This is a genomic window from Arthrobacter sp. ZGTC412, from assembly GCF_002929215.1.
In the GTDB taxonomy this organism is placed as follows: Bacteria; Actinomycetota; Actinomycetes; order Actinomycetales; family Micrococcaceae; genus Arthrobacter.
In genome coordinates this window covers 1-110097 of the sequence record NZ_PJII01000009.1, presented here as the reverse complement: position 1 = coordinate 110097, position 110097 = coordinate 1, and the positions used below count along the sequence as shown (strand labels likewise).

89 protein-coding genes and 9 pseudogenes are annotated in these 110097 nt (G+C 63.1%); 53 read left to right on the top strand and 45 right to left on the bottom strand.

The window, feature by feature from the left end; genetic code table 11:
- Positions 1-585 precede the first annotated feature (585 nt).
- Both CXQ88_RS21815 and CXQ88_RS21810 read left to right on the top strand, forming a co-directional pair.
- A pseudogene (locus CXQ88_RS21815) lies at positions 586-887 on the top strand (alcohol dehydrogenase catalytic domain-containing protein); the annotation flags it as partial.
- Positions 879-1286 (top strand): annotated as a pseudogene (locus CXQ88_RS21810) (aldehyde dehydrogenase (NADP(+))); the annotation flags it as partial. The pseudogenes CXQ88_RS21815 and CXQ88_RS21810, both read left to right, overlap by 9 nt.
- Before the next feature lie 93 nt (positions 1287-1379).
- On the opposite strand, the gene CXQ88_RS12305 reads toward CXQ88_RS21810, so the two are convergent.
- The 4 genes from CXQ88_RS12305 to CXQ88_RS12290 form a co-directional block, all read right to left on the bottom strand.
- A complete protein-coding gene (locus tag CXQ88_RS12305; RefSeq protein WP_104044446.1) occupies positions 1380-3521 on the bottom strand; it encodes an amylo-alpha-1,6-glucosidase in 2142 nt (713 codons plus the stop codon).
- Positions 3522-4325: 804 nt separating this feature from the next.
- Entirely contained in the window at positions 4326-4751 is a 426-nt protein-coding gene (locus CXQ88_RS12300; protein WP_104044489.1) for an acyl-CoA thioesterase, read from the bottom strand.
- An 87-nt stretch (positions 4752-4838) separates the two neighbouring features.
- The gene (locus tag CXQ88_RS12295; RefSeq protein ID WP_219816324.1) at positions 4839-6146 is read right to left on the bottom strand and encodes an MFS transporter; all 1308 of its coding nucleotides are present in this window, start codon (positions 6144-6146) and stop codon (positions 4839-4841) included.
- A gap of 365 nt (positions 6147-6511) precedes the next feature.
- Entirely contained in the window at positions 6512-7285 is a 774-nt protein-coding gene (locus CXQ88_RS12290) for an IclR family transcriptional regulator (RefSeq protein ID WP_104044444.1), read from the bottom strand.
- A 148-nt stretch (positions 7286-7433) separates the two neighbouring features.
- Between CXQ88_RS12290 and CXQ88_RS12285 the strand changes: the two genes are divergently transcribed.
- The 4 genes from CXQ88_RS12285 to CXQ88_RS12270 are packed head-to-tail and all read left to right on the top strand — an operon-like array spanning position 7434 to position 11376.
- A complete protein-coding gene (locus CXQ88_RS12285) occupies positions 7434-8654 on the top strand; it encodes an FAD-dependent monooxygenase (protein WP_104044443.1) in 1221 nt (406 codons plus the stop codon).
- Positions 8654-9715, top strand: coding sequence for a maleylacetate reductase (locus CXQ88_RS12280; RefSeq protein WP_219816323.1), 1062 nt, complete (start codon positions 8654-8656; stop codon positions 9713-9715). The genes CXQ88_RS12285 and CXQ88_RS12280 overlap by 1 nt, the downstream gene beginning before the upstream one ends.
- 10 nt (positions 9716-9725) lie before the next feature.
- The gene (locus CXQ88_RS12275; RefSeq protein ID WP_104044441.1) at positions 9726-10634 is read left to right on the top strand and encodes a dioxygenase family protein; all 909 of its coding nucleotides are present in this window, start codon (positions 9726-9728) and stop codon (positions 10632-10634) included.
- Position 10635: 1 nt separating this feature from the next.
- Positions 10636-11376, top strand: coding sequence for a molybdate ABC transporter substrate-binding protein (locus CXQ88_RS12270; protein ID WP_104044440.1), 741 nt, complete (start codon positions 10636-10638; stop codon positions 11374-11376).
- A gap of 473 nt (positions 11377-11849) precedes the next feature.
- Here the strand turns inward: CXQ88_RS12270 and CXQ88_RS12265 are convergent, their stop codons facing one another.
- From CXQ88_RS12265 to CXQ88_RS12240, 5 genes are all read right to left on the bottom strand, one after another.
- Positions 11850-12854 carry an ABC transporter permease gene (locus tag CXQ88_RS12265; protein WP_181037498.1) on the bottom strand — a complete coding sequence of 335 codons (1005 nt, stop codon included), beginning with the start codon at positions 12852-12854 and terminating at the stop codon, positions 11850-11852.
- Positions 12855-12898: 44 nt separating this feature from the next.
- Entirely contained in the window at positions 12899-14431 is a 1533-nt protein-coding gene (locus tag CXQ88_RS12260; protein ID WP_181037497.1) for a sugar ABC transporter ATP-binding protein, read from the bottom strand.
- Positions 14432-14459: 28 nt separating this feature from the next.
- Entirely contained in the window at positions 14460-15593 is a 1134-nt protein-coding gene (locus CXQ88_RS12250) for a sugar ABC transporter substrate-binding protein (RefSeq protein ID WP_104044437.1), read from the bottom strand.
- A 93-nt stretch (positions 15594-15686) separates the two neighbouring features.
- Complete coding sequence (locus CXQ88_RS12245) at positions 15687-16331, bottom strand: cysteine hydrolase family protein (protein WP_104044436.1); 645 nt, start codon at positions 16329-16331, stop codon at positions 15687-15689.
- Positions 16332-16340: 9 nt separating this feature from the next.
- Positions 16341-17456: an alcohol dehydrogenase catalytic domain-containing protein gene (locus CXQ88_RS12240; protein WP_219816322.1), complete on the bottom strand. Its 1116-nt coding sequence runs from the start codon at positions 17454-17456 to the stop codon at positions 16341-16343.
- Between the two features lie 149 nt (positions 17457-17605).
- On the opposite strand from CXQ88_RS12240, the gene CXQ88_RS12235 reads away from it, so the two are divergent.
- Entirely contained in the window at positions 17606-18412 is an 807-nt protein-coding gene (locus tag CXQ88_RS12235; protein WP_104044434.1) for an IclR family transcriptional regulator, read from the top strand.
- 46 nt (positions 18413-18458) lie between these two features.
- Here the strand turns inward: CXQ88_RS12235 and CXQ88_RS12230 are convergent, their stop codons facing one another.
- Positions 18459-18938 (bottom strand): MarR family winged helix-turn-helix transcriptional regulator, encoded by a 480-nt coding sequence (locus tag CXQ88_RS12230; RefSeq protein ID WP_104044433.1) that lies wholly within the window; start codon positions 18936-18938, stop codon positions 18459-18461.
- 135 nt (positions 18939-19073) lie between these two features.
- Between CXQ88_RS12230 and CXQ88_RS12225 the strand changes: the two genes are divergently transcribed.
- The 9 genes from CXQ88_RS12225 to CXQ88_RS12185 all read left to right on the top strand — a co-directional run bounded on the left by CXQ88_RS12225 (position 19074) and on the right by CXQ88_RS12185 (position 30672).
- Positions 19074-19931, top strand: coding sequence for a p-hydroxycinnamoyl CoA hydratase/lyase (locus CXQ88_RS12225; protein WP_104044432.1), 858 nt, complete (start codon positions 19074-19076; stop codon positions 19929-19931).
- A gap of 10 nt (positions 19932-19941) precedes the next feature.
- Positions 19942-21411, top strand: coding sequence for an aldehyde dehydrogenase (locus tag CXQ88_RS12220; protein ID WP_104044431.1), 1470 nt, complete (start codon positions 19942-19944; stop codon positions 21409-21411).
- A 15-nt stretch (positions 21412-21426) separates the two neighbouring features.
- A complete protein-coding gene (locus CXQ88_RS12215) occupies positions 21427-22995 on the top strand; it encodes a class I adenylate-forming enzyme family protein (protein WP_181037496.1) in 1569 nt (522 codons plus the stop codon).
- Between the two features lie 34 nt (positions 22996-23029).
- Positions 23030-24259 (top strand): acyl-CoA dehydrogenase family protein, encoded by a 1230-nt coding sequence (locus tag CXQ88_RS12210; protein ID WP_104044429.1) that lies wholly within the window; start codon positions 23030-23032, stop codon positions 24257-24259.
- Positions 24260-25097: 838 nt separating this feature from the next.
- Positions 25098-26297, top strand: coding sequence for a thiolase family protein (locus CXQ88_RS12205; RefSeq protein WP_104044428.1), 1200 nt, complete (start codon positions 25098-25100; stop codon positions 26295-26297).
- 4 nt (positions 26298-26301) lie between these two features.
- Positions 26302-27000 carry a 3-oxoacid CoA-transferase subunit A gene (locus CXQ88_RS12200; protein ID WP_104044427.1) on the top strand — a complete coding sequence of 233 codons (699 nt, stop codon included), beginning with the start codon at positions 26302-26304 and terminating at the stop codon, positions 26998-27000.
- A gap of 2 nt (positions 27001-27002) precedes the next feature.
- On the top strand, positions 27003-27674 hold the full coding sequence (locus CXQ88_RS12195; protein WP_104044426.1) for a 3-oxoacid CoA-transferase subunit B: 672 nt from the start codon (positions 27003-27005) through the stop codon (positions 27672-27674).
- A gap of 43 nt (positions 27675-27717) precedes the next feature.
- A complete protein-coding gene (locus tag CXQ88_RS12190; protein ID WP_146069201.1) occupies positions 27718-27921 on the top strand; it encodes a hypothetical protein in 204 nt (67 codons plus the stop codon).
- Between the two features lie 1716 nt (positions 27922-29637).
- On the top strand, positions 29638-30672 hold the full coding sequence (locus CXQ88_RS12185; protein WP_104044424.1) for a DUF4192 domain-containing protein: 1035 nt from the start codon (positions 29638-29640) through the stop codon (positions 30670-30672).
- 461 nt (positions 30673-31133) lie between these two features.
- Here CXQ88_RS12185 and CXQ88_RS12180 read toward each other — a convergent pair whose 3' ends face one another.
- The 3 genes from CXQ88_RS12180 to CXQ88_RS12170 all read right to left on the bottom strand — a co-directional run bounded on the left by CXQ88_RS12180 (position 31134) and on the right by CXQ88_RS12170 (position 34577).
- Positions 31134-32474, bottom strand: a complete 1341-nt coding sequence (locus CXQ88_RS12180) for a nucleoside permease (RefSeq protein WP_258061840.1) — start codon at positions 32472-32474, stop codon at positions 31134-31136.
- A gap of 347 nt (positions 32475-32821) precedes the next feature.
- Positions 32822-33592 carry a hypothetical protein gene (locus CXQ88_RS12175; RefSeq protein WP_258061839.1) on the bottom strand — a complete coding sequence of 257 codons (771 nt, stop codon included), beginning with the start codon at positions 33590-33592 and terminating at the stop codon, positions 32822-32824.
- 43 nt (positions 33593-33635) lie between these two features.
- On the bottom strand, positions 33636-34577 hold the full coding sequence (locus CXQ88_RS12170) for a PQQ-dependent sugar dehydrogenase (RefSeq protein ID WP_306736808.1): 942 nt from the start codon (positions 34575-34577) through the stop codon (positions 33636-33638).
- On the opposite strand from CXQ88_RS12170, the gene CXQ88_RS22610 reads away from it, so the two are divergent.
- A complete protein-coding gene (locus CXQ88_RS22610) occupies positions 34570-34791 on the top strand; it encodes a hypothetical protein (RefSeq protein WP_306736806.1) in 222 nt (73 codons plus the stop codon). The genes CXQ88_RS12170 and CXQ88_RS22610 overlap by 8 nt on opposite strands.
- A 65-nt stretch (positions 34792-34856) precedes the next feature.
- Here CXQ88_RS22610 and CXQ88_RS12165 read toward each other — a convergent pair whose 3' ends face one another.
- The 6 genes and pseudogenes from CXQ88_RS12165 to CXQ88_RS22685 all read right to left on the bottom strand — a co-directional run.
- Positions 34857-36125 carry an MFS transporter gene (locus tag CXQ88_RS12165; RefSeq protein WP_258061838.1) on the bottom strand — a complete coding sequence of 423 codons (1269 nt, stop codon included), beginning with the start codon at positions 36123-36125 and terminating at the stop codon, positions 34857-34859.
- A 51-nt stretch (positions 36126-36176) separates the two neighbouring features.
- Positions 36177-36650 carry a cyclophilin-like fold protein gene (locus tag CXQ88_RS12160; RefSeq protein ID WP_146069200.1) on the bottom strand — a complete coding sequence of 158 codons (474 nt, stop codon included), beginning with the start codon at positions 36648-36650 and terminating at the stop codon, positions 36177-36179.
- 184 nt (positions 36651-36834) lie between these two features.
- Positions 36835-37239, bottom strand: coding sequence for a hypothetical protein (locus CXQ88_RS22355; RefSeq protein ID WP_258061845.1), 405 nt, complete (start codon positions 37237-37239; stop codon positions 36835-36837).
- Positions 37240-37313: 74 nt separating this feature from the next.
- Positions 37314-37499, bottom strand: a pseudogene (locus tag CXQ88_RS22350) (SDR family NAD(P)-dependent oxidoreductase); the annotation flags it as partial.
- Positions 37500-37536: 37 nt separating this feature from the next.
- A complete protein-coding gene (locus CXQ88_RS12150; protein WP_104044421.1) occupies positions 37537-38433 on the bottom strand; it encodes a helix-turn-helix transcriptional regulator in 897 nt (298 codons plus the stop codon).
- A 120-nt stretch (positions 38434-38553) separates the two neighbouring features.
- Positions 38554-38717 (bottom strand): annotated as a pseudogene (locus tag CXQ88_RS22685) (cyclase family protein); the annotation flags it as partial.
- On the opposite strand from CXQ88_RS22685, the pseudogene CXQ88_RS22605 reads away from it, so the two are divergent.
- Positions 38712-38834, top strand: a pseudogene (locus tag CXQ88_RS22605) (IclR family transcriptional regulator); the annotation flags it as partial. The pseudogenes CXQ88_RS22685 and CXQ88_RS22605 overlap by 6 nt on opposite strands.
- A gap of 239 nt (positions 38835-39073) precedes the next feature.
- Here CXQ88_RS22605 and CXQ88_RS12140 read toward each other — a convergent pair.
- Both CXQ88_RS12140 and CXQ88_RS12135 read right to left on the bottom strand, forming a co-directional pair.
- Positions 39074-39874, bottom strand: coding sequence for a hypothetical protein (locus CXQ88_RS12140; RefSeq protein ID WP_146069199.1), 801 nt, complete (start codon positions 39872-39874; stop codon positions 39074-39076).
- 351 nt (positions 39875-40225) lie between these two features.
- Positions 40226-41362, bottom strand: a complete 1137-nt coding sequence (locus CXQ88_RS12135) for an alpha/beta hydrolase (RefSeq protein WP_219816321.1) — start codon at positions 41360-41362, stop codon at positions 40226-40228.
- 941 nt (positions 41363-42303) lie between these two features.
- Here CXQ88_RS12135 and CXQ88_RS22600 point away from each other — a divergent pair.
- The 5 genes and pseudogenes from CXQ88_RS22600 to CXQ88_RS21800 form a co-directional block, all read left to right on the top strand.
- Positions 42304-42615, top strand: a pseudogene (locus CXQ88_RS22600) (cyclophilin-like fold protein); the annotation flags it as partial.
- A 187-nt stretch (positions 42616-42802) separates the two neighbouring features.
- Complete coding sequence (locus tag CXQ88_RS12125; protein WP_219816320.1) at positions 42803-43828, top strand: SDR family NAD(P)-dependent oxidoreductase; 1026 nt, start codon at positions 42803-42805, stop codon at positions 43826-43828.
- A 59-nt stretch (positions 43829-43887) separates the two neighbouring features.
- Positions 43888-44652, top strand: coding sequence for a hypothetical protein (locus tag CXQ88_RS12120; protein WP_219816319.1), 765 nt, complete (start codon positions 43888-43890; stop codon positions 44650-44652).
- On the top strand, positions 44645-45139 hold the full coding sequence (locus CXQ88_RS12115; RefSeq protein WP_104044419.1) for a DUF6644 family protein: 495 nt from the start codon (positions 44645-44647) through the stop codon (positions 45137-45139). Before CXQ88_RS12120 ends, CXQ88_RS12115 begins: the two co-directional genes overlap by 8 nt.
- Before the next feature lie 758 nt (positions 45140-45897).
- Positions 45898-46473 (top strand): hypothetical protein, encoded by a 576-nt coding sequence (locus CXQ88_RS21800; RefSeq protein ID WP_181037495.1) that lies wholly within the window; start codon positions 45898-45900, stop codon positions 46471-46473.
- Positions 46474-46713: 240 nt separating this feature from the next.
- Here the strand turns inward: CXQ88_RS21800 and CXQ88_RS12105 are convergent, their stop codons facing one another.
- The gene (locus tag CXQ88_RS12105; RefSeq protein WP_104044418.1) at positions 46714-48210 is read right to left on the bottom strand and encodes a pectate lyase family protein; all 1497 of its coding nucleotides are present in this window, start codon (positions 48208-48210) and stop codon (positions 46714-46716) included.
- A gap of 319 nt (positions 48211-48529) precedes the next feature.
- On the opposite strand from CXQ88_RS12105, the pseudogene CXQ88_RS22340 reads away from it, so the two are divergent.
- Positions 48530-48783, top strand: a pseudogene (locus CXQ88_RS22340) (recombinase family protein); the annotation flags it as partial.
- Positions 48784-48963: 180 nt separating this feature from the next.
- Here CXQ88_RS22340 and CXQ88_RS12095 read toward each other — a convergent pair.
- From CXQ88_RS12095 to CXQ88_RS12085, 3 genes are all read right to left on the bottom strand, one after another.
- Positions 48964-49521 (bottom strand): VOC family protein, encoded by a 558-nt coding sequence (locus CXQ88_RS12095; RefSeq protein WP_104044417.1) that lies wholly within the window; start codon positions 49519-49521, stop codon positions 48964-48966.
- Between the two features lie 202 nt (positions 49522-49723).
- Positions 49724-50713 (bottom strand): NAD(P)-dependent oxidoreductase, encoded by a 990-nt coding sequence (locus CXQ88_RS12090; RefSeq protein WP_104044416.1) that lies wholly within the window; start codon positions 50711-50713, stop codon positions 49724-49726.
- 127 nt (positions 50714-50840) lie between these two features.
- The gene (locus tag CXQ88_RS12085) at positions 50841-51911 is read right to left on the bottom strand and encodes an isocitrate/isopropylmalate dehydrogenase family protein (RefSeq protein WP_104044415.1); all 1071 of its coding nucleotides are present in this window, start codon (positions 51909-51911) and stop codon (positions 50841-50843) included.
- A 382-nt stretch (positions 51912-52293) separates the two neighbouring features.
- On the opposite strand from CXQ88_RS12085, the gene CXQ88_RS12080 reads away from it, so the two are divergent.
- From CXQ88_RS12080 to CXQ88_RS12055, 7 genes and pseudogenes are all read left to right on the top strand, one after another.
- Positions 52294-53529 (top strand): CaiB/BaiF CoA transferase family protein, encoded by a 1236-nt coding sequence (locus CXQ88_RS12080; RefSeq protein ID WP_104044414.1) that lies wholly within the window; start codon positions 52294-52296, stop codon positions 53527-53529.
- Complete coding sequence (locus CXQ88_RS12075; protein ID WP_104044413.1) at positions 53530-54402, top strand: hydroxymethylglutaryl-CoA lyase; 873 nt, start codon at positions 53530-53532, stop codon at positions 54400-54402.
- Between the two features lie 148 nt (positions 54403-54550).
- Positions 54551-55933, top strand: a complete 1383-nt coding sequence (locus CXQ88_RS12070) for a 2-hydroxycarboxylate transporter family protein (protein ID WP_104044482.1) — start codon at positions 54551-54553, stop codon at positions 55931-55933.
- A gap of 124 nt (positions 55934-56057) precedes the next feature.
- Positions 56058-56394 (top strand): annotated as a pseudogene (locus tag CXQ88_RS12065) (gamma carbonic anhydrase family protein); the annotation flags it as partial.
- Positions 56395-56432: 38 nt separating this feature from the next.
- The gene (locus tag CXQ88_RS12060) at positions 56433-57614 is read left to right on the top strand and encodes a thiamine pyrophosphate-binding protein (RefSeq protein WP_258061837.1); all 1182 of its coding nucleotides are present in this window, start codon (positions 56433-56435) and stop codon (positions 57612-57614) included.
- Entirely contained in the window at positions 57590-58123 is a 534-nt protein-coding gene (locus CXQ88_RS22335) for a thiamine pyrophosphate-dependent enzyme (RefSeq protein ID WP_258061836.1), read from the top strand. The genes CXQ88_RS12060 and CXQ88_RS22335 overlap by 25 nt, the downstream gene beginning before the upstream one ends.
- A 22-nt stretch (positions 58124-58145) precedes the next feature.
- Positions 58146-58799: an IclR family transcriptional regulator gene (locus tag CXQ88_RS12055; RefSeq protein ID WP_104044412.1), complete on the top strand. Its 654-nt coding sequence runs from the start codon at positions 58146-58148 to the stop codon at positions 58797-58799.
- A gap of 280 nt (positions 58800-59079) precedes the next feature.
- Here the strand turns inward: CXQ88_RS12055 and CXQ88_RS12050 are convergent, their stop codons facing one another.
- Positions 59080-59373 (bottom strand): hypothetical protein, encoded by a 294-nt coding sequence (locus CXQ88_RS12050; RefSeq protein ID WP_104044411.1) that lies wholly within the window; start codon positions 59371-59373, stop codon positions 59080-59082.
- Positions 59374-59652: 279 nt separating this feature from the next.
- Positions 59653-61563 (bottom strand): FAD-binding monooxygenase, encoded by a 1911-nt coding sequence (locus tag CXQ88_RS12045; RefSeq protein WP_104044410.1) that lies wholly within the window; start codon positions 61561-61563, stop codon positions 59653-59655.
- Between the two features lie 219 nt (positions 61564-61782).
- On the opposite strand from CXQ88_RS12045, the gene CXQ88_RS12040 reads away from it, so the two are divergent.
- From CXQ88_RS12040 to CXQ88_RS11990, 11 genes are all read left to right on the top strand, one after another.
- On the top strand, positions 61783-63249 hold the full coding sequence (locus CXQ88_RS12040; RefSeq protein ID WP_104044409.1) for a fumarylacetoacetate hydrolase family protein: 1467 nt from the start codon (positions 61783-61785) through the stop codon (positions 63247-63249).
- Positions 63242-63922 carry a GntR family transcriptional regulator gene (locus CXQ88_RS12035; RefSeq protein WP_104044408.1) on the top strand — a complete coding sequence of 227 codons (681 nt, stop codon included), beginning with the start codon at positions 63242-63244 and terminating at the stop codon, positions 63920-63922. The genes CXQ88_RS12040 and CXQ88_RS12035 overlap by 8 nt, the downstream gene beginning before the upstream one ends.
- 28 nt (positions 63923-63950) lie before the next feature.
- Entirely contained in the window at positions 63951-65492 is a 1542-nt protein-coding gene (hpaE, locus tag CXQ88_RS12030; protein ID WP_104044407.1) for a 5-carboxymethyl-2-hydroxymuconate semialdehyde dehydrogenase, read from the top strand.
- Between the two features lie 35 nt (positions 65493-65527).
- A complete protein-coding gene (gene hpaD, locus CXQ88_RS12025; RefSeq protein ID WP_104044406.1) occupies positions 65528-66607 on the top strand; it encodes a 3,4-dihydroxyphenylacetate 2,3-dioxygenase in 1080 nt (359 codons plus the stop codon).
- A gap of 88 nt (positions 66608-66695) precedes the next feature.
- Positions 66696-67481 (top strand): 2-oxo-hept-4-ene-1,7-dioate hydratase, encoded by a 786-nt coding sequence (gene hpaH / locus CXQ88_RS12020; protein WP_104044405.1) that lies wholly within the window; start codon positions 66696-66698, stop codon positions 67479-67481.
- Entirely contained in the window at positions 67466-68269 is an 804-nt protein-coding gene (locus tag CXQ88_RS12015; RefSeq protein WP_181037494.1) for an HpcH/HpaI aldolase family protein, read from the top strand. The genes hpaH and CXQ88_RS12015 overlap by 16 nt, the downstream gene beginning before the upstream one ends.
- Positions 68270-68291: 22 nt before the next feature.
- Positions 68292-69800, top strand: coding sequence for an NAD-dependent succinate-semialdehyde dehydrogenase (locus tag CXQ88_RS12010; protein WP_181037493.1), 1509 nt, complete (start codon positions 68292-68294; stop codon positions 69798-69800).
- A gap of 485 nt (positions 69801-70285) precedes the next feature.
- Positions 70286-71605, top strand: coding sequence for an ABC transporter substrate-binding protein (locus CXQ88_RS12005; RefSeq protein ID WP_258061835.1), 1320 nt, complete (start codon positions 70286-70288; stop codon positions 71603-71605).
- An 89-nt stretch (positions 71606-71694) separates the two neighbouring features.
- Positions 71695-72579: a carbohydrate ABC transporter permease gene (locus CXQ88_RS12000; protein ID WP_104044402.1), complete on the top strand. Its 885-nt coding sequence runs from the start codon at positions 71695-71697 to the stop codon at positions 72577-72579.
- Between the two features lie 6 nt (positions 72580-72585).
- Positions 72586-73491: a carbohydrate ABC transporter permease gene (locus CXQ88_RS11995; protein ID WP_104044401.1), complete on the top strand. Its 906-nt coding sequence runs from the start codon at positions 72586-72588 to the stop codon at positions 73489-73491.
- A gap of 79 nt (positions 73492-73570) precedes the next feature.
- Entirely contained in the window at positions 73571-76153 is a 2583-nt protein-coding gene (locus CXQ88_RS11990) for an alpha-L-rhamnosidase (RefSeq protein WP_104044400.1), read from the top strand.
- Here the strand turns inward: CXQ88_RS11990 and CXQ88_RS11985 are convergent.
- On the bottom strand, positions 76150-77151 hold the full coding sequence (locus tag CXQ88_RS11985; RefSeq protein WP_104044399.1) for a LacI family DNA-binding transcriptional regulator: 1002 nt from the start codon (positions 77149-77151) through the stop codon (positions 76150-76152). The two genes, CXQ88_RS11990 and CXQ88_RS11985, sit on opposite strands and share 4 nt — an antisense overlap.
- A gap of 229 nt (positions 77152-77380) precedes the next feature.
- On the bottom strand, positions 77381-77806 hold the full coding sequence (locus tag CXQ88_RS11980; RefSeq protein ID WP_181037492.1) for a hypothetical protein: 426 nt from the start codon (positions 77804-77806) through the stop codon (positions 77381-77383).
- Positions 77807-77983: 177 nt separating this feature from the next.
- On the opposite strand from CXQ88_RS11980, the gene CXQ88_RS11975 reads away from it, so the two are divergent.
- The 3 genes from CXQ88_RS11975 (at position 77984) to CXQ88_RS11965 (ending at position 81620) form a co-directional block, all read left to right on the top strand.
- Positions 77984-78610: a TetR/AcrR family transcriptional regulator gene (locus tag CXQ88_RS11975; protein WP_104044398.1), complete on the top strand. Its 627-nt coding sequence runs from the start codon at positions 77984-77986 to the stop codon at positions 78608-78610.
- Positions 78611-78702: 92 nt separating this feature from the next.
- Positions 78703-79920, top strand: coding sequence for an MFS transporter (locus tag CXQ88_RS11970; RefSeq protein ID WP_104044397.1), 1218 nt, complete (start codon positions 78703-78705; stop codon positions 79918-79920).
- Between the two features lie 32 nt (positions 79921-79952).
- Positions 79953-81620: an amidohydrolase gene (locus tag CXQ88_RS11965; protein WP_258061834.1), complete on the top strand. Its 1668-nt coding sequence runs from the start codon at positions 79953-79955 to the stop codon at positions 81618-81620.
- A gap of 126 nt (positions 81621-81746) precedes the next feature.
- Here the strand turns inward: CXQ88_RS11965 and CXQ88_RS11960 are convergent, their stop codons facing one another.
- The 4 genes from CXQ88_RS11960 to CXQ88_RS11940 form a co-directional block, all read right to left on the bottom strand.
- Positions 81747-82469 (bottom strand): TetR/AcrR family transcriptional regulator, encoded by a 723-nt coding sequence (locus CXQ88_RS11960; RefSeq protein WP_104044395.1) that lies wholly within the window; start codon positions 82467-82469, stop codon positions 81747-81749.
- A 517-nt stretch (positions 82470-82986) separates the two neighbouring features.
- Positions 82987-84705, bottom strand: a complete 1719-nt coding sequence (locus CXQ88_RS11950) for an amidase (protein WP_104044393.1) — start codon at positions 84703-84705, stop codon at positions 82987-82989.
- Entirely contained in the window at positions 84702-85748 is a 1047-nt protein-coding gene (locus tag CXQ88_RS11945; RefSeq protein ID WP_258061833.1) for an agmatine deiminase family protein, read from the bottom strand. Before CXQ88_RS11945 ends, CXQ88_RS11950 begins: the two co-directional genes overlap by 4 nt.
- Before the next feature lie 152 nt (positions 85749-85900).
- Complete coding sequence (locus CXQ88_RS11940) at positions 85901-87307, bottom strand: flavin monoamine oxidase family protein (RefSeq protein ID WP_104044392.1); 1407 nt, start codon at positions 87305-87307, stop codon at positions 85901-85903.
- 363 nt (positions 87308-87670) lie between these two features.
- On the opposite strand from CXQ88_RS11940, the gene CXQ88_RS11935 reads away from it, so the two are divergent.
- The 3 genes and pseudogenes from CXQ88_RS11935 to CXQ88_RS22330 form a co-directional block, all read left to right on the top strand.
- Complete coding sequence (locus tag CXQ88_RS11935) at positions 87671-89059, top strand: APC family permease (RefSeq protein WP_104044391.1); 1389 nt, start codon at positions 87671-87673, stop codon at positions 89057-89059.
- A gap of 49 nt (positions 89060-89108) precedes the next feature.
- The gene (locus tag CXQ88_RS11930) at positions 89109-90863 is read left to right on the top strand and encodes an amidohydrolase (RefSeq protein ID WP_104044390.1); all 1755 of its coding nucleotides are present in this window, start codon (positions 89109-89111) and stop codon (positions 90861-90863) included.
- 470 nt (positions 90864-91333) lie between these two features.
- Positions 91334-91414: pseudogene (locus CXQ88_RS22330) on the top strand (recombinase family protein); the annotation flags it as partial.
- Positions 91415-91501: 87 nt separating this feature from the next.
- Here CXQ88_RS22330 and CXQ88_RS11920 read toward each other — a convergent pair.
- The 11 genes from CXQ88_RS11920 to CXQ88_RS11870 all read right to left on the bottom strand — a co-directional run bounded on the left by CXQ88_RS11920 (position 91502) and on the right by CXQ88_RS11870 (position 104511).
- The gene (locus CXQ88_RS11920) at positions 91502-92842 is read right to left on the bottom strand and encodes a NosD domain-containing protein (RefSeq protein ID WP_104044389.1); all 1341 of its coding nucleotides are present in this window, start codon (positions 92840-92842) and stop codon (positions 91502-91504) included.
- A 25-nt stretch (positions 92843-92867) separates the two neighbouring features.
- The gene (locus tag CXQ88_RS11915) at positions 92868-93818 is read right to left on the bottom strand and encodes a carbohydrate kinase family protein (RefSeq protein WP_104044388.1); all 951 of its coding nucleotides are present in this window, start codon (positions 93816-93818) and stop codon (positions 92868-92870) included.
- Between the two features lie 11 nt (positions 93819-93829).
- On the bottom strand, positions 93830-95413 hold the full coding sequence (locus tag CXQ88_RS11910; protein WP_104044387.1) for a glycoside hydrolase family 32 protein: 1584 nt from the start codon (positions 95411-95413) through the stop codon (positions 93830-93832).
- Positions 95414-95452: 39 nt separating this feature from the next.
- A complete protein-coding gene (locus CXQ88_RS11905; RefSeq protein WP_104044386.1) occupies positions 95453-96496 on the bottom strand; it encodes a LacI family DNA-binding transcriptional regulator in 1044 nt (347 codons plus the stop codon).
- Positions 96497-96563: 67 nt separating this feature from the next.
- Complete coding sequence (locus CXQ88_RS11900) at positions 96564-97511, bottom strand: carbohydrate ABC transporter permease (RefSeq protein WP_104044385.1); 948 nt, start codon at positions 97509-97511, stop codon at positions 96564-96566.
- The gene (locus CXQ88_RS11895; protein WP_104044384.1) at positions 97511-98398 is read right to left on the bottom strand and encodes a carbohydrate ABC transporter permease; all 888 of its coding nucleotides are present in this window, start codon (positions 98396-98398) and stop codon (positions 97511-97513) included. Before CXQ88_RS11895 ends, CXQ88_RS11900 begins: the two co-directional genes overlap by 1 nt.
- 67 nt (positions 98399-98465) lie before the next feature.
- The gene (locus tag CXQ88_RS11890; protein ID WP_104044383.1) at positions 98466-99746 is read right to left on the bottom strand and encodes an ABC transporter substrate-binding protein; all 1281 of its coding nucleotides are present in this window, start codon (positions 99744-99746) and stop codon (positions 98466-98468) included.
- A gap of 531 nt (positions 99747-100277) precedes the next feature.
- Positions 100278-101489 (bottom strand): fatty acid desaturase family protein, encoded by a 1212-nt coding sequence (locus tag CXQ88_RS11885; RefSeq protein ID WP_104044382.1) that lies wholly within the window; start codon positions 101487-101489, stop codon positions 100278-100280.
- Positions 101490-101600: 111 nt separating this feature from the next.
- Positions 101601-102167 (bottom strand): TetR/AcrR family transcriptional regulator, encoded by a 567-nt coding sequence (locus tag CXQ88_RS11880; RefSeq protein ID WP_181037491.1) that lies wholly within the window; start codon positions 102165-102167, stop codon positions 101601-101603.
- 356 nt (positions 102168-102523) lie between these two features.
- Positions 102524-103177: a response regulator gene (locus CXQ88_RS11875; RefSeq protein WP_104044380.1), complete on the bottom strand. Its 654-nt coding sequence runs from the start codon at positions 103175-103177 to the stop codon at positions 102524-102526.
- 2 nt (positions 103178-103179) lie between these two features.
- Positions 103180-104511 (bottom strand): sensor histidine kinase, encoded by a 1332-nt coding sequence (locus tag CXQ88_RS11870; RefSeq protein WP_104044379.1) that lies wholly within the window; start codon positions 104509-104511, stop codon positions 103180-103182.
- Positions 104512-104689: 178 nt separating this feature from the next.
- On the opposite strand from CXQ88_RS11870, the gene CXQ88_RS11865 reads away from it, so the two are divergent.
- The 5 genes from CXQ88_RS11865 to CXQ88_RS21560 all read left to right on the top strand — a co-directional run bounded on the left by CXQ88_RS11865 (position 104690) and on the right by CXQ88_RS21560 (position 109170).
- Positions 104690-105823, top strand: a complete 1134-nt coding sequence (locus tag CXQ88_RS11865) for an ABC transporter permease (RefSeq protein ID WP_104044378.1) — start codon at positions 104690-104692, stop codon at positions 105821-105823.
- Between the two features lie 71 nt (positions 105824-105894).
- On the top strand, positions 105895-106593 hold the full coding sequence (locus CXQ88_RS11860; RefSeq protein ID WP_104044377.1) for an ABC transporter ATP-binding protein: 699 nt from the start codon (positions 105895-105897) through the stop codon (positions 106591-106593).
- Positions 106594-106688: 95 nt separating this feature from the next.
- The gene (locus CXQ88_RS11855) at positions 106689-107126 is read left to right on the top strand and encodes a DUF2871 domain-containing protein (RefSeq protein WP_104044376.1); all 438 of its coding nucleotides are present in this window, start codon (positions 106689-106691) and stop codon (positions 107124-107126) included.
- A gap of 955 nt (positions 107127-108081) precedes the next feature.
- The gene (locus CXQ88_RS11850; RefSeq protein ID WP_104044375.1) at positions 108082-108732 is read left to right on the top strand and encodes a ScbR family autoregulator-binding transcription factor; all 651 of its coding nucleotides are present in this window, start codon (positions 108082-108084) and stop codon (positions 108730-108732) included.
- A gap of 255 nt (positions 108733-108987) precedes the next feature.
- Complete coding sequence (locus CXQ88_RS21560) at positions 108988-109170, top strand: hypothetical protein (RefSeq protein WP_146069198.1); 183 nt, start codon at positions 108988-108990, stop codon at positions 109168-109170.
- A 318-nt stretch (positions 109171-109488) separates the two neighbouring features.
- Here the strand turns inward: CXQ88_RS21560 and CXQ88_RS11845 are convergent.
- Positions 109489-110097, bottom strand: a 609-nt coding sequence (locus CXQ88_RS11845) for a YsnF/AvaK domain-containing protein (RefSeq protein WP_104044374.1), incomplete at its 5' end; no start/stop codon positions are given.

Sequence of the window (110097 nt, the reverse complement as noted above, 5' to 3'; positions counted from 1 at the left end):
CACACCTGAACAGGCCACCGCGGCGGCCAGGCCACAGCCCGCGAACCTAGCGTCAGAGGGACGCCAACACAAGCCATGTCAACACGTTAAAGCAAAAACCCCTCTGACGAGGGGATATGCTGTGCCCGAGGTGGACTCGAACTGCATTCCAAGCCTTGCAAACACTGGGAACCCGCGAAAACATGCGGAATCCGAAGGAGTCCGGCGGCTCTAAAGCCCGATCCGAAGCCAAGAGTGTGGACAATGTCCACAACTCGATTGCGCCCCCTCGAAGCGATCAACCTACGACCGCATCCCGCAACGAAGGGATGCAGTTTTTCTTTGTCCTGACAAATTTTGCTCGCCCTTCAACAGACATTTGCGATCCTAGAACTTGCACTGTCCCACCTTTAGCGATGCTCCCCCCACGCCGAGCCACTACCGCTGCGAGTGGTTCGAACCGGTCTTATCTTGGTAGGTCATGCCACTTGCTCCCCTGGCGTCGAGTCAACCCAAGGAAGACCGATGCCAAGCACGTGCCCGGGCGGCAGGTCGCCCCCGTCGCAGCACCCGTACTAACCACCACCCCAGAAGGAGCATCACGGCATGCGAGCGTTCGTAGTCACCAAGTACGGGGAGCCTCTCCGCGAGGCGGACGTCCCTGAGCCAACAGTCGGGGACCGCGATGTGCTCGTGCAGGTTCAGGCGGCGGGCCTGAACCCGCTGGACGAGAAGATCCGGCTGGGCGAGTTCAAGCAAATCCTGCCCTACGAACTCCAACTGATCCTCGGCAACGACGTCGCCGGCACAGTCCTCCAGGTCGGGCAAAGGTGCGCGGTTTTAAGCCCGGCGATGAGGTTTACGGCCGCCCCGACAAGGACCGCCTCGGCACCTTCGCCGAGCGCATCTTCGGCGCCGCGTCCCTGGTCATCCGCTACACCAGCTCCGAGGACCTGATCGAGGCCATCAGCAGGCTCGAAGGCCAGCTAACAGCGTCCCTGCAGCTCACCGAAGAGGACTACTCGACGGCGGCGCCCCTTATTCCGGCTTTGGAGCAGAAAGTGGGCCGCATCATCATCAACGGTTGGCCCACCGGCGTCGAAGTCGGCCACGCCATGGTCCACGGCGGCCCCTTCCCCGCCACCTCCGACTCCCGCACCACCTCAGTCGGAACCCTCGCCATCAACCGCTTCCTGCGCCCCGTCGCCTACCAAAACATCCCCCAGGAACTCCTCCCAGCCCCGCTGCAGGACGAAAACCCCTGGAAGGTCAACCGCCTCATCGACGGCAAACCCGAACACGGTTAAACCCGCGCTACCCCATAACTTCCGGCCCCGGGCAAGCCTCTCGCAACGAGTCGCCCGGGGCCGGATCCCCAACCATCTCGCTGGCTGGGCGCTTTAGCCTTTGGCGCCGAGTCCGGCCTGCGAAGTGAGCTCGGTCAGCCACGGCCGGTGTTCACGGTGGAATGTGATGCCCTCCGGCAGGCCCTGCACCAGCGGCCCAGAGTGGGTGATGTCAATAGTGATCCGGCCGCCGGCCAGTGGTGCGTTAGTAATGTGCAGGTCCCCGTAGGACTCCGGCAGGGCCGGATCCATCCAGAAGCCACCCCGCGAAACGTGGGCGTCGTACCGCATCAGGCTGGTGATCAGCATGATGGGGGTGGTTGCCGCCCACGCCTGGGGTGAGCAGGCGGTGGGGTACGGCACCGGTTCGGCCACCTGTTCCCGGCTGAAACCGCAGAACAGTTCCGGGAGCCGCCCGTCGGAGTAGTCCGCCGCTTCAAGCAGGGCTGTAGCGATCCGTTGCGCCTCCTCCACGAATCCGTAGCGCATGAGGCCCGCCGCAATGATGGCGTTGTCATGCGGCCAGACAGACCCGTTGTGGTAGCTTGCCGGGTTGTAGGCACCCATGTCCGTGGCAAGGGTCCGGACGCCCCATCCGCTGAACATCTCCGGCGACATCAGACGCTCGGCCACCAGCGGCACCTTGTCATCGTCAACGATGCCGTGCCACAGGCACTGGCCCATGTTTGAGGCACAGGCGTCCACCGGGCGCTTCCTGCCGTCCAGCGCTACAGCGAAGTAGCCGCGTTCCGGGAGCCAGAACGCCTCGTTAAACTTCTTCTTCAGCGCCGCCGCCTCTTCGGTGAGCTGCACTGCCAAAGGCGCGTCGCCGCCGTCGTACGCCATCCACGCCCGTGACAGAAGCGCAGAGTACACCAGCGCCTGCACCTCGCAAAGGGCTATTGGCGGCTCGGCCAGGGTGCCGTCGGCGAAGTTGATACCATCCCACGAGTCCTTCCAGCCCTGGTTGAGCAGGCCCTGGTCATTGAGGCGGGAGTACTCGACGAAGCCGTCTCCGTCCTTGTCGCCGAAGTTCCGGACCCAGTCCAGCGCGCGGTCCGCGTTGGGCAGGAGGGCGGCGATGGTGTCCTTCGCGAAGCCCCACCGGCTGACGGAGGCCAAGGTCATCACGAACTGGGGAGTGGCATCCACGCTGCCGTAATAAACCGACTTGCCCCCCAGAGCCAGCCCGGAAGACACCCCCAGCCGTACCTCGTGGAGGATCTTCCCGGGTTCCTCCTCACTCACCGGGTCCACCACCTTGCCCTGGCGGTCAGCCAGGGTCTGCAAGGTGCCAAGAGCCAGTGACGGGTCCACAGGAAGGGCCATTTCGGACGCCCACAGCGAGTCACGCCCAAACAGCGTCATGAACCATGGCGCTCCCGCGGCCACCACAATCCGCTCCGGATGCGCAGGGTCCTCGATCCGAAGTGCGCCGAGATCGTCGTAACTGCGCCGCAGCGTACGCTCGATGGACCGGTTGGTCATCTGCAGCCTGGGGATCTTAGCGACCCATTCCTGGTGCCGCCGGTCGCTCGGTGAGGTGCCATGCCGGACAGGGCGCGACACGGTTTGTTGCCCGGCGGATGCGACGCTCAGCCGCGTGCCCCAATGGCCGTAACCGGGCACCGTCGCCTGGTAGGTGAGCGCGTCCGCGGTGGCTACGGCCCCACGTCCCCGCACCAGGACAGCTTTCCGCAGGTCCTGCCAGGCCGCGCTGATGATCAGGGAATTGCCGTCGGCTCCACGGACGACCTCCCAGCGCCGCTGGACCCTCGCCTCCTTTACCTCGAACAGGTCCGCGAAGTCCGAATCCACGCCGACGGAGATGCTGCACTCCACAGGGTCCCCGGAGTAGTTGCGAATGGTGATTTCCTCAACCACTCCAGCAGCCACTTCCCGCAGGCGCTCCACAATTAGAGGGCTGTCCGCATATCCGTCCCCGCGCGGAACGCGGCCGATGAACAGTGCCCGGTAGGGTTCCTTCGTTTCCGCGGCCAGCGGCTCGAGCGACTGGCCGTTCACCGTCATGCTCCACCCGGACAGGATCCGGGTGTCCTCGTGGAACACACCGTGGGGAAGTTCCGGGTGGATGTCGCCATTGGCGGCGGAAATACAGAAGGATGAGCCTTCAACCAGCGTTACGGTTCCAGCCCCCACAGGCCCTGCCGCTGTGTCTGCATTCCATCCAGCCATGTCCGCTCCTTTGACGGTACGACCGTTCCCGGCGGAATAGACGCTACGCCTCAGGCAGGGCTGATGAAAGGGGCGTTCGCAGCAGCGGCAGGACGTCATGGAGCACATCCTTGTCAACGGCCCTTGTACGCCGCCAGCAATCTCCAGCAGATGGGGGTCGTACAGCAGCCGCGCGTCGTCGACCGAGCATCGCACGGCTCGAACACGTCGTTGGAACAAACGATCCTCAGCCCACCCCTTCGCCGCCAACGAGCATTCCCGCGTCTAACAGCAGGCGGCTTGCACGCCCTGCCACGGCCCACGAGTGCACTTCACTCCTGCCACGGCGGCCGGGTTCTGCCGCCAGTACCCAAATTCCAGCTCGGCAGACGTGCCCCACGCACGGGAGGCATAACCCAGCGGCAATAATGCCTGGCCACTTCACGAGCAACTCGTCAACTTGAAGCACACCCCAACCTGACAAAGGGGGCGTTGTTTAGTCCCAGAAATAAGGGACTTCAATCCGAGTCCACTGAGGGGCTGGGTCTCGCCGCCCACACCCAGGGACAATTCTCATGGGTTATCCACCGCTACTGCTGCTCCGGGAGCTAATCCGGGACTCCCAATATCCGCCGTGGATAGCCCGAATTGACCCCCAACTGTGGACGGAACAGAGTCACCAGCGCAGCTTGTCCGAGCCTCGCCAGGTTGACGGAATATCCGTTATTGACCCTTCGAAGATCGCTTGGTGGAGTGGCCACGATGAGCAGAATTAGGCATTTTTGGCCTTCCTAACTAAGCGTCCGATGGCCGCAAGCACGTGGTCTACTGGAACTCGCGGAGGTGGTCCGTCGGTATCCTGTCGCGGTCGTACGTTATTTTGTCGTAGCCGTGAGGTTCAGGTTTTCCTTCCGCGCCCAGGTTAACGAAAACTATCTCCTCGATGGTCAGGATGCTTTGGCGGGTGATCATGTTCCGGACCTCAGCACGCATTGTCAGAGAGGTGCGACCAAACTTTGTCGCTGTAAGCCCCATCTCTATCAGATCGCCCTGAACTGCGGAGCTGACAAAATTGATCTCCGAGATGTACTTGGTGACAGCACGGCCGTTGCCAAGCTGAATGATGGCGTATATCGCCGCTTCTTCATCAATCCACTTCAACAGGCTTCCGCCGAACAACGTGCCGTTGGCATTGAGGTCTTCAGGCCGCACCCATTTTCGGGTACGGAAGCTGATATCAGGCATTTTCATGAGTGCCGCAGTAACTGATGCATGGCTGCTGTTGGATCGGCAGGACACACGGGGAGGCCGAGGTGTGTCGCCCGTCCTGCCATCCTGTCAGGCCTCTGCCCCGATGCTGTCGTTAGCGGTCCGGTTGGTGTCCAAATCTTCGCCGTTTTGCCGTGCTGCTTCTTTGCGTCCCCATCCACCGGGCAGGAGTGCAACGGACATGATCGAGATGGCAGAGACGATCAGGAGGTAGATGACGATGGAGTCACTGGATTGAGTGGCGGCGAACAAGGCCGTTGCAATCATTGGAGCGAAGGCAGATCCGCAAATCTGTGAGATGGTGTACCCCACCGACGCTCCGGTGTAGCGGACTTCCCGGGAGAAGACCATGGAGAACAGGGAGCCAGTGACGCCGGCGGCCGGGGACATGGCGATGCCGAAGACCAGCACCACGGCGAGGGTGAAGTTGGCCGCCACGCCCGTGTTGATAAGCATGAACGCGGGACCGATGGAAACACCCATGGCTACGGCACCAATGAGGTACATGGTCTTACGGCCGTACCTGTCGGAGAGTGAGCCGAAGACGGGCATGAGGACGACTGCGACGAGACCAGCGACGAAGACTCCGAGCAGGACGCTGGTGCGGTCAATCTTGGCGATGGTGGTGGCGTAGTTCACCAGGTAGGCCATGGTGATGTATGCAAAAACGCCCTGGCTGAGGTAGGTGCCGGCGACGAGGAAGATCTCCTTGGGGTGCCGGCGGAAGGCTTCCTTGATCGGGAGCTTCACCAGTTCTTTCTTCTCGCGGGCTGCTGCGAATGCGGGGCTTTCAGCGATGGTGAGGCGGATGACCAGGCCGACAACGACCAGGACTGCGCTGACGAGGAACGGCAGCCGCCAGCCCCAGGCGATGAACTGGTCCCCGGGCAGCTGGGTGGCGCCAAGGAAGGCGACGGTGGCGAGGGCAACGCCTGCAGGGGCTCCCATCTGGGGAAACGCTCCATAGAAGCCCTTCTTGCCCTTCGGTGCGTGTTCGACGGCCATAAGAGTAGCTCCTCCCCATTCGCCGCCGACGCAGAACCCCTGGAAGAGGCGCAGGACGGTCAGGAGAATGGGTGCGGCGATGCCAATCTGTGCATAACCTGGCAACAGGCCCATCAGGAATGTTGCGGCGCCCATGCCCACCAGCGAAATGATGAGCATCTTCTTCCGCCCGACCCGGTCACCGAAGTGGCCGAAGACGATGCCTCCAAGGGGGCGGGCGAGGAATCCCACGCCGAAGGTGGCAAAGGACAGCAACGTGCCCATCAGTGGGCCGGCTTCGGGAAAGAACAGCCTAGGGAACACCAGCGCTGCTGCTGTTCCGTAGATGAAAAAGTCGTAGTACTCGACGGTGGTGCCGATGAAACTTGCCATCGCAACCTTCATTGGGCCGGTACGAACTCCGCTGGCTGGGGATGTCTTCGCTGACATGTGGTTCCTTCGAACTGGGAAAGGACATGGGAGGGCGTCCCGTAACTTGGGACTTCCAGCGTGCACCTGGGATCTCCTCGACCACGTCGGTGCAAGCGATGGGTGGGTCCAGCGTGCCGTGACGAGCTCCACTCCAAATGCACATGTTCATTCATCGAACAGTCTTCTTTGAGTCGTCGCGTGGGTTTTGTTGCCGACCAGTTGGCGGCGGCCGCAAATCTTGTCCTTCAAGGAGGAGGCTGCAAGCATCCGGGGCAGCTTTTAATCGGGCCGTTCCCCGCATGCAGGACTTTGTTTGTTGGGGCTTGCTACTGGGTGCGCCGGGACATTGCAGCTCCAAGTCCGCGGGAGATCCCTCTGCCGGCAGCCACCACTGCGGGCACAACAGAGTTCAGGTTCACTGTTCCGGCTGCAACGACGACAGAGAGGGCGGCCACACACTCCCCTGACGTACCAAAAATGGCTGTCGCCACGGATTGCGCGTCCAAACTCGTCTCCTGATTCACCAGCGCAAATCCCTTCCGCCTGTATTCGCCCAAGTCGGTTCGAAGCTGGTCGGGGTCGGTAATTGTCGTTGGCGTGTACGCCTTCAGGCCCTCCGAAATGACTTGCCGAAACAGGCTCTCACCCCCGTGGGCTAAAAGGACTTTCCCTACGCCGGAACTGTGCAGCGGGAGACGCCCGCCAACTTGGGAGACCAGCCCGAGGGCATTGGATGTGGACATGCGCTCGACAACTACCGCTTCGACGCCTTCGAGCACCGCCAGCTGCACGTGTTGCCGCAGGGCAGCATGGAGATCCTCCATGAACGGCAAGGCAACAGTACGAAGGGGAAGACTGCGGGGGGCAAGCGTGCCCAGTTCCCAGACCCGGATGCCGATGACGTACCTTCCGTCGTCGGTGCGCTCCAGTAAGCCTTCGGAGAGCAACTCGAGTACGAGCCGCCGCACGGTGGCGTGGGGCATTCCGGTACGCCGGGTGAGGTCGGCAAGTGTCAGGCTTGCACCGCCGGACTTGAAGGCAAAAAGAACGGCGCTCAGGCGTGAAGCTACGCTGCGCCCAGGCTCGGTATTGAGCGGCATTAGATCTCCTGGCAACGGTGGCATCACGGACTATTTGTTCGTTCAGTGAACATTATCCTCCCACGGGGGAAAGGGGCACGGACTATGGATTCAACCCCACAGCACCGAGTGTTGGCGATGCGACACTCCCTCCCGGAAGGCAAGAAACATGAGTACTGAAACCAACAGGACAGCGGAGCCGGAAGGTCCCCGCATCGTTATTCTGGGCGGCGGGATCGGCGGGCTGGCAGCAGCTGGGTTCCTGCACCGTGCCGGTCTTACTGCGACAGTTTACGAACAGGCCCCGGAGCTGGGCGCTGTTGGAGCTGGCCTGGTTGTCTCCCCCAACGCTGTACGCCTGATACGCCGGCTCGGCCATATCGATGCTTTCCTGGAAACAGCCGTGCCCTTGGACGTGGGATGGGAATTCCGCCGCTGGGAGGACGGCGCAGTCCTGTCATCCGAGCAGCTCACGGGCAGGTGCGAGGAACTCTACGGCGAACGAACCTATGTGGCCCACCGCGCAGATTTGCTGGATGCCGTTAAAGCGGCGGTCCCGTCCGAGTGGCTGCGCCTGGGCAAACGCTGCGTGGAAGTTCAGCCACATGACAGCGGCGCGAGACTCACATTTGATGATGGCAGCACCGCCGATGCAGACATCCTCATCGGCGCCGACGGAGTCCACTCGGTGGTGAGAAACGCGATTGCCGACTCCGGTCCCGCAGAATATTCTGGCCTGTGCGCCTACCGGGCGATCGTGCCCATGGAAGATGCCCCCGAATTTGCACGTCGGGCAGCCCAGACCTTGTGGATCGGCCCCGACCACCACCTGGTGCACTATCCCATTTCCGGCGGCACCGCCGTAAACATCGTGGCATTCGGTCCCGCCGGCGATTTCACCGCGGAATCCTGGAGCACCAAGTCGACTGTCGATGAACTGCTCGCCGAATTTGACGGCTGGGATCCCCGGCTCACGGAATTGATCCGGGCAGCCGGAACCCCGGGACGCTGGGCACTCCTGGACCGTGAACCGTTGACTCAATGGTCCTATGGCCGGCTCACTCTGCTCGGCGACGCAGCCCATCCCATGTTCCCCTTCTTCGCCCAGGGCGCTGCCCAGGCCATCGAAGACGGAGCCGCCCTCGCACAATGCCTGGCCGATGACCCGGAGGACCCGGCCCGCGCCCTGCGGACCTATGAAAAAGTCCGTATCAGCCGGACTACGAAGATCCAGCAGCTCAGCCGCGCCCGAAAACACAAAAACCATCTGTCCGACGGCCCTGACCAGCGAGAGCGCGACGACGCCCTGGCCCAGGGCGACCCCTTGGTCAGCAACGGCTGGCTCTACGGCCACGACGCCGAACTCGCAGCCAAGGAGGCGTTGGTCTGATGCCTACTTTTGAACATGTGACCCTGGGACAGCGTGTGCTGTTCGGCTCCGGCAAGGCAGCTGAAAACCTCGCCGCAGAGGTATCCCGGCTTGGGTCCACGCGCGTCATGGTGATCGCCTCCGAGTTCGAAGCGCAGATCGCTGCCGACGTGACGACCGGTATCGACGTCGCGTCCTTCTATGACGACGTTGCACCCCACGTACCCATCGAGAAGGCAGAAAAAGCGCGCTCGAAGGCTGCGGAGCTGGGCATTGACTTGCTGGTTTGTGTCGGCGGCGGCTCAACCACCGGCTTGGCGAAAGCCATCGCCATGACCACGGGGCTGCCCATCATCGCCGCCCCCACCACCTACGCCGGATCTGAAGCCACCAACGTCTGGGGGCTGACGGAAGCGTCCCGGAAAACCACCGGCGTGGACGACAAAGTATTGCCTGTCACGGTAATTTACGACGCAGCCCTGACGCTCTCTCTGCCCGTGGATCTGTCCGTCGCTTCCGGCCTGAACGCATTGGCCCACTGTGTTGATTCGATGTGGGCTCCGCGTGCTGACCCGATTAATCAGGCGCTGGCCGCGGAGGGAATCCGCGCGCTGAACCAGGGCCTTCCGCAAATCAAGGATGATCCGTCAAGCCTCCTGGGCCGAGAACAGGCCCTGTACGGGGCGTACCTTTCCGCGGTCGCCTTTGCTTCCGCCGGCTCAGGGATGCACCACAAGATCTGCCACGTCCTCGGGGGGGCCTACAACATGCCCCACGCCCAGACACATGCCACCGTCCTGCCCTATGTGCTGGCGTTCAACGCACCTTACGCACCGGACGCCGAGGTCAGGATCGCCGCCGCCTTCGGAGCCGATGACGCCATCAAGGGACTCAACGCCCTGCGCGAAACCTTGAGTGCGCCCAAGGCCCTGAAAGACCACGGCCTGGCCGAAGAAAACATTCCCGAAGCGGTCAGGCTGATCCTGCCCGCAATCCCCGCCTCCAACCCGTGCCCGGTCACGGAGGAAAACCTCGAGGAACTCCTCCGCTCCGCCTACTCGGGCACCACCCCCGGACTCTAAGGAACCCGTCATGAGCATCCAGTCGTCAACACAGCAGATCTCCGCCGAGCAGGTTTCCGTCGAGCAACAACTCGTGGACACCGTCGTCGCATCCTTCGACAAGGCCGAGGACCAGCGACTGAAGCAACTCATGCAGTCCCTGACCAGGCACCTGCACAATTTTCTCCGCGAAGTGCGCCTCACCGAGGAGGAATGGAATGCAGCCATCGAGTTTCTCACCGCCGCCGGGCACATTACCGATGACAAACGCCAGGAATTCGTACTCCTCTCCGACGTATTCGGAGCGTCCATGCAGACCATCGCCATGAACAACCAGGCATACAAGGAAGCCACCGAAGCTACGGTCTTCGGCCCATTCTTTGTCGCCGACGCCCCGGAAATCCCCATCGGCGGAAACATCGCCGGAGGTGCCAACGGCCAGCCATGCTGGGTCGAAGGCACCGTCACCGACACCGAAGGGCGCCCCATCCCCGGCGCACGCATCGAGGTCTGGGAAGCAGACGAAGACGGCTTCTACGACGTCCAGTACAGCGACCAGCGAGTGGCCGGACGCGCCCACCTGAATACCGATCAGGACGGGAAGTACGCGTTCTGGGGCCTCACCCCCACCCCCTACCCCATTCCCCACGACGGGCCTGTCGGTAAAATGCTCGAGGCCGTGGGCCGCTCCCCCGTGCGCGCGTCCCACCTGCACTTCATGGTCACCGCTGACGGCCTGCGCCCCCTCGTGACGCATATCTTCGTCGAGGGAGACCCTCAAATCGAAATTGGAGACTCCGTGTTCGGCGTCAAAGACTCACTGATCAAAAAATTCGAAACACAGCCCCCCGGCACCCCCACCCCTGACGGCCGCAACCTGGACAACCAGTCCTGGGCCCGCACACGCTTTGACATCGTCCTCGCCCCGGTTCTCACCTGAGATGAGAACAGCCAGCGCACCGCTCAATAGGGCGGGGTCGGACCCGGCGTCCGGCGCCGCCCTATCGCTGTTCTGTGCCGTGGCGCTGAGAAGCGCCATGGAAGGGCAAATCCTCCCCGCCTTCACGGAGGCAACCGAAACGGCCGTGGACGTCGTTTTCGAACCAACGGGTCTGCTTCTGCAGCGGATTGAAGCCGGCGCGCGGCCCGGGATCTTCGTAGGAATAACAGGGTCCCTGGAAGCCTCTGCATTCACGGACGTCTTCGACCTGCCAACGTGCCTGCCGGTCGCGAAGTCCGGAATCGGGGTTGCAGTGCCACCGGACGCCAGCAGCCCCGATATTCGTTCAGTTGACCGGCTCATCAGTGCGCTGTCAGCCGCGCGCTCTGTCGCGTATTCGCGGAACGGACCGAGCGGAATCTACTTTTCCCGCCTGCTTCGGGAACTGGGCATAGCCGAGCAGGTCGATTCCCGGTCCACAATCGTTGACCAGGGACCCACCGCGCACGCACTCCTCGACGGGCGGGCTGACATGGCCATCCATCAGCTGAGTGAACTGATGCTCGTCCCCGAGGCGACGGTCATCGGCCCACTCCCGGACGCCGTCCAGCATTACACCGAGTTCTCGGCGACTTTATCTCGCAAGGCCCGTAACGACGCCCTGGCCTCTTCCCTCTTTGACTTCATAACCGGCCCGTTGGCTGCACGCGCCTACTGTGAGACTGGCTTGCAGTCCCCCTGATACGCCGTGCAGTGATCTGTTGGCCGCGGAGCAGCGCGCGCGCGAGGCCCAGAGACCCGGTGAACCAGGGAATCCTCCTGTTTCCACCAACGTCGAATTTCCTAATGGGCATTTCTTTCCCAAACCCCTCCGCCAGCTGATCTCCCGCGCGCGGCCTGCCGGCCTCACTTGCGGATGCAGGACGCTGCAACGGACGGCGTCCCAAACCCATGCCATGAATCGCAGCAGCATGATGGCGGCGGCGCCTTTGAGCCAGGAACTTTTTGCCCCATGACGTCCTCATCGAAGCCGCCGGGCCCAGCTTCGGTCGTGCCATCATAGCCGGTCATACCCGTGGGCCGCCTCTTCGTGCGAGGCGGTTGCTCCCGCGCGGGATCTATGGGGCGGAATCCCGAGGACCCCCAGAGCAGACAGGCAGCGGTCCCGGGGCTATCAGCCCCGGGACCGCTGCCCCATGCACCTGAACGCATCGTTTATGTACGGCCGCTGACCCCTCGGCGGGCTACGATCACCGAGGCAGATACTGCTGCGAGCAAGGCCACTCCGTTGAAGACGTTCGCCACCCAGGTTTGGGCGCCCATTAGAGTCAGGCCGTTGCTGCCCACGGCAAGTAGAAATGCTCCGACGACTGTGCCCCACACGTTGAAGAAGCCCGGCCGTATGGTAGCCGCCCCCAAGAACGCTGCTGCGTAGGCCGGCAACAAAAACTCCGGTCCCAGGGTGGGCGGTGCACTTCCGGACCGGGATGCCAGCAGGAATCCTGCGAACGAGGCCAGCAGCGCTGCCAACACGAAGGATGAGGTGAGATAGCGTTCTGTCCGCACGCCGCTGAGGCGGGCTGCCGGGCGACCCATGCCCGTGGCCCGCAGATACCGGCCGAAAGGTGTGCGCTCCAGCAGATACCAGATGACAAGGACGAGAACGAGGGCGTACGCGATGACGATCTGGATCCGGGAGCCGGGCACGCTGGTGAGCCTGGCGAACTCTTCGGATTCAAGGGTCATCAGTGATCCGCGGGTAAGCAGCAAGTTCAGGCCGGCAAGGATGGTGGCCATTGCCAAGGTTCCGATGAAGGCATTGATGCCGATTTTGACGACGAAGAAGGCGTTCACGGCTCCGACCAGCAGGCCGAAAACGAGAGTTCCTGCCAGTACCAGCGGCAGGGGCATCCCGGCGTTCGATAGGGCGATGGAGAGAATTGAGGAAAAGCCCAGGACCGCTGCGATGGAGAGGTCAAATTCCCCGGCGGCCAGGGGAAGGATCGCAGCCAGGGCCAGGATGATGGGTATGGACTGGTCGGCGACGATTGCCATGAGGTTCCCTGACGTCGGAAAGGTCCGGGGCATCAGCAGCGCAAAAATGGTGACAAGGAGAACCAGGAAAACGATAACGCCGTAGCGGGTGAGAAATGCGGCCGGTCCCAGTCGGGTACGAGCCTGGCCCGGCTTCGGCCGGGCTTTCGTGATGGTGGAAACCATGGCTGTGGTGATCCTTTTCGTGGAGGGTGACGGGCTGCGGGACGTCATTGGTCCGCGCCGGCACAGAGGAGGGCAAGCTGTTTTTCGGTGATTTCGTCGGGGCCGGCGGCGGAGGCGGCAATGGCTCCGCGGTCAAGGACGATGACGCGGTCGCACAGGCCAACGAACTCATCAAAGTCCGTCGATGCGACGACGACGGCTTTTCCGGTGGCTGCAAATCCGCGGATGATGTTCCAGATTTCCTGCTTGGCCAAGGCATCGACGCCCTGCGTTGGCTCGTCGAGCAGGAGCACTTCCGTTGCCCGGCTGGCTGCTCTGGCAATAACGACCTTCTGTTGGTTACCGCCCGAGAGGGTGCTGATGGGGGACCGGATGTCCCCGGTCTTGACCTGGTACGTTTCGGCAAGACCCTGGGCCGAAAGGGATTCGGATTTCAGGCGCAGGAGTCCGCCTTTGAAGAAGGTGTCAAGGCTGCCCATGGTCAGGTTGTCGTTGGTTGCCATGCTGAGAATGCATCCTTCGACCCGGCGGTCCTGTGGCACGGAGACGACACCCCGTTTCACTGCGGTTCCCGGGTGGGTGGGCTGGTACGGCTGGCCGTTGAGCTGCATTGTTCCCTGGTGCGGGCGTTGCGCGCCGGAGAGCAGACGGATTAGCTCGCTCCGCCCGCACCCGACGAGCCCTGCCACGCCGAGGATTTCACCTGCCCGGATTTGCAGGCTCACGTCCTGAAGCGTGGTTCCTTGGAGGTTGTTGACCTCAAGCACGACGGGTGTCCCGCTGAGGTCGGTCCGGCGTAGTTCTTTGGCTGCGATGGTTTGTCCTACGACCCTGGAGACGATGTCCGGGATCTGCAGGTGTGCTACCGCCTCTTCCACGACGAGTTCCCCGTCCCGAAGGACGATGAGGTTGTCTGCCAGCCGCTTGACTTCTTCTGTGCGGTGGCTGACGTAGATGACCGTGCCCCCGTGGTCGCGGAGTCGCTCAACGGTGGCCATGACTGCGTGGACTTCATCGGCGGGAAGTGATGCCGTGGGTTCATCCAGGACCAGAACGTTCCTGGCGAACACGTCCTCGTCTTCGCCGTCGTGCTGGAACGCCCGGGCCATGCCGACCATGGTCCGCAGGGTCGGGCTGAGGTCAGCGACTTTGGTTTGCGGGTGAACTGGCAGGTCGAAACGTTGCAGGACCTGGGCGACATATTCGTCCTGTTCCCGCTGGGCGATGGGACCCAGTGCGAAGGGTGCTCTGAAGCGTCCGACCATGGCGAAGTTGTCCGATATGGTCAAGGGCCCCACCAGCCCGACTTCCTGGTGGAGGAACCGCAGCCCCAAGGCATGGGCGCGTTTCGGGGTCAGGTGCCCCGCGATCGGGGAGCCGGCGATGGTGATCCGGGATCCGGGATCGGGTCGGTATATTCCCGCGAGGACCTTGATCAGCGTCGATTTGCCGGAACCGTTCATGCCCAGCAGTGCGGTGATCTTTCCGCGTTCGAAGCCGGTGGTCACCGACTTGAGTGCTTGAGTGGCGCCGAAGGAGATACTCAGGTCTTCGCATGTGACGGCGTAGTTGGTCATCTTGGTGTCCTGGATCCGGGGCCGGCTGCTACTTGGCCGATTTCCAGGCGGTGAGGAACGCGTTTTTCCAGTCAGCGTCGCCATCCCAGGGCACCGTAGTGACGTTCGAGGAGGTGATCAGCTTGTTCGGCACCATCCGCTGGCGTTCGGCCTCTGCAAGGGCACCGCTGAACAAGCGGTTCATTTGATCTACTGCGCTGTAGGCGATCCATTCGATGGAGTACCCGACGGAGCCGGAGATCGGCTTGTCCCCTGCCTGCAGGTCTTTCAGGGAGGACGGGTCCGCGTTGTGGGACAGGATCTTGATGTCGGGATTGGACGAGCGTTCGATGACGGGGGTGATCGCGGTGACGACAGGATCGTAGGCTGCCCAGACCGCGTTAATATCGGGATTGGCCGTCAGTGTGGCCTGGAACTCCTGGGGCAGGGTGGTCTGCAGTCCGGACAACTGGAATTCCATTTCCTTGACGATGGTGCACGAGGGGCAGAATTCCTTCAGTCCTTCCGTGAAGCCTTTATGCCAGCCGATGACGGCAGGGAACTGGGGATCATTGATGGTGACGACGCGGCCGAGGCCCCCGGTTTCAACGGTGAGCAGGGCGGCGTTCATGCGGCCGGCCTGGACGTTGTCCGTGCCTGTTTGCGCATCAGCGAATTCCTTGGAATTGGGCTCCATGGCGTTGACGATCTTGATTCCGGCGGCCCGGGCGAGGGCGACGTCGTCCTTGACCAGGATTTCCGGAATTGCTCCGAGCACGATGCCGTCGACTTTGAGCTGCATGGCTGTGCGGATCGCCTGACGCATCTTTTCAGGGTCCCCGGCCGGGTCGATCATGCGGGTGTCCCAGCCCAGCGTCTTGCCGGCCTCCTGCACGGAGTCGGCCACCCGCTTGCACCCTTCTGCCGCGTAGGTGCAGGGGATGACGACGATGGAGATGTCCTTGGCGATGGCAGGTGAGTCGGAGGCCAGGGTCGCCTCTGTGACTTTCGACTGGGACTTTTCGACAAAGTCCTTCGCCTGCGCCAACGCCTGCTGGCCGGCGCTGTCAAGGCCTTGGTCTGACTGGCCGGTAGAGGAACCTGCGCAGGCGGCCAGGGAGAGGATCAGTGCGGTGGAGGCCCCAAGCGTCAGCGCTGTGGACCTGATTCGATTTTTGGGCATGTTCTTTCCTTCGACGGTGTGAAGCAGCGGATGTGTGTGCGGTCCCCAGTCGGGGACCGCACGGTAGAACACGGCAGGGGGTGACGGGACGGGCTAAGAGGCCGAGCCAACTGGTTGTGCCGCGACGCCCTGCAGCGCGGCTCGGACTTCATCAACGGTGGCTGTTCGCCCCAGCAGCGAAAAGGTCTCAAGAGTGGCCTCGTGGGCGGCATCCGTAGCCGCAGCGCAGGCGTCCGAGACGATGACGGCATGGTATCCGAGGTTGACTGCATCCCGGGCCGTTCCTTCGACCGTGATGTTGGTGGCCACACCGGTGAAGAGCACCGTCTCTATGCCGAGGCGGCGCAGGATCGAATCCAGGGGCGTGACCGGGAACGCCGAAGTGCCGGGGTGGCTGACCACCGGTTCAGAATCCAATGGAGCCAGTTCCTCAATGATTTGCGCTCCGGGGCTTCCTTCCACGAGGGCGTTCAGGTCCTTGATGGCGTGGCTGAGCCCGGTGTTCATGACGAGTTCGGGGTAGCCGGCCTGGAAGGCGGCGCGCGCCCAGATGACCGGAACGCCGGATTCCCTGGCGGCTTCCACCAGGGCGCGTGTCCTGTCGATGACGCCGTGCCGCTGGACGGCCTCGGCGAAGAAGGGGGCGAACGCCCCCTGGGCGGTGACGATGTCCTGTTGCCAGTGCACGTTTACCAGTGCCGTGCGGGCGGGATCCAGCTGCAGCTCGTTGGTGGTCATGGCAGGGTCCTACTTTTCGTTCGGGCTGATGATGTAGTTGCTGAAGCCGCCGTGGCGGTTCTCGATGCCGTTGATTGCGTCGTTGACCTTCGCCAGCGGGTAGACCACGTTTTCGAGGATGGACAAGTCGACCATGCCGTTGGCAGCCATGGCTGCCATGTCCTGGCCCTCCCCTGCGGTGAACCAGACGGATCCGACCAGCTGCTGCTGCTGGTCCATCATGTGGTGGACGTCGATGGGGACGTCCCCGGAAGTCGCGCCGATGTTGACGGCCCTTCCGCCGCGGCGCAGGGATTTCATGCCCTGGATGAAGGGCTCGTGGGGTGTGCCGGGGCCAAGGGCGCTGATGTGGACGTCGACTCCGCCGTCCGTGACGCTGTGTACCCATTCATCGATCGGTCCGTCGAGGCTGGAGAACGTCTGGATCCGTTCGGGGGCCAGTGCGCGGACCCTTTCCAGCAGGGCGCGGTCACGACCGGTGCCGAGGATCTGTGTGGCGCCGAGGGCGAGTGCGTACAGGGCGGCGCCGAGGCCGAGGGTTCCGCTGATGCCGTTGATGAGCACGGTGGTGTCCGTCCCGACGTTGGCTTTCCGCAGGGCAGAGTACGCGGTGCCAAGGTAGCCGAAGCGGGCAGCGTGTTCGAAGCTGACCGAGTCCGGCAGTTTAACGAGCGCGTACTGCGGGGCGATCATGTACTCGGCCAGCCCGCCGTAGGGGTAGCGGTCCAACATTTTGGTGGCCGTCGGCGTGAAGCCGAAGTAGCCGGAGAACGCGTAGCTGCTGCAGTTGATATGGTCTCCCCGGCGGCAGGCCAGGCATCCGCCGCAATAGCGACCCGGGTTGACGTACACCCGATCCCCCACCGCAAACCCGTGGACATCGGAGCCTACCGCTTCGACGACGCCCGCCGGGTCGAGGCCAAAAATGGCCGGCAGAGCGGGAAGGGGGTTCTGGGGAAACCAGGTCGTCCAGTTCGCGAGAATGTTCGCAAGGTTCGGCACGATGTTGCAGGCCTGCACAGATACCCGCACATCCGCCGGGCCGGGCTCGGGAAGGGGTACTTCCTCCAGCACCATCGGCGCTGCGACCTCGTGCATACGGGCTGACATCATTGTCCTGGTCACTATTCACTCCTGTGGGATGTTTGAGGGCCGGCATCACGCCGTTGACTTCAATATAAGAGCCTCTGATGTGACGGGTGACACGCATGCCCACTCAGTGGGAAACTAGTCTGCAAGGTGAATAAGAGCCTCTGACATCTAAGGAGCGTCCTATGGCGGGCAACAGCTCAACTCCTGGGCAGTCGGTGTCCGCGAAAATTTTTCTCGTTTTGGACGCCTTCGCCGGGGAGCGCACGGTGCTGTCAATGTCCGACATCGCACGTTTCACGGCCCTGCCCACCAGCACGGTCCACCGGCTCATCCAGGACATGGTCACCTGGGGGGGCCTCGAGCGCACATCCGGCGGCGGCTATGCCATCGGAGTCAGGCTCTGGGAGATCGCGGCAAGATCCAACCGCAGCTACGGCCTGAGGGAGGCGGCCATGCCATTCCTCCAAAGCCTCTGGGAAACGACGAAGGCACATGTGCTCATCGCCGTCATGGACGGCACCGATGCTCTCCTCATAGAGCGGATTGCCGGAACCCGCGGTGTGCCCGCTGCCGGCCGGGCCGGGGGCAGGCTGCCGCTTCACGCAAGCTCCTCCGGAAAGGTCCTGCTGGCATACGCCGAACCCGAGATCCGGGATGCCGTGATGGCTTCACCCCTGGCCCGCTACACAACAAATACACATACCGACCCGGAGGTCCTTCGTCTGGAACTGGACCGCATCAGGACCGACGGCGTGGCCACGTCAGAGAATGAACTGACCCCGGGATCAGTTTCCTGCGCGGCCCCCGTGTTCGGTCCGCCGGAGGTGGGCATCGCTGCGGTTTCACTCCTGAGTTCACCAGGGGCCAGGGATCTGAAAGAGATGAAACTTCTCGTGCAGATGGCTGCGCGCGGACTCACCCACGCCCTCGCCGGCAGCCATGCCGCCTCCACCATCAGCCCCCGTTTGCACCGGCAGGCAGGGAGCTAGGCGGCATATGGCAGGGCAGCCGTCACAGCGCGCCTACCGCAACAGGTCAGGGGCCGTCGGCCAGAAGGTTCTGGACGCAGGCCTCCATGGTTTCGCGCAGGCGCCTGATTTGGGCGTCGCTTAGCCCGGCGAGCATCTGCTTCTCGATTCGGTCGGCGGCTTCCTCGCTGCGTGCAAGGACAGCTTCGCCCGCGGCCGTGAGGAAGTTACGCAGAATCCGCTGATGCCCCGCATCGGCACGCCGCTCGATGAAACCACTGCGCTCGAAAGCGGCGACCATTACCTGCATCGACTGGGCTGTTACGAAAGACCGGCGGGCCAGCTGGGCCGACGAAAGGCCCGGACTTCTCCGCAAGATACTCAGGGCGGCATATTGCGGGGTGGTCAGCCCCTGTTCCTGCATGATCGCATCCAGGTCCCGCCGTACCGCTGACTCCAGTCGCTTCACCAGATAGGTCACACGGGCGTGCGGTTCGTCGGAAACGTGCTCCCCGGGACGGCCGGCGCCGGAAACTTCTGCAGACATGGTTGACAGCTTATCAGAATGCCTGATATCACTTATATCAGAAACACTGATACTCATTCCGGAACTCGCCCCCATCCTGTGATGGGCCGAAGCCGGGACCACATCCACCCCACCCATTTCCGCTGAAGGATTGTCATGACAGTTGAAAACACCACCCCCGAGGAGCCCTGGGGCAACACCGTTCTCGTCGAGTTCGACGAGAACCGTATCGCCTGGGTCCGCTTCAACCGCCCGGAAAAGCGCAATGCGATGAATCCGACGCTGAACCGTGAAATGTACGCCACGCTCGAATACCTCGAAACGGACGACCGGTGCGCAGTCCTGGTCCTGACCGGAACCGAAGAGTCCTGGTCCGCCGGGATGGACCTGAAGGAGTATTTCCGCGAAACGGACGGCAAGCCCCGTTCGATACAGAACAAGGTCCGCACCGAGGGGACGAACTGGCAGTACCGCAAACTGCTCAGCTACCCCAAGCCGACCATCGCCATGGTCAGCGGCTGGTGCTTCGGCGGCGCATTTGTGCCCCTGGTTTCCTGCGACCTGGCCATCGCCGCCGAAGATGCAACCTTCGGCCTTTCCGAAGTGAACTGGGGCGTCACTCCCGGCAACCTGGTGACCCGGGCCCTGGCCGAGACCATCCCGACCCGCGACGCGATGTACTACATCATGACCGGCGAACAGTTCGATGGCCGCCGGGCATCCCAGATGCGGCTGGTCAACGAGGCCGTCCCGGCCGATCAGCTGCGCGAACGCACCATCGCGCTGGCCAAGCAGCTGACCAGCCTCAGCCAGTGGGTCGTACGCGGTACCAAGATGGGCTTCCGGCACTCCCGGCTCATGTCCTGGGAAACTGCTGAAGACTTCCTGTACGCCAAGCACGATCAGGCCATCCTGTTCGACACCGACGCCAGGGAACAGGGCATGACGCAGTTCCTGGACGACAAGACCTACCGGCCCGGCTTGGGCACCTACACCACCGCGACCGCAGAGTAAGGAGTCCGTGATGACCACAACGACAGACATTGTCAGAGTTCCCCTCAGGATCGCCGGCGAGGCCGCCGATCCCGCCAGCGGACGCTATTTCGACAAGATCCAGCGTCTGACCGGGGAGACGGTGGCTACCGTCGCGGCGGCTGGACGAGCCGATGCAGAGCGTGCCGTCGACGCTGCAGCTGCCGCGGCTCCGGTATGGGCGGCCACCCCGCCGGCCCAGCGCCGAAAGATTCTGGAGGCCGCGGCGACGCTGCTGACCGAACGCAGCCACGACATTGCTGCCGTCATGGGCAAGGAAATGGGAGCCGCAGCTGCATGGTGCCACTTCAACGCCATGCTCGCCGCCAACATGCTCCGCGAAGCCGCCGCCCAGGTCTACTCAACGGTCGGCCAGGTTATCCCTTCAGACGTGCCAGGACTCTCCGCGACGGCTGTACGTGAACCCGTCGGCGTCGTTGTCGGTATCGCCCCGTGGAACGCGCCGCTGATCCTTGGAGTGCGCGCTGTGGCCATGCCGTTGGCGTTCGGGAACACCGTGGTACTGAAAGCCTCCGAAGAGACGCCGGCGACACACTCCGCGATCATCGAATGCCTGATCGACGCCGGTCTTCCTGCCGGCGTGGCCAACCTGATCACCAACGCACCCGAAGACGCAGCCGACGTCGTCGACGCCCTGGTCACCCATAAAGCGGTCCGGGTCATCAACTTCACCGGGTCCACGAAGGTTGGCCGGATCATCGCCGAAAAGGCAGGCAGGCACCTGAAGCGTTCCGTCATGGAGCTGGGCGGTAAAGCCCCGTTCATCGTGCTCAAAGACGCAGACCTTGAGGCCGCGGCGGCGGCCGCCTCCTTCGGGGCGTTCATGAACCAGGGCCAAATCTGCATGTCCACCGAGCGGATCATTGTGGACAAGGCCGTCGCAGCGGAGTTCAGCCAGTTGCTGGCCGATCGGGCCGCCAAGCTGGTCGTAGGCGATCCCGGAGAACCGGCGACACAGCTCGGCCCGCTGGTTCACGAGGCTTCCGTCGAACATGTCACCGCTCTGGTTCGCGACGCTGTTGAAAAGGGTGCAACAGTCCTCACCGGCGGCGAAGCCGATGGACTGTACTTCCCCGCAACAGTCCTCACGGGCGTCACCAAGGCCGCCAGGATCTACACCGAGGAATCCTTCGGCCCGCTGGCGCCGATCATTGAGGTCGACGGCGCCGACGAGGCCATTGAAGTTGCAAACGACTCGGAGTACGGCCTGGCCGCGGCCCTGTTCACCAGCGACGTCAGCCGCGGGCTGGGGCTGGCGCGACGCATTCAGTCCGGCATTTGCCACATCAACGGAGCCACCGTCCACGATGAGGCACAGATGCCTTTCGGCGGGGTAAAGTCCAGCGGCTTCGGGCGCTTCGGTTCCGCCGCTTCCCTGGAAGAGTTCACCGAACTGCGGTGGATCACCGTTTCAACCGAAGAACGCCACTACCCTATCTAGTCAATGGAGACACTTGTGAGTATTGCCGGAGCTTCCGACACCCCTGCCCCGCACGGGCAGGAAACGGGTCAGTTCCCGGGGCTGAGATACGGGGAGCTGGTGGAGCGCCGGGCGCTCCGACAGCCCCTGCGCACCGCCATCATCCACGACGGGGCGCGCATCACCTACGGGGAACTGCTCGAACGGATCCATGCGGCAGCGGCGTTCCTGACGTCCCAAGGCGTCCGGCCAGGCGACAGGGTGGTCTGCGTCAGCGAGAACCGCCCCGAAATACTCACGGCGCTCTATGCATGTTCACGCATCGGCGCAGTCTTCACCCCGATAGGAGCTGCGGCGCCCGCCGCGGACGTGAAATTTATCCTCCGGGATCTGTCCGCAACAACAATCCTGGTATCGGAACGCTCCGTTCCGACGGCTCTGGAAGCCGTCGGAACGGACACCGAGGTCAGCATGATCCAACTCGAAGCCCAATCCCGCCACGGGCTTCCCTCCCTTCCGATCAACACCGGTGCGGAAGCAGGAGAAATCCGGCCGGAGGCAGACAGCCCCGCCATCATCATCTACACATCAGGTACCGCCGGGCACCCCAAGGGCGTCGTCCTCACCCACAGCGCGCTGTTCTTCAACGGTGTCAACACCCTCCTGGGGCTGGACATCGCCAGCGACGACGTGACACTGGTGAACACCCCGCTCTCCCACATTGCCGCACTGAACACGATTGCCGTCGCGACCCTGCACAAGGGCGGCAGCGTAATCATTGACAGCAAGTTCGACGCAGCCCGCTGCCTCGAACAGATCAGCGAATACGGAATCACCACCATGTTCGCCGTTCCCTCAATGCTGACCCTGATGGCTCAAAGTCCCGGCTTCGCCCAAGCGGATACCTCCAGCCTTCGCTGGATCCTCGGCGGCGGGGCACCCATGCCACCGGAACTCGTCGCCCTCTGGTCTGCCCGGAACGTCCCCGTGCTGGCCTCCTATGGGATGACCGAGGCCGGGCCCTCCATCAGCTTCAGACGGCGGACCGACGCCTCCGGCAAAGCAGAATCATCCGGAACGCCGGCCCTGCTGACGGACGTCCGCATTGTCTCCGTGGACGGAACCGACCTCCCGCCAGGGGAAACCGGTGAAATCCTGGTCCGCGGACCACATACCGCATCGACTTACTGGCGGGACGCCAAAGCAACCGAGGCAGCCTTCGTCGATGGCTGGCTCATTACCGGCGACAGGGGCCTGATTGATGCCGACGGTGATCTCTGCATCACCGGCCGCTCGAAGGAAATCATCATTACCGGCGGAGAGAACGTTGACCCGGCAGAAATTGAACACCTGATTGCCAGCTACCCGGGCATTTTGGACGCTGCGGTGATTGGCCGACCCGACCCGTTGTGGGGTGAAGTCATTACCGCCGTGATCGTCTCCGAGTCCAACGTTGAACTCAAGGAGCTCCAGGAATACCTCCGCCCTCATCTGGCCAGGTTCAAACTCCCGCGCCAGATTGAACGACGGGAAGAACTGCCCCGCAGCCCTGTCGGAAAGCTACTCCGGCGCGAACTGCGCATCCTCCCGCCGGACACACACTAACCCCAAGCCAACCCGGAATGCAGAAGGAAACACGATGACCGCAGCCACCCACGAAACCGCGCAGTCCGAGAAAGCAACTCTCCGGACCCGCCTTTACGGCGAGTGCGATCCCATGAACTATGAAGCGCTGCTCACCGATGCCGAGCAAGGAGAACTCCTCAAACTTCGTGGATTCCTCGAAACAGAAGCCAAGCCCCTGCTTGCCGACTACTGGGAGCGAGGCGATTTCCCCGCCCAACTCATCAAGCCCCTGGCGGCACTGGACCTCATCACACCGGCGTCCCTCACCGCCGGAGGCGCAAAACCACGGTCGCTGTACGAAGGCTTCCGCAACTTTGAACTGGCCCGCACGGACGCCTCGCTGGCAACGTACTACAACGGCCAGTCCGGGCTCTTCCGGACAACCGTGCTGCGTGGCGGCAGCGAGGACCAGGCCAAGACATGGCTGCCACTCATCGATTCCTTCGAAATGACCGGCGTTTTCGCACTCACTGAGCCAGAGCACGGCTCCGACATCGCCGGCGGACTAACAACGTCCGCCCGCAGAAGCGGGAACAACTGGATCATCAACGGGGAAAAGCGCTGGATCGGAAACGCTGTCTTCGCCGACTACCTCGCAGTCCTTGCCCGCGATGTCGCCGACGGCCAAATCAAAGCCTTCCTCGTGAAATCAGATGCACCCGGTGTCACCATGAAAAACATCGGCGGCAAGATGTCGCTGCGCATGGTCCAGAACTCAGATATCTCCCTGGAGAACGTGGAGGTAACCGAAGAGTTCAGGCTGGCGCGCATCAATTCCTTCGCTGATGTTGCCGATCTGCTCCGCTCCATGCGCTCCGGGGTTGCATGGTTTGCCGCCGGCGTGCAGGCAGGAGCATACGAAGCAGCGTTGAAGTACGCCGCGGACCGGGAACAATTCGGCAGGCCTATCTCCGGGTTCCAGATGATCCAGGACAAACTTGTCGGGATGCTCGGCAACACCATCGCTTCACTGGGCATGGTCGTCAGACTCTCCCAACAGCAGGACGAGGGCGTCTACCGGGACCAGGACTCCGCGATGGCCAAGGCCTGGACGTGCTCGCGTATGCGGGAAACCGTAGCCTGGGCCAGGGAAATCGTCGGAGGAAACGGCATCCTGCTGTCCAACGATGTCGGCCGGTTCTTCGCCGATGCCGAAGCCATCTACACCTACGAGGGCACCAAGGAAATCAACACCTTAGTCGTGGGCAGGGCCATAACCGGCCGCAGCGCCTTCACCAGATAAGCCCCGCACAAACCAAACGCCAGCAGGTGTCGTTTCTTGGTTCCGGTCTCTTCTCTTTACTTCGCGTACGTTGCGCGGTTTCCCAGCGCTCAGTTGGCTTCGGGGCTACGAGCAGAGACAGATTCTGACCTCGGAGAGACAAACGGAATAGTGACCTTGATAAAAGCAGTTAATGCTCGTTCAACGAACATGACCGTTCTGGAAGCGCGTCGACCTCTGATCATGGAATCAACACCAATTGAGGGAGTCACAGCCGAGGCTTCACTCCCCCGACGGAAGGCAACGAAGTGTCTACTGAGACGATGCGTGGCACCAGGGAAGACGAAGAATTATCAATACTCTCGCGGGAGTTTGAGTTGATTGCTTCGCCTTGGATTGGTCTCCACTACAAATACGAAGAGAAATAATCTGTACTTGGCTTGCTCATATAGGCGTTGAAACCGCAACAGCCGCCCCGTGCTGGACCGCGAGTACAAGTGTGGCTGGCCCCCGCCATCCGGCGGCAAGGCTGCGGTTCTCCACGAGCAGCTCGCAGCGCAAGCAGAGGATTCGATGCGCACGCTTCCTGCAAGAGGCGGGCCAACATACCTCGGCCCCTGGCTAACTCACAGCCGCTAATCGAGATCCGGCTGGCCGGCAAGCGTGCGGCGGCGATGACTGAAGCCGCTTGAGCAACGTTAGTCGCCAATATTGGACGGCTTCAAGGGCGATGGCCGGAAGATGGACTGCGCGGCCCTCTTTCCGGCCCTGACGCAGGGCTCTTCGTGACCGATCTGAACATGTCGTCGATGGCGGTACGACCGCCCTCCGACTAAAACTCGCCCTACCAAGGAGCACCATGAATCAGGCTTTTGTGTACGACGCCGTGCGCACCCCGTTCGGCAAGTTCGGCTCGGGCCTTGCTGCCGTCCGCCCGGATGACCTTGCCGCGCACGTGATCAAGGAATCCGTGAAGCGTGCCCCCGGGCTGGATCCTGAGCGGATCGACGAGGTGGTGTTTGGCAATGCCAACGGTGCCGGCGAGGAGAACCGGAACATTGCCCGGATGGGGACCCTGCTGGCTGGTTTGCCGGTGTCCATTCCGGGCACCACGGTGAACCGGCTCTGCGGCTCATCCCTGGACGCGGCGATCACCGCCTCCCGGCAGATCAACGCCGGCGATGCTGACCTGATGCTCGTAGGCGGCGCCGAGTCGATGTCCCGTGCCCCGTGGGTGCTGCCGAAGACGGAGAAGCCCTACCCGGCCGGGGACATGACCCTGGCCTCCACCACGCTGGGCTGGCGGCTGGTGAACAAGGCGATGCCAAAGGAATGGACCATCTCCCTGGGTGAGGCCACCGAACGGCTCCGGGAGAAGTACGGCGTGACCCGCGAGCAGCAGGACCAGTTCGCGGCTGATTCGCACAACCTCTCCGCTGCCGCCTGGGACGAGGGCTTTTACGACAACCTCGTTGCCCCGGTGCCGGGCACGGACCTGGTGCGGGACGAGGGCATCCGGGCAGGTTCGTCGGCGGAGAAGCTTGCCGGGCTGAAGACCGTGTTCCGGACCGAGAACGGCACGGTAACGGCCGGGAATGCTTCCCCGCTGTCCGACGGCGCCTCCGCGGCCTGGATCGGCAGCGAGAGAGCCGCCGGGCTGCTGGGGCTGGAGCCTCTGGCCCGTATCGCCGGCCGCGGTGCGCACGGCAATGACCCCCAGTACTTCGGTTACGCTCCCGTGGAGGCGGCGAACAAGGCCCTCGCGAAGGCGGGCATCGGCTGGGAGCAGGTGGGCGCCGTAGAACTGAACGAAGCGTTCGCCGCGCAGTCCCTGGCCTGCATCAACGCCTGGGGCATCGACGCCTCCATCGTGAACCGGCACGGCGGGGCCATTGCGATGGGCCACCCGCTCGGTGCCTCCGGAACCCGGATCCTGGGCACCCTCGCCCGGTCCCTGCAGGCCTCCGGGGAACGCTGGGGCGTGGCCGCGATCTGCATCGGCGTGGGCCAGGGCCTGGCCGTCGTCCTCGAAAACGTAACTGCTGGCGTGAAGGGTTAAAACGATGCTGAACTTTGTTGAGTCGGTCCAGGAGGCTGTCGCCGGGATCAAGGACGGCTCCACGGTGATGATCGGCGGGTTCGGCAATGCCGGGCAGCCGTTTGAACTGATCGACGCGCTGATGGATTGCGGCGCCACCGGCCTGACCGTGGTGAACAACAATGCGGGGCAGGGCGACCATGGCCTGGCGCTGCTGATCAAGGAAGGCCGGGTGCGGAAGATGATCTGCTCCTTCCCGCGCCAGTCGGACTCCTGGCACTTCGACGCCAAATACAAAGCCGGCGAGATCGAACTGGAACTCGTGCCGCAGGGCAACCTTGCCGAGCGGATCCGTGCTGCTGGGGCCGGGATCGGCGGGTTCTTCACGCCCACCGGGTACGGGACCATGCTGGCCGAGCGCAAGGAAACCCGGATCATCGACGGCCGCGGCCAGGTGTTCGAGACGCCCATCCACGCCGACGTCGCCCTGATCAAGGCCCTCAAAGCTGACGACAAGGGCAACCTCGTGTACCGCAAGACCGCCCGGAACTTCGGCCCGATCATGGCCGCGGCCGCCCAGCAGACCATCGTCCAGGTTTCGGAAATCGTGCCCACCGGCGGGCTGGACCCGGAAAACGTCGTCACACCCGGCATTTACGTCAATACCGTGGTCCGTGTCCCCGCGGCCGGCAACGCCGCCGGCACAACCGAGAAGGTGGCTTGAAAATGAGCATTGCAACGTCCCTCCAAACCTCCACCACGCCGCTGGGCCGGGACGACCTCGCCCGGCTCGTAGCCAAGGACATCGCCCCGGGATCCTTTGTGAACCTCGGCATCGGCCAGCCCACGCTGGTATCCAACTACCTCACCGAGGAGCAGGACATCACACTCCACACGGAGAACGGGATGCTCGGCATGGGTCCGGCTGCCGAAGCGGACCAGATCGACGGCGATCTCATCAACGCCGGGAAGATCCCGGTCACCGAACTCCCCGGCGCCTCCTACTTCCACCACGCGGATTCGTTCGCGATCATGCGCGGCGGGCACCTGGACATCTGTGTCCTGGGGGCGTTCCAGGTTTCTGCCACCGGTGACCTCGCGAACTGGCACACCGGTGCACCCGGTGCGATTCCGGCCGTCGGCGGCGCCATGGATTTGGCCACCGGCGCCAAGGACGTGTTCGTCATGATGACCCTCCTGACCCGCGAAGGCGCCTCCAAGATCGTGGACACCTGCACCTACCCGCTCACCGGCGTCGGCTGCGTCACCCGCGTCTACACGGACAAAGCCGTGTTCCTCACCGGACCCGACGGCGTCACCGTCCGCGAAACCTTCGGCTGCACCCTCGAAGAACTCCAGGAACTCGTGCCCGTGCCGCTGACGGCCGCAGCCGCCTAGGGCGGGCCCTATGTACGAAAGGAACGTAAGGTTGCAAAGCGGGTTGTCACACGTGGAAGTCAAGTTCCTGGAGCTGCTGACCCCCGGTGACCCGGTAGAGATTTTCGACCACCGAGGAAACATCGAGTGGCAGGGTGCCGTGGAGGAGACAGCACCCGCACTTGGTGTGGCATGGATCCGCACAGGAGTGGGGGAACGTAAATTGTTGGACATCCGGGAGCACTCCGTACGGCGTTTCCCGCGCTAGGACGCCACCGTGCAGCGTCGGCTTTCAAACTGCCCACAAACTTTTGAGGACCACGCGGACACAGTACTGGTTCGCGCGTATTCGATTTCGAACTCTTCGCGCCTGCTTAGCCCACGCCGTAGGAAAGGACCTACCTTGAAATTCTGCCGGACACCCTCTTCTGTGACCCGGACCCGGACCCGGACACCGGGAGAGGGTTGGCGATGGGCTAGGTTTCCGCCCTAGTAGGGCACACCCCAACCTGACGTCAGGCGTCCGGGCGCCAGGTGTCAGAGTAGGGCCCGTTCTCTACTTTTGTTGACGACGGCTCAAGAAACTCTTAGACCCAAACCGGGACACTTTTGACTAGGCTCAAACCGCGACGCCCCTCTAAAAGGACATCGACCAGGTCATTCGTCGGTTTCATGCCCGTCCGGACGTATCGCAGCTGGCCAATTGCCATATTCGACGGCGAACCAAGTCAGATTGCAGGGGCTGCCGCGCCGCCAGCTAGTGCCGTCGGCCAAAGCACGCCGGTATGTCAGCGGTCGGGTACCCTTCCTACGCTTTGGACGACCAGGGCACGGACTTCTGGCTTTAATTCTGAATCCCGTAGTCGCTGGGGCCCCTCCCCCACGCAACCTAAGCCTTACGCTCCAACAGCAATCCGAATTCTCCCGTTGCGTTCCCACGTCGCACCCGGCACGTTCACGTAGCTTAAAGCAGACATAAGTGTGGACACTGTCCACACCTCCTTTGGCAGGACAAACAGCGCACCTCGAGGCTCCTAGGACGCCTGGGAGCAGCTTCCAAGGAAATTTCGCAGCAGAACCGGTGATGTCATGTTGTGGCCGCAACCCCGGACCATGAATAAGTGTTGGACAACCCGGCCCAACCAGACAGAACCGGAACGAGGAACCCATAGCCCCACCAAGGCAGGCGGAAGGCCCACCAGCCAGGGTCCTGAACCCGCCACCCCGCACACCTGAACAGGCCACCGCGGCGGCCAGGCCACAGCCCGCGAACCTAGCGTCAGAGGGACGCCAACACAAGCCATGTCAACACGTTAAAGCAAAAACCCCTCTGACGAGGGGATATGCTGTGCCCGAGGTGGGACTCGAACTGTCTTCCAGGCCCTGCAAAGACTGGGAACTCGCGGAAACATGCGGAATTCGAAGCAGTCCGAGGACAGTATTACCCGATCCGAGGCCAAGACTGTGGACAATGTCCACACCCCGTTTTCCGCCCGTCAGAGCCTTCAACCTACGTCCGCATCTCGAAACGAAGGGATGCGGTTTTTCTTTGTCCTGACAGATTTGGCTCCGCCCTTCAACAGACTTTGCAATCCTAGAATCCGCCACTTTCCTCCGTGTGGAAGCTCCGCACGCCGAGCCACAATCGCGGCGAGCGTTATGAACTGACCTTATCTTGGTAGGTCATGCCGCTTGGTTCCTTGGCATCGATGGACAGGCAGAAGTTCCAACGCTGCTTGTCATTCTGATATGTCCCATGATCGCTGGGCGGGCCCTCCGCGCAACCAGGGCGCTACCGCGCCGACGCCGGAACCAAAACTTCATGGTCAGAACCGTGAAGCATTGCCTGCGGATGAAGTTTTGCCCCGGCGCCGGTCCCCCAAGTTGCACTCCGGCCCCTCAACCCAGCGGGTGGTCCCCTACCAGAACGACGCCCACAACCAACAACCGCAGCAACACAGAGGGTGAAGGGAAACACGGGATCATGGAAAAGCTCACGATCACAACACCATCAGACGTCCTCAGCTTCATCGGACACACCCTGGGCTTCTGGCCACAGGAAAGCCTGGTCTGCATCACCATGAACGAGAACAGCATCGGCGCGACCCTGCGCATCGATCTCCTCCGCCAACCCGGCCAGGAACTCCCCTACGCACACACCGTCGCCCACTACCTCACCAGCGACACCACCGCCACATCCATCATCTTCGCCGTCTACACCAGCGAAACCGCCCACCCCGGACAGGCGAAACCCCATGCCGGGACCATCGCCGCTCTCACAGGAGTCCTCGCCGAACAGGGCATCACCATCCGGGACGGACTCTTCGTCGGAGACGAAACCTTCTCCCCCTACGACGGCGAACCCGGCACCAGCCTCGCCCTGCCCGTCAACTCAACCCAGACCAGCGCCATCAACGCCGAATTCATCTACCGCGGCAGCTTCATCGAACCCAACGACCGCATCACCCTCCCAACCACCAGCCAAGCACAAACGAAAGCGGCCGCCGTCGAACACCACATCGACACCATCGCCTCCCAGACAACCGGCGCCGCACTCAAGCAAGGCCGGAAACTCTGGTCAAACATGCTCGACTCCAACACCTTTCCCAGCGATGATGACTGCCACGCCCTGGTCGCGAACCTGCAGTTCCCCGCGATCCGTGACCGGCTCATCGCAGACATCCACGGGGTCGACGAACCCATGCAGCAGATCCTGTTCGCACAAACCCAAGAGGCACCGAAATGGTCACGCATCGAGTGGGCACAACAACTGCTCCTCCACGCCTACACCCGCAGCAGCCCCCAGCACTCGGCCCCGGTCCTTACGGCCATCGGTTACATCAACTGGTGGGAAGGCAGAGGCAGCAAGGCGCACCAATTCCTCCAACTCGCACTCGACACCGACCCCGCATACCGTCTGGCACGTCTCAGCGACCAAATGATCGGCTCCGGGATCGTCGCCGGCTGGAACATGAACAAAGAAACCGCCTACAAAGCACTGCCCTTCGACACAGCCTGAGCCACGCGACCCCAAACTCTAAGAAGTGATCTGCTCCATCTCGACTGGGCAACGATCCTGCTTCTTCCCCGCTACCGATGTCTTCGGCAGCATGCGGCACACTATTCCAAGCCGAGGCCTCACGGTGTGCCGGAATGAATCTGGTTGACGAAAGATCAATTATCGGCGTTTGAGTGGGACGAGTCGAGGTAGATGACAGAACCAGTCTCATCCTGGGAGGGCCTGACCCGTACCTGACCCGTTGGCTTTCCGTGGTCCGGGCCAGCTGTCCGGGCCCTATCCCTTCAACATAGCTTGATAGGCAGACCAACGAAATTCCGCGCCCTTGGACTAAGGACCCACCGCCTGGAACGGACACAGACGTCGTAGTTCTGCAATGACCCGGTGCATCATGGTGGATTGTGAATACCGGCCGATTTTGCCATCAGTATTCGCAGGCAGGCCCCGATCCTCAGGGGTGACTATTCCTTTCGCGGGTCTTGGCGCGGGGTGTTGCTCTGTCGGGCATCGGGGGCGGGAAGTGGTGCTCCCGGGGCTTCGAGGGTTGTTGACGCTGTTTCCATCCCCAGGTCGGTGTCTGTGCGTGTGCCCCGATCCCTGAAGAGGAGCAGGAAGGCCAGCAGGACTACGGCGGCGATGGCGGCGGGGATGAGCCAGATTGGGCGCCATTCGTGGTTGTCGGGGGTGGCGAAGGTGTCGACGATTGGTCCGGCCAGCAGTGAGCCGATGAGGATGCCGATGCCGTAGGTGGCAAGGGTGATGAGTCCTTGGGCGGCGCTGCGGAACCGGTCGCCGGCGAACTTGTTGGTGTAGATCTGTCCGGCGACGAAGAAGAAGTCGTAGCAGACGCCGTGCAGGAGGATGCCCAGCAGCAGCATCCAGTACATGCCGCCGGTGTCGCCGAAGGCGAAGAAGACGTAGCGCAGCGCCCAGGCGGCCATGCCGATGGCGAGGGTCCATTTCACGCCCAGGCGTTTGAGCAGGAATGGCAGTACCAGCAGGAACAGTACTTCGGAGGCCTGGCCAAGGGACTGGACGGCCGCTGCGGCGTCGACGCCGATTTCGTTGAGGAAGAGGTTGGTGAAGTTGTAGTAGAAGGCCAGCGGGATGCAGATGGCGATGGATGCGATGAAGAAGACCAGGTAGGAGCGGGACTTGAGCAGGCCGAGGGCTTCGAGCCCGAGCATGTCACCGATGCTGGATTTTCCTGCTTTTCCGGTCGGCGGGGTGGCGGGGAGGGTGAAGGCAAACACTCCGAGGAGCAGCGAGGCGATGGCTGCCATTTGGAAGGTCATCGACAGCTGGGCTCCTTGTTCCCAGCCGAGCCATCCGATGGTGACGCCGGCTACGATCCAGCCGATTGTTCCCAGTACACGCACCGCGGGGAATTGTTTCTCGGGGTCCTGCATCTGGCGGAACGAAATTGAGTTCACCAGTGCCAGGGTCGGCATGTACAGGATCATGTAGACCAGGATGACGGGGAAGAACGCGCCGAAGTCGGTCATCGTCGAGGCGAACCACAGCAGGGCGGCCCCGGCGATGTGCAGGATGGCAAGGATCTTTTGGGCCGCGAAGAACTGGTCGGCGATGAGTCCGATGATGAGCGGCGCCAATATGGCTCCGAGGGACTGGGTCAGGTAGGCCAGGCTGATCTGGCTGCCGGAGGCGGCCAGACCCTGACCCAGGAAGGTTCCCATGGTGACGAACCAGGCGCCCCAGACGAAGAACTGCAGGAACATCATTAAGGAGAGCCGCAGTCTGATCCCGACCGCCATGCTCCCGCTGCTTCGGTCTTCTGCCATGACATCTCCTCAGGAAACGATGACTCCGGGTCTCAGACCGCCAATGCGGGCCGACCTGGCCAACGACCCCAGGGGACGCCGCCCAGCTTCCATGAAGGCAACATAGATACGACACCAAACGATGTCAATAGTTCACAGAAACCGAATTACTTCCCCGCATGACGCCAAGGCGGCTCTGGTCACCCCGTTCCGTGGCCGCACAGTAAGCGGGTGCTGATGGTGTTCTTTCCGGTCACCCACCTTCAGCCGATTGGACCCCTGATTTCGCCGATCGCGCCAGCTTGCGCCTTGCAGGCTTGGAACACGGCCGAGGCGACTGTTGAAGGGGATGAGCCCGGGTCTGGATTTCAGTCAGGACTTCCGCCCAGCACGTCCACGTGCACGTGGTCGAGGTGCCGCAGGATCTCGTTGCCGGGCTCAGGGGCGTCGTAGTGATGCCATTGCCGGCTCGAGCTGTGCACGCTCCAAAACCGGTCGTCGAAGATAACGTACTGGATGTCCAGGTCCCCGGTGTGAGCGACAAGCCAGTGGGCAAGTATCCATCCCTGACGCCGGTTTTCCTCGGTCACCGGACGGAAGAAGATGTCGATCGCCCGGCCGTCGTAGTGCGTCGAGTCAGCTCCGTGCCCCTGACCGACGCCACCCGGGGCGAACCCGCCCAGGCTCTGGTCACCGAACACCTCGGTCATGGCCTCGCGCACCTGCTCGGCGCGCGGTGTCAGGCCGGTGACATTCAGCTGTTGTTCCTGCAGGTCATTCGCGGCCGATCCCCGGCAGCTCAGGGTAGGACCAGCGTCTTCGGATGGCCCTTCCGCCAGCCGCTGCAACACCGCCCCGTCGATGCCGGAAGTGTCAGGTGCCTCCATCCCGCGGGCCAGGAGCGCGACCGCGGTCGTTGCCAGCTGCGCCTCGTCACGGTCGAGCCCGACCTCTCCCTCCGAGGTTTCGACCGTGCATTCCGGGGGCGACAGGGCCGGGGTGATCTCGGTGCGCAAGCCACTGAACACGCCGGGCCCGAAGAGCACCGATACTGACGCGAGCACCCCGAGCAGGAGAAGTCCCAAAAGCATCCGAAGCGGGAGGCGCCGGACTCTTTGCGTCTGGTCGCTGGTCAACACGAGTGCAGACGTGAATGCCGCACAGTGATCTCGTAGCGTCTGCTCACTGCCGGGTCAGCTCCACGCTGAGGATGCGGTCGTCGTCGGGCCCGGGCGTACCCCGGCCGTCGGTGTTGTTGGTGACGAACCAGAGCCTCCCGTCCGGAGCCTCCGTGACATCGCGGATGCGGCCGAATTCACCGCTGTGGTAGATGGTTGAGGTGGAGGGGTCGGCTACGGGCACGGCCCTGAGGACCTGTCCGCGCAGGTTGGCGATGAACAGGTTCCCGTCAATGTGTGTCATGCCGCTGGGGCTGGCCTCGGAGGGCTCCCACTGCTGCACGGGGTCGGTGAAGTCCCCTGTGGTGGCTATTCCTTCCACCGTCGGCCAGCCGTAGTTGGCTCCCGTGGTGATGATGTTCAGCTCGTCCCAGGTGTTCTGCCCGAACTCGGTGGCGAACATGGTGCCGTCCTCCGCCCAGGCCAGGCCCTGGGGGTTGCGGTGTCCGTAACTGTAGACGAGCGAATCCGGGAAGGGGTTGTCACCGGGTACGTCGCCGTCGGGGGTCATTCTCAGGATCTTCCCGTTCAGGGAGTCGAGGTCCTGGGAACTGCCGCTCCGGCCCGCATCCCCGATCGTCACGTAGAGCATGCCGTCGGGCCCGAAGGCAATCCGGCCGCCGTCGTGATAGCTCGCCGACGCAATCCCGTCGAGCAGCGTTTCGGGCCGCCCCAGCGCCAGGGACCCGGGTTCTCCGGTGACGTCGAAGCGCTGGAGCCTGTTCCCGTCCCTCCCGGTGGAGTACACGTACAGGCGGCCCTGGCTGTCCACAGCCAGGCCCAGCAGCCCACCTTCCCCAACGCCCGCCACGCCGGGAATGTCTCCAATGGTGCGCGTGGTGCCGTCAGGGCTGAGCTCGAGGATCCGCCCGCTGTCCCGCTCACTGACCAGCGGGGTGCCGTTGCGGAACACCACGGACCAGGGAGCCTCCAGCCCGGTGGCCACGGCCTGGGGCGTGCCCGTCGGCGTGGCATTCCCCGCTGTCGCCGACGCCGACGCCTCGGCTGACGAGGAAGACGGGGCGGGGGAGGGAACAGCCGACGTGACCGGCGGCGGGGATGCCGGCGACGTGGCAGCGCAGGAGGCCAACATTAGGCCCGCTCCGATAGTGACTGCCAACAGGGCTGGCGTGCGGGTGGCTTTCACGGCTGTCTCCTGATGCTTTGAGGATGTATGTTGCAGTGCTGCTGTTGCAGGCGCCGCTTTACTGGCTAGGTGGGCTGTCTAGGTGGGGAATGCTGTGCGGCGTCCGGCAACAGCGATAACGAGGGCGACGGCGGCAAGTCCCACCAGGGCGGCCGGGAGGACGATCCCGTCGAAGCTGCTGATCACCACAGCGCCCGCCACACCTGCGGCGAAGATCGCGAGGTTGAACGCGACGCCGAGCATTGAGTTGGCGACGTCGGCGTTTTCCCCGCTTGCAGCGCTGATGGCTGTCTGCAGCTGTGCTGCCGCGCCGCCGAAGGCGATGCCCCACAGGACGATCGCTGCGAAGACTGCCACCAATGACGCGTGGCCAACGATGAAGATCGCACCGGCCGCGATGAAGGACCCGAGGCTGAGCAGGACCAGGCGTCGAAGGCCCTTGTCGATCACGGCACCGGTGATGGCGATTCCCGCAATGGCGGCCGCACCGAACGTTACGAGCGCAACGTCCACCGAGAGATCAAGGCTTGCCCCGCGGAGATAGGAGCCGATGTAGGTGTACATGATGTTGTGCCCAAGCATCCAGCTGACGATGACGCCGAGGACAACTGCGACTCCCGGGATGGCGAAGACCCGTGCGAGGGGTACTCGTGTCCCGGCGCGTTGGCCGGGCGCGTCCGGGACCAGGAAGACCGCCAGCAGCACGGTGACCACCGTGAGGATTGAGAGCACGCCGAAGGACCAGCGCCAGTCGAAAGTCGTACCCAGCCAGGAGCCGAAAGGCGTCCCCACCGCCAGGCCGACGGGGGTTCCAACTGATGCAACCGACAAGGCGCGGCCAGCCTGGTGCGGAGCCGTGATACGCCGGGCATAGCCGGCAGTCATTCCCCACAGCAGGCCGGAGAATGCACCGGCCAGCAGCCGTGCTCCCAGCGAGAGAACGATGTCGGTTGAGAAAGCCGTAATGAGGTTCGCGGCCAGGAAGCCGAGTATCCCGACAAGGAAAACGGGCTTCCGGCGCAGGCCCCGTGTCAACGCGATTGCGGGCATTGCCGCGATGACTGTTCCCAGGGCGTAGGCACTGACAAACTGCCCTGCGGTGCCCTCGGTGACGGCCAGTCCCGAAGCTATTTGCGGCAACAGGCCGGCGGGCATGGTCTCGGTGGCTATCAGAAGGAATCCCATCAGGGCCATGACCAGCAGGGCCGCCCAGGGAAAGGGCCCGGCCGGGACGGAAGGGTCGCTTGCTGGGGCGGAATCCTTTGCTTCTTCAATGATGCTGTTTTCGCGGGGCAGGGCGTCGATGGGCGCTTGGCGCGCGCCATCCTCAAGGGTTGCTCGAGTCAAAGCGGTTCCGTTCTTGTGTGGAGAATGTTCGGAGTAGCCGTGTCATCCCGCTCAGTTAGCGGGAGCCAGCCTGGCGGAAAAACCGCTTGTTTGGTCCCGGATCGCCGCGAGATTATCGAACAATCCGATCCGCACAATTCCGCGGGAGTACCCGACGCTCTCGTAGTAGAGGACGAGGGCTTGGTCGGGCGCGTAGTAGCCGATGGTCAGTGGTTCTGCGCTGTCGCCGGCGGGCACGCCGTCGAGCGAAAGTGCCTCCGGCAGCTCTGCGATTTTTTCCTGGCCGCCGTAGTCCCTGAAGGAGAGCGTCAAGGGAAGCTGCCCGATCAGGGAGCGTGCAGTTGCGTTGCTGGAAAGGGTGCCTGTCATGGTCTCGCCATCTATGTCGATGGTGATCGGGGTGCTGTCTGCCGGTGAGGACGGTGGCTCAGTGGTGGAGGCCGGGCCGTTCGACGAAGTGTTGCACCCGGCCAGGGGCAACGCGAGCATGATGGTCGCAGCCAGGGCCCGCATGTTTAGGCGCATGGGAGATGGTTCCCCTTTCGGTGAGAATAGTTGTCCATTCCAGCAAAGCAGTTGGCGAAGAAGGGTAGGAGCCCCTGTTGTTACGGGTACTGGGAGGGACCCCTATAGGAGCCAGCCCTCGCCCCGGCCGCCCGTGGCATCGCAGCGGCCTTGGGCGGCAGGCACGGAAAGCAGTCCCGTGTCCTCAGTCGAGAGGTGTCACGAAGGTGCGGAAGTCTTTCCCATCGCTGTAGATGCTCCAAAGAGTTTCGGACAGGGCTGCCGGTTCGTGCGCAGGGTCGCCTCCGCCGATGCCCAGGGGAATGATGAGCTGCGCTACGTGGATTCCTTCCGGTGCCAAGGCGTCATGGAGCATCTGGGCGTACGCGGATTCGGCGGCGAACGCGGCGGAGGTGCCGGCGTAGTTGTGGTTGGGACGGACGGCGCTGGAGCCGTTGATGAACAGGGCGGTTCCGCGCCCAAGGGCACGCATGCCGGGAAGCACCGCATTGATGGCGGCGGCGGCTCCCAGCGCTGAGAACTCAAGCGCCGAACGCAGTTCCTCGGACGTTGTGTCAAGAACAGGACGGAGATATTCCTTGGACGGCACGGGGCTGTACTGGAGAATTCAACAGGCCCCAGGTCCTCGGCTGCCCGGGCAAGGGCGGTGTTGAGCCCTTCCTGGTCACGGACGTCGGCGGCGTAACCGCGGGCGGTGATACCGGCGTCGGCCAGTTCCGCAGCCAAAGCATCGACATGTTCCTGGGTACGGGAGAGCAGGGCAATGTTGAAGCCTTCGTCTCCGAAGCGGCGGGCAGAGGCAAGACCCAGGCCGCGTCCGGCACCGATGATCGCGATCGTAGTATTCATAGTGTTCTCTCTTTCGTGGAAGTACATGGGCTGTTCATCAGCCGTCCGTCCGCGTCCTCTCGGGCGCAGCCTGGACGGCATTTCCGTATTCGCTGGCCGCCCACGAGGCGAGCAGCTGCATCCGTTCAGCGGACGGCGACCCGGGCTCCGCGGTGTAGATCGTGAGAGTTAGTCCCGGTTCGGCGGCCATCTCCAGCCCCTCGAAAGCGAGGCTCATTTCGCCCACGATGGGGTGTTTGAAGGTCTTGAAACCAGTGCCGTGGTGGCGGACGTTGTGCGCACCCCAGCGTCGGCGGAACTCCTCGCTGCGGGTTCCCAGCTCACCAATGAGGTCGTGAAGTTCCTTGTTGTGCGGGTCCCGGCCGGCTTCGGTGCGCAGGATGGAAACGGTCACCTCCGCGAAGGCATCCCAGTCCGGGTAGAACTCGTGGGCACGTTCATCCAGGAACGTGAACCTGGCGATGTTCGGTGGTTGGCCAGGCATCTCGTAGCAGTCCTTGTAGAACGCGCGGGCCAAGGGATTGACCGCCAGCAGATCCATCCGGCCGTTGCGAACGAACGCGGGACCGGCCGTGATGGCATCAAGCGCCCATTGCAGGCTCTGGTGCGGCACGTAGGACTTTGACGTTCGTCGACGCGGCCGCCGGGCAGCCGGGCTGGCAGCGTTGGCGAGGTTGAACAGGTGCGCCCGCTCGGCGTCGTCCAGGCACAAGGCCCTGACGATGCTCTCGAGCACCTGCGGGGAGGCGCCGCTGATCGCGCCGCGCTCCAGTCGGGTGTAATACTCCACGCTCAAACCGGCCAGGGTGGCTACTTCGCTTCGGCGTAAACCCTTTACGCGCCGGTTCTCCCCGGCAGGCAAGCCAACCTGCTCCGGGGAAACCTGGGCGCGCCGCGAGATAAGGAAGTCACGTACTTCCGCTCGATTGTCCATGCCTTCCACGCTAGGCTAACCCCCGGGCAAGAGGGAGTCCCTTTCAGGGCCTCTACCCGGAGGGCCCTCCAGCATGGGCCGAGGGGTTCAAGCCGCCATGACCGGCTTACTAGAACCGGGTCACGTCAGCGCGGTAGCGTTCGCGGGTGAGCCGGTTCCGCCGGTGATGTTCAGCGGTTTGATGCTGAGGAAGGCGTCCCAATTGCCGGTGCTGCGCATGTGCCGGGTGAGGGAGCCGAGCCGCCTATTTCACCAACGGGCATGCCAAGCTTGGCGAGGAGTTCATTTCACTCACCAGCCCGGTGGAGGCAGCTAGCGAAGCCACGCTGAAAGCCGGGGTGCCGGAACTCCGCCGCGCCGCCGGCAGGCTTTCGGAACTGCTCGAGGGCTCCGTCTACTAGGAGGCTGCTGAACAAGGCGGTTGTGGGGCGGGCGGAGCGCCACCAATGGCCGTCTAGCGGCGTGTTCAGGTCAGCACCCTTGGGTGCGATAACGGGGTCGTTCCGCCCGGAGCCAACAACTCCCCGGCCAGCGCCTCCACATCCAAATACCCGCGTTGCGCGTCCTCGCGTCCCTGCATAAGACCAGTCTTAATTAACAACCCCACGAGTCCCGCCGACGCGCTGGACCCGCGAATATTTCAGCAGTCTCTAAGGGGGGTCCACCCACGGGTGTGGACAGGACACTCGCCTGTTGTGGGTGCCGTGCGCTGCCCTTGGCCGCCACGGATTACCCGGACAGCCCACCGCAGCCGCCTCCGGAAGATGATCAGGCCCAGCACGGCAATAGCCGCAGTCTCGGGCCATTTGGGGGCTGGCCAGTTGTCCGGCGCAGGTGGGTATCCGCCCCGGGACAGGCTGGCGTCCCGCTCAAAGTGGTTGCGTGACTCGGGAAAGAGTGCGTCGTCGACAAAGTAGGCTGCGGGGAAGGCCAAGTTGCCCGCCAGGAAGTTGGCGACAGCCCACTGGTCCACGTGCCGCGACTCGTGAAGTCCCAGCTCCTCCTCATCGTCCCTGGCTTGCGAAATGTTCGGCCCATACCTGATGTACAGCCGCTCCCCCTCGGTCCCGTACCCGTTGATGCTCAAGGGTCCGGCCTGTGTTTCCCCGGGGGGCATCCAGGCAACGAACACGTCCCCCAAGACCGTTCCGCCGCCACTTGTCCGGGGAGGTGGCCAGAACATGACCAGCAGCGGCGGTCCGGAACATGACTCCATCCCCATCACCCCGCCGGCCAAAACGCCGACCCCGCTGATGGGAGCAACCAGGAAGTTGCGGATAATACTCCATGGGGCAGGCGGAGAGATCTCCAGGTACGGCTCCGGTTGCACTTGCCCGTCCGGGGTGATGTGGCTGTGGCAGATGACCTGCGGTGTAACCGTCTCGATGGTGCGGGCAGCAGCTCCGGCAAGGAGCAGCGCCGCGGCCAGGAAGACCGTCACGTTGCGCATCCTCAGGTGAGTTCCACAGGTTCGGCACGTGGCGGCCCGCCGCAACCGACGCACCCGGAGCCGGGGCAAGGACCACACCAGGCCGGCCACGCCGAAGCATATGCCGCACGCCACAGCACGCAGCAGCGGACGGGCGCTCCTGGTGGAGCGGGCCACTGGTCGCGCCATAGGGGTCACCTCACGTGTTCCGGCGCCGCAACCATAACCGCAAACCATAACGTCCGTCCATGGTTGCCGCCGCACCCGAAGGCGGCAACCATGAACGGCCCGAAGTACCGGATTCTGAGACTGGCAACCCGGTGAAGGGGGCCTGCCAAGGGACTGCGCGGGCCCCCTGCCTTCCTAGAGCTGGGTGCGGAAGAATTCCGTGAGCTTGTCAAAGGGGATCAGGCCCACGCGGTCGTAGAGGTCCACGTGGCCGGCACCGGGAACCCAGAAGAGTTCCTTCGGTCCGGTGGCGAGCCGGTAGGCCTCTTCGCTGAACTCCCGTGAGTGTGCCTGGTCACCGGTGATGAACAGCAGAGGCCTCGGTGAGATCAGGTCCAGGTCGTTGAACGGGTGGAAGTTCATGAACTTGGTGTTGGTTGCCAGGGCCGGGTGCGTGGTGGTGTTGGGGTGGTAGCCGCGGGCGGTCCGATAGAAGTCGTAGAACTCGCGATCCACCGCAGTTGAGTCGGCCGTCAGCCCTTCCGGCGTGCCGCCGGTGTACTCGATCGCGCCGCCGGCGAACTCGACGTCACGCTGGGCAGCGGCCGCGGTGATGAAGGCCTTGCGCTGTTCCAGAGTCACGGATTTCCGCAGGCCGTCGCGGTTCGCGGCGCCCATGTCGTACATGCTCACCGTTGCGATCGCCTTGATCCGCGGGTCAATCTTTGCCGCGCTGAGGACGAAGCTGCCGCTGCCGCAGATACCGATGGCCCCGACGCGTTCCTTGTCAACGAAGGCCTGCGCGCGCAGGTAGTCGACGGCGGCGCTGAAGTCTTCGGCGTAGATGTCAGGGGAGACCGAGTTGCCGGGCTTGCCGGCGCTCTCACCCCAGAACGAAAGGTCGAAGGAAAGGGTCACGTAGCCCTGTTCGGCCATCTTGGTGGCGTAGAGGTTGGCGCTCTGTTCCTTCACGGCGCCCATGGGGTGGCCTACCACCAGTGCCGGGTGGGTGGTCCCCCGGTTCAGGTTGTTGGGGACGAACAGGTTGCCGACGACCTTCATCTCGTACTTGTTCTTGAACGAGATCTTCTTCACCGTGACCTGGTCGCTGGTGTAGAAATTGTCAGCCCCGTTGGACGTGTCCCCCGGTTCCAGGTCGTTGCGGGAAGCAGCCGGGACGGCGAAAGCCGGTCCCGATCCTGCCAGCCCCGCAGCGCTGGCGAGCCCAATGGCCGCCGCGCCTGCGCCGGTCAGCTTGATGATGTTCCGGCGCGACACCCCCTCCGCCCGAAGCCCCTTCGTTGTATTGTGATTTGCGTTGTCCGTGCTCATCGTATTCATCCTCGTGATCGTCGGTTCCGTGTCTTGATGGACTTCGTCGTCCTTTCGAGCAGACCACGGCCGGAACGGTCAGCGGGAGTCCCTGCTAAGACGGGTTCTGGCAGAGCCCCCATGGGGTGGAAACAAGAGTGGTGTTCGGTTCGCGGACGGCGCAGCGGCCACCCGGCATGTGGGCACCTGAATTGACGCGCAATACGTGAATACGTTTCCTTTGGCCCGTTTTCCTGCACGGGAGGGATTGCACCCTCCACGACAACTTGGGACCCCCGCGGTGATGACAGGTCAAGGAGTGTCAGCCACGAAGCGTGCCGGTACTGGAAGCCTGGGTCTCGGTCGGGCCTCGAGCAGCTGCTCGTCGAAGGAAAGGTCCTTGCGAATTGACCCTTCCGGCTGGGGCATCGAGATTCCTGCAGCCTGAGTTCGCTTTGCCAATACAGACACTAAAGGGGCTGCGACGGAAGGCGCGGTCCCTTCGGTGATGGCAGCGACGCGGCGCACCCATCCCCACCAAGCAGTGGGGTATGTGTGACGTGGTGAGTTCGTTGAACTAGGGCCTGGGGTGAAAGTAGTCACCACGAGTTGGATGGACGACTTGTCCGTTATCGGCGGACATGTAGGACCAGTTCAAACAGATGAGAGAACCCGTCCAGAGGCGTCTTTCCGCGCCAGCGGAACCAAACAAGTGCTGTAGAGGGAGGAATGGGTCCTTCCCGGCGCTGTCTACCTGACACGTCTGTGGAACCCCCGCCGATCGCCGCAGCGGGAGTCCCTCTTGGTACCCCTCACGACAGGGACTCCCGCACCGTCAATTCTCCGTGTTGCATCGATGGAGTACTGCTTGGACCGACCCGGAAAGCCTCCACGATGCGACTGCCCAGAACAGCCGCGCGGCGCTGCGATTGCGCTGGCGCTGCTCCTCGCCGGATGCAGCAATGCGCCCACCGCCGACAGCCCGACTCCCCTGCAGACCCAGGGCGTCGCCGACCGGAGCGCCGAGCACAGCTCCCTCCTCCGGCGCATCGGAGTCCCCGTCCGCGGACCCGGGAGTCATGGGCACCGTCGTGCACTTCACAGCCGACGACACACTCGTCGGGGTCGTCATCGACGAGGACAACCCCACAACCCGCTCGTTCCTCGCGATGCTGCCGATGACACTGAAGTCCGACTACGGAGGCAAGGAGAAGGACGCCACCCCGACCGGGAAGTGGGACTTCACCGACGCCGAGGGCCTGAACCCGAAGGTCGGGGATCTCTTCTCCTACAAGCCGCGGGACAACCTCGGATTCTTCTACAGCACCGAAGGGAACACCCTTCTCGATCGACCTGACCAAGATCGGCGAGACCGAGGACATCGACCAGATCGAGCTGCTGGACGGGCAGCAGGTCACCATCGCCGTCGCCGTCGCCGGCTAAACGAAGGAAACGACGAGAATGACGCTCATTACGACACCCCTGACCAGACGCGGCCTCCTGCTCACCGGAGCGGCGCTTGGCGCGGGGATTTTGGCAGGCTGCACCAGCGCTCCCCCACAGGCCGCCTCGACGCCTGCGCCGACGGGTCCCGCGCCAAGTCGCACCGAGACCTCCGGAAGCGTCATCCAGGCCCAGGGCGGCCTGTACGGCGTCGGCGTGTACAACACCCAGCAGGTCGGCGACGAGCTGATGTGGATCGACGAGAACGTCCATCCGGTCGACGGCGACACGAAGCGCATCCTCATCACCGGCTCCACCGCCGGTGCCGGGCAGCTCGCCGCGGCCCATCTCCTCAAGCGCGGCCACACGGTCGTCGCGCACTCCCGGAACGAGCAGCGCGCCGCCGACGTGCGCCGCGACCTGCCGGGCCTCGAGGATGTGGTGTTCGGCGATCTGCTCGACCTCGACCAGTCAAGAGCGCTGGCCGAGCAGATCAACGCCCTCGGTGAGTTCGACCTCATCGTCCACAACGCCGGCGAGTACGGGCTCCCGGACTCCGACCTGCTCAACTCCAACTCCCTCGCGCCGTACCTCCTCACCGCGCTGGTGACCCCGCCACGGCAGCTGAGCTACTACCTCTCTTCGGACCTGCACCTCGGCGGGGACCTGAAGCTCGACGAGGTGCGCTCGGGCGGCGGTATCAGCTACGGCGACAGCAAGCTGCACATGGCGATGATTGCGACCGCCGCGGCCCGCCTGTGGCCGGACCGGCAGGTCAACGCCGTCGCACCCGGCTGGATCCCCACCCGGATGGGCTTCCACAACGGCAACACCAGCACCCCCGACAGCCTGCGCGACGGCTACATGACCCAGGTCTGGCTGGCTGAGGGCATCGAGCCCGGCAGCGACGTCACCGGCGAGTTCCTCTTCCACCAGCAGGTCGAGACCCGTGTGAACGAGCTCGTGCACGACGCCCAGGCGCAGGACCGGCTGCTGGCCGCCTACGCCGAGCAGACCGGCGTCGCGTTCCCCGCAGAAAGCTGAACTCCGACCCCAGGCTCGCCAAACGAGAGCCACACCGCCCACAGAGAGGATCGACGACTTTGAGCGTCTCCACACACACCGACCGACCACCCCGCCGCGGCCTTCTGGCCACGGCGGCTGTCCTCGCCGCGGCAGCCATTGCGCTGCTCCCGGCATCACCGGCCGCCGCGCACCACGGCTGGGACGGCTTCGAGACCAACGACCTCGTCTACATCGCCGGCACGGTCTCGTCCGAGGGGAGCTGGGGCGATCCGCATTCGCTTTTCGAAGTGACACTGGATGCCCAGCTCCCGGCGAGCACGCCCGATCTGACGATCCCCGAGGAGCTGTCGGGCCCGGAGGACAGCGTCCGGGTCGAAGCCGCTCTCGCGTATGACGGCGCCCACGACGAGCTCGAGGTCATCATCGCTCCGCCGTGGTGGTCGAGCAGCAACGGCTTGGACCGCTCCCTGGAGGTCGGAGAGCGCTTCCAGGGCGTCGGATACATCAACAGCACCGACGACGGCCTCTTCCGTCCGGTAGCGTTCTGGTACGGAGACGACCATGCGCCCGTCAACCAGGTGATCGGCGATACGCTCCCGGTCAGGGCACCGCTACCGGGCGGTGCCCAGGCAGGCGACGAGCCTGCCGCCGCGCCGTCCGCGGCAGAGGATCCCGTGGAGATGGACCCTCCGGCAGAGAATGCCGACATCGTCGATGACAGCGGCTCAGAGACGCGGGTCGTCTGGGCGGTGTTTGGTGCTGCCGTCGTCGTCGCCGTCGTGGGCGGAGTCTTCTACGTGCGCCGCCGCACCCGCCAGGACGAACGGAGCCCGGATGCCTGAACGGCTTGAACCGATCCTGCGCTGGCTGCAGGATTCCGCGCTCGGTGATGCCGTGCGCTCCACTCCCTTCATGTATCCGACGCTCGAGAGCCTCCACATCCTCGGGATCGCCGTGCTCGTCGGTCCGGCCTTCGCCTTCGACCTCCGGGGGCTGGGCGTCGGGCATCGGCTGATACCCGTCACGAGGGCCGCACGCTATCTCCTGCCCGTCTCCCACCTCGGACTGGCCATCGCCGTCGTCACCGGCATCCTGCTGTTCAGCGCGCAGGCCGTCGGCGTCGCCGGCTCCGGTGCTGCACCGTGGAAGCTCGGACTCCTGCTCCTGGCCGGGGTGAACGTCCTCGTGTTCCACCGCGGCGTCCACCGTCGAGTCGACGAATGGGCGGACGCCGACGCGACACCGATCGCAGCACGCATCTCGGCGGTCGTATCGATGACGACGTGGACGGGTGTGATCTTCGCAGGGCGGTTCCTGGCCTACGTCTGATGGTTCGTTACCCCTACCGATCGGTACTCCCACGCACGCGGAGAGCGTGGTGTCGTCCAGGCCGCAGGGGCCGCGCCAGCGTCCACGAAACCCCCTGAAAAGACTCTTGCCCCGGAAGTCCGAGTCGTGGCCCGAATGGACACCGGGGCGTCAGGCGGACGAGGCAATCGGAGCCACACCCGCAGTTCAAACCCCTCACGAGGCTGCAGCGGTCGATGAGCTGGACCGGTCCTCCCCCGATCGGGCGCCTCGCGCGCGTCGAAGAGAGCGAAAGGCCTCGAAGCTCGTTCGGCACGGGCGGTTGGAGTACACCCAAAGCTGACACACGGCTCCTTGTCTGGCCCTCGGAACAATCGGAATTGATCTACGTTGGAACGAGAAGTCCGGTCCGGCCACCCACAGCCCGGGACAATTCTCACAGTCTATCCACCGCTACCACGGCCCGGGAGCTCCCCCAACGGCTCCTTCTTCCAGCCGTGGATAACCCGAATTGACCCCAGCCATAGACAGTAGAGTTCGTGTCACCTGAGCGTCGGCGGAGTGTTGAGGAATCAGGAGTCCGTCTTGGCAGGTTGACGGAATCTTCATTATCGGCGTTCATGAATGCGCGGGGGAGCGGCCGGGAAAAGGGGCCGCTCCTGGCCCCAGGCCGGGTCGTTTCGTCGCTGCAAGTTCCTGGATCAGAACTGGGCAGCCTGGGCCCGGTCGTTGAAAGCGAAGCGGCCGCCCACTCAGCCTAGGCGCACAGCAGGCCTCAGGTGGAAGTAACTGGGAGAACCCACCCAGGTCACCGCGGGCTGCCCTTCGACCTCGACTCGGATGTGTCCTTCCCGGCGGTCCGGCACCACGCCGCAGTCGCAGTCTTCATCGCCCCGGTCCTTGCAGCTGTGGGCCTCACCGGTGTCCCGTTCGTTCCCGCCGACGTCGTCGCCCTGACCCCCGCGGCCTTCAGCTTCGTTATCCCTGTACTGCTCGGCCTCGCCGTGATCTTCGGTATCGCAGCCGCCGCAGCCTTCACCGGAAAACTCATCGCTCCGGAGACAAAGCTCCGTACCGCACTGGAAACCAGGAGTACACCGACTCGAAAGGCCACCGCGTCACCCGCAGCGAGCTGGCCAAACTCCAGAGCGAGCTTTGGGAAGCCCAGCGCAAGCTTCAGAACCGGATGGCGAAGCTCATGGCACCCGGGGCTGGCCGTGGCAAGACGACAGCAGCGTCAAACCGGGGCAGCTTCGCTTCCCGCCGCCACGCCGAACCGACGTTCCGGCTCTGACACGCCCTACGGGGTGGCGGCGAGCAGGAGTCTGGCCGGAAGGCAGCGCGGGGCCGCCTGACCCTATACCGCAGCGGTGGTTACAGCGGGCACCCGGAAGAGATGCTTGAAGACATCGAGTTCGCTGAGAAGACCGTGCAGCGATTGCGGGAAACCGAAGCTGCGGCTTGACTCCTCTGCACAAATGTGAGTCTTGCATCTGGCGATTTGAACTGCTCCCCGAAAGTCGCACTGAGAAGATCAGCTTCGACTTCCGAGAAGCAGTTCATCTTCATGCAAAAGGCTATCCGTATCCCGGCGCCTACTGCTTTACTGCGAGGACCCCCGGTCCGGTGAACTGCAGCGCGTGGTTCCGCACTGCCTGAGGAGTGGTAAATGCCTTGTAGCTGTAGGCGTCCGCAGGGTCCCAGCCAACGTCGGTGGTGAATTCCCAGGCGGACCAGTCCGGTGCAGGTGTCCCGCTCAGCTCTCCTTCAGCCAAGGCCTCTGCACGGTTCTGCTCGAAGGAAGACTTTGCGACCGCTTCCAGATCCGACTCAGCACCGTTGAACCAGGACCCTTCGTCGTGGAAGCGGTGGCCGTTGTAGCTGCTCACCATGACGGACTCCTCAGCACCGGGACCGGTGTAGTCAAAAGCATTGCGCTCCGAGAAAATCCTTGAATCGTAACCGGCACCCAGGAAATAGCTGGTGCCACCCTGGCCTTCACTGATCATCGGGTACTGCGCGTGGTCCGTGCTTCCGACGAAGTAGTTGTTCAACACATGGACCTGTCCAAACCGTACACGCGGCCCGCGCTGTTGGATGTTCTCGAAATGGTTACCGATGTAGCTGACCTTCAGTTTTCCCGCGTCCTTTTGCACGTGCTCATCACCGGAGCCCAGCAACATGGTTTTGTCGTGGTTGTAGAGCTTGCTGTTGGAGACGGTCACGTAGTCGGTTCCGTCCTTGAGGTCCAGCAGTCCGTCGTGCCGGTTGGCCGGTTTACCGCCGAACCCGATGGGTGCCTCGCTGTCAGGGAACCGGCCGTCCGTGAGACGGACGTGGTCAATCCAAAGATGGTCCGAGGTCACTGAGGACACGGCGTCAAAGCGCGCATTCCAAGCTCCATCGCCATCGTCGGGAGACCACGAGGTGAAGAAGTCCACCGGAGCCTCCACACTGAGGTTACGCATCACCACGTTGGTGGCGCTCAGGATCACAATGTTGGCGCCAATGAAACCTGAATCAGCGCCGAGGCCAATCACAGTGGTGTTGCTCGGAAGGCTGACTTCGATCTGACGCTTCATGTTGTTGCTGCCGGTCTGGCGCAGCTGGCGCTGCTTCTTGCAGTATTCAAAGGTCTGGTCACTCCAGGTCTTGCCTTCGGGACCGAAGCAGGACATGTACTTGTTGATGTCGTAACCGGGAGCGTAGTCCTGCTCCCCCATGATCCGGCCGTCCGGAGTCTGGTTCCCGTCGATGGTGCCGTTAATGTAGACGATCTTGGGGGCTTTGGGCTCCCCGTGGTTGGCCAGCGCAGCCTTAAGTCCGGCCAAGGTATTCACCTCATAGCGGTTTTCAGCCGGCGCGCCTGCGCCGCCATTAGTGCCACTCCCCACAGCAGCCCAACCGGTGGGTGCGGCATCGTCAGCGCGGATAACGCCGCCGCCAGTGGGTGCCGGGCCTGCTGACGCAGGTGCCGCAACGGCCAGCCCAGCCGTGAGGACAAGAATGGCTGCGGATGCTGCCGCTCCTGCCCCTCGACGGAAGTCCCTGGGGCTTGATCCATGAATACGGGTTCTCTTTTCGGACGTCATTGGCCTTTTTCCGGCATGCCAAACAGGCCGCATGCCTTTGATGGGTGCGGAAGATGGTGAAGTGGAATCCCCACTGAGAAAGCGGTTTCCCGACGGGTTCCCTCATTTTTACGCCTCGTGTGACAGCCCTGTCAAGGGCTCCTCCTCAGTTCGCTCATCCGCGGCAAACGCCACCATCGGGCGATCCCATCAGCCCCTGTCGCGCCAAAGCGCTGTCCGCTTCCGAACACGCAACCGCCTCTTCCGCACACCGCGCAGGTATGAATACACCCCCTTCAAGTCAGAGGACTTCACCGACTACGCCGACGGGACGTCAAGCGTGGTCTTCACCGGAGCGGACTCGCCCATGACCAACCACATGCTCTCCGTCATGGGAGCCTTCGCTGGATTCGAACGCTCCCTCATCACGGAACGCCAAAAAGAAGGCATCGCCCTGGCCAAGCAGCGCGGCGCCGATAAGGGCGGAAAAAGACGCTCACCGCGGAACGGGCGCCCGAGCTGGTAGAGCGCACTGGCGGCGTTTCAAAAGCCGTACTTGCCCGGGACGACGGGATCAGCAGGGAGACCGTCTAATACCTCCGCCGCGCCAAACTGGAGTGAACCGCTCCCCTGCCGGCACCCTCGTGCCGTAGCTACGGCGGGCCGTAGCTTGACGGAGTATCCGTTATCGGCTTACGAAAATGGCCGGGGGAGCAACCCCAAGGTCGCTTGCGGCCGGGTGTCGGTCGGTAGGAAGGTGGCCTTTTGGTCCCCTTATGAAGCAGGGTGTTCCTGCTGCACAATCTCTACCGCTATGCCCTCCGGGACGGCTTTCAGGAATGCGCACGGCAGTCCGTACCCGCCGGTGAAGATTCCGCCCACCTGGCCTCTGGACCTCAGGAAGTCTTCAGCGTTGTCGACTGCGAAGCAAACATGGTGCAACCCTTCACCTTTTTGGGCGAGGAAGTCCGCGATCGCTCCTGGGCCCAGTGGCTGGACAATTTGAAAGCTGGCCTGTCCGGCCCCTGCCGTGGCGTCCGTGGGCGCCAGCCACAGCAGGCGTACGCCTACATCGCGGACGACTTCGTCATGGATGCGTTGCAGGCCCAGAACCTCTTCGAACCACTGAGATGACGCGTCCGCATCGTGGGCCGCCATCGCGACATGGTCAATTTTCCGGACGCCGTCGTGCCGCGGCCGGCTGGATTCGGCCAGGGTAGTGGAGTCGATGCCGCCGATTGCCGACGCTTTATTCAGTGCATCAACACCGTCATCCATGATTTCGCGTTCGACGCTGCCTCCCTTGGCGCTGACTACTCTACGACTGCTCATTACAGACACTCCTTAGGTGTGCACTCACGCAGCACCTTGGTCTCAATAAGTTCCTGCGGCGTTCTCACAGCAGCGAAGGTCGAAGGTTCATGGGCTGCCACGGCTGTCCCGTGCTTGAAGTACCGGAGGTGCTCCGCGGCTATTTTGCTGCTGATGAAGGTCCCTGCGGAGCCGCGGGGCTGCCGCGACTCCGCCCGGGACTCTAAACGGTCGTGACGCTGACCGCGCGCTTCGTCGCCGTTACGACTCCGCTTGGAATGTCGCCACGGAGGACCGCGTCGAAGTTCTGCCACACGGTCGCGATTCGGCGCTGAACGTTTTCCCAGCCGACGCCTGCCATGTGGGGCGTGCAGACCACCTGCTCCATGTTCAGAAGCTCACTGGCGGTGTCCAGTGGCTCCTTCTCGTAGACATCAAGTCCGGCCCCTGCGATGCGCCCCTCGCGCAGGAACTCGATGAGAGCGTCCTGGTCTACGACTTCGCCGCGGCCGACATTGACGAGAACGCCGCTGCGCTTCATCAGGGCAAGTTCGTCCTGCCCGATCAACTTGTTCGATTGCGCGTTCAGGGGAAGACTCAGGCAGACGATGTCGGACACTGCCATGAGCTCTTCCAACGGGACGGCGCGGGCCGGGATCAGTTCCGAAACGGTCAACGGGATCTCTGCGTTGTCGTAGAAGACCACATTGGCGCCGAAGCCGTGGTGGACGATCTTGCCGATCCAGCGTCCGATATTTCCCAGTCCGACTATGCCGACTGTTTTGTTGTATAGCTCGGAGTAGGACGTCTCGTCCAGGTCTTCGCGCCATTTTCCGTCGCGCAGCAGTTGTGTAGAGGCTGGAATCCGCCGCATCACCGTTAGCATCAACGTCAGGGCGTGTTCCGCCACAGAGATGGAGTGGGTTTTCATCTGGGCAACCGGAACGCCGAGTTCGTCCAGGACGGCGACCGGAAGCTGCCCATAGCCGGAGCTCATGTATTGAATAAACTGCACGTTCCTGGCGGCGCGGAACACCTCTTCGGGAACGTCGACTCCGGAAATGAGGAAGTCGGCGTCAGCGGCTTCATGGCAGATTTCCGACACATCCGCCGACAGCGGCATCACTTTTACCGTGAAGCCCTCTGGCGTCGATTCCAGAATACGGTCGATGTAATCGTTCAGTGGGTTTACGAACAAAACCTTGTATGTCATTGGGGCATCTTTCTTAGCAATGTTTATCGGCGGCGACATCACGCTCTGAGCGGGCAGAGCACGGTTGCCTGCGAAGGGTGCTGGTCGGTCATGGCCCCGGCGGGTGCCCGGGCCGCCTACCCGTCAGTTATGCCGGCAGGGCGTTGAGGACGGTCTCCAGCACTTCCTGGGTGTCGGCTGTCCCGCCGAGGTCACGTGCCCGGGGTCCCGTCAGGAGTGCCGTCTCGACCGCGGTTTGGATGTTCTGTGCTGCCTGGGTGCAGAGGTTATCTCCATGGCGTTCGCCGAGCCACTCGAGCATCATTGCGGCCGAGAGGATCATTGCGGTCGGGTTTGCGATGCCCTTACCCGCGATGTCGGGCGCACTTCCGTGTGAGGGCTGGAACACGCCGTGTGTAAGGCTGACGTCGGCAGAAGGCGCGACGCCAAGACCGCCGACGAGTCCGGCGGCGATCTCGGAAAGGATGTCGCCGAAAATGTTTTCTGAGACGACGACGTCGTAGCGTTCCGGATCGGTCACCATGTACATGGAGCCAGCATCGATGTAGTACTTTGCGCTGCCGATATCAGAGTTTTTGGCGGCGACTTCGTCGAAAACCTTCTCCATCAAAACGTTGCTGCGCAGGGCGTTTGATTTGTGCAGCAAGGTTACGTGTCCGGGGGTGCCCCGCTTGCGGCGCGCCCGCGCCTGCGAGAATGCGACGTCGAAGAGCTTCTCGCATGTGGCCCGGGTGATTGTCATACGGTCACTGGCGCTCTCGTCGCTGGGCTCATGGTGATCTGCCAGGCCCGCGAACATCCCTTCAGAGGTTTCGCGGATGACGAGCATGTCGACGTTCTTCGCCTTGACAGGGCTCTCGACTCCCGGGAAAAGCCGAACCGGCCGGAGGCTTGAGAAGAGTCCGTAGTGGGCCCGCATTTCAACCTGGGCGCCCAGTTCAAGGCCCTCGGGTCCGCGCACGTCCGGCAGCCCCATCGCGCCGAACAGTACTGCGTCTTTCTTGCCGATCTCATCCATATCGGCAGCAGTGATCTTTCGTCCGGTACGTCGGTACAGGTCTGCGCTGAAGTCGTAGGACGTGTAGTTAAGCTTCAGCCCGTAGCGTGTTTCGCATTCCGTCAGTACCGACAAAGCCGCGTCGACGACTTCAGTTCCGATCCCGTCTCCGGGAATGACAGCGATGTCATAGTGAGTCATTGGTCTTCCTGCCTTGCTAAGTGCGCGCTCTCCGGCGCAGAGTGTCTGCCCCAGGAGAGGAAGCCGCGCCTACGCGACAGCCTCACCCTTGAGCCTTTCCCATCTGCTGGGAAGCCTTATTTGCTAAGTGGGAAGACGTTAGCAGAAGATGACTTGGCTCACAAGGCAAATTCGCCCAAGCCCCCCGCCGAAGGGGCTCCGGAGACGAATGGCCCGCGAGCCTAGAAGGGTAACGGCTGTCCTCCGACCCGACCTGAGCCACAGTTACTTGTTGCGCGCATCACAATCGACTGCTAATGTCTATCCGCTTGATGACAAGGCTCTCCCACTCTATGGGAATTGGTCGCCTAATTTTGCACTCAACGACGCAGGCAGGACAGAAATGACGCAGGAACTTCACCTTGAGGGGCACTCCCTCCCGCTCCAGGGCATCCGCGTGCTGGAGCTCGGCAGCTTCATCGCTGGACCGTTCGCAGCCCGCATTTTTGGTGATTTCGGAGCTGAAGTCATCAAAATCGAAAAGCCTCAGGGCGGCGATGAGTTGCGCGACTGGCGCAAGACCCGGGGAACAACCTCGATGCTGTTCCGTACCATCGGCCGGAACAAGAAATCTGTTGCCTTGGACCTGCGTTCCGAGGGCGGGCTTGAGGCAGTCAAGAAGATCGCGGCCCAGTGCGACGTGGTGATCGAAAACTTCCGTCCCGGAACCCTTGAAAAGTGGGGTCTTGGGCCGGACGTTCTTCAGGAGCTCAACCCCGGGATTGTGATGGTCCGGATCTCCGGCTACGGCCAAACCGGCCCCTACAAGAACCGCGCCGGCTTCGGCAGCTCCGCAGAGTCCTTCGCAGGTTTGCGCTACGTCACGGGCGAGCCGGACCGGCCGGCAGGGCGTGCGGCGGCCAGCCTGGGCGATACCGTCGCCGGCCTGTACGGCGTGATCGGCGCCCTGATGCTCATGCTCCAGAAAGCCCGCGGACAGAAGACCGACACCTCCCAAGTAGTCGACGTCGCACTCTACGAAGGCGTCTTCAGCCTCCTCGAATCACTCGTCCCGGACTACGACGCCTACGGCATGGTCCGGAAGCGCACCGGCGGCGCCCTGCCCGGTGTGGTGCCCACCGGCTCCTACCTTTGTGGCGACGACCTCGAGGTCGTCATAGGGGGCAACTCAAACTCCGTCTTCGTCCGGCTCATGCGGGCGATCGGCCGGGACGACCTGGCCGAGGACGAAACCCTGCTTACTACCCAGGGCCGCGGTGCGCGCGAGGAAGAGCTGAACAGCGCCATCTCCGCTTGGACCGGCAGCATGCCCCTGGCTGAGGTCCTGGACAAGCTGGACGACGCGGGCGTCCCCGCGGGGCCCGTTTACGACGCGCCCAGCATCGCTGTGGACAAGCACTACCTGGCCCGCGACATGATCCAGACCCACGAGGTGGTCATCGACAACGAACCCGAGCTGATCCGCTTCCCCGGCGTCGTTCCCAAGATCCCCGGCCATCAGGGCCAGGTCAAGTGGGTTGGCCCGGAACTGGGCCAACACACCCAGGAGGTCCTTCAGGAACTCGCCGGAATGAACGCTGACGAGATCAATGACCTCGGACTGCAGGAGGTGCGCTGAATGAAGGTGGACATCACCGACGTTTTCCTGCGCGATGGTCTGCAGGACGAACCGGTCATCGTTTCCACGGCCCACAAGCTGGAAATAGCCCAGGCCCTCATTGCCGCTGGAATCAAACGCATCGAGGCCGCATCCTTCGTGAATCCGAAGCGCGTGCCGCAGTTGGCTGATGCCGCCGACGTCATCTCCTCACTGCTTGTGGTGGACGGCGTCACCTACACGAGTCTGGCCCTTAATGGGAAGGGCATCGAACGTGCCGTCGAGGCCGGCGCCACCGACATCCAGGTGGTCACATCCGCGAGCCAGGCGCACAGCAATGCGAATGCCGGGCAAGCCGTCGAGGACGCCCTCGCTGGCATCGGCGCCACCGTTGCCCGGTACCCGGAAACCCGTTTCTTCGCGGGCATTTCCACTGCCTTTACCTGCCCCTTCGAGGGCAGCATCGACCCGGAGTATCTGCTCCGCGTGGTCCGGGCCTTCAAGGACATGGGGATCAAGGACGTCGGCCTGGCCGACACCCTGGGCACCACGCCCACCGAGAAAGTGCTGGCCAGCCTGAACCACGTCCGCGACGCCGAACCGGATCTGACTTACTACCTCCACCTGCACAACGCCCACCACCAGGCATTGGCAACAGCGGGCGCTGCCGTAAGTGCTGGCGTCGTCCGCTTTGACGCCGCGCTGGGCGGCTACGGCGGGTGCCCCTTCGCACCCGGCGCCCACGGCAACATCGCGACCGAAGAACTGGTCCGCTACCTGCACGATGCCGGCCACGAGACAGGCATCGACGAGGACCGCCTGGCCGACGCCGTACGCCTTGCCCGCGACGTGGTAACGCACTCCCCCGCAGCACTGCTGGACCCGGCGCGCTAAAAACTTACCGACCAACTCCCCCTGTCAACCACACAACGCTTCACTAATCCCCCTCAACAAGAAACAGTTCCCACCCACCATTCCGGAGACGATGATGTCAACAAACCCACGCACCACGGAAACAACCAGCGAACCAACGGATGACGCCATGAGCGACACAAGCCCCGGCCCCGCCGGTGGTATCGAACACCCCGTCACCAAAACTGTCGGCGCCCGGCCGGGTACCCACTACCCTGGCCGCTTAGGATTCAAAATCTCGAGCATCCCTGCTCCCCTCTACATCGTCCTTGCGGGCCTCGTCCTGGCCGCAGCCCTCACAGGCAACCTTCCCGACACCATGGTGGTCGGATTTGCCGCGACCATGCTGCTCGGTGGGTTGTTCATCTGGATCGGTAACCTGTTCCCGGTAGTCCGGGACTTCGGGCTGCCGACCGTCCTGTGCACGTTCGCACCCGCCACGCTGGCCTTCTTCGGTTTGATGCCTGAGAACCTGGTCACCGTTGTACAAAACTTCATCGACGGCCATGGCTTCCTGGACTTCTTCGTCGTCGGCATCATCGCCGGCGCCATCCTCGGCATGCCACGTGCGCTGCTGCTGAAGGCAGGACCGCGCTTCGCAGTACCCATCATCGGTTGCCTCATCTCTACATTCGTCCTGGTCGGGCTCCTGGCAGCAGTGACCGGGTTTGGGTTCATCGAAGGCATTCTCTTCATTGCAGCCCCCATCATGGCCGGCGGCCTTGGCGTTGGCGCCCTGCCGATGTCCGAAATGTACGCCGCGAAAACCGGTGGCGACTCCGCGGCCTTCATGGGCGACCTGATGTCCGCCGTCGTCATGGCCAACGTAGTCTGCATCCTCATCGCCGGCATCTATAACGGCCTGGGCAAGCGGAAAAAGCAGCTCTTCGTCGGCTTCAACGGCCACGGCCAGCTCCTGCGGATCAAGGGCCGCTCCGACGAACTCACCGTTCCCCCGAAGCGGGACACATCCTCCTTCATCGCCCTGGGCAAAGGCCTGCTCATCGCCGGAAGCCTCTTTGTCTTCGGCGAACTCATCGCAGCCCTCCTTCCCGGCGGCCTGCACCCCTACGCCTGGGCCATCATCGCGGCCGCCGTCGTCAAAATCTTCGGGTTGCTCCCCCAGGACGTCGAAGATTCCGCCGCCGACTGGGGCGACCTGATCGGCACCGTCCTCGTTCCCGCACTCCTGGTCGGCGTCAGCCTCACCTACATCGACATCACCGAAGTACTCGCCTCGCTGAGCAACCCGCTGTTCATCCTCCTGACCATCAGCACCGTCGTTATCGCCACCCTGACCTCCGGCATCCTGGGATGGCTGGTCAAGTTCAACTTCGTCGAAGCATCCATCACCCCGGGCCTGGTCATGGCAGACACCGGCGGCAGCGGTGACGTTGCAGTTCTCAGCGCAGCAAACCGCCTGCACCTCATGCCGTTCGCTGCCCTGACCAACCGCCTCGGCGGCGCGCTGGTCCTGTTCGTGACGTCCCTGATCGTCCCGTTCCTCGCCTAACAGCAGTAATCAACGGCGGCGCCCGGCACGATGCCGGGCGCCGCCGTCGCGGGTACCACTACCGAAGGACCACCATGACCGAGAACATCCTGGCCATCAACGGCCACACCCCCTCAGTCGCCGCGCCGACCCGGGACATCTTGCCCGAATTGGCGACGATGTCAGTGTCGGACACGGCGCCGTGCTCCACGGCTGCACCGTGGATGACGGAGCCCTTATCGGTATGAACGCGACAGTCCTTAACGGTGCCGTTATCGGGGCCGGCTCTTTGGTCGCTGCCAACGCCCTGGTCCTTGAAGGGTCACAGGTACCCCCCGGGCTCTCTGGTGGCCGGTGTGCAGGCCAAAGTTCGCCGTCCGCTCGCGCCGGAAGAGATTCAGCACTGCCGGCAAAACGCTTCCACGTACACCAGGCTCACGCAACAGCACCGCGGCTCAGCACCGGCTGCTGTTAAAGCCTGAAGCGGTCCTGCCGCCCCCACCTAGGAATGAGAAAAGCCATGACAAGCACCAGCACCCAAGTTCTGCCCGGCGATACAGCCGCTCTGCCGGATGAAGGCCACGTGGCCGCGATCGTCGCCGACGTGGTCGCGGAGCGCGCGGGGCACCTGTTCGGCCTCATGGGCAACGGCAACGTCCACCTCATCAGCCGACTAACGCGCCGGGGCTGCCCCTTCACCTCCGCACGCCACGAGTCGGCCACAGTGGCCATGGCTGACGCCTATTACCGGTCACCCGGAAACATCGCAGCAGCGACCACCACCTACGGCGCCGGCTTTACCAACGCCTACACCACCCTCGCCGAAGCCCGGATAGCCCGGATCCCGCTGGTCCTGGTAGTGGGCGACGCACCCTCCACCGGCCCCAGGCCCTTCGACATCGACCAAACCAAAGCGGCGGAAGCTGCCGGAGTGCTCACCCTTGTCGCTGGCCCGGACAACGCAGAAGCCATCACCCACCGCGCCTTCGACCTCGCCCTGCAGACCGTCCAGCCGGTGGTGCTGGCCCTCCCGTACGACCTGGCTACGGCCCCGCCGTCCGCGCCCCAGCCTCTCGAGCCGATGCCCGCCAAACCAGCCTGGCCCGCCGATCCAGGGGACCTCGACCGGGTGGCTGAGCTTCTCGCTGCCGCCAAGCGGCCGCTGATCCTGGGCGGGCGAGGCATGCTCCTGGCCGACGCCGTGGCTCCCCTTCTCCAGCTCGGGGACCGCCTTGGCGCGCTCTTCATGACCTCGCTTATGGCAGCCAACGCATTCAACAGCTCCTGGGACCTGGGCATCGCCGGCGGCTTCACCAGACTTCACCGCCTGGACATCGCCCGCCAGGCGGATGTGGTCCTGGTTGTGGGGGCCAGCCAAAACCTGTTCCAGACCCGCTATGGCACCCTGTTCCCCGCGGACACTAAGATCATCCGGATCGATAATGAACCGGACCCGGGTAACCTGGCGTCCGCGGAGTATATTCGGGCGGACATCCGCCCATTCGTCGAAGGCCTGCTGGAACGCGTCACCGCGGCCACGACAACAACCTGGCGGGACAATGCTCCTGAAGTAGCAAGCCCGGAGTTCCGCTCGTCCCTGCCCAGTGAAAACCCTGAGGAGTTTGGCCCGGACGGGCGGCTGAATCCACGGGCAGTCGTCGCGGCCCTGGACGGAATATGCCGGCGGCACGGTCCGTGGTGATGGACGGTGGGCACTTCATCGGCTGGGCACCCATGTACCTGTCGGTTCCGGACCCGCATGCCATGGTCTTCGTCGGTACCGCATTCCAATCCATCGGGATGGGCTTCGGATCTGCCGCCGGCGTCTCCGTTGCCCGCCCTGACCGGACGACCGTACTGGTCAGCGGCGACGGCGGCGGGCTGATGGGCATCGCCGACTTCGAAACCTTCATCCGCGCCACCCGCAAAGGCGTCGTAGTGGTGCTCAACGACTCGGCCTACGGTGCAGAGCTGCACCAGTACGCGGCAAAAGGACTGCACGATCAGGCGATGCTGATTGACGAAGTGGACTTCGCCGCCGTCGGCCGCGCCCTTGGCACCTCGGGCGCGAAAGTCCGCACCATGGCAGACCTGCAGCACCTCCAGGACTGGCTGACCACCAACGACGAAGGCGTCTTCGTCCTTGACGTAGCCATCTCCCAGAAGGTCGTTGCCGAATTCATGACAGAATCCGTGGCCGCCAAGGGTTAGCCGGGCACCATAGGCTTCTCATATGCCATCTCCTGAAACCAACGGAAGCAACCGCACACTCGAGCGCGCCGCATCGATCCTTGATGCCGTGGGCCGGTCTGCCGTGTCAGCCAGTGAGCTGTCACGGCAGACCGGCCTCTCGGTGTCCACGGCGCACCGACTGGCGCTGCAACTGGCTGACTACGGGTTCCTCCGCCGTACCGATACCGGCACCTTCCGGCTGGGCGACCGGTTTGTCCGCTCAGCATTGGAAAACGCCGGCATGCCAGTCCTGCGGGAACTGCGGGACCGGACCGGTGAAACTGCGCAACTGTGGGTGCGACGGGGAGATGAACGCGTCTGCCTGCTCAGCGCCGACAGCCAGCACGAACTCCGCGCGATCCTGCCCCCAGGCTCAAGGCTGCCCCTCCCTCAAGGATCCAGCGGCAGACTGCTGGCAGCCGAGGACGACGCCCTTGCCGAGTTGGCTACAGTTGGCTGGGTTGAGTCAGTCGGTAGTCGAACACCGGGACTGGGATCGATAAGCGTCCCGGTCCAAACCGACGAGGGTATCGTCGCCGCCGTCTGCCTTGCCATGCCGTTGGCCCGCGTCATCGCATCACCCGGTAAAGACCATGGTGACAAAGTCATTCAAGCAGCGCAGAGGATCGCACAGTCTCTGCAGCAAAGGATCTAGTATCAGGTGGTCCCGGCGAGGACGGGTTTCGGCGAGACCGCCCACGTGCCGTCCGAGGGCGGAAACCCGTCGAAGAGGAACCGTTCCTTTTTAAATGCGGTCCCCTCGATGCGTGTCCCTGGCGCCTCTACCGGTCAAAGCGAAGCAAGTGGACGCGGTTCAGTCTGTTTCGATTGAGCTCGTGAAAAGTGCTGGTGCCAGACCGCGAACCAAGCCATACGGTACCCCCAGAAGGGGAACATGTCCTCAGTTATTCAGCCTGCCTTTTGTGTGCGCCGTCTCATAGGCCCGGCAGGACATCGTCCCTCACCCGCCAAACCCGGTCGCCGCCTGTACCTGTAAAGAGCCTGCGTCCCCCGCCACCTTCCAGGTGAAGCCAAAGGACGTCGCCATCTTCAGTCACCGTGTCCACTCGACCGCGCATCTCACGCGCGAACTCTTCGCGGACAACGACCAGCTGGCCGGGCTCCAGCGTCGTCCAGTCCCGCACGAACACAGCGCCATCGCTCAGCACGGATTTGAGCTGGTGTGCCCCGTCGTGCGGTGCTCTGAGCAGGGGGCGACCTCGTGCCATTTTCTTTCCCTCAACAACTAATTCATTCTTGCGACTGGTTGTGCCCTAATACCAGGCGCAGGTTCCCCGAGCTGTCGGGGAACCTGCGCCAGGCGTAAGAGGTCAGGCCCCTAGGCAATCCTTGGGAGTGCGGCACTGCCGGCGCGAGAAAGGCATCTCGTGCCGGCAGTGACCGTTCTGTGTGCATGATCCCACGCGTGCTTTTTCCTTGACTACGCCTTAGGAGAAGTAAGCTCCCGTTCAAGTCGAGGCATGCAGGTGGCGCGAACCCTCTTGGAACTATCGGGCCGCGGCAGCCACCGTCTGACGCGGTTTCAGCAGCGGCGCGAAGAACGCACCGAGTTCAGCGGTCGCGGTCAAGGGCAGGACGTTGGCAACGTACTGGTCAGGGCGCACCACCACCACGGCCCCGCTGCGGTCCAGGCCACGGAGTTCGAAGATGTCCACAGCCGGGTCAGTGGCGTAGACCTTTTCGTAGTCGGTCAGCTTAAACGGGCCAACCTGTGGCTTGAAGACAGCCGGAACGACACCGATGTCCACAGCGGTGTGAGGCTGTTGGTAGATGACCTTCACGTCAAACCAGGCATCCAGGTCTGCCCCTTCCGGGGTAGCGGCCAGCGGTGATTCCGGCGAGCCGGCGAACCAATCGGCAAGCTTGTCAGTAGCCGAACCGGTTCCCGGCAGGGCAGCGTCGGCGAAGACGTAGATCCGCCAGCGACCATCCGCAGTGGCGTGATGGCCCAAGTGGACTGGGTTGGTGTCCGCCACACGGACCACAGGGGCGGACCTGAACCGTTTGCCCACGGGGAAGCCCGCAGCGAGCTCCTGGCGGTCAGCTTCGCCGATCACCAGGGACGGGGCGTACTGGGTCATGAAGCCCGCCGGGAATTCGGCGGTGCGGACATAGAAGTCCTCCAGCTCCGAAGGGTCCTCGAACTCCTCGGGCTTCTTCGCCATCATGGATGACCATTCCTTGTCGAAGTCGATCAGGTTTTTGGCCACCACCTGCCGCTCTTCCGAGTACGTGGAGAGCAGGCTTTCGGGGCTGCGGCCCTCGAGGACGTGACCGAGCTTCCAGGCGATGTTGAACCCATCCTGCATGGAAACGTTCATGCCCTGGCCTGCTTTGGCACTGTGCGTATGGCAGGCGTCGCCGGTGATGAAGACCCGCGGAGTGCGGGTGCCACGGTCCTCAGGCAGCACGTCGTCGAACCTGTCCGTCAGCCTGTGGCCCACCTCGTAGACGCTGTGCCATGCAACGTTGCGAACATCAAGGGTGTAGGGGTGGAGGATTTCGTTGGCCTTGCCGATGATTTCCTCGATGGTGGTGTTGCGGACAGCCCCCTTGTCGTTGGGGTCAACCTCACCCAGGTCAACATACATGCGGAAGAGGTGGCCGCCTTCACGCGGGATCAGCAGGATACTGCCGCCCTCACCTGACTGGATGGCGCATTTGGTGCGGATGTCCGGGAAGTCAGTCACGGCGAGTGCGTCCATGACACCCCAGGCGTGGTTGGCTGCGTCGCCGGCGAGGGTGCAGCCGATGGCCTGGCGCACCTTACTGCGCGCGCCGTCGGCGCCGACAACGTACTTGGCCCTGACGACGCGCTCTTGCCCCTCGTTAGGACCGGCGGTGTGAAGGAGCGTCACGGCAACCGGGTACTCCCCCTCGCCGCCAACATCCAGTCCCTGGAACTCGTAACCATAGTCAGGCGTCATGCGCGTAGGTGCGTTCGCCATGTACTCCGCGAAGTAGTCCAGGACGCGGGCTTGGTTCACGATCAGGTGCGGGAACTCGCTGATGCCCGCAGGGTCGTCCGGGGTCCGGGCGGTGCGGACAATGCGAGAGGGGTCGTTGACGTCCGGCTTCCAGAACGCCATCTCGGTGATCGCGTAGGCCTCGGAGATGATCCGCTCGGCGAACCCGAAGGCCTGGAAGGTTTCCACGCTGCGGGCCTGAATGCCGTCGGCCTGGCCGATGGCGAGGCGTCCGGGGCGGCGCTCCACGATTCGCGTGGTGACGTTCGGGAACTGCGAGAGCTGCGCGGCGGCAAGCATACCGGCCGGGCCGGTGCCAACGATGAGCACGTCAACTTCTTCCGGGAGCTCTGCGGGCCGGTCAATACCGACCCCGGCGGAGGGCTGCACCCGCGGGTCACCGGATACATAACCGTGGTGGTGGAACTGCACGGGCTTTCCTCACTTCACTGTGGCTGGGCACTAAAATTTGTTGTTCTATATGCGAATTTGTGTTTCTATATGTGAAATGTGGGAATCGCTTCCCACTGTACGGCATGCGTGACGCACGCGACAAGAGGGCTGAAACGAGGCCATTTTTCGTTTGACGGATTGCCAGTCCGCCCCTCATAGTGTTTCGTATACGATTTCGTACTTGATGAGGAGACGGCTTTGGAGCAGGTCAACGGGGACACCCTGGAAGCAGCGCGGAAGGTTATCGCCGTGCACATCAACTACCCCAGCAGGGCTGCCCAGCGCGGCCGGACCCCGGCCCAGCCGTCCTACTTCCTGAAGCCCTCCAGCTCCCTGTCCTTGAACGGCAGCGCGGTGGAGCGCCCGGCGGGCTGCGAACTCCTTGGCTACGAGGGCGAGATCGCCCTGGTCATCGGCAAGACCGCACGCCGGGTAGGCATCGACGACGCCTGGAGCCACGTTGCCTCCGTCACCGCCAGCAACGACCTCGGCGTCTACGACCTGCGCTGGGCCGACAAGGGATCCAATCTCCGGTCCAAGGGCGGCGACGGCTTCACCCCGGTGGGGCCGGCACTCATCCCGGCAGACGCCGTCGACCCCGCCAACCTGCGGATCCGCACCTGGCACAACGGGCAGCTGGTCCAGGACGACAGCACGGAGGACCTGCTCTTCCCGTTCGCGCGGCTGGTGGCGGACCTGTCCCAGCTGCTCACCCTCGAGGAGGGGGACATCATCCTCACCGGCACCCCCGCCGGGGCGTCCGTGGCCAAGCCCGGGGACCTCCTCGAGGTGGAAGTGTCTAGCGTTGACGGCAGCCTGACCACAGGCCGTCTCATCACAAAGGTGGAGGAAGGTACGACGCCGTTCGCTGACTTTGGCGCCGGGCCCAAGGTTGATGACCTGCAAAGGGAAGAAGCGTACGGATCCCGCGACGCCGCCGGGCTTCCCGAGACAGCAAGTGTCCTGACCCCGGAACTGAAGGCCAAGCTGGAAAGCGTCGCCACCGCAACCCTGTCCTCCCAGATGCGCAAGCGCGGTCTGAACAACGTCAGCATCGACGGACTGCAGGCCACTCGCCCGGACCGCCGCGTGGTGGGACTGGCCCGCACCCTGCGCTACGTCCCCAACCGCGAGGACCTCTTCAAGACCCACGGCGGCGGGTTCAACGCCCAAAAGCGCGCCATCGACTCCGTGAACGAGGGCGAAATCCTGGTCATGGAAGCCCGCGGCGAAAAAGGCACCGGCACCGTCGGCGACATCCTCGCCCTGCGCGCCCAAGTCCGCGGCGCTGCGGCCATCATCACCGACGGCGGCGTCCGCGACTACACCGCCGTGGCCAGCCTGGACATGCCCACCTACTTCGCCAACCCGCACCCTGCGGTACTCGGCCGCCGCCACATCCCCTGGGACACGGACATCACCATCGCCTGCGGCGGCGCCACCGTCCAGCCCGGCGACATCATCGTGGCCGACTCCGACGGCATCCTGGTCATCCCGCCGGCCATCGCCGAGGAACTCGTGGATAACTGCATCGCTCAGGAACAGGAAGAAACTTTCATCTTCGAAATGGTCAAGCAGGGCAACAGCGTCGACGGCCTCTACCCCATGAACGCCGAATGGCAGGCCAAGTACCAGGAATGGAAGGCAAGCAACGCAGATGACTGAAACAGCCGTTACCGACCTGCGGGGTTCAATCGTCACCGGAAGCAAGTCCGAGCAGGCGTATCAGGCAGTGAAAGCACGGATCGTGAAAGGCGCCTACACCCCCGGCTACCGGCTGGTCCTGGGCAGCATCGCCAAGGACCTCGGATTCAGTGTGGTCCCGGTCCGCGAAGCCATCCGCCGGCTGGAGGCCGAAGGACTGGTGAAGTTCGAACGGAACGTCGGCGCCACCGTAGCCGGGATCGACCCCACCGAATATCTCTACACCATGCAGACCCTGAGCATCGTGGAAGGGGCCGCCACCGCGTTGTCCGCTCCGCTGATTGATTCGGTGGCCATTGCCCGGGCCCGCGCGGTGAACGAGGAGATGCGCGAATGCCTTGACCACTTTGACCCCGTCCGGTTCACGCAGCTTAACCAGGACTTCCACAGCGTCCTGTTCGAACACTGCCCCAACCCACACATCCTGGACCTGGTCCACCGCGGCTGGAACCGGCTCGCCTCACTCCGGTCCTCCACCTTCCGCTTCGTCCCCGGCCGCGCCCACGAATCCGTGGACGAACACGAAGCACTCCTGAAATTCATCGAATCCGGAGCCGACGCCGAAACCATTGAAAAGGCAGCCCGCCTCCACCGCTCCGCCACCCTGGACGCCTACCTCGCCCAATCCAACTAGTACCCGAATCACAGTTAGGACCTCAACGATGACGACCTCAGTCGAAACCACCCAGCACCACATTCCGGAAAACCTGCCAACGCATCTCCAGCACTTCATCGACGGCAAGTTTGTTGACTCCGTAGGCGGCAAGACCTTCGACGTGCAGGAGCCGGTCTCCAACGAGAACTACGCCACTGTCGCATCAGCCCAGCCGGAAGACGTCGACCTCGCCGTCGCCGCCGCCAAGCGCGCCTTCAAAGACGGCCCGTGGTCGAAGATGCTGCCCCGCGAACGCTCGCGGGTACTGCACAAGATCGCCGACATCGTCGAATCACGCGATGACGAACTCGCCCTGCTTGAGAGCTACGACTCAGGCCTGCCCATCACCCAAGCCAAAGGCCAGGCCCGCCGCGCCGCCGAGAACTTCCGCTTCTTCGCCGACCTCATCGTCGGGCAGGAGGACAACGCCTTCAAGGTCCCCGGCCGCCAGCTCAACTACGTGAACCGCAAGCCGATCGGCGTCGCCGCCCTCATCACACCGTGGAACGTCCCGTTCATGCAGGAATCGTGGAAGCTCGCCCCGGCCATCGCGACCGGCAACACCGTCGTCATGAAGCCGGCCAGCTACACCCCGCTCTCCGCCGTGCTGTGGCCAGAGATCTTCCGCGAGGCCGGCCTGCCCGACGGCGTCTTCAACCTGATCTTCGGATCCGGCGGCGTCGCAGGCGACTACCTCGTAAAGCACCCCGACGTGCCGATCGTCTCCTTCACCGGTGACAGCTCAACCGGTGCCACCATCTCAACCGCAGCAGCCCCCCAGTTCAAAAGCCTCTCACTCGAGCTCGGCGGCAAGAGCCCGGCCATCGTCTTCGCCGACGCCGACATCGAGGCCGCCCTCGACGCCACGGTCTTCGGAGTCTTCAGCCTCAACGGCGAGCGTTGCACCGCCGGGTCCCGCGTGCTCGTGCAGCGCGACATCTACGACGACTTCGTGGCCCGCTTCGCCGAGCGCGCGAAGAACATCAAGGTGGGCCTCCCTAGCGATCCCGCCACCGAGGTAGGCTCACTCGTGCACCCGAACCACTTCAACAAGGTCATGAGCTACATCGAAATCGGCAAGACCGAGGGCAGACTCCTCGCCGGCGGCGGCCGCGCCGAAGGATTCCCCACCGGCAACTACGTTGCACCCACCGTATTCGCCGACGTAGCGCCCGACGCCCGGATCTTCCAGGAAGAAATCTTCGGCCCCGTCGTGGCCATCACCCCCTTCGACACCGACGAAGAGGCGCTCGAACTCGCCAACAACACCAAGTACGGCCTCGCGGCCTACGTCTGGACCACGAACCTGAAGAGCGCGCACAACTTTGCACACGCCATCGAGGCCGGCATGGTGTGGCTGAACTCGAACAACGTCCGCGACCTGCGCACCCCATTCGGCGGCGTGAAGGCCTCGGGCCTGGGCCGCGAGGGCGGCTACCGCTCAGTCGACTTCTACACCACCCAACAGTCGGTGCAGATCACCCTCAACGAGGCCCACTCGCCCAAATTCGGCAACGTCGAAGACGCTGCAGCAACCAGCGACAGCTAACCCCCTCCCAAAACTTTCAAAGAAGAGAGACCATCATGACCAACTTCGTTCCCACCCCTTCGGTCCCCGCACCGGACATCGTCCGCTGCGCCTACATGGAAATCGTGGTCACCGACCTCGCCAAATCGCGCGAGTTCTACGTCGACGTCCTCGGACTGCACGTCACCGAAGAAGACGAGAACAACATCTACCTTCGGTCCCTCGAGGAATTCATCCACCACAACCTTGTCCTGCGCAAGGGCCCCATCGCCGCCGTCGCCGCCTTCTCCTACCGGGTAAAGTCCCCCGCCGAAGTGGACGCCGCCGAAGCCTACTACAAGGAACTGGGCTGCCGCACCGAGCGACGCAAGGAGGGCTTCACCAAAGGCATCGGCGACTCCGTCCGCGTTGAGGACCCGCTGGGCTTCCCCTACGAGTTCTTCTACGACGTGGAGCACGTGGAGCGCCTCACCCAGCGCTACGACCTCTACTCCGCCGGTGAACTGGTCCGCCTGGACCACTTCAACCAGGTCACCCCCGACGTGCCCCGCGGCCGCGCCTACCTCGAGGACCTCGGCTTCCGCGTCTCCGAGGACATCAAGGATTCCGACGGCGTCACCTACGCCGCATGGATGCACCGCAAGCAGACCGTCCACGACACCGCCCTGACCGGCGGCAACGGCCCCCGGATGCACCATGTCGCGTTCGCCACCCACGAGAAGCACAACATCATCCAAATCTGCGACAAGATGGGCGCCCTGCGCATCAGCGACCGGATCGAACGCGGCCCCGGCCGGCACGGAGTGTCCAACGCGTTCTACCTCTACATCCTGGACCCGGACGGCCACCGCATCGAGATCTACACCCAGGACTACTACACCGGCGACCCGGACAACCCCACCATCACCTGGGACGTCCACGACAACCAGCGCCGCGACTGGTGGGGCAACCCCGTGGTCCCGTCCTGGTACACCGAAGCCTCCCTGGTCCTGGACCTCGACGGCAACCCCCAGCCCGTCATCGAACGTGAAGAGAAGAGCGAAATGGCCGTCACCGTCGGTGCCGACGGCTTCTCCTACACCCGGCCCAACGAAGCAGCCGGGGCTGAAGGCTTCAAGCTCGGCGCTCAGCTCTAGCACTGGCCGGGCAGCCGGTTCCGTATCGCAAGAGCGGGACCGGCTGCCCTCACATCTGAACGACGTGTACCACCCGAGGAGTGTGTAAATGCTGGAGCCGAAGACGATTGAAGCCATTGCCGACGAACTGGTGGAGGCCGGGCGCACCCGCACCCCTGTCCCGCGATTGACGGCCCGCTATCCGGAGATGACGGTGGAGGATTCCTACGCAGTCCAGCAGCTGTGGCGGCGGCGCAACGAAGAAGCCGGCCGGACCCTGGTGGGCCGCAAGATCGGCCTCACGTCCAAGGCCATGCAGGACGCCACCGGCATCACCGAACCGGACTACGGCGCCATTTTCGACGACATGGTCCTCGAAACCGGATGCTCGGTGGAGTGGGACCAGTACACCCACCCGCGAGTGGAAGTGGAACTCGCGTTTGTGCTCAAGGACGGCCTGAAAGGCCCCGGCTGCACCATCTTCGATGTCCTGAAAGCCACCGACTACGTGGTTCCAGCCCTCGAAATCCTGGACTCAAGGATCGAGATGGAAGGCCGGACCATCGTGGACACCATCTCCGACAACGCAGCCATGGGCGCCATGGTGATCGGCGGCCGCCCCGTTAAGCCCGACGCGGTGGACCTCCGCTGGGTCTCCGCCATCCTTTACAAGAACCAGACCGTGGAAGAAACCGGCGTCGCCGCCGGCGTCCTGGACCACCCGGCCAACGGCGTGCACTGGCTGGCCAACAAGATCGCCGCCCACGGCGATTCACTGAAGGCCGGCGACATCATCCTCGCCGGGTCCTTCACCCGCCCGCTCTGGGTGTACAAAGGCGATACCGTCCACGCCGACTACGGACCCCTCGGGAGCGTCACATGCCGCTTCGAATAGACGACACGTTCCGGACAGCTCTCGCCGCCGCGGACCGACCGCTGGCCGGGATGTGGGTGTGCTCCGGCAGCCCGCTGATTGCCGAGCTCTGCGCGGGGTCCGGCCTGGACTGGCTCCTGGTCGACGCCGAACACAGCCCCAACGGCCTCGAATCCATCCTCGCCCAGCTCCAGGGCACCCACGGCTACCCGGTCCACACCCTGGTCCGCCCGCCCGTGAACGACACCGTGGTCATCAAGCAATACCTTGACCTGGGAGTGCAGAACCTGCTCATCCCCATGGTCAACTCCGTCACCGACGCAGAAGCAGCGGTGGCCGCCACGCGCTACCCGCCCGAAGGTGTCCGCGGGGTCGGCTCAGCGCTGGCCAGGGCGGCCCGCTGGAACCGGGTCCCGGACTACCTCGCCCGCGCCAGTGAGACCATCAGCGTCACCGTCCAGATCGAATCAACGGCGGCCGTGGACTCCGTCGCGGACATCCTGAAAGTCGACGGCGTCGACGCCATCTTCGTCGGCCCGTCCGACCTCGCCGCGTCCATGGGCCTGCTCGGCCAGCAGGAACACCCCGAGGTGCGCGCAGCCGTCGAACACTGCCTGACTACAGCCCAAACAGCCGGCAAACCAGCCGGCGTCAATGCCTTCAACCCGGACACTGCGAAGCACTATCTGGACAACGGCGCAAACTTCATCCTCGTGGGCGCCGACGTCGCCCTCCTCGCAAGAGGCTCCGAAGCCCTTGCCGCCAAATACGTCCCACAGGCCGACGGCGGCACCCACGCCAGCTACTGACACTCTTTTTAGGACTTCTCTTATGACTGTTACATCTGCTGCGATGACCTCTTCTGTCACACCTCAGCATGAAGCGGCGCTGCTTGCTTCCGTACCTACCGGGCTGCTCATCAACGGCGAGTGGCGGGAGGCGTCCGACGGCGGCACGTTCGACGTGTACGATCCCGCCACCGGGAAGGTGCTCGCTACCCTCGCCTCAGCGGCCAGCGAAGATGCGGTCGCCGCTTTGGACGCAGCCGACGCCGCGCAGGCGTCCTGGGCTCGGACCGCGCCACGAGTACGTGCGGAAATCCTCCGTCGCGCCTTCGATCTGGTCACGGCCCGTACCGAGGACTTTGCCCTGTTGATGACCCTGGAAATGGGCAAACCCCTGGCTGAGGCCCGCGGCGAAGTCGCCTACGGCGCCGAATTCCTGCGCTGGTTCTCCGAAGAAACAGTCCGCGACTACGGCCGCTACCTGACCTCCCCGGAAGGCAAGAACAAGATCCTGGTCCAGCACAAACCTGTGGGACCCTGTCTGCTGATCACGCCGTGGAACTTCCCCCTAGCGATGGCCACCCGCAAGGTTGCCCCCGCCGTCGCGGCCGGCTGCACCATGGTCCTGAAGCCTGCGAAACTGACTCCACTGACTTCGCAGCTGTTTGCCAAGACCATGATGGAGGCGGGACTGCCCGCCGGAGTCCTCAACGTCGTTTCCTCCGCCTCCGCTTCCGGCATTTCCGGGCCGCTCCTGAAAGACTCCCGCCTGCGGAAGGTCTCCTTCACCGGCTCCACCCCCGTTGGCAAACGGCTCATGGCCGACGCCGCCCAAAACGTCCTCCGGACTTCCATGGAGCTGGGCGGGAACGCACCGTTCATCGTGTTCGAGGACGCTGACCTGGACAAGGCAGTCGAAGGGGCAATGGCTGCCAAGATGCGGAACATGGGCGAAGCCTGCACCGCCGCCAACCGCTTCCTCGTCCAGGAATCCGTCGCGCAGGAATTCACCCGTAAATTCGCCACCGCCATGGCCGCCCTGACCACCGGCCGCGGCACCGAACCCGCCACCCAGGTGGGTCCGCTGATCGACGGCGGAGCCCGAGACGACGTCCACGCCCTGGTAACCGCCGCAGTCGACGCCGGAGCCACCGCCCTCACCGGAGGAGCCCCCATAGACGGACCCGGCTACTTCTACCAGCCCACCGTTCTAGGCAACGTGCCAAACGGTGCCGCAATCCTCGACCAGGAAATCTTCGGACCAGTCGCACCGGTCACCACCTTCGCTACGGAAGCAGATGCGGTCCGGCTGGCCAATACCAGCGAATATGGCCTCGCGTCCTACCTCTACAGCCGCGACTTCAACAAGCTGCTGCGCGTGGCTGAACAGATCGAATTCGGCATGGTCGGGTTCAACGCCGGCGTCATCTCCAACGCAGCAGCACCCTTCGGCGGAGTCAAGCAATCCGGCCTCGGCCGCGAAGGCGGCACCGAAGGCATCGCCGAATACACCACCACCCAATACATCGGCATCGCCGACCCCTACGCAAGCTAGCAGTATCCGAACGTCCCTGCCGCCTGTCCGGAGGGGCGGCAGGCACTCTCTGCTAATTGGATGGCCGCCGCTAGTCAGGAAACAGCGGAACTCCGCATCAGCTTGCACCAGACCTACTCGGTTCAAGGGATGTTTGGATACAACCGAATCGTGAAGGGATATGCAGAGGTGGAGTACACCCCAACCTGACTTCCCTTTGATGGGGCTGCTCAGCAGCCGGAATAACTGTTATCCGGCTCTTGAAAATTTTGCGTAGGAGAGGCGAATTCAGCCTCGTCTTTGTCCGGCTGACTTGACGCATGGCTTCCGCTCCTAAAGCGCTTCAATTGCTGGGCTATGCGCGGTTCGGCTGCCCATTGGTGCACGCCTGCACTGAGAAAACCTTGCCGTTATTGTCGTGGGACCACGTGACGATTGACACATGGGATGCGCAGACTTACCCTTGATTGAAACGCTTCAAAAGAAGCACACTTCAAGGAGGAACTGTGGTTTCTGTAGTGTCGCGGCCCAAGGCCCGCGTATTTGCTCCAGTAGTTGTGTCTGCAGGGGCGCTCGCTCTGCTGCTCACCGGTTGCGGGGCTGGAGGCGGCGGAAACTCCGCCCAGGGTTCGAAAGAATTCTCTTACCTGACCAACGTAGAGAACACCACCATCCGCGGTGAGTTGGAGACGCTAAGCAAGGAGCAGTGCAAGGCTGAAAACGACGCTGCGCCGCTGAAGGTTGAAACGGTTCCCCAGACTGGCCTGGACCAGAAACTGCAGCTGCTCGCCGGACAGAACGCCCTGCCTGTGCAGTTCGCCGCCGGCAACGCACCTGCTCTGACCCAGGACTTGGAAAAGTCGGGAAACATACTCGACTTCGAAAAAGCCTTCGCTGACATGGGCATGACCGATGCCGTCCTTCCCGGAGCCGTATCGACGATCAAGGCCCTCTACGGTGGCAAGCTGAACGTGCTGCCCTACCAGTACAACGTCGAAGGTGTCTGGTACAACAAGAAGCTTTTCGCCGACAACAACATCACCGCACCCAAGACCTGGGACGAGTTCGCCGAAGCCAGCGAAAAGCTGAAGGCAGCCGGCGTCACCCCGCTGTCGGCCTCCGGCGAGCAGGGCTGGCCACTCACCCGGCTCCTCAGCGGTTACCTGTTCAGCGACCTCGGTCCCGACGCGATGAAAAAGGTTGCCGACGGTGAAGCGAAACTGACGGACCCCGAGTATGTGAAAGCCGCTGAGGCCATTGCAGATCTCGGGGCCAAGGGCTACTTCGGACAGGGCGTCGGCTCCATCGACTACGACACCGCCGCCAACCAGTTCATGAGCGGTAAAGCCGGCATGTTCTACATGGGCAGCTGGATCCTGTCGAACTTCAACGACAAGGAAGCCAACAAAATCGGTGAGGAAAACATTGGCTTCCTGCCCTTCCCCAAAGTTTCCGGTGGTGAAGGCATCGACAACCAGTACGCCGCAAACGTGGGCCTGCCGATGACCTTCAACGCGAAAAAGTACGACGACAAGGCTTCAGCGTGGCTGAAGTGCATCGCCACCAACTACGGCAGCAGCGCACTGAAAAACGCCAACTCGATCTCCGGCTTCAAGCAGAACGCCCCCGTTGAGAATGTTCCCCCGCTGGTGAAGTCCACCCAGGAGACGGTCAACAACACCACCGAAAGCGTGCTCTGGTTCGAGGCCCTGTTCAGCACCAAGGCGACCACCACCAGCCAGACAAACGCTGCAGGGCTGGTCTCGGGCAGCATCACCCCGCAGAAGTTCATGGAACTCGTCCAGAACGACCTGAACGCCAAGTAACGTCACTGCCGGGACCGGCCGCACGCCAAACTACACGGCCGGTCCCGGCGCGGCGCTCTGTCACCAACCTCCCCGATGAAAGAAGCACCATGAACAACGTCCTGGGAGACAAGAAGGCTGTTGCCATCCTGCTCGGTCCCGCACTGCTGGTCTACACACTGGCCATGCTGATACCCGTATTCTGGTCCCTCGGCTACACCTTCCTCTCCGGTAACGCCATCACGGGCTTCACATTCGCCGGGCTCTCCAACTTCGCCAAACTCTTCTCAGACCCCGCCGTCGGAGAAGCACTCTGGTTCACCATCCGCTACGCCATCATCATCACCGCAGGACAGGTATTCCTGGGCTACCTACTCTCCCTGCTCTACGTCTTCGCACTCAGGCGCGGATCCAGCCTCATCCGGACGCTGGTGTTCTTCCCCGTGGTGCTGCCCACGGTTGCCGTGGCACTGCTCTTCCAGAAAATGTTCGAAATCGCGCCCCAAAACGGCCTGGTCAACTCCGCCCTTAATGCCTTCGGCATGGGCTCCATCGACTGGTTCGGCGACGGAACGAGGGCTTTCTGGGTCATCATCATCATGGACCTATGGAGGTCCATGGGCTTCTACGCAGTCCTCCTTTACACCGGGCTGGTGGACATCCCGGAGGACATCCTTGAGTCCGCGCGCCTGGACGGCGCCCAGGGACTGCGCCTCATCCGGCACATTGTGCTGCCGCTGTCTATGCCGGTGCTTTTGTCCTCCGTCATCTTCAGCATCAACGGCACATTAAAGGTCTTTGACTCGATCGTCGCGCTGACCAACGGCGGACCGGGAAGTGCCACAACCCCGTTGACCCTTCACATGTTCCGCACGTCGTTCACCTACGGGGACTACGGATACGGCAGCTCCATTGCCCTGCTGCTGACGATTCTCTGCCTCATCGTCACACTTTTCATCTTCCGTTCCTCACGCCGCGACCTCACCAAGGACTGACCGACGATGACCGCTCCTGCCACGTCACCCACCCGCACCAGCACGGGCCCTGCTGTCCCCGGCCCGCGCCGCCGCACCAGCCGCCTCAAGGCGCTGAAGCGCCTGCCGATCAACCTCCTGGTCGCCCTGCTGTTAATTGTGGAAATCTATCCGCTGGTCTGGCTCTTCCTCGGCTCCTTTAAAACCCAGGACGAGTTCCTGAACAGTCCGGTCTGGGCACTTCCGCAGAACTTCAACTTCGGAAATTATGCCGAAGCCTGGACCACCGGCAACCTGGCCACCTACGTGGCCAACAGCCTCATCGCCACGATTCCGTCCCTTTTCCTCATTGTCCTGTTCGGTGTCGCCGCCGGGTTTGCCCTCGAAGTGCTCGTCTGGAAGGGCCGTAACACTGTCCTCCTGACCTTCCTCGCCGGCATCATGGTCCCCGGTCAGATGATCCTGCTCCCGCTCTTCTCCGCCTATTTCCAGATGGGGATCACAGGCACCCTTTGGCCGCTGATCATCACCTACACCGCGACTGGGCTTCCCCTGACGGTATTCATGATGGCGACTTACTTTAGGGCCGTGCCCCGGGAAGTCTTTGAAGCTGCCACCCTGGACGGGGCAAGCATGGTCCGTGCCTTCTTTTCCATTGGATTCCCGATGGTCCGGAACGCAGTCTTTACCGTGGCACTCGTGCAGTTCTTCTTCATCTGGAACGACCTCCTTATCGCCCTGACGTTTACTAACAACGCCGATTTGAACACCATCCAGGTCGGCCTGCTGAACTTCACCGGTGAGTTTGGTGCCGTCCAGTATGGCCCGCTGTTCGCGGCCATCTGCATCAACGTCTTCGGCACGCTTGTCCTGTACTTGTTCCTCAACCAGCGGGTTATGAAGGGACTCGCTGGCGGCGCCGTCAAGGGCTAGATCCCGCCAGCAAACCGTATCCTTGACTGCCCACCATTCACGGCCCTATCCGCTTGCAACACCTCCAGGAGAAACACACATGTCAGCGACCGTTAAACCGGTAACCTTCGAGCACTACCGGGAAGCCATCGGCGTTGGTAACAGCACCCCGCGAATTTCCTGGAAGACCGCTGCACCTGCCGGCTGGACGCCCGCCGCGTACCAGATAGAGACCACCCGTGCCAGTGCTGTCGAAGTAGGCCCCCGGGTGGAGTCCGGCGAATCGGTCCTGGTTCCCTGGCCATCCGCCCCGTTGCTCTCCGGTGAGGAAGTCACCGTGCGTGTGAGGGTTTGGGGCCAAGACGACGCGGAGCCAAGCGGCTGGAGTGCCCCCTCCACGGTCGAGGCAGGCCTCCTTGCCCCTGAGGACTGGGCGGCAACAGCCGTCGCCCCCGCCTGGGGTGAGGACCCGGAGTCCGACCGGCGCCCACCGCTGCTCCGCCGGGACTTCTCAGTGCCGCGTCCCGTCAGCAAAGCTCGGCTTTACGTCACCGCCCATGGCCTCTACGAGGTGGAAATCAATGGAGCCCGTGTGGGCACGGACATCCTCTCCCCCGGCTGGACCGTCTATGGGGAGCGGCTGCGCTACTACACCTACGACGTGACAGAACTGGTGCACCAGGGTGATAACGCGGTGGGAAGCTGGTTGGCTGATGGTTGGTACCGGGGGCGCATCGGCTTCCACGACGGCTACCGCAACCTCTACGGCGACAAGGTCGCACTGCTCGCCCAGCTCCACATCACGCACGACGACGGTTCGATCACCGTCGTGGGCAGCAATACCGAATGGAAGGCCGCCTTCGGCCCCATCGAATTCACCGGGCTCTACGAGGGCGAAACCTACGACGCGCGCCAAGTACCAGAAGGGTGGAGCCAGCCCGGCTTCGACGACGCCGGCTGGAGCCCCGTCGTCGAAGTTGACCGGAACCCATCCACCCTGGTCGCCCCGGACGGCCCGCCGGTGCGCTGCACCGAAGAAGTACCACCGGCCAGGGTGTTCACCAGCCCTGCCGGCAAACTGCTGGTGGACTTCGGCCAGAACCTGGTCGGCCGCCTCCGCATCACCGTCCAGGGAAAGCCAGGCGACCAGATCACCCTGCGCCATGCCGAGGTGCTCCAGGACGGCGAACTGTTCACCCGCCCCCTCCGCAGGGCGATCTCCACCGACACCTACACCATCGCGAGCGACGGATTCGAAACATGGGAACCACGGTTCACCATCCACGGCTTCCGATACGCGGAAATTGACGGCTGGACCGGCGGCGACATCAAAGACAATGTTGTCGCGCGGGTCTACCACACCGACATGGAACGGACCGGCTGGTTCGAAACCTCCAACCCGGACCTGAACCGGCTCCACGAAAACGTCCGCTGGAGCATGCGCGGCAACTTCGTGGACATCCCCACCGACTGCCCCCAGCGCGACGAGAGGCTGGGCTGGACCGGCGACATCCAGGTCTTCGCCCCCACAGCATCATTCCTCTACGACTGCTCCGGGATGCTCGGCTCCTGGCTCAAGGACGTCGCCGTTGAGCAGCTTCCCGACGGCACCATTCCCTGGTACGTTCCGGTAATCCCGGGCGGTGACGAATGGACCCCCATCCGGCCAGGCGCAGTCTGGGGCGACGTGGCAGTGCTGACCCCCTGGACCATCTACGAACGCTTCGGCGACCCACGAGTTCTCAAGGACCAGTACGCCAGTGCCAAGGCCTGGGTGGACCTCATGGATTCCAAAGCAGGGCCCTCACACCTTTGGAACACCGGCTTCCAACTCGGTGACTGGCTAGACCCCACAGCACCCCCGCATGATCCCACAGCCGCGAAAACTGATCCCTACCTCGTCGCAACCGCCTACTTCGCATGGTCCGCCCTCCATCTGGGCAAGACCGCCAGCGTCCTAGGCAACACCGCAGACGAACTTCACTACACCGAACTGAGCCGTGCCGTAGCAAAGGCCTTCGCGGACGAATACATCTTCCCTACCGGCACCGTTGCCGGTGACGCCCAAACGGCCTACGCACTCGCCATCGTTTTTGACCTCTTCCCCAGCGAAGACCAAAAGCAACGGGCGGGAGAGCGCCTCGCCCAGCTCGTCGCCGAGGGCGGAAACAGGATTGCCACTGGTTTCGCCGGCACGCCGCTGATCTCCGATGCCCTCACCAACGTCGGCGCACGCGACACGGCCTACGCCCTCCTGATGGAGAAGGAATGCCCGTCCTGGCTCTACGCCGTGGAGCAGGGCGGAACGACCATCTGGGAGCGTTGGGACGCCATGCAGCCCGATGGAACGGTCAACCCCGGGAACATGACCTCCTTCAACCACTATGCGCTCGGCGCCGTCGCAGACTGGATGCACCGCGTAGTGGCCGGCATCTCCCTGCTGGAGCCCGGTTACCGCAAGATCCTTTTCAAACCCCGCCCCGGTGGAAACCTCACCAACGCATCCGCACGGCACGAAACACCCTATGGAAGGGCCAGTATCGCCTGGACGCTGAAACGTGCGGGTCTGGAAGTCAAAGTCGACGTGCCAACAGGCTGCACGGCAAGGGTGGAACTCCCCGGCCAAGAGCCACTGGAAATCGGCTCAGGAACCTTCAACTACGTGGTGGAAACGGTGGCTTAGCGTCCCAGCGTGCTGGCGCGGGCAAACAGTGTCGGCTCCAGCATCAGGGTGCGGTGCACGTGTTGGCCGGGCTGGTTCACTTCCTCCAACAGGAGGCTAGTGGCCACCCGGCCCATCTCGTGTCCCGGCTGGCCCACGGTGGACATGGGGATGGCGCCTTCGGTGGCGAATTGGTTGTTGTCGTAGCCAATCACCGCGATGTCCTGGGGAACCTTCAGGCCATAAGTCCCTGTGAGTTCATGGATCATGCCCGCAGCCAACTGGTCCGAGGGCGCGATGATGCCATCAGGCATCCTGCTCCGGCCACGGCTGGCAAGGTCACCCGCGATCCGGCGGCCCTCCGGGCTGTTAAGGCTCCTGCCCATGATCACCTCGAGCGATACCATTCCCCTGGTTTCAGAGGCGGCGCGCATGGCGCCCTTGCGGCGGTCGTTCACAGCATGCAGGTCATCCGGGCCTCCGGCGAATACGAGCCGACGGCGGCCAAGGCCGATGAGGTGGCGGGCCGCGAGGTAGCCCCCGTGTTCCTCATCCACAAGAACGCTGCAGCAGTCCGTCCGCCCGCCGGCGTAGTTCACCAGGACGATGTTGCGGCCATGGCGGCGCACACGGTCCACTCCTCCCAACCCTGCATCCAAAGGGGCAAGGATGATGCCGGCCACCCGTGCCTCATCAAAGATGTCGAGATAGCCCTCCTGCTTCTGGAAATCCACATCGCTGTTCGCCAGTAGGAGGGAGTGGCCGCGTTCAGTGGCAGCGCTCTCAGCACCGCGGGCAATGTCGACGAAGAGGGAGTTGCCCACATCGGTCAGTACCAACCCGATGGTCCTGCTGCTTCCGGCCGCCAGCGATCGTGCCGCAGAGTTACGGACAAAACCGAGCTCGTCGATGGCAGCCTGCACCCTGAGCCGGGTCTTCTCAGACACGATTTCTGGCTTATTCAGCACATTCGAAACAGTGCCTAAGGAGACCCCGGCCACCCGGGCAACGTCATTCATGCTGGGGGCAGAATCCGCTGAGGCTTCGGCAACGCTGTGTGGTGGCACGTTCTCTCGATACTCCCTCAAATGATCAGGTACCCAGTTTTTCACACCTTCCTACCAAGCAGCTTTCTGTGAGGTCAACAGTCCAACATCGGCAAAGGCGTTGTGCCCTATCCCGGTCCGTGGAATGGCGTCCTATGCACTCTGCAGTAGGCATAGGGGGACATGGGTGCCGAAGACCCTCCTAATTCGTAGCCGTGCCCGGGGTAGCGGCTGCGGATGATCCGGCATGGTTGGACTCTTTGTGATGGCCGTTGCGACGCATTTTCAACCCGACCAAATGCACCAGGACCCCAACAGTAGTGAGGGCTATGCCAATGGTGATGTAAAGCGGGTCAAGCGTTACCAGCGGCAGGGAACCGAGCCCGCAAAGTACCCGCTCGGGCCACCGCGCTGGGCCAAACATCCAGGCTCCCGTGGCTACGGCAAGTGCGGCTACAGCCAGCAGGGAAACGCCAAGTGCCAACGCGATGGTTCCGATTCCACCTTGCATGAGCAAACCTATGCCCGGGCCGGAAAGAACAAAGATGAACGGTACGAGGAAGGCAGAAAGGGTGTACCGCCAGGTGAGCCACATGGTGGTAAAACTCGCCCGGCCAAACCAGGACATCCAACTTCTGCTAGCCGCATATGTGCCCGCGAAGGTATAGGCGGGCCGGCGTAGAACAGCACGCTTATGTCGAGAGGTCACGCAGTCCAGTGGATACGTGAGCGGAATCCTACTGATGGCATCCGCAAGGGGAAAGGCCAGTTAGATTGAAAGGACCCTATCCTGCCAAGGAGACCCATGCCGCGCCCGCGATCGCCACTTCTGTCCGTCGATGCCATTGTCAGTGCTGCCCTGTCACTGGTGGATGCCTATGGAGACTTCAGTTTCCCTAAGATCGGTAAGGAGCTGGGGGTCAGTCAGTCCGCCCTCTATAACTACATCGAGAACCGTGAGCACATCGTCGAGCTCATGCGCGGACGCGTTTTTTCCAGTCGGGCGCCTCTCGATATTGAGGACCTCTCATGGGAGGACGCGCTTCGGACTTTGGCGCAGGGTTACCGTGACGGCCTGCTGGAGCATCCCCGGCTGGTGCCGCTCCTGGTGACCCAGACAATTCGGGATCTGGCCGTAATGGGCATTTACGAGGACATGGTTATCGTTTTGGGGAAGGCTGGCCTGCCAACTTCCGCGGTGGTTCCTGCCATCAGTACCGTGGACTACCTCGTTCTCGGATCTGCCCTGGAGCTTACCGCTCCGGAAGTCGTCTGGTCTCCCCCGCCAGGCCAGTTTCCCGCGCTTTCCGCGGTCATCGCGAACCTCGGCCCTCCTGCAAGACGGTCCGATGCTGCCTTCGCCTTTGGAATGGAGGTGCTCCTTGCCGGGCTCCGTCAAGGCGTAGGAAGAGTTTCTGAAACCCTTTCGTAAAAACCCTTGTGCTGGCGAGGTGTCATCCTCATAATAAATGAAGACCATTCATTTTGTGACGGTCTTCACTCCATCCCAGCAAGGAGCTGTCCATGTCCCAGGACCACGAAACAGGGCGTGTTCCCCTGACCGCCACGCGGGCCATCTCGGTATTCGGCATCAGTGTGGTGGGCTTCATGACCGCCAAACTGGTGCCGGTCATGATCGTCGCCCTAACAGGAGAACCGGGCTTCTCAGATACTGAAGCGGGGACACTCATGACGGGTTCGCTCCTCGCTTGTGCGCTCACCTGCCTCCTGACGTCGAAGTGGGCGTCCCGGAACGGGAGGTACCTTATCGCCCGGGCCGGACTCGTGTTGACCGCGGCGGGCTTCGGCGCTGCTGCCTTCATCCCGTCCGCGCCCGTTGTCATTGCCGGCGTCCTCCTGGGCGGGCTTGGAGCCGGCGGAGCGGTTTCGGCTGGCGGTGCTGCCCTGGGCGCTCTTCGCAATCCTGACCGCGCATCCGGCATCAGCGGATTCACGAACCGTGCAATCGTATCGGTTATCCTCTTCGTCATCCCTGTTCTGGGCGCGGGCATGAGCAGCGCATTTGGCCTGTTGGCGGGCCTGGCCCTGGCCGCCCTGTTCACCACCGCCTGGCTGCCGGACCGCCCCTCGACCCAAGCCATCCCGGCGGTCTCCCAGCCCAAGAAGACCTCGAGGACAACCGCCCTGGCAGGATTCGGGTTGCTTGCATGCTTCGCTTTGTGGGCCTTGAGCGAAGACTCACTGTGGGCTGTCGCAGCCACCATGGGCGCAGACCAAGCGCAGCTGGATGAAACCGGAATGGGACTGGTCCTGAGCCTGTCGACCTTAGGCGGACTGATCGCCTCCGGTCTTGTGGGCCTGGCCGGGCGGCGGCTTGGCCGGACAATACCGCTGGCGGTGGCCCTGCTGGCCGGCGCTGCCCTGAAGATGCTCTCGGGAATCGTCACTGATCCCGGCTGGTACATGGCCGTCATCATCGCCTGGAACACCCTCTACATGCTGGCATTCATCTATATTGTGGCCATCGCAGCTGCCCTGGACGCGGCGGGCCGCTGGTCCGCACCGGTCCTCGGGGTCTATCTGGTCGGGTCTTCGTTCGCTCCCTTCTTCGGAACGTTCGTCTCGGCCACCGCCGGCTACGACGTCCTCGGCTATGTCCTGGCCGGCATGACAGTGGTCCTGATGGTTCCGCTGCTCCTCATTTCCAGGCTGTCGGTCCGGACCGAAAAGGCCAGCGCCAACGACCCTTCCCACGACATCAACCAGGCGGCGATCGCCTGATGTCCCGCCCCTCCCCCGAAGAAAGCACTCCCTTGCCTCGCACGCTGTATACAAACGCCACCGTCTTCACCGCCGAAGGCTTCCTCGCCGACGCCTTCGTAGTCGAAGGGTCCCGCTTCCTTCACGTAGGGAAGGAAGCCGACGCACGACAGATCGCAGGAGAGAGTGCGACTGAAGTGGATCTCGGTGGCGGCTTTGTCCTTCCCGGGTTCATCGACGCCCACACACACCTTTTAATGATGGGACAGGCCTTGCAAAAGGTCCCGCTGCGCGAGGCATCCAACCTTGCTGATCTTCAGCGCTGCCTTCGGGAGGCCGCCGACAGCACCGCCGCGCAACGAATCCTGGGCGCCGGATGGCTCTACAGTTCACTGGACGAAAAACAACCCACCAAGGAATTGCTGGACGAAGCAGTACCTGACCGGCCCGTTTACCTGGATGCCAACGACCTGCACTCGGTATGGGTAAACAGCGCCGCCCTGGCGGAACTGGGAATTGATGACAACACCCCCGACCCGATCGGCGGGCGCATCGGCCGGAACCCGCTAACCGGGAAAGCCGACGGCATGCTGTATGAGACCGCAACACAGCAGATCGTCTGGCCTGCCCTCGCCGCCTACACCAGCGACAAGGACCGGGATGCCCAGCTGGAGGAGGCCTTCACCAACTACCTCGCCGTCGGCGTCACAGGAGCTGTGGACATGGCGGTCCAGGACGATGACCTCGCAGCCTTCCGCCGTGCCCTGGCACGGCACAACAACACACTCCCGATCAGGGTCAAGGGGCACATCCTGGTGTCCCGCCACGAATCCGAGGCCGCGAACGTCGCCCAAGTGCATAAAGCCGCCGCTCTGGCCACCGAGCTGAACAGCGACTGGCTGCAGATCTGTGGAATCAAATTGGTCGTTGACGGTGTCATTGACAGCTGCACAGCCGCCATGAAGGAGCCCTACGCCGACGGCAGCTCGTGCGAACCCATCTGGGACCGCGAATCCCTGACCCCCGTCGTAGCGGCCGCCGACGCAGCCGGGCTCCAGATAGCACTGCACGCCATCGGCGACGAGGCCTCCGACATAGCCCTGGACGCCCTGGAGGAGGCCGGCCGCCGCAACGGCCCAAGAGACCGCAGGCATCGCATCGAACACCTCGAAACGGTGACCGAAGCCAACGTCAAGCGCCTTGCAGCGCTCGGCGTCGTGGCTTCAATGCAGCCTGTCCACGCCGATCCTGCCATCCAGGAGAACTGGCAAAGCATGCTCGGCGACCACCGCATTGAAAGGGCATACCCTTGGACCGAATTCACCGACGCCGGCGCAACTTTGGCCCTCAGTACCGACGCGCCCACCGCCCCCCACCAGCCCTTGCCCAACTTGTATGTCGCATCAACCCGGCTCTCCGCCCTGAACCCCACCCTTGAAGCCAACCTGCCCGGGTACGCCCTAAACCTCGCTGACGCGCTCGGGCATGCGACCCGTGACGCCGCGTTCTCCTGCCGGGCCGAGGACCGGCAGGGCCGCATCGCGGCCGGCTACCTGGCAGACTTCACTGTCCTGGACAGCAACCCGCTGGCCGCCGAGCCTGCACAACTACTGGCAAACAAGGCCCGCATGACCGTCGTTGGGGGCAAAGTGGCCTTCCACGCCGGCACCACCACAGCTGCCCCCTTCCAAGGCGGGCACGCCCTCAGCCAGCCCGCCTGAAGCATGGCATTCCCGCCCCATGGTTTCGTGTGGACCAGGCGGAAAGCCCGCCCTGGACAGAGCCGGCGCCGCCTGGTCCAAACGTTGTTCCGCGTCGGCCGTCCCCGCTGCTGTCCGTAAATGCCATCATCCGCGCCCCACTGTCTCTAGTGGATTCCGCCTGCTGCCCTGCCAATTCCCGATGGCTGAGATTAGGGCTCCGAGACCGAGCGAGAATGCGTCATCGGCTCGGCCGCGAGATTCATGTTCTGCTGAGCTGCTGACCGCTGCAGCGAAGCTTGGATTGGTATCGGCCATTGAACCGGGCTCAAATATGTCTGGGGGTGCAGTGACATCGTAGGCGGACCCGAAGATGAAGGATTCCAACGCTACGATCGCAGAAACGATCCGCTCCTGCGGGAATCCGGCATGAAGAAACGCTTTACTGACCACCTCATACATGGCGAGAGTATGCGGGGCATCCGTCACCGGCAGGACGGCGATCACCGGAATCAGTGGAGTGTGCTGCGCAAAAACGTCCCTGTAACTCCAGGCCCAGATTCGGACAGCATTGTCCCACGCAGTAATGTCAAATCTGGAGATATCCACTTGAGCCATCAGGTGGTCCTGCACCAATAACAGGACATCCCGTTTCGCCGCCACGTGGTTATAAAGGGCCGATGGCGCAACGTTGAGCAGTTTTGCCAGTGCTGTCATGGTGAAGCCGCTGTATCCCCTGCGGTTGATCAACTCAAGGGCCGCCCTCGTGGTCCGATCCTTGTCCAGCACGGCTGTAGAGGGGCGGCCGACGCGTCTTGACCGGGTCTCGTCATGGGAGGCGGACTCCGGGTGGGTTGATGGTGCGGGCATCGCCTGCCCTTTCTCTTTGTCCTTGCAGGCCTGTTGCGGGCGGAGACTTGACCTCTTCAACAGACTCGAACTCTAAGTGGCGGCCATTGTTCGAAGGACTATACCTGAAGCTCAATTGACCGTTGCTTGGTGGCTTCGTCGGTATTTGGGGGCCTCGAGCGCCGCTCCTTGGAGAGCTGACAAGTGTGAACCCGGCTATGACACAGCCGCGTCCGGGAGCGGAAAGACCCGGTGACCGAGGGCGGGGCCGTATATCGCTCGGCGATCGCACCCCGATGCGCAAATCCAGAGCAGGTCGCCTGCTTCCGTAATGGCTTCAACCTTGCCCTCGCGGATAACGACTCCTGATTCCGTGACCTGTACCCTCTGTCCCAGAAGCGCGGTGATGTCCCGAGCTTCATGATGGGTCCCGTTGCGCGTTTCCGGCGGCATTGCGCCCCTTCCAATTTTGCTTCTGAAATAGTGACGATTTGTTACCCGCGCCCAGCGGTCCAGCGTAGGGCTTGCGGTTTTTCTATTAGTGGGAAGTGGTGCGCGGCGGAGGGAGCCGGCGGCTGCCGGTGGCTTCGAAGGCGGCAGCCAGGTGCAGCAGCTCCGTGTCGCTGTAGGCCCTGCCGGCGATGGTGAGGCCCACCGGCATGCCGATGTCTTCGGCCATGCCCATGGGAACCGTTACGGTAGGGATGCCCAAGTGCCGGGGAACCAGGTTCCCGTTCGCCACCCACACCCCATTGCGCCAGGCCAAGTCCGCGGAGGCCTCGTTCCGGTCGGCGTCCGCGGGCGCGACGTCCGCAACCGCGGGGAACACGACGGCGTCGATGCCAAGCCCGTCCATCCACTCTTCCAGGTCGATCCGGCGGGTTTCCTCAAGTCCGGTAAGCCCTTCCCGGAGGTGGGGGATATCCGTCAGGGACGGCGCACCGTTTTTCCGGATCCAGGAGGGGTAGTCGCTGATGTCGTCGTCGAAGCCGTGATAGCGGTCCGGCAGGGATCCGTCCGGTGCCGGGAAGATCGCGGCACCGTCGACGTCGGCAAGGCGGTTGAGGTGCGGGTCCGCATTGGCGTCGAGGAAGTCGTTCCATGCCCAGGCGGAGAGGTCCACGATTTCGCGGCGCAGGTAGTCCGGGGACACCAGGCCGCGGGTGGCGATGGTGGGGGCGCCGGGGCGATCCCCCTCGTAGTTCGAGACCACAGGGAAGTCCACCTCGATGACCTCGGCGCCCGCGGCTTCCAGATCATGGCGCGCCGCGCCCCACAAGTCGATGATGGAGGCCCGGGTGTCAATCCGCTGGCCAGTGGGGCCGCCGATGCCGGGAGCCGGTGCGGTGCCGGCGTCCGGGTCTGAATTGATGTACATCCGGGGGATTCCGATGCGCTTGCCGGTCAGGACGCGCTCCGCTGCGGCCCGGTCCGGGACCGCCAGCTCCAGGTATGAGTCCGGGCGAACCTCGGATGCCTTGGGGAGCGGGACCCAGGGCTGTACCCGCCAGAAGTCCCCGCGGGTCTCGGCGTCGTCCGCCACCACGACGTCCAGGACCTCCAAAAGATCGTCCATGGTGCGGGTGTGGGGAACCACCACGTCCATGGTGGGGACCAGCGGCCAGTTGCCGCGGACGGAGATCACACCGCGTGAAGGGGTGTAGGCGCACAGGGCGTTGTTCGACGCCGGCGCCCGGCCGGAGGACCACGTTTCCTCCGCGAGACCGAAGGCGGCGAAGCTGGCGGCGGTGGCCGTACCGGAACCGTTCGAGGATCCGGAAGCGAAGGCTGCCGTGAGGTAGGCGGCGTTGTAGGGGCTTTCCGCCCTGCCGTAGACACCGCGCTGCATCCCGCCGTTGGCCATTGGGGGCATGTTGGTAAGGCCGATGAGGACGGCGCCTCCGGCACGCAGCCGCTCGATGGTGAAGGCGTCGTTCTGGGCCACCAGGTCCTTGAACGCCGGGGACCCTGCGGCGACGGTGAGGCCGCGCGCCTGGTAGCTGTCCTTGGCAGTGTAGGGAATGCCGTCGAGAGGCCCCAGCACAGTTCCGCCGGCGCGGCGCTCGTCCGACGCCCTTGCGTCATCCAGCGCGTCCGGGTTCATCACTACAAGCGCGTTCAGGCAGATGCCAGACGAGTCATACTTCTCGATCCGCTGCAGGTAAAGGCGCACGAGCTCCTCGCTGGTGACCTCACCTGCCTCCAGCGCCGCCCTCAGCTGGCTGATGCTGGCTTCCACGACCTTGAACAGGCTCACGCCGGGGAGCCTTTCCTTGCGAGGGCCGGCTGCTGCTGGGTGATGCAATGGATGCCGCCGCCGAAGGCGAAGATGTCCCGGGCGTCCACCAGTTCCACCGTCCGGCCCCCATAGGCACGTTCCAGGATGCCCGCGGCAATGACGTCGTGGGGATCGCCGAAGGCACACAGCACCACCACGTCGTTCGCCACATAGTGGTTAATGTAAGACCAGTCCACGAACCCTTCGCCGTCTCTAAGGACGGTGGGTGCCGGGACGTCGATGATCCGCAGGGGACGGCCCCTGGCATCCACCTCGCCAGCGAGGACGGCGGAAAGTTCCCGATACACGGCATGGTCAGGGTGGGCAGGATCGTCCTGGCGGTGCAGTAGGACAGTGCCGGGGCCGGCGAAGGAAGCCACGATATCAACGTGGCCGCGCGTGCCGAACTCGTCGTAGTCGCGCGTCAGGCCGCGCGGCAGCCAGATGGCCTTGGTGGTGCCCAAGGCAGCGTGGATTTCGGCTTCAACTGATTCTCTGGTCGCGCCGGGGTTGCGTCCCGGGTCCAGTTGGACCGTCTCGGTCAGCAGCACGGTTCCTTCACCGTCCACGTGGAACCCACCGCCCTCGTTGACCAGCGGACTGGGCCGGACCGGTACTGAAACCTCCGCGGCCACTGCGCGTGCCACGTCCTGGTCATTTTTCCACGCGGCCCACTCCTGTGCGCCCCAGCCGTTGAAGAGCCAGTCGACGGCGGCCAACGAGCCGTCAGGTTGGTGGACGAACGTGGGCCCGCTGTCACGCAGCCACGCGTCGTCGAGTGGAACTTGCACTACGGTGATCTCGTCGCCCAGCCACTCTTTGGCGGCGGTGGCATCGCGCGGATCGGCGACGACCGTAACCGGCTCATAGCGGGCGATGGTGCATGCGACAGTGGACCAGGCACCCCGGGCGCGGTCCAGGGTTGGGCTTCCTGCCGGACCGAAGGTTTCATTGGGTGGCGGAAAGGCCATCCAGGTGCCGTGGTGGACCTCCCATTCGGCAGGCATGCGGGTGGTTGCCATCTCCGTGTTAGTGGCTTGGACTGGGGCTTGATCTGGTTTCAAGTGATTTTCTGCAGTTCTCTTGGTTAGGATTCAGGACGCCTTTGCACTTGTGAGCGATGGCGAGGCGTTAGTGCTTTACCTGTCGAAAGCCGGGCTGGAAGCCGTCGGGGTTATCTGAGGCTTCCCGTAAGGCCGGCTTCAGCCGTTACACCTGCTTCTTCGGTGATGCGTGCAGCGGTCTGCCGGCCCATGCGGATGGCACCGTCCACGTGCTGGTAGCCCTCGGCCGCAAGGTCGGAGGAGGACCAGTAGATGGGGCCGACGGGGGCGTGCTGGTCCTTGCCGTAGCGGTGGAGGCCGCCGAGGTCGTAACTGGAGGCGTAGGCGCCGCGGGTCCACTCCTCCGAGCCCCAGTCGGACTCGTAGTAGACCTCGGGCTCGAGGGCTTCGGCTCCGAGGAACCCGGCGATGGACTCCAGGATGGCGCTCCTGCGTTCTTCGGCATTCAGCTCGAAGACGGCGTCGGCCTTTTCGTCGGAGATGAAGCCCACCAGGGTGCCCCGGGTGTCGCCGAAGTTGGTGTTGTCGTAGACCTCCTGGACGAGGGAGCCGGCGCCGAAGCAGGTGCCGGACAGGCCGGAGTTCCGCCAGAACGGGCGGCTGTAGACGGCGTGGACCTTGATGACCAGGCCGAGTGACTGGTGCTGGTGCATCTGGTGCTGGCGGCGCGGCAGCGGCGGGTTGAAGGAGACGCGGGAGTAGAGGTTGGGCGGCACGGCCATGATCACGAACCGGGCGTTCACAGTGGCCCGTTCCGAGACGACGGTGACGCGGTGTCCGCCGTCGGCATCCGGCTCCCAGTTGATGGTGCGCACCGGGGAGTTAAGGACGACGTCGTCCCCCAGCTCCTGCGCGAGCAGCAGGGAGACCTGCTGCATGCCGCCGACAACGCGGCGGTCCAGGATGAAGTCCTCGTCGGTGAGGTGGGTGAAGGAGCCCGCGTACGCTGCCATCAGCACGGCCTGCAGGGCGGAGAACGCGTGGGCGGGCTTGGTGAGCATACCGCCGGCGATGAACAGGCCGATGTTGTTGCAGGCCTCCTCGTTGGCGGAGTGCAGCTGCAGCCAGTGGTGGAAGGAGATGGTGTCCAGCTCGCGAGCCTTGGGATGCGCCCAGGGTTCGGTGGCACCGATCTCGGCTACCAGCCCGTCCAGAAGTCCGGTCAGCTTGTCCATCTCCGCTTTCGTCTCCGGATCTACTGGGAACGAGTCGCCCGTATAACGGACGGGAACACCGTCGGTACCGATGTACATCGACTCGCCCTCGCGGTAGCGCGGGTAGGTTTCCAGGTTCAGTTCTTGGAGGAGGTCCAGGAGTACGGTCTGGTCCGGCGAGACCCACTGGCCGCCGATTTCCAGCATGGCGCCGTTGACGGTATCGGTCCAGGTGCGGCCGCCCACGCGGTCACGTGCCTCAAGCACGGCGACACTCAGGCCAGCCTTCTTCAATTCACGGGCTGCGGTAAGTCCGGACGGCCCGGCTCCAACGACCACGACGTCGCGATTCAGGTTCAGCATGATGCCCTCTCTTTGATCCCCGCAGTATGGAGACGATAAAATGAATGGTATTCATTTTAGTGGAACTGCGGCGATGATTCAAGGGTTTTGACCGCACGAGGCTAGCTTCGACGAAGATCCGATCCTCGTCGCGGGGCGGCGGACAAACACTCCAGCCTGCGCTTGACGGTGACTGACATCACTGATTTACTAAATGAACCCCATTCATTTTAGATGCGACAAGGGGACCGACTAAGAGTCGGCAGCGTATGCAGGAGGTAGTCGAGGACGATAACTTCCCTCAAGCTTTTCCTTGCGCATCCGAACTTCCCCGCAATTGCGCTTGCTGGCCGGTTACCGAGGCCCAACTCTTTAGGAACCATCATGAGCTCCTCTTCCGATACCCACCCTCTCCTCCCAAGGAACAGTTCGAGTCCCGCGGCTAAGGGAACGGGCAACGGCTTGCGCCGTGTGCTCGGGGTTCCCACGTTGGTATTACTGGGTCTCGTCTACATGGTGCCGTTGACCATTTTCAGCACCTACGGAATCGTCGTAGAACTGACTGGCGGGCGGCTCTCAGCGGCTTACGCCGCCGCTTTGGCGGTCATGCTCTTCACAGCCCGTTCCTATGGACGGATGGCCAAGGCGTTCCCGTTCGCAGGCTCCGCCTATACCTACGTTACAAGATCCTTTAGCCCTGGTCTGGGCTTCATGGCCGGCTGGTCGCTGCTGCTCGATTATCTGCTTCTGCCGATGATTAATTACCTTCTAATCGGCATCTACCTAAACGCAGCTTTCCCGGCCATTCCCGCCTGGTTGTTCATCTGCGCCTCCATCGCGACGATAACCCTGCTCAACATTGTCGGGATCACAGCGGTGACCAGAAGCAACTACGTCGTCGTGGGACTGCAGGGTCTGTTCATCGTCTTGTTCGTTATCCTCGCCTGCGTTTCCGTTGCTGGATCTGGCCGGGTTGATCTCCTTGCCCCCTTCACGGGAGTCGACGGAGCGGAGGGCTTCTCACCTATCCTTGCCGGCGCGGCCATCCTTTGCCTGTCCTACCTTGGTTTCGACGCTATCTCCACCTTCGCAGAAGAAGCCAAAAACCCGGAGAAAAGCATCCCCCGCGCCATCATGATCACTACCGTCGTCGCAGGGCTGATTTTCCTGGGCCTGGCGTACATCAGTCACCTCCTGCTTCCAGTCGGCACGTTCTCCAACCCGGACTCCGCGGCCATCGAAGTTGTTGCCACTGCCGGGGGAAACCTCTTAGTAGCCTTCTTCACTTCTGCTTACATCGCAGGAAGCCTCGGATCTGCCCTGACCTCCCAGGCTTCGGTTTCGCGCATCATCTACTCCATGGGACAAAGCGGCGTCCTTCCCCAAGTCCTTGGACGCCTCCACCCGCGCTGGCGAACGCCGGTACTTCCGATCCTCCTGACCTCAGCTGTCGCCCTGCTGGCCCTGGTTCTCGACCTGGCAACGGTCTCCTCGCTCATCAGCTTCGGCGCTCTCGTGGCCTTCTCTGCAGTCAACCTCTCCGTCATCAAGCACTACTTCATCAACCAAAAAGAGCGGGGCCTGAAGGGAGCAATCAACAACCTACTGCTGCCCGGAATTGGCCTTGTATTGACGGTTTGGCTTTGGACAAGCCTGAGTGGCTTGTCCTTCTCGCTGGGCCTCTCGTGGGCTGGCCTGGGCCTGGCATATCTGGCCTTCCTCACGCACGGATTCCGTCGGCCCACACCCCACCTGCAACTCGAGGACGCCTAACTCCCCCAGCTATCGATACTTGTAAAGACCAGCACAAAGAGGACCCCTCATGACATTGACGCTCTTCATCAACGGCACCATCGCGCCATCTCATGGTGGACCTCGCAAGGAATCTGAGGAAACCGCTCATCTATCGGCGCTTGCCGTTCAAGACGGAATCATCGTCGCTGTCGGCGCTGAAGCACTCGCCCTCGCATCCCCGGCAGATGAAACCATTGATCTTGGCGGCGGCTACCTGTCGCCATCCTTCGCGGACGGCCATGCCCATCCCCTGTTTGGCGGGCTGGAAGAGATGGGCCCGAGGATACGTTCCTGCACATCAGTGCCCGAGATTGTGGAAGCCGTGGGGGTTTGGGCCAGTGAGCATCCAGAGCAGGAATGGATACTCGGTGCCAGCTACGATGCAACGCTCGCTCCCGAGGGGATCTTCGACGCCACATGGCTCGATGACGCGGTACCGGATCGTCCCGTTGTGCTGAAGTCCTGGGACTATCACACAGTCTGGGTAAACTCGGCCGCACTTCGCGCCGCCGGTATAGACCGTGACACTCCGGAACCAGCGCTGGGCAGAATCGTGCGGCGCAGTGATGGTTCTCCCCGCGGCACCTTGATGGAGGCCGGCGCGATCGACCTCGTCCTCAAGGTTGCACCGGGCTACAGCCTGGAAGACCGCGTCGAGGCACTTAGGTCTGCCACAGCACGATTCGCAGCAGCAGGGGTGACCTGGGTACAGGACGCCTGGGTTGAACTCGAAGATGTTGCCGCCTATCTGACCGCGGCGAGCTCCGGTGCGCTAAGCACCAGAGTCAATCTCGCGTTCCGCGCAGATCCACAGGAGTGGACAGGTCAACCCGCCCTGTTCGATGCGGCGCGCCACCGGGTCCAGGAGCTTGGCAGCCACATGCTGACCGCCAACACCGTCAAATTTTTCCTCGACGGGATCATCGAAAGCCGCACGGCTTTCATGCTCGACCCCTATGGAGACGCACCCGGCGAGCTGGGACTGCCCAACTGGCTGCCTAACGAACTGCAGGAGGCAATGGCCACCTTCGATGCGCTCGGATTCCAGCTCCACCTCCACGCGATAGGGGACGCGGCCGTCCAGATGGCATTGGACGCCCTGGAAGTTCTCGAACAACGAAACGGACCCCGCGACCGCAGGCCAGTGATCGCCCACCTTCAGGTCATCAACACGGACGACATACCACGCCTGGCAAAGCTAGGGGTGGTAGCCAACTTCGAGCCATTATGGGCATGTTCCGACGACGTCATGCAGTTGCTGACCATCCCCCGGCTGGGCTCCCCCCGGGCTGAACAACAGTATCCAATGGCATCACTGGCGAAAGCCGGCATCCCGCTCTCCTTCGGTAGCGACTGGCCAGTCACAGGACACCATCCCCTCCCCGGGCTGGCCACTGCTGTTACAAGACAGACACCAGATAAGCTTCCCGCCGGCGGCTGGATCCCCACCGAACGGGTGGATGTCGCAACAGCACTGGCAGCCTACACCTCCGGTGTTTCCCACCAAGCCTTCGCCGAGGATGAATGGGGGCAGCTACGCCCCGGGATGCATGCAGACATGACCCTCCTCTCAGCTGACCCCCTCCACGTGCAGCAGAATCACCTCGGTGACATCAAAGTCCTCGGAACCTGGCTCGCGGGACGACCGACGTACTTGCACCCCGGATGGGCACAGCACAATCAGGACATGCACGGGTCCCCCGAAGCACCACAGGAGACTCCTCCTGCTGCAGAGCATCGGACCCAGGGAACCGAAGCCGACGCGTGCACTTCATACTCTTGAAAGATGCTCCAGGCAGGGCACAGGTGGACCTTACAAATCCCCATACCTGGCCCTCCGAAACGACGGGCTAGAAGCTGCGATCCATGGAGAAGCGGTCCCGCCGCCCACACCCGGGGACAATTCTTATTGCTTATCCACTGCTACTGCTGCCAGGGAGCTACCCCAACGGCTCCCACTTCCAGCCGCGGATAACCTGAATGGACCCCAGCCATGGACGGCTCAGAGTTGCCACCAGTTCCGGCCGCATGATCAGTTTGCAGGCCGACTCAGGTTGACGGAATATCCGTTATCGGCTCTTCGGCTTGGACTGCTGGAAGGGGGCCGACATCATCCTCTTGCTGATCCTTATTCCGTCGGCCTGCTTGAGTTGTCGGTGACATCCCTAGCGAACTACAACGGCGGGTGTAACTTTTGGACACGGAACTCCGCCCTGCCGCTCTTGGTCGGGGTTCCGCTACTCGGACCATCAGGGGAACACAGTCGTCGTGCACAGCATGGACCGGCTCGCCCGCAATGTCGATGACCTGCGTGCCCTGGTTCAGGGTCTGACCCCCGCATGGGTGTAGCGGCTGCCGCCTTCAATGATCCCGACCCCACAGCCAGATCGTGTGACTGGGCAACAAAACAAGTGCACGTGGTTAGAGATCGATCGTGGGAGTGGCCCGCAGGGCGTTAGCGGCCCTGTCTGCGATAACTTGCGCGTCATTCCCGGAGTCGAGGATCGTGTTCCGGGCTGATCCGGAATCGACCATAACGGCCGTAACGCTGAGGACGTCCGAGGCCTCGGTCGTCAACAGAGCGTCTACCTGCGCGGAGAAGCAGGAGTCACTTGACGTGGAGTGAACGTCTTTCGCCACAACATTGTTGTTGGAGACGAAGTTGCCAGCTCCCGCCACCAAACGGATGATGACTGGCGTCGCCCCTGCCGGCCGGACGTTCTGCGAGTCGATGACTTCGGAAAAGTGGTTGCCGATAACAGAGTTGTTGCTGCCGCTGATGCTGAGAAGTCCGTGAAGGTCGTCCAGGCCGTTGTCTACGCCCTGGAAGGGCTTCCAGGGCTCGTGGTCACGCAGGAAGTGGTTCGTGGCCACGAGGTTTTCAGAACTGTTGCCCTCAAGAACCAGCATTCCGGGGTAAAAGGAATGCAAACGGTTATTGGTGACGCTTGAACGTGTGACGCCGTTGAAATGGACGCTGCTCGCACCACGGGGAAAGACGTTGTTCGCGGTCACCAGGAGGCCCCCGTGGTTCTCGGCGTAGATCGAATGGCCTTTGAAGCCTGCTCCGATCAGATTGTCGGTGATCTTTGATGCCTGTCCCCACCCGCGCAACTCGATGCAGCTTCCGCATTCGGCGATGAAGTTGTCGTGAATGGAAAGCGCGTCGGCGTTGTGGATCGTGAGGGCATTCTCGAGGTAGATGAAACCCATGCCATTGACGCGGAATGAGTCGTTGGCGCTGGCGACATAGATGCCGATCTTGCCGTTGACGTAGGTGTTTTCGGGATGCATCCCCGAGCCGTCCGGGGTGAAGTGCAATCCGTCGATGCAGAAGTTGGAGAACTCAACCGAACTGATCCGCGGGCTCCCGCTGCGCTCAATGTAGAAGGCCGCCCCCTTGGATTCCTCCCCTTCGTCGTTTGCGGGAAGGTCGACGAGGATGCGGCTCCCTCCGGGCCACAGCTCATGCAGGCCGTCCCATTCGTCTTCGGGGACGTTGAACCGGATGCTGGATGACGTAAAGCCGTGGCCGGACCCTTGGATTCGAAGGAAGCTGATGTCGATCACCACCTGCGTGCGGAGGTGGTAGTCCCCTGGCGGAATGTAGATCACTGCGCCCGGCTTTCCGCCATTGTCCACGTCAGTGGTGTTCTGTCGCTCCTTGATGTCGGCAATGATGCTGTTGATCACTTCACCGACGTCCTTGAACGGATTTCCGACAGGCCACGTCGTCACGTCGTAGTAATTCTTGCTTGTCATAGGTTCTTCCCTTTCGTGTGGTTCCTCATTGCGCCACGGGTTCATGCTCCGGGAGTTCCTCCCGTAGTTCCTCCAGTGTTGGAGGCTGTGCGCCGGGGCGGCGTACTGTGATGGCCGCTGCTTTGGCGGCCATCCGGCCCAGCGACTCCAGCACCGACGGTGCCAGCCCGTCTGCTCCGCGCATGAGAAGTCCGTAAATCAGGGCGGACATGTACGAGTCGCCCGCCCCGATGGTGTCGATGACGGCGGACCTCACCGCGGGAACCGCTACGCATGCGCTAGCCGTCGTGAGCAGGGATCCCTCTGCTCCCATGGTGACGGCGACGAGCCCGGTCCCCAGTTCAAGGATCCGTTGTGGGATGTCCTCCAGGGACAGCCGCGGATAGAGCCAGCGTGCGTCCTCGTCGCTGAGTTTAACGACCTCCGTGAACGGGACAAGTTCCTCGAAGATGGTTTTTGCTTCAAAGTGGCTGCCGAGCAGTGCAGGGCGGATGTTGGGATCGTAAGTGACGATACACCGCGGGTGTGATTGCTCGATAAGCTCCCTTACTGCTGCCGCTCCCGGGGACAGGAAGGTCGCTATCGAGCCAGTGTGCAGGATCTTGGGAAGGGTCGCCGGAGCGATCCGCGGGAGGTCCCATTGGATGTCGAAGTCATAGTGTGCTGAACCATCCGACGCCAGGACCGCCGTCGCCGTAGCGGTTCCGCCGCCACGCCTGGAACCGGGCAAGAGAGTGACGCCGGCACTCCGGAGGTGCTGCTCGATGGCGGCGCCATGGTGGTCGTCGCCGATAGAGGTCAGCAATGCGGTGACTGCATGCAGCCGTCCCAACCCGTAAGCGACGTTGGCGGGTGATCCACCGGGATGTTCCACAGTGCCTCGGGGAGAAACAACGATGTCCACGAGGGCTTCGCCAACAACGATGACATCAATCCCCCGTCGAGCGTCACTGTCTAGGTACGGGACTATGGGCATTTTTCGGCCTTTCAGAAGAGTGTTGAGACGGCGAGCTTCAGGATGGTTGCGGAGCCCTCTTCAACGGATAGCCAATTCTCCGGGCTGTCGGTGTCGGGGAAGACGAGGTCAGTCAGGACCACCGCGCCGCCTTGGGCGAACACTTCGACGGAGCAGTGGTCCACGACGATGAGCAGCTTGAGGACACCGTTTTCAAGGTCAACCGGTACTGACTCCACAGAAGCGAATTTCCCGTGGAAGCCCGTGTTTCCTGACTGCCTGCGGTCAAGGACGAGTTGGGCGCTGGCCGTGTCGTAGCTAAGGACGATGCCCTTGCTCGCGTCACTGCTTCCAAGAAGCCGGACATCAAAACGTTTGGCGCTGCCGGGCAGTATGTCTGCCTCGATAATGAGGGCGCTGCCGGGAACCGCGTCCGGCAACCGGAGGGCTGAATTCCGCAGCTCAAACGTGTCCGCATCCATCAGGTCCGCGGCAGTGGGCAGCCCTTCTTCCGCTGGCGCGCCAGCCAGGACCGGTTGCTGGATGAGACGGGCGGAGCCGTTGACTGCAGTGAGGCGCACTTCCCGGGCAAGGGTCATCGAGGACCGCCAGGGGTCGGTGGGCAGCTCGTTGGCGTAGTCCCAGTTGTTCATCCAGCCGATCAGGATGCGCCGGCCGTCCGGGACGTTGCTAAAGGACACGGAGGCGTAGCAGTCCCGCCCCCAGTCCAGCCACAGGCATTGCTGCAAGGCGGCAGAGGCCGCCGCGGGCTGGGAGAGGGAGGCCAGCCCTTCGGGCGCGGTGACGGAGCCCGGGTCCGGGGTGAAGCTGATGCCGTCGAAGTTCCCCACGAAGTACTGGCCGCCGGAACCTCCTGCCACAGCCCCCGGATTGACGTTGACGATCAGCACCCACTTGATGTTCTCCGGGTCGCCGTCCACTGCCAGGGGAAAGAGATCGGGGCATTCCCACTCGCCGGCGTCCGCGTTGGCCGGGCCGAAGTTGCTCAGGAAGTCCCAGGATTTGAGGTCTTCCGAACGGTAGAAAACCACCTTTTGGTGCTGGGCTTCGACGGCGACCATGACCCAGCAGGAACCCTGGTCCCCTTCATATCGGAAGACTTTGGGATCGCGGAAGTTCGCGGAGTTCCTGGTGAGGACAGGGTTGTTCCCGTATTTCTGCCATGTCATTCCTGCGTCTGTGCTGTAAGCCAGAGACTGCGCCTGGGTGCCGCTGTGTTCGGATGCGGTTTTGTAGGCGCTGGTGTAGATGGCTACAAGCGCAGGTGCTTCTGCCGTGCCGAATCCCGACGTGTTGCCGCGGTCCACTACGACGCTTCCCGAGTAGATGTCCTCTTCCTCGTCGCAGGCAATGGCAACAGGGTGTTCGGTCCAGTGCAGCAAATCACGGGAGGTGGCGTGGCCCCAGGACATGTGGCCCCAAACGTTGCCGTACGGGTTGTTCTGGAAAAAGAGGTGGTACACGCCGTCGTAGAAAACCAGTCCGTTGGGATCGTTCAGCCAAGTATTCCTTGCCGTGAAGTGAATAGCAGGCCGGAACCTGGAAGTCTCTGAAGGCGCTGTTTCCGGGCGTGCGGCATCAATGTAACTGGACATGTCTGGCGGTCCTCTTGGGAAGCGGAAGGGTCTGGCTGCCTACTGCCGGGGAGCCGTGATGGAATCACGGCGCACGAGGGGGCAGCTCAGAATGGTCGGGTGAAGTGCCATGAGGGTAAGGTCGGTCTTTCCCTCTACGGCGTCAATCAGGTGCTCGGTGGCCCAGGCACCCATTTCGTAGTGAGGCAGGGCCACGGTGGTGAGGCCCGGGTGAAGGTTGGCGGCGATCAGTTCCTGGTCATCGAAGCCCACGACGGAAAGGTCAGCGGGGATGCTAAGTCCCAACTCAGCAGCGGCGCGGTAGGCTCCCATCGCCATCCGGTCGTTGTAGCAGAACAAGCCGGTGGGCCGGTTCTTGCGTGCCAGGATCCGCCGGGCCGCCTCGTAGCCGCCCTGCACCTCGGAGACCTCGGACTCGACCGGTGCCGCTTCGCTGTCGAGCCCTGCTTCAGTCAGCGTGGTCCGGAAGCCCCGGAGCCGGTGGCGGGTTGCGGGGACATCGTCGGTGTTGTTGATGAAGCCGATACGGGTATGGCCCGCTTCGAGGAGTGCCCGCACGGCGGAGCGTGCACCACCTATTTCGTCCGGGATCACGGCTGTGATGTTTCCGCCGGTGGCCACGGAGTCAACCAGGACCGAGGGCACGCTGCCGAGGTTGGCCGGTAGCTCCACATTGCGGTGATACATCGTGGCGTAGAGGATTCCATCCACCTGGTGTTCCAGGAGGGCCTCGACGTCGGCCTGCCGGGACGCCAGGCTGGCTGAGCCGGAGGTATTGATGATCATGAGGTTGTACCCCCGGGCCTTGGCGGCCTCGTCAGCGCCGAGGATGATCCGGCCCGCGTGCGGCGTGGTGGCGATATCCTCGCTGACCAGGCCCAGCATCCCGGTCCGTTGCGTACGCAGGGCCTGGGCAAGGCGGTTGGGCCCATAACCGAGCTCCTCGGCCGCGGACCTGACCTTGTCCCTGGTTACGGGGCTGATACGTGCATAGGAAACGTCGTTCAGGACGTGGGAGACAGTTGTCACGGACACGCCGGCGGCAACGGCCACGTCCTTGATACCGATGTTCTTGTTGCTCATCTGTCTCCCACGTCCTTATGGTTTGTGATGCCCCTGGGGGTTACCAGTAGGCTACTCGTTGCTTTGTCTAGCCCTTGACGGCGCCGAGCGTCATGCCCGCGACGATCTTGCGCTGCAAGAGGAGGGTCAGGATGATGACCGGGATGGAGTAGACCGCGGCAAGCGCCGTCATGGATCCCCAGTCCAGGCCGAACTGGGTCTGGAAGTTTGCGATCACCACGGGCGTTGTCTGGGAGCGGATCGCTGTCATCAGGAGTGCGAAGAGGAACTCGTTCCAGGAGGCCAGGAAGGCGAAGATCGCGGTGACGGCGATGCCGCCGGAGACCACAGGTATCACCACCCGCCACAGGGCTCCGATCCTGCTGCAGCCATCCACAGTGGCAGCTTCCTCCAGGTCTTTCGGCACTGCTTCGAAGAAGCTGGACATCAACCAGATGGAGAGCGGCAGCGAGATGGTGGTGTGGGCGATGGACAGCGCGATCGGTGTATCGGACAGCCCCATGGTTGCCATCATCGAGGCCAGCGGAATACCGATCGCCACCGGCGGCACCATGCGCGTGACCAAGGCGGCCATGATGAAGATCCGGCCGCTGAGGGTCTTGTACCTGGTGATGCCGTAGGCCGCCGGTACCGCCAGCACCAGCGAAAGCACTGTGCTGATGATGGCTGTCTGGATGCTGTTGATGAAGGAGGCCACCACCCCGCTGCGGCCCAGCGCGTTGGTGTAGTTCTCCAGCGTCCATTCCCTCGGGAGGATGGTCGGCGGCACCGCGATGGTGTCGATTGGCGTCTTGAAGGATGTGAAAAGCAGGTACAGGAACGGGAATCCGTAGAGCACCATCGCCACCGCGAGGAGGATCCATAGCAGGGTCCTGGTGCTTCGACGGCCCGCCTCCAGGCCTTCACGATTGACGCCCCGGCGCTTCCTGGCGCGTGTCGCAGGGCGCAGGGCAGGTTCCACGGATACTCCAGCCGGCGCCCCGGCGTCTTGCGTTGTTCGTTCAGCGACGCGCATCAGTTGTCCTTTCCTGGCCGCCAGATGGTGGTCACCGCAACGAAGGCGACGGCGAGCATCGCCAGCAGGTATAGGGTGCCCATGGCGCTTGCCAGCCCGGGATCGCCGAAGCGGATCATGGTCCGGTAAATGAGCAGGCTCATGGTTTCCGAGGCGGACTGCGGCCCGCCGTTGGTTTGAATAAGGATGGTGTCAAAGGCCCGGGCCGCGTCTATGCCACGGACCACCAGGGCCACCGCGATGACCGGCCGCAGGAGCGGCAGGATGATGCGGAACAGCATGGCCGGTGCGCGTGCGCCGTCCAGGCGTGCTGCTTCGATCAGGTCGCCTGGAATGTTCTGCAGCCCGGCGAAGAGTACCAGGCACATGAAGGACGTGGTCAGCCAGATGTCCGGAATGGCAACGGAGTAGAGCACAATGTTCGGGTCCGAGAGCCAGCCGATCTGGTTGGGGTTGGACAGGATGCCGGCCTGGTGCAGGAGGGTCCCGATGAGGCCGAAGTTATCGATCATCAGGAACTTCCATAGGAGGCCTGCCACGATCGGGGCGATCATCAGCGGGTACATGAATACGGTCCGCCAGATTTGGGAGCTTCGTCCCAGTGTGGTGAACAGCAGTGCCATGCCGAGGCCAAGGGCGAATTCGAGGGTGACCACGATCAAGGTGTAGGCCAAGGTCCGCCAGCCGGCACCGATGAAGGCGTCGGAGGCGAAGGCCCGGAAGTAGTTATCCAGGCCCACGAAGTCGCGGGGGCCGCCGGCGATCGGTGAGATCTTGAAGAAGCTGTCCGCAACGAGGCGGAACAGCGGGAAGGCGACAAATACTGCCAGGAACAGCGCCGCTGGTGTCATTAGGAACAATGCGAAGCGGCGATCGGAGATACGCAAGGTTTTCTCTTCCGCTGGTTGGGGTCCGCGGCCGGTACCGGTCAGTCAGGTGCCGGCCGCGGAGGTCTTACTTGACGAGTTCCTCAATCTGCTTTTTGGCGTCAGCGAGGAGGGTTGCGGAGTCACCGCCGGCTACGGCCTTCTGGAGCATGGGAACCAGCACGGTGTCCACGATCTGCTGCCACTTGTCGGTGGCCGGGCGAGTCGCAGTGGCTTCGCCGTTCAAAGTCTCGATCAGCGGGCCGAAGCTTTCGTAGCCTTCCTTGTCCTGGTACTTCTCGAAAGCGGAGATGCGGGAAGCAAGGCCGAGGCTGGATTCGATACCCATGCTGTTGTGGTCGTAGGCACACTGGACGAACTTCTTCGCGGCGTCGGTGTTCTTGGTTGCCTTGGGAACAGTGAGGTACCAGGGGCCCGGGACACCGCCAATACCGGCGGAGCCGGCGATCATGGGTGCCGTTCCAACCTTGCCGGCGACCGGCGCATCCTTGGGGATCTGCCGGTAAGCATGGGCCCAGAAGCGGGTCATTGCGGTCTTGCCTTGGTTGAACAGGTTCTGGGCGGCAGCCCAATCCACCTGCGCGGCGCCGGACGGTGCGGACTTGGTGAGACTGACGTAGAAGTCCAGGGCTTCCTTGTGAGCGGCGTTGTCGATGACCACCTTGTTGTTTTCGTCCAGGATCATCGGGCCGCCTGCCTGCAGGACATGGGCGAGCCATTCGGTTTCCACGCCACCCTTGACATCGGTGCCGTACATGCCGTCCTTGGTGAAGAACTCGGAGATGTCCTGATACTGCTTCCAGGTGGTGGGGGCAGCAAGTTCATAGCCGTACTTGGCCTGGAAATCGGCCTTGTTCTTGGCATCCTCGAAGAGGTCTTTGCGGTAGAGGATGATCTCGGCGTTGGTCCAGGCGGGCAGGCCGATGAAGTGCCCGTCCACGTTCGCTTCCTTCACCAGGGCCGGGAAGATGTCCTTTTTGGCCTCGTCAGTGAAGATTTCGTCGATGGGCTGGAGGGCGTCTTTGAAACTGGGCAGCCAGACGGAGTCCAGGGCTGCGACGTCAAAGGAAACGGCGCCGGAGGAGAACTCGCTGGACAGCCGGTTGAACATGCCGTCGTAGGGCAGTTCGACGAAGTTCACGTCGACTCCGGCATCCTTTTTGCACTGTACGGCGACGCCCGTCAGTTCAGCGTGTCCGCCAGCTTCGACGAGGACATTGACGGTGCTTGTGCCGGCGCTACCCGTGGCTGACGGGCCCCCCGCGCCGCACCCCGTGGCTACCAGTGCGACGGCGGTGCAGATGCCGCCGATGGTGGCGAACCTGTTGATGGTCTTTCGAGTGGACATCGCTGTCGACTCACTTTCTCTCGAACGGAATTGGCGAGACTGAAACTGGGGTGAAAAACCGTTTTGCCAAAACGACTTGGCACTCACCATAGGACTAACCATGGAGGAGTGTCAAGCGTCACATCACTCGGATTCAACCTATTGACGGCCACCGGGAGTAAGCCCTAAAGTCATCCCGGACGGGCGAAAAACCGATTTGGCATACTTTGGCAGATCGCGCACCCTTTGCGCAAGCTTCCCGGCATCAAAATTCCCGCCCTGTCAGGCGTTCCCACCGAACTCGAACAAAGGAGTTTCACGTGCAAGCCCACGCCTACCAGCCCGACCGCAGAGCAGTGCTGCGCGCCGGATCAGCGTCTGCCGAGACCAAGCAGGGCTTCGTATGTAGCCGGCCCCAGACGCGTCGCCTGGGGCACCGGCGGTAGTTCGCCCAGCTAGGGCACACCCTAACCCGACAAACATCTCCTTGCCTGGACTGCAGAAGCAGTGGGAACTGATTTAGGCAGAGCCGATGGCAGGAAGGCCAAGCTGTCAGTGCTGTCTATTCTTTTTGGGCGGCAGTGCGAGCTTGCAGATTTTGGCCCAGGTGGAGCCGACCTGCTTCCAGATGGGGCCGGTGGTGTAGATCAAGCCGTAGCGGTGGCAGATTTCGCGGACCTTGGGTGCGATTTCTGCGTACCGGTTGGAGGGCAGGTCCGGGAAGAGGTGGTGTTCGATCTGGTGTGAGAGGTTGCCGGTCATCAGATGCATGAATTTGGACCCGGAGATGTTGGCGGATCCGATCATCTGACGGACGTACCAGTCGCCGCGGGTTTCGCCTTCCACCATTTCTTCGGTGAAGGTGTCGGTGCCTTCGGGGAAGTGGCCGCAGAAGATGACGGCGTGGGCCCAGAGATTGCGGACGGCATTGGCAGTCAGTGTGCCGTAGAGCGCCCGCTTGCCGGAGCCGGTGAGCATGGCCACGGCGGGGGTGGCGGCGTAGTCCTTGGTGAACTGCTTGAGGGCCTTTCGCCCGAGAGCTTTGAGGTCCTTGACGAGGGCCTCCTTGGACTTCTTGCCTTCCTTGTATTCGGTCAGCTCAAGATCGTAGATAGCGATGCCCCACTCGAAGACCGGCGCCAGCAGCGCGTTATAGAGCGGGTTGCCCAGGTTGAACGGCGTCCATTCCTGCTCAGGGTCCATCCGCAGCAGGTTGAATCCGATGTCGTTGTCCTTGCCCACCACGTTGGTCCAGCGGTGGTGGGAGTCGTTGTGGGTGTGCTGCCAGGCGCGGGAAGGGGTGACGAAGTCCCACTCCCAGGTGGTGGAGTGGATGTCCGGGTCCCGCATCCAGTCCCACTGGCCGTGCAGGACGTTGTGCCCGATTTCCATGTTTTCAAGGATCTTGGCCAGGCTAAGCAGGGTGGTGCCGGTGACCCAGGCGGCCTTGTGCTTGCTGACCAGCAGGGCGGCGCGGCCGGAGATCTCCAGGCCGCGCTGGATCTTGATCAAGCGGCGGATGTACGCGGCATCGGAGGCACCGCGTTTGGCAAGGATGTCGTCGCGGATGGCGTCCAGCTCGCGGCCCAGTTCGGCGACCTGCTCGTCCGAGAGATGCGCGGCGGACGGGGGCCGGCGCGTGGGTCCGCCGGACTCGGCGAGAGCGCCGGGCCGGATCTTCACCGCACCCGGTGCCTTCTTCGTGGGGACATCTACTGGCACGGCGTCCCCGGAAACGTCTGATTTGTTGGTAACTGTGGTCATGCGGTGGAACTCCTGCTTTGTCGAGGTTCACGGGCCCGGCACCTGCCGAAGGCCCCGTATGGATGAGGTGCCCGGCCCGCTGTGAGGCCGAGCTGGTTCGGGTCGCAACGGTTAACCCGGGGACCGCTCAATCTTGGGATGGCTGCCGTCCGGAAGGAAGAGCCATGGCGGCATGAAGCTGATGAGTTCGTGTGCAAGGCCGTGGGCGGTATGAGGCTGGCCTGTCCTGAAGGCGTGCATCACTCCACTCACGATCAGCCCGGCGAACGAGCTCGCCATGAGGTCGATTCGCGCGTCCGGCCACTGGGGTCGGGCGACCGCCATGATCGGACGGCAGCCCCGGGCGAACCCTTGGATGGCTCTGGCTACGGTGCCGCCTGCGTGCTCGGAGAGCAGCAGGTGCTCGTAGAGCTCCCGGTTCTCGAAGACCGTCTGGAGAATGAGCTCGAGAGCGAACTCGGAGACGGCTTGCCCATCGGCGCCGTGCACGGTCCGGGCCTCAATATCGAGGGCAGCAATCTCGGCGACCAGGTCATCGAGGATGAATAGCGCGAGCTCCTCGACGCTGGCGAACTGCTCATAGAACCCGCTCCGGCTAAGCCCCGCCTCAAGCGCGACGCGGGTCACGGAAGCGGCACCGAAGCCTTCAGCCTTAACTACCTTCGTTAACGCCTCCACCAGAAGGCGTTGCGACGCGACCGCCCGAGGATCCGTCGATCCCCTCCGCGTCACGCGTGCCTGACTGCGTCCATACTGTGCCATCAGCCCATCCTAAGGGACTTACAACACACTCGTGCAGTAACCGTCCCATAAGAGAGTCGACTGCCCTGCGGTCAACTTGCCAACGATCCGGCGTGACGGAGCCATGACGGGCAATGAACGGAAGGTGACAAAAAAATAGTTGTTTACAGATTTGTCATGCGCGGATAGGTAGTTTAAAGCTCAAACGATGGCCGATTCCCCTGTGAACGTACTGCTCGGTATCGCCCTGCCGTCCGGGTACCCCGGCAAGTTCCGGTAGAGGACGCGACTTTTTATTGTCCTGGGGATCGGATGATGCGTCGTTGAGTTGCGGCAGAGATGGCTGCGGTGCGGTTGTCCACGCCGAGTTTTTCGTAAATGTGCACCAGGTGCGTTTTCACGGTTGCCTCGGAAATGAAGGTTTGTTTTGCGATGGCCCGGTTGGACAGTCCGGTTGCCAGCAGCTCGAGCAGTTGGATTTCCCGTGGGGTGAGTGCAGGAGCGGGATTGGCGATCCGGTTCATGAGCAGGGCCGCTATTTTAGGGGCCAGGGCAGTCTGGCCGGCAGCGGCAGAGAGCACGGCCTGGCGAATCTGTTCGGGCGGTGCATCCTTGAGCATGTAGCCGCTGGCGCCTGCTTCCACGGCGGCCAGGATGTCTGCGTCCGTGTCGTAGGTGGTCAGGATCAGAACCGGCGGGGCCGTTTCCAGCATCCTGATTTGTGTGGTCGCGGTGACTCCATCCATCCCGGCGCCCATTTGCAAGTCCATGAGCACGACGTCGACCTTCTCGCCCAGGGTTTGCAGCCGTTTGAGTTCCTTCAGTGCTGCGTCGCCGTCTGCTGCTTCCGCGGCTATGGAAATGCCTTCGAATTCGGTGAGCATTGCCCGCAGCCCGGCCCTGACCACGGGGTGGTCATCAACGAGCAGAATCCGGATATCCTTCATTGTTATTCCCTTTCGGTCACGTCCTGCAGGGGCAGGCGGACAGCCACCACGGTCCCCTCCCCCGGCGCTGATTCGAGTTCGAGTGAACCTTTCAGCGCGGTGACCCGTTTCTGCAGGGACGCTATCCCGAAACCACTCCCATCGGTCCGGGCATTCCTGTCAGCGGCTACTGCAGGGGGGTCGAAGCCGACGCCATCGTCGTAGATGTCCAGGGTCACTTCAGTGCCCAGAAAGGCCAGCGTTACGACGGCGTTGCTCGCGTTGGAGTGCTCCCTGACGTTGGCGAGACTGGCCTGGGCGGCCCTCAACAGGGTCACCCGGTACGGTTGCGGCATTTCAACGGGGTCGCCGTCGAGTTCGAACCGGCACCGCAGCCCTGAGCCTCGGGCTGCGGCGCCGGTTTCCGTACTCTCGCAGAGCCGGCGCAGGCTCTCCACCAGGGAAGTTTCCTGCAGGTGCGGGGAGGAGAGCCCGCGGACAAAATTCCGGGCTTCGGCCAGGTTTTCGGAGGCGGTCTGCTGGACGAGTGCGAAGCGTTCGGCAGCGGTGGCGGTATCTCCGTCGGCGAGTGATTTTTCTGCCGCGCGCGCCATCAGCACGATGCTGGACAGCCCTTGGGCCAGTGTGTCGTGTATTTCCCTGGCCAGGCGTTCGCGTTCGGCCAGCACCCCGGCGTCGTGCTGGGATACTGCCAGTTCGGCACGGGTCCGGCGGAGTTCATCCGCTGCCCGGCGCTGGTTCTCCGCCTCCCGGTAGAGCGCGATGTAGGCCAGCCCGGTGACGACGGAAAACGCCGCGCCGAACAGGGGACCCAAAACCACTGCCAGGTGCGGGACCGTCAGCCCGCTGGCAGCCCACTGGGCGGCAATCACCGCTGCCGTCATCAACGCGATGGTCAGCACTGCAACGCCCCGTGGCAACAGATGCAGGTGGAGGAAGAAGAGGGGGAACGCAAGCCAGGCGAAATCAGCGCTGCCTGCCAACAAGAGGACCCACAGTGCGGTGACAAGTACCAGCCACAGGACACCGTAACGGCGCGGATCGAAACCTGTGCTCCCGGCGGCGAACCGCTTTTCCATGACGGTGCCGGCCAGGTACACCGCGGCCAGGACGCATGCGATCCCAACCCAGACATACCGCAGAGGATCCCCGGCGCCTGATGTCAGCAGCCTCAGGACTGCGACACACAACAGGACGGCGAAGCCGACGTGCAGCGTCAATCGCAGGACGCGCAAGATCGCAACCGAAGGAGCAGCATCCAGACCGATGAGCGGATCCCCGGGTGTATTAGGACCGGTCCCGTCCCGGGAGTGGGGTGGTTCCGTGACGGGCATTAAATCAGCTTATGCCCCACCCTGTCCGGGCCGGATCAATCAAACGGTTGACCCTTGGATCAACCCTATTTCCATCCAGGATCAACTACCTGCCCGATGGCGCCGGCACCGGTCCGCGGGAGAGTTGAAACAGAAGCCTTCTAACCGCCACGCGTCATCCACTGAAAGAAGACAGAACGTGTTTCTTGCTCTCCGCGACATCCGCTTTGCCAAGGGCAGGTTCACCCTGATGGGTGGTGTCGTCGCCCTGATCACCCTGCTGCTCGTCATGCTCTCGGGACTGACGGCCGGCCTGGGTGACCAGTCGACCTCCGCCATCGACAAACTCGGCTCCGTCCACGGCAGCGGCGTCCCCTCCAAAGCAGTGGACAGTATTGTCTTCGGCGCCCCCGGCACCAGCGAGCCAAAGGCTTCCTTCACCGAAAGTGAAGTCACCACCGCGCAGGTGGACAGCTGGAAGCGCCAGGCCGGCGTAGAGGACGCCGAAGCCCTGGGTATCAGCCAGACCCGTTTCCAAGCCGTAGCTGAAGATACCGGCACGGCCGCCAGCACAACCAACGTCGCAGTCTTCGGCGTCGAGCAAGACGGCGGACTGGCTCCCGCCCGTGTCACCGCCGACACCGTGGTGATCGGCAAAACCGTGGCCGAGGCCCTGTCCCTTGACACCGGGGACAGGGTCAACGCCGGAGGAACCGAGCTGACCGTCAGTGCCATAGTCGAGGACCAGTGGTACTCCCACACCAGCGTGGTGTGGACCGCGCTTCCGACCTGGGCCAAACTCGCCCACCTGAGCAACCCGAACCAGCTCGGAACCATCGCCGCCATCACCTACAAGAACGGTGACTCCGTGGACAAAGCGGCCGCCAACGCCGCAGCGAACACCGTGAGCGCTTCCCGCACCGGATCCTTCCAGGCCCTGGGGTCGTACAAAAGCGAAAACGGCTCGCTAACGCTGATGCAGGCCTTTCTCTACGGCATCTCCGCCCTCGTCATCGTCGCTTTCCTGACGGTGTGGACGGTGCAGCGGACCCGCGACATCGCCGTCCTGAAGGCCATGGGCGGATCCAGCGGCTATATCCTGCGGGACGCGATCACGCAGGCCGCAATCGTCCTGCTCGCCGGAGCAGGGATCGGTGGGGGAATCGGCATCCTCGCCGGCTTCTTCGCAGCACAGGCGGCCCCCTTCCTGGTTAATCCCGCAACTACGCTGCTCCCCATCCTGGGAATCGTTACCCTCGGCCTGGCCGGAGCGGCACTGGCCGTCGGCCGCGTCACCAAAGTCGATGCCCTGATCGCACTGGGCGGCAACTAAACCTTCGCCCGACGGAACCCTCCGCAGCCCGGCCACAGACCCGCGCGTCACTCCTTGAAAGGCCATACCTGATGCCCTCCACGTCCCATCCTCTGCAGCTAGTCAACGTCACCCTCGAATACCCGGACGGGGACGGAACGATCAAAGCCCTCGACTCGGTGAACCTCGCCGTGCAGGCCGGTGAAATAACTTCCCTCGTCGGGCCTTCCGGGTCGGGTAAATCCAGTCTTCTGGCCGCCGCCGCAACCCTCGTCCGCCCCACCCATGGGCTCGTGCTCATCGATGGGGCTGACGCCACTGGACTCGGCGACAAGGACCTCACCGCGCTGCGGCGGGAGAAGATCGGCATCATCTTCCAACAGCCAAACCTGCTGCCGTCCCTGACCGCGGCGGAACAGCTCATCATCGGAGACCACCTGCGCGGCAAGTCAGTCAAAGCAGCCAGGGCAAAGGCCGCGGAAATGCTCGATGTCGTCGGACTGGGCTCCAGCGCGGCGAAGCGCCCGCACCAGCTCTCCGGCGGCCAGCGCCAACGGGTCAACATCGCCCGTGCCCTGATGGGGAACCCCAAAGTCCTGCTCGTGGACGAACCCACCGCGGCCCTGGACCACGAACGCAGCTACTCCATCATCCGGCTCCTGCGCCGTGTCACCGACGACTTCATGGTCGCCACCGTCATGGTCACCCACGACACCGAATTCGTACCCCTGACCGACTCGGTAGCCACCATGCGCGACGGCAAACTCACCCCCATGCTCACCACGGTCTGAGCCCCACATCGGCTACCCAGACCATCCAGGCCCTTATATAACCCCCTGTCATAAGACCTCCGGCCTTCAACTCATCTAACCAAGGACAACTCGCCATGAAAAAGATCTACTACGCCGCCCTTTCCTACCTGATCGCCGGGCTGATTTCCGGGCTTTTCTACCGCTCATTCACCAAAGCCAATGACTTCACCGGCGACAGTCAACTCTCCGTGGTCCATACCCATCTTTTGGCTCTGGGCATGCTGTTTTTCCTCGCAGTCCTGGCACTGGACAAACTCTTCACCCTCTCCAATCTGCGGACGTTCAACGCCTTCTTCTGGACCTACAACGCCAGCCTTACCCTCACCTCCGGCATGATGGTCCTCAACGGCATCCTCACCGTTCAGGGCACCACGCCCTCAGCAGCGATCGCGGGCATCTCCGGGCTGGGACACATCGGCCTCACGGCCGGCCTGATCCTGGTCTTCATCACCCTCGGCAAGCGCGTCTCCGGCAAAGCAACCACCGAAGCCGAACTCACCCCCGCCAACTGACCCTCTAAACCGAGGACGGAAAATATGACCCGGAACAAAGAAACACTGGGCACGGGCGTCCGAAACAATGGATCAGCCTCCCCGCGCTGGCCGCAGGACTCAAGACCATCATCGAAGGCACCGGCACCGGCGCCGCAACGCCATAGCGGGAACCTAGAATGTCGCACCAGGTACTGCGCGTGACCGTGCGCGATGGACTTGCCGGGGTCAACCGAGTCGTAGGCCTGGTGCGTGTCCGCGGAACGGAGCCCCGATCCATCAGCGCATGCGTCACGTCAGAGACCGACACCTGGGTCATTGAGCACACACTCATTGCCAACGAAGAACGTACAGCGCTCCTCCACAGACAGCTCGAACGGCTGCCTTGCGTAGTAGCTGTCCAACGCGGCTTGGCACCGGCAAGCCACCTGACAGTCTCCAACAGGAGAGCTCTAGCACAGAGAGGCACACTACCCCGCCCACAACTGGGGGCAATTCTCAGAGGTTACCCACCGCTACTGCTGCTCAGGAGCTACCCACCGGCTCCCGATTTCCAGCCGTGGATAACCCAAATTGACCCCAGTCATGGACGGCTCAAGGTCGCCGTGCTTCCTGCAGCGTTCAGGAAGCACGGGAGGGTCAAAGCCCTGACAGGTTGACGGAATCTCCATTATCGGCTCTTGAAAACAGGCGGGGGAGTGCCTGCAAAAGGGGCAGTTTCCTGCCATTTTTCGTTGCGTTTTCTCCCCAGACTGTGGAAGTCAGAACTGCTCAGGCGGAGGAATGCAGAGCAGCGGCCAGCCCCCGTCGTGAAGCGTGCCGTACGGAACGAGAGACGCTCGACTGAGGATCCCAGTCGATGAGGCGCACGTTGCCGCCGTTAGCCTCCAAACTAACCGGTTGACCGTCTTGCTATGATCGCAACAAGAAGTGATGGGCCGGGAACCAGGCCGAATAATTGAGTTGAGGTTCATTTATGGTCCTTCAGGATCGTGCGAAGGCCACCCGTGAGGCCATAATTGTCGGGGCCGCAGCGGTTTTTGAGGAGCACGGCTACGGCGGTGCCAGTCTGACCCAGGTTTCCGATGCGGCCAAGGTCACCAAGGGGGCGCTCTACTTTCACTTCCAGTCCAAGGAAGAGCTGGCCAAGACGGTCATCGAGGAGCAGCACCGGATCGTCGTGGCAGAGAGTGCATCTCTCGTCGCCGAGGACCGGCCGGCCCTGCCAACCATGATCCTCCTGTGCCGCGTGTTCGGGCTCAAGCTGGTGCATGAGCCTGTCGTCCGGGCCGGCATCCGTCTCACGCTGGAAGCAACCGCATTTGGCCAGCCGGTGCAAGGACCATACGAGGACTGGATCGCCGTCATGGAGCAGCTGATTGACCGGGCCAAGAGAGAAAAGCAAGTACGATCCTCCGTCGGATCCGAGGCATTTGCCAGATACCTTGTTGCGTCGTTCACCGGAGTTCAAATGGTCTCTGGTGTCCTGACCGGTCGCGGTGATGTCATGCAACGGATCGAGGAGATGTGGGCCCTCTTGTTGCCCGGGATCATGCATGAAGATTTTCACGAGGACCCACAGGTCCTCTCCGGTCTGGTGTCCGCTGAAAGTCCTGGACAGCGGTAGGGTCAGGCTGCGTCATCGGCTTAGTGACGGTCAGAAGGCCGCGATATCGTCCCGCGTTCCCCGCCCTACACGCTGAAACCGGCAAACCGCACCCTCGCGAACAACTAAAGGAAACCGGACGACCGTCTTGTTTCGGTGAAGGCTGTCAATTATTCTTGTCTCGGATCTGTTAAAGCTCCGCTAGGAAAGGCGAGGCTGTGTCGGCGTGCATGTTTGGGGGGCGGCGGCACAGCTTGAGTCTTAACCCGGCAAGCGGTGAGCCCTCCGTCCGCAACAGCAACGCTTTCCTTCGCCCTGACATACTCAGGAACGCTGGCAGTGGCTGCTTTGATGTTTATTGGGCAGCTCGCTTCCTTCACCATCCTTCTTGCGTTAGCCGGGATCGTCAGGCTTCTGGCCCTTCCCTTCTACGCGCTGATTCGGCGCGTAGACAGGTGACCTTTGCTCCTGACCTCGCCGCAAGTAGTCAGCACCCTGTCTTTGGCAAACGCTTCGAAAAGCAGCTCAAAAAGTTGTTGGACCAGCCAAGCCCTCGTCTGGGAAACCCGGCGCCCCGCCGAGCGGCAATACGTGACCCGTAAGGTGGAGGAAACTCTCACCCACCGCACGCCACCCACAGCGGCACAGCACGGGTCGAATAAGGCATAGCTTCAGCGCGCCACCGGCCAGAACTTCGCGCGTTAGCCCATGGTCCGCCTCCAGAAATGGAGGGCGGACCATGGGGCACCTTATTGACGGCCCTGGAGGGTGCCGGCCTTAGCGGCGGTTGCGGCCGTCGTCGTCGAGTTCGATGTTTTCCTTGCGGACTTCTTCGGTAACGGTGTGCTGTTCGGTCACGGTTTCCTTGTCGAGGCGGACGCGTTCGACGGGGACGGTTTCCTTCTGGATAACGGGGCGTTCCTCGTGGAGTATCACCTCATGTTCTTCCTCGCTGATGGCGGGGCCGTCCAGGGCCGCGCCGCGGTTGGCGTCCGTGATCGGCTCACGTTCGAGGCGGACCTCTTCACGCTGGACCGGAACGGTCTTGGTGACCATTTCGGTGACCACGTACTTACGCAGCCGGGCGCGGCCTGTGGCTTGCTTTTCGGTGCCGACGCGGAGCTGCTCTTCAGAGCGGGTCATCGCATCATCGGTGGTGGGCCCGGAGGTGTCATGTCCGACCGTCCCACGGCCGGCGGCGACACCGGTGGTGTCCTGGTTATCGTGGCGGGAGAAGCCGCTGGAGTCTTCGTAGTAGGTGTAGAGCTGGTCTTCCTCGGCGGGCTCCAGGTGCCCGTCAGGGGCGACGCGGGGTGCGTCCTTGACCTTGTCCTTGGTGTACGGGACAACGATGTCCTTGCCGTCCTGGGTGGCGGCATCGAGCGG

Excerpts from the sequence above, each read along its gene's own strand:
- CXQ88_RS12305 (WP_104044446.1), bottom strand. The coding sequence starts at position 3,521 with ATGGCTGGATGGAATGCAGACACAGCGGCAGGGCCTGTGGGGGCTGGA.
- CXQ88_RS12300 (WP_104044489.1), bottom strand. The coding sequence starts at position 4,751 with ATGAAAATGCCTGATATCAGCTTCCGTACCCGAAAATGGGTGCGGCCT.
- CXQ88_RS12295 (WP_219816324.1), bottom strand. The coding sequence starts at position 6,146 with ATGGCAAGTTTCATCGGCACCACCGTCGAGTACTACGACTTTTTCATC.
- CXQ88_RS12290 (WP_104044444.1), bottom strand. The coding sequence starts at position 7,285 with ATGCCGCTCAATACCGAGCCTGGGCGCAGCGTAGCTTCACGCCTGAGC.
- CXQ88_RS12285 (WP_104044443.1), top strand. The coding sequence starts at position 7,434 with ATGAGTACTGAAACCAACAGGACAGCGGAGCCGGAAGGTCCCCGCATC.
- CXQ88_RS12280 (WP_219816323.1), top strand. The coding sequence starts at position 8,654 with ATGCCTACTTTTGAACATGTGACCCTGGGACAGCGTGTGCTGTTCGGC.
- CXQ88_RS12275 (WP_104044441.1), top strand. The coding sequence starts at position 9,726 with ATGAGCATCCAGTCGTCAACACAGCAGATCTCCGCCGAGCAGGTTTCC.
- CXQ88_RS12270 (WP_104044440.1), top strand. The coding sequence starts at position 10,636 with ATGAGAACAGCCAGCGCACCGCTCAATAGGGCGGGGTCGGACCCGGCG.
- CXQ88_RS12265 (WP_181037498.1), bottom strand. The coding sequence starts at position 12,854 with ATGGTTTCCACCATCACGAAAGCCCGGCCGAAGCCGGGCCAGGCTCGT.
- CXQ88_RS12260 (WP_181037497.1), bottom strand. The coding sequence starts at position 14,431 with ATGACCAACTACGCCGTCACATGCGAAGACCTGAGTATCTCCTTCGGC.
- CXQ88_RS12250 (WP_104044437.1), bottom strand. The coding sequence starts at position 15,593 with ATGCCCAAAAATCGAATCAGGTCCACAGCGCTGACGCTTGGGGCCTCC.
- CXQ88_RS12245 (WP_104044436.1), bottom strand. The coding sequence starts at position 16,331 with ATGACCACCAACGAGCTGCAGCTGGATCCCGCCCGCACGGCACTGGTA.
- CXQ88_RS12235 (WP_104044434.1), top strand. The coding sequence starts at position 17,606 with ATGGCGGGCAACAGCTCAACTCCTGGGCAGTCGGTGTCCGCGAAAATT.
- CXQ88_RS12230 (WP_104044433.1), bottom strand. The coding sequence starts at position 18,938 with ATGTCTGCAGAAGTTTCCGGCGCCGGCCGTCCCGGGGAGCACGTTTCC.
- CXQ88_RS12225 (WP_104044432.1), top strand. The coding sequence starts at position 19,074 with ATGACAGTTGAAAACACCACCCCCGAGGAGCCCTGGGGCAACACCGTT.
- CXQ88_RS12220 (WP_104044431.1), top strand. The coding sequence starts at position 19,942 with ATGACCACAACGACAGACATTGTCAGAGTTCCCCTCAGGATCGCCGGC.
- CXQ88_RS12210 (WP_104044429.1), top strand. The coding sequence starts at position 23,030 with ATGACCGCAGCCACCCACGAAACCGCGCAGTCCGAGAAAGCAACTCTC.
- CXQ88_RS12205 (WP_104044428.1), top strand. The coding sequence starts at position 25,098 with ATGAATCAGGCTTTTGTGTACGACGCCGTGCGCACCCCGTTCGGCAAG.
- CXQ88_RS12200 (WP_104044427.1), top strand. The coding sequence starts at position 26,302 with ATGCTGAACTTTGTTGAGTCGGTCCAGGAGGCTGTCGCCGGGATCAAG.
- CXQ88_RS12195 (WP_104044426.1), top strand. The coding sequence starts at position 27,003 with ATGAGCATTGCAACGTCCCTCCAAACCTCCACCACGCCGCTGGGCCGG.
- CXQ88_RS12185 (WP_104044424.1), top strand. The coding sequence starts at position 29,638 with ATGGAAAAGCTCACGATCACAACACCATCAGACGTCCTCAGCTTCATC.
- CXQ88_RS12180 (WP_258061840.1), bottom strand. The coding sequence starts at position 32,474 with ATGGCAGAAGACCGAAGCAGCGGGAGCATGGCGGTCGGGATCAGACTG.
- CXQ88_RS12160 (WP_146069200.1), bottom strand. The coding sequence starts at position 36,650 with ATGCGCCTAAACATGCGGGCCCTGGCTGCGACCATCATGCTCGCGTTG.
- CXQ88_RS12150 (WP_104044421.1), bottom strand. The coding sequence starts at position 38,433 with ATGGACAATCGAGCGGAAGTACGTGACTTCCTTATCTCGCGGCGCGCC.
- CXQ88_RS12135 (WP_219816321.1), bottom strand. The coding sequence starts at position 41,362 with ATGAGCACGGACAACGCAAATCACAATACAACGAAGGGGCTTCGGGCG.
- CXQ88_RS12125 (WP_219816320.1), top strand. The coding sequence starts at position 42,803 with ATGACGCTCATTACGACACCCCTGACCAGACGCGGCCTCCTGCTCACC.
- CXQ88_RS12115 (WP_104044419.1), top strand. The coding sequence starts at position 44,645 with ATGCCTGAACGGCTTGAACCGATCCTGCGCTGGCTGCAGGATTCCGCG.
- CXQ88_RS12105 (WP_104044418.1), bottom strand. The coding sequence starts at position 48,210 with ATGACGTCCGAAAAGAGAACCCGTATTCATGGATCAAGCCCCAGGGAC.
- CXQ88_RS12095 (WP_104044417.1), bottom strand. The coding sequence starts at position 49,521 with ATGAGCAGTCGTAGAGTAGTCAGCGCCAAGGGAGGCAGCGTCGAACGC.
- CXQ88_RS12090 (WP_104044416.1), bottom strand. The coding sequence starts at position 50,713 with ATGACATACAAGGTTTTGTTCGTAAACCCACTGAACGATTACATCGAC.
- CXQ88_RS12085 (WP_104044415.1), bottom strand. The coding sequence starts at position 51,911 with ATGACTCACTATGACATCGCTGTCATTCCCGGAGACGGGATCGGAACT.
- CXQ88_RS12080 (WP_104044414.1), top strand. The coding sequence starts at position 52,294 with ATGACGCAGGAACTTCACCTTGAGGGGCACTCCCTCCCGCTCCAGGGC.
- CXQ88_RS12075 (WP_104044413.1), top strand. The coding sequence starts at position 53,530 with ATGAAGGTGGACATCACCGACGTTTTCCTGCGCGATGGTCTGCAGGAC.
- CXQ88_RS12070 (WP_104044482.1), top strand. The coding sequence starts at position 54,551 with ATGAGCGACACAAGCCCCGGCCCCGCCGGTGGTATCGAACACCCCGTC.
- CXQ88_RS12060 (WP_258061837.1), top strand. The coding sequence starts at position 56,433 with ATGACAAGCACCAGCACCCAAGTTCTGCCCGGCGATACAGCCGCTCTG.
- CXQ88_RS22335 (WP_258061836.1), top strand. The coding sequence starts at position 57,590 with ATGCCGGCGGCACGGTCCGTGGTGATGGACGGTGGGCACTTCATCGGC.
- CXQ88_RS12055 (WP_104044412.1), top strand. The coding sequence starts at position 58,146 with ATGCCATCTCCTGAAACCAACGGAAGCAACCGCACACTCGAGCGCGCC.
- CXQ88_RS12050 (WP_104044411.1), bottom strand. The coding sequence starts at position 59,373 with ATGGCACGAGGTCGCCCCCTGCTCAGAGCACCGCACGACGGGGCACAC.
- CXQ88_RS12035 (WP_104044408.1), top strand. The coding sequence starts at position 63,242 with ATGACTGAAACAGCCGTTACCGACCTGCGGGGTTCAATCGTCACCGGA.
- hpaE (WP_104044407.1), top strand. The coding sequence starts at position 63,951 with ATGACGACCTCAGTCGAAACCACCCAGCACCACATTCCGGAAAACCTG.
- hpaD (WP_104044406.1), top strand. The coding sequence starts at position 65,528 with ATGACCAACTTCGTTCCCACCCCTTCGGTCCCCGCACCGGACATCGTC.
- hpaH (WP_104044405.1), top strand. The coding sequence starts at position 66,696 with ATGCTGGAGCCGAAGACGATTGAAGCCATTGCCGACGAACTGGTGGAG.
- CXQ88_RS12015 (WP_181037494.1), top strand. The coding sequence starts at position 67,466 with ATGCCGCTTCGAATAGACGACACGTTCCGGACAGCTCTCGCCGCCGCG.
- CXQ88_RS12010 (WP_181037493.1), top strand. The coding sequence starts at position 68,292 with ATGACTGTTACATCTGCTGCGATGACCTCTTCTGTCACACCTCAGCAT.
- CXQ88_RS12000 (WP_104044402.1), top strand. The coding sequence starts at position 71,695 with ATGAACAACGTCCTGGGAGACAAGAAGGCTGTTGCCATCCTGCTCGGT.
- CXQ88_RS11995 (WP_104044401.1), top strand. The coding sequence starts at position 72,586 with ATGACCGCTCCTGCCACGTCACCCACCCGCACCAGCACGGGCCCTGCT.
- CXQ88_RS11990 (WP_104044400.1), top strand. The coding sequence starts at position 73,571 with ATGTCAGCGACCGTTAAACCGGTAACCTTCGAGCACTACCGGGAAGCC.
- CXQ88_RS11985 (WP_104044399.1), bottom strand. The coding sequence starts at position 77,151 with ATGAATGACGTTGCCCGGGTGGCCGGGGTCTCCTTAGGCACTGTTTCG.
- CXQ88_RS11980 (WP_181037492.1), bottom strand. The coding sequence starts at position 77,806 with ATGTCCTGGTTTGGCCGGGCGAGTTTTACCACCATGTGGCTCACCTGG.
- CXQ88_RS11975 (WP_104044398.1), top strand. The coding sequence starts at position 77,984 with ATGCCGCGCCCGCGATCGCCACTTCTGTCCGTCGATGCCATTGTCAGT.
- CXQ88_RS11970 (WP_104044397.1), top strand. The coding sequence starts at position 78,703 with ATGTCCCAGGACCACGAAACAGGGCGTGTTCCCCTGACCGCCACGCGG.
- CXQ88_RS11960 (WP_104044395.1), bottom strand. The coding sequence starts at position 82,469 with ATGCCCGCACCATCAACCCACCCGGAGTCCGCCTCCCATGACGAGACC.
- CXQ88_RS11945 (WP_258061833.1), bottom strand. The coding sequence starts at position 85,748 with ATGGCAACCACCCGCATGCCTGCCGAATGGGAGGTCCACCACGGCACC.
- CXQ88_RS11940 (WP_104044392.1), bottom strand. The coding sequence starts at position 87,307 with ATGCTGAACCTGAATCGCGACGTCGTGGTCGTTGGAGCCGGGCCGTCC.
- CXQ88_RS11935 (WP_104044391.1), top strand. The coding sequence starts at position 87,671 with ATGAGCTCCTCTTCCGATACCCACCCTCTCCTCCCAAGGAACAGTTCG.
- CXQ88_RS11930 (WP_104044390.1), top strand. The coding sequence starts at position 89,109 with ATGACATTGACGCTCTTCATCAACGGCACCATCGCGCCATCTCATGGT.
- CXQ88_RS11920 (WP_104044389.1), bottom strand. The coding sequence starts at position 92,842 with ATGACAAGCAAGAATTACTACGACGTGACGACGTGGCCTGTCGGAAAT.
- CXQ88_RS11915 (WP_104044388.1), bottom strand. The coding sequence starts at position 93,818 with ATGCCCATAGTCCCGTACCTAGACAGTGACGCTCGACGGGGGATTGAT.
- CXQ88_RS11910 (WP_104044387.1), bottom strand. The coding sequence starts at position 95,413 with ATGTCCAGTTACATTGATGCCGCACGCCCGGAAACAGCGCCTTCAGAG.
- CXQ88_RS11905 (WP_104044386.1), bottom strand. The coding sequence starts at position 96,496 with ATGAGCAACAAGAACATCGGTATCAAGGACGTGGCCGTTGCCGCCGGC.
- CXQ88_RS11900 (WP_104044385.1), bottom strand. The coding sequence starts at position 97,511 with ATGCGCGTCGCTGAACGAACAACGCAAGACGCCGGGGCGCCGGCTGGA.
- CXQ88_RS11890 (WP_104044383.1), bottom strand. The coding sequence starts at position 99,746 with ATGTCCACTCGAAAGACCATCAACAGGTTCGCCACCATCGGCGGCATC.
- CXQ88_RS11885 (WP_104044382.1), bottom strand. The coding sequence starts at position 101,489 with ATGACCACAGTTACCAACAAATCAGACGTTTCCGGGGACGCCGTGCCA.
- CXQ88_RS11875 (WP_104044380.1), bottom strand. The coding sequence starts at position 103,177 with ATGAAGGATATCCGGATTCTGCTCGTTGATGACCACCCCGTGGTCAGG.
- CXQ88_RS11870 (WP_104044379.1), bottom strand. The coding sequence starts at position 104,511 with ATGCCCGTCACGGAACCACCCCACTCCCGGGACGGGACCGGTCCTAAT.
- CXQ88_RS11860 (WP_104044377.1), top strand. The coding sequence starts at position 105,895 with ATGCCCTCCACGTCCCATCCTCTGCAGCTAGTCAACGTCACCCTCGAA.
- CXQ88_RS11855 (WP_104044376.1), top strand. The coding sequence starts at position 106,689 with ATGAAAAAGATCTACTACGCCGCCCTTTCCTACCTGATCGCCGGGCTG.
- CXQ88_RS11850 (WP_104044375.1), top strand. The coding sequence starts at position 108,082 with ATGGTCCTTCAGGATCGTGCGAAGGCCACCCGTGAGGCCATAATTGTC.